A 115,343-nucleotide genomic window follows, 5' to 3' on the forward strand; every position below is an offset into this window, starting at 1 on the left:
TGGCTGTCGCCATTAGCACATTATTACTGACCGCATTACTCTATATTATTATTTCAAAGGGTTTTTTTCCTTTGCAAGATAATGGATTACTGCAAGGTGTAATCGAAGCACCACAATCGAGCTCTTATGCCGCAATGGCTGAAAAGCAGCAACAAGTGACTGAACGAATATTAGCGGATCCAGCGGTAGAAAATGTCATTACTTTTGTCGGTGTTGATGGTAGCAATTCGGCCCTCAATAATGCGCGATTGCAAATTACCCTTAAACCATTAAATCAGCGTCATGAACGGATTGACGTTATTATCCCTCGGCTACAACAAACGGTTAACAATATTCCCGGTATTAAGTTGTTTTTACAGCCAATGCAAGATTTAACCATTAATACACAGATTTCCCGCACCCAATATCAATTTACTTTACAAGCAACGTCGTTAGAACAACTTTCATTATGGGTACCCAAGCTTCTCCACACATTAAAAGCCAATCAACAACTTACTGATGTAAGCAGTGATTGGCAAGATAGAGGATTAATCGCCAATGTAACGGTTGACCGAGATATGGCCAGTCGTTTAGGCATTAGTATGTCGGCGATTGATAACGCATTATATAATGCTTTTGGCCAACGAATGATTTCGACCATTTATACCCAAGCCAATCAATACCGAGTTATTCTTGAGCATGGCGCTGAAGGAGGCGTTGGTCTCGCGGCACTAAATAATATTCGTTTGCGAAGCAACCAAAACACCATCGTGCCACTCAATATTCTGGCTAAAGTTGAACAGCAATATGGGCCTTTATCAATTAATCACTTAGCCCAATTTCCCTCAGCCACGTTTTCCTTTAATGTTGCTAAAGGTAGCTCGTTGGAAGGCGCAGTCAAAGCAATCAAACAGAGCGAAAATCAAATTAAATTACCTCATGAGATTATTACTCAATTTCAGGGAGCAACCTTAGCGTTTGAAAAAGCACTGGCTAATACTTTATGGCTGATATTAGCGGCCATTATTGCCATGTATATCGTTCTGGGTATCTTATATGAAAGTTTTATCCATCCAATCACCATTCTTTCTACTCTACCCACCGCAGGGGTTGGCGCGCTATTAGCCTTAATGATGGCAGGTTATGAACTGGATATCATCGCCGTGATCGGCATTATATTACTGATTGGGATCGTTAAGAAAAACGCCATTATGATGATCGACTTTGCCTTAGCAGCAGAACGAGAACAAGGTTTATCGCCGCAAGAAGCCATCTATCAAGCGTGTTTATTACGCTTTAGACCTATTTTGATGACTACTATGGCCGCTCTGCTTGGCGCTTTACCTTTAATGTTAAGTAGCGGCGTCGGCGCTGAGTTACGCCGACCACTCGGAACCGGAATGGTAGGTGGCTTAATTTTGAGTCAAATTTTAACCCTTTTTACCACACCCGTGATCTATCTACTTTTTGACAGGCTAGCAAATTATTGGAAATCTGGCCGCCATCATCAGCGAGCATCAAAAGGAGAGGAGCCACTGCGGTGAAATTGTTCGCATTATTTATCGAGCGTCCGGTAACATCAACCTTACTTAGCGTGGCAATTACTCTATGCGGTATTTTAACGTTTATGCTGCTACCGATCGCACCATTACCACAAGTGGATTTTCCCGTTATTAAAGTTAGCGCCTCACTGCCAGGTGCATCACCGGAAACCATGGCATCTTCGGTTGCGACCCCCTTAGAGCGCGCTTTAGGTCAAATTGCTGGTATTAACGAGATGACTTCCAACAGTTCGCTCGGCAATACTAACATTATGCTGGAATTTGATCTTGATAAAGATATTAATAGTGCTGCCAGAGAAGTACAAGCAGCATTAAATGCAGCGCAAAGTATGCTACCTACCGGCATGCCATCACGGCCACGTTACTACAAAACCAATCCAGCCGATGCGCCAATTATAATCCTAACCTTAACTTCTAATAGCTACCCAATCGGTGAAATATATGACATTGCTTCGACGCGCCTAGCGCAACGTCTTGCCCAAATAGCCGGCGTCAGTGAAGTTTCTGTTAGCGGTGGTTCGCTGCCAGCAGTACGTATTGAACTCAATCCCACTGCACTATTTAATCAAGGGATTGCTCTTGATGCAGTTAGAGAAGCGGTTAATAATGCCAATGTCCGACGTCCACAAGGCTACCTTCACGATGAACAATTCCGCTGGCAAATAAAAACCAATGATGAATTAAAAAGCGCTGCCGATTATCAACCGATTATTATTCATTCCCATAATAACTCTGTAGTTAGATTACAGGATGTTGCTAATATCAAAGACTCGGTACAAGACATTCGCACCGCCGGTATGGCTGCCGGCCAACCTGCCATCATTTTAGTTATTCGCCGAGAAGCCGGCGCTAATATCATTGCTACTGTCGATCGTATTCGTGCCGAGCTGCCTGAACTTAGAAAAATGCTACCTGCAAGTATTAATTTAACCATTGCCCAAGATAGAACACCGACAATTCGAGCCTCCCTGACAGAAGTTGAGCGAGCATTATCGATTGCAATTGGTTTGGTGATCTTAGTGGTTTTCTTGTTCTTACGCTCTGGCCGGGCAACCATTATTCCCGCTATTGTGGTACCCGTTTCGCTTATTGGTAGCTTTTCAGCTATGTATTTATGTGGCTTTAGTCTGAATAATTTATCGCTGATGGCATTAACGGTCGCGACTGGCTTTGTTGTCGACGATGCAATTGTGGTGATTGAGAACATTATGCGCCACATAGAAAATGGCTTAGCGCCACATAAAGCCGCTATTATTGGTGTTAGTGAAGTTGGTTTTACCGTATTGTCGATGAGTATTTCCTTAATTGCCGTTTTTATTCCACTATTCTTTATGGGAGGCTTAGTTGGCCGATTTTTCCACGAATTTGCTATTACCTTAGCCACAGCCATTCTGATCTCATTATTTGTTTCCCTTTCGCTTACCCCCATGATGTGTGCTTATTTGTTAAAAAAAACCAAAAAACATAGCCCACATAAGATAAGCGGCGTGGGTCGGCTATTATTAAAAATACAACAAAGTTACGGCGTCACATTAAATTGGGTTTTAGCGCATCAACGTAATGTATTATTAGTTTTATTGGCGACTATCGGTTTAAACATTTATCTCTATATTAGTATCCCAAAAACATTCTTCCCCGAACAAGATACCGGCCGATTATTAGGTTATGTTCGGGCCGATCAGAGTATCTCTTTTCAAGCCATGAAAACCAAAATGACACAATTTATGATCCAATTGGCAAAGGATCCGAGCATTGACAATGTCACCGGTTTTACTGGTGGCAGCAGAATAAATAGTGGTTTTATGTTTATCTCTTTAAAACCCCAAAACCTGCGCAAAGAAACCGCTAACCAAGTTATTCAGCGATTGAGAACTCAACTGGCAAATGAACCAGGCGCTAACTTATTTCTTATACCGGTGCAAGATATTCGCGCTGGTGGGCGGCAGGCTACTGCTAATTATCAATTTACCCTACTTGCTGATGATCTTAATGAATTACGTCAGTGGGAACCACAAGTTCGTAAAGCCCTGGCTGAGCTGCCACAACTGGCCGATGTTAATTCAGACAAAGAGGACAAAGGTTCTGAAATGGCGATAACTTACGATCGTGATAAAATGGCACAATTAGGTATTAATGTTAAAGATGCTAACAATTTACTTAACGATGCCTTCGGCCAGCGACAAATATCAACGATTTATCAACCCATGAATCAATATAAAGTTGTGATGGAATTGGCACCTGAATATACCCAAGATGCCAGTTCATTAGCAAAAATGTTTGTAATTAATAAATATGGTAAAGCAATTCCGCTCTCCTTTTTTGCTAAATGGCAACCCACTAATGCCCCACTAAGTGTTAATCATCAAGGCTTATCTGCCTCATCAACGATTTCTTTCAATCTTAATGAAGGTTACACTCTTAATGATGCTATTGAGGCCATTGAATTAACCATGATCCAATTAAGTGTACCACCTACTGTGCGTAGTACCTTCTCGGGTACAGCAAAAATATTTCAAGAAACCTTAAAAACCCAATTATTTCTGATTATTGCCGCCATCGGTGCAGTCTACCTCGTCCTTGGTATCCTTTATGAAAGCTATATCCATCCATTAACCATTATTTCCACTTTACCTTCCGCTGGTTTAGGTGCTTTGTTAGCATTAGAGCTGTTTAATACCCCTTTCAGTTTAATTGCACTGATTGGTATTATGTTATTAATTGGTATTGTTAAGAAAAATGCCATTATCATGGTGGATTTTGCCATTCAGGCGCAAAGGCAGGGTCAACTAAGCGCACACGATGCCATATTTAAAGCCAGCTTATTAAGGTTTCGACCCATATTAATGACAACCATCGCGGCGATTTTTGGCATGCTACCGCTAGCACTAGGTAATGGTGATGGTGCAGAATTACGCCAACCATTAGGTATAACCATTGTTGGCGGCTTAATTGTTAGTCAAGTATTAACACTCTATACCACTCCAGTGGTTTATCTCGCTTTCGATAAGCTTCAAGGCTATCTACAACAAAAACGCCAGTTGGCGAGGCTTGAATGAAAATACACTTTAGCGGTGTTACCAGTAAGCTTTTTTTTGCTATCTTCGCCCTCTGTCTATTGATCGTTTTTACTATGCATTGGGGAATTAGATTAACTTTTGAGCAAGGTTTTATTGGCTACATAAAACAAACCAATGAATTACGTACCAGCCTAATTGCTCAAGCCCTGACGGAACAATATCAGCAAACCGGCAATTGGTCTTTTTTGCAACATAATGGCCGCGCAGTAACTCGGATCATCAATACCCTGGAACAAGAAAACTTTTTGCCGACGCAATCTTCAGCAAAAAGCTGGCGTACACAAGTTTGGATTGTTGATCATAATATGGACAGACTTTCAGGTCATGGAAAATTACCGACTGTCAGTGAAGATATTATTCAAAAACCAGTTAAGTATCATAACCAGATAGTCGGTTGGGTAATGAGTAATGCAGCTGATAAAATCAGTCGTGAAGCGGATATTAATTTTGATCGTCAACAACATATCACCAGTTCTTTGGTAACTATGTTCTCATTGCTGCTGGCGCTGATTACCACCTTTTTACTGGCGAGAAATTTTCTCAAACCAATCAAACATATTCTTGAGGGTACTCACCAACTTACTACCGGTAATTTTGCCGTTCGCGTACAGATCTCGAGCCGCGATGAACTAGGTCAATTGGCTAAAGATTTTAATCAATTAGCCTCAACATTAGAAAAAAATGAACATATGCGCCGTGATTATATGGCAGATATCTCTCATGAATTACGCACGCCATTAGCTATATTACGGGGTGAGCTCGAAGCCATTCAGGATGGTGTTCGGCCGCTTTCTGTAACAACATTACACTCTTTATTGGCTGAAACAAATATATTAATTAAACTTGTCAATGACTTACATCAGTTATCCCTATCTGATCGCGGTTCACTGGTTTATCGAAAAAAAAATATCAATATAGTCCAACAAATTGAGTTAGCTATTAGTAGCTACCGTAGCCGATTTGCAGATAAACAAATAACGTTAAATATTACACTGCCTAGTAAAATAACGTTAAATGCGGATCCTGATCGTTTAGCTCAACTATGGCATAATTTACTGGAAAATAGCTTACGTTATACTCACTCATCAGGCTCACTGGTTATTCAAGGTTATGTTTCACAACAGCGGTTTTATCTCATTTGGCAAGATAGCGCACCCGGCTTATTAGACTATCAATATCCCGCTATCTTTGAACGCTTTTACCGGGTTGAAAACTCTCGTAATCGCTCCAGTGGCGGTTCAGGACTTGGCTTAGCCATTTGCTACAATATTATTGAAGCCCATGGCGGCAAAATTATCGCTTCAGCCTCCTCTTTAGGTGGGGTAAAAATTAGCATAGAATTACCGTTAGATGATAACCATAAAAGCCAAAGTGTATGAGTTGCGATAATCACTGTTACCGTATTTTAGTTGTTGAAGATGAACCAAAGTTAGGCCAACTGTTAGTTGATTATCTGCAAGCCGCAGGTTTTCAGAGCGATTGGTTACTCGAGGGTAATAGTGTCATTAAACGCGTGAAAAATTTTTCCCCGGATCTGATTTTACTTGATCTGATGTTGCCAGGAACGGATGGTTTATCCATTTGCCGTCAATTACGTCAATTTTCAGACATCCCTATTATCATTGTGACAGCAAAAACCGAAGAACTCGATCGCTTAGTTGGTTTAGAGATTGGTGCTGATGACTATATCTGTAAACCCTTTAGTCCACGTGAAGTGATCGCTAGAATTAAAACCATTTTACGTCGTTGCTATCGACAAACCACAACACAAAATAGCGATCTGAAGCTGATTATTGATGACAGCGCTTATCAGATCCATTATCAACATCAAACCGTTGAATTAACTCCGGCTGAATTTCGCTTATTAAAATTTTTATCCCAGCATCCCGGTAAAGTTTTTTCCCGTGATAAACTGCTGAATAACCTCTATGATGATTATCGTATTGTTACTGATCGCACGATTGATAGCCATATAAAAAATTTGCGCCGCAAGCTGCAACTATTAGATAAACAACGGCAATTTATTCGTTCAGTATACGGTTTAGGTTATCGTTGGGAACCAGTTTGATTAAATTTTGCCAATCCAGCTGCCGGTTAATTTGGCTTTCATCCCATAAGACGTTAGAATTAACAACTTAAAACTTATCCGCTTAAGAATAAGTACTGACTTGTTATCAGATTGAGAACTCATCATGTTTACGCCAGAATTACTTTCTCCCGCAGGTTCACTAAAGAACATGCGTTATGCTTTTGCCTATGGTGCTGACGCTGTTTATGCTGGACAGCCTCGCTATAGCCTCCGTGTTCGTAACAACGAATTCAATCATGAGAATTTAGCTAAAGGTATTAAAGAAGCCCATGAAATGGGAAAACGTTTTTATGTGGTGGTTAATATTGCGCCGCATAATGCTAAATTAAAAACCTTTATACGTGATCTTACTCCGGTTATTGAAATGCAACCGGATGCTTTGATTATGTCCGATCCTGGTCTAATCATGCTAGTGAGAGAAACATTTCCAGCCATGGAGATCCATCTTTCGGTTCAGGCAAACGCCGTTAACTGGGCAACAGTAAAATTTTGGCAACAAATGGGATTAAGTCGCATTATTTTGTCTCGTGAACTCTCTATTGAAGAAATTGCGGAAATTCGCCAACAAGTGCCTGATATTGAATTAGAGATTTTTGTTCACGGCGCACTTTGTATGGCCTATTCTGGCCGTTGTTTACTATCGGGTTATATCAATAAACGCGATCCCAATCAAGGAACCTGCACCAATGCTTGTCGTTGGCAATATAAAGTACAGGAAGGAAAAGAAGACGCAATCGGTAATATTGTTCATCAACACCCACCGATAAAGATAAAAAATATTCAGCCAACTTTAGGTAGTGGGCAACCTACTGACAAAGTTTTTTTGATTGAAGAAACGAAACGTCCCGGTGAATATATGACCGCTTTTGAAGATGAGCACGGCACCTATATTATGAATTCGAAAGATCTACGGGCAATCGAACATGTAGAACGTTTAACTCAGATTGGTGTTCACTCATTAAAAATTGAAGGACGCACCAAATCCTTCTACTATTGTGCTCGAACTGCTCAAGTTTATCGCCGAGCTATTGATGATGCCGTTGCAGGTAAACCTTTCGATCCTACATTATTAACCACATTAGAAGGCTTAGCTCACCGAGGTTATACCGAAGGTTTTTTACGTCGACATACTCATGATGCATACCAAACCTATGAATACGGTTATTCTGTTTCTGATAGCCAACAATTTGTTGGTGAATTCACCGGCCAACGCAAAGATGGGCTGGCAGAAGTAGACGTAAAAAATAAATTTAGCCTGGGTGATAGCTTAGAGTTAATGACACCGGCAGGTAATATCCAATTTACCTTAACTGACTTATTTGATAAAAAAAATCTACCTATTCAAGTGGCACCAGGCAATGGCTATAAAGTTTACCTCCCCATTCCTGCGGACGTTGATCTGCATTTTGCGCTATTAATTCGCAATTTGGCTGGAACAACAACCAGAAACCCCCATGGCAAGCAACAACTGCAAACGGTAAAATAGCTGCAAATACTAAAGTAAACAGTAACAAGTTTGCTTTAGTTATAACCTTTTGTTATCAATTTAAACGATCTTAAATAACGATAAAATTAATGCATAATTTAAGCAAAAAATCCCATTTTTATGTATTAGATCACAGCAACATAATATTTATTATCATAAGATAGTTAGCGAAAAATGTAGAACTAGAAATTAATAGTAAGACTAGGAACCACCTTCTTTGCTAACTCAATCTCCCTTGAGTTAGCTTTTTCTTTTTGTAGCCGATAAATTTCTACTCTTTTGCCAGCCAATATTGTTAAGCAAAACAACAGTAAATAATTAATAAAATAGTGCACACCACTTTAACTAGCAACGCGAAAACTAACATTAAACTGAAGCGATCCACCTCTCTTAACTAAGGCAATGCAGCTTGTTTTTCAAACGATAATGGATAACAATCAATCACATCGTCAATAAATGGGAGTAAATCATGACCGATATCGAGACACTGCTAGGCTCTGAAGCTGACAGTCTATTACAACATCGCTGCCAAACCATCGCCCAAGAAAAATTATACCTACCCTGCAACGATTTTATTGATCGCGTTATGATAGATAATAACCGCCCAAACTCAGTTTTACGCTCAATGCAAACCCTTTTTGATCACGGCAGACTCGCCGGTAGTGGCTATCTTTCAATACTGCCAGTAGATCAAGGCGTCGAACATTCAGCGGCGGCCTCTTTCGCAGCTAATCCACTCTATTTCGATCCTAAAAATATTGTTGAACTGGCTATAGAAGCTGGATGTAATTGCGTCGCCTCTACCTATGGTGTTTTAGCCGCAGTTTCACGTCGTTATGCGCATAAAATTCCTTTTTTAGTAAAACTGAATCACAATGAAACACTCAGTTATCCAACTCAATATGATCAAACGCTTTATGCCAGTGTTGAGCAAGCTTTTGCCATGGGTGCGGTTGCGGTTGGTGCGACCATTTACTATGGTTCATTGGAGTCTCGACGCCAGATTGAAGAAATTTCCGCTGCCTTTGAACGCGCCCACGAACTGGGGATGGTGACGGTTCTATGGGCATATTTACGCAATTCAGCCTTTCAAAAAGGAAAAAATGATTATCATACTAGTGCCGATCTTACTGGCCAAGCAAACCATTTAGCAGCAACCATTGGCGCTGACATTATTAAACAAAAAATGGCAGAAAATAACGGTGGCTTCAAAGCTGTTGGCTTTGGTTACACCGATGAGCGAGTATATAGCGATTTGACAACCGATCATCCGATTGATTTGGTGAGATATCAATTAGCAAATTGCTATATGGGTCGCGCTGGGTTAATTAATTCCGGCGGTGCTGCTGGTGCAAATGACCTAAAAGAGTCGGTTCGTACCGCCGTGATCAATAAACGTGCCGGTGGTATGGGATTAATTCTTGGCAGAAAAGCATTTAAAAAATCGATGAAAGAAGGTATTGCCCTTATTAATGCAGTGCAAGATGTTTATTTAAATAAAAAAATAACCATCGCTTAGCCTTTACAATTTAATTACCTCCGATGGTATTATTAATAATAGAAATGTTTACGGTGATAAATGCTAATTTTGTATCACCGTTTATAATTTTTTATTTTATTAAATAGTAACTACAGAAAATTATTTTCACTCTATATACAAATTCTCACTATTGAATAATGTCGATATACAACAAAAAGCCAAATATAGTAGATCCTGACAAAATTAATAACAATAATGCCATAATATCGAAATAAATAAACGAATAAGTTTTTTCACTAATTATCACTTTATTTATTAGTTCTAGTTCGCGAGTGATTAATATTATTTAGTGAGCACATAAAATTAATATTTGATCATCATAATATTGATTAAAGATCACAATTTTTATATTTTATAAATTAAATAATATCCAGATAATATTATAGAAAGGTAAAAACAATGTTAAAATATCCATATAGTTTTGATACTTTCAGCAATTTTTTAGCTAAATGTGGTTTAAGTAAAATAGAACTAATCTCAAAAGGATATTGCTTTTGTTATCAACTACCGCAGGGAGTAAGCATCTATTTATATAAAAACGGTACCATACTAATACAAGGTAATCCCGCAATCAAACAAGCTATTGAAATAACAATAAAAGCATCGCTGCAAAAAAAGTTATAGATTCAACTAATGAAAAATATTTATTATACCTACGTAAGATAGTTTATAAATAATGGTTTATTATTAATAAGAATAAACCAGATGAAATAGAAGCCAATATCTTGATATTAGGGATAATAATTATCATCGCCATTATTCTTATTTCTTTAATACAGCAATGAAATACATCCACTAACAAAATATATTTTTACTGCGTTCTTAATAGCTTTATAAATTTTATTTATAATATAAAATTAAATTGCTAATAATTGTTAATTTATAACCATACTATTTAGAACCAGTAGATCAATTGTAAACCGTTCCTTTCAATAGAGCGAATAAGATTTAGTCATGTTGTTCTTTTATACAATAACAAATCTAACATAGTTAATGATAACTTATTCTATTTAGTACTGTTTCATTAAAACAGCACCAAATAGACGGCAGTTAACCAGTAATATTAATTTATGAAATAACATTTTATCATATGAGTCTTTTAGTATTTTTGATCATATTTAATATTTAAATTTGATGGGTTCATATCTAAATGCTCTATGATTAAATATGTTAAACTTCGAATATGGGTTAGTTTTATCAACCCTATAAATATGCCGCTCGGCAAATCTTTCTTGTAAAGCATAATAAAGATTTGATCGCTCCGCCTCCCGAAAAAGCTCAGTCATACCTGGATTTTTAGGGGTACCCGTTACTTTAAAGTTACCCGTTACCGGTGCTGTATAGCTTTTTACATCCTTTTTCAACACCTGTCCAAGTCGATAACCAAAAGAATTTTCTCCGCCCACCCCAGAGTAGCAAGCTATTGTTCTGACATTACTATAATCATCAAAATTATAGCGAGATTTTAAAAGCTGAACTAATTCGTCAACATCCATATTTCTCCATCCGTTTCTTTGTGGGACAACGAGCAGTGAACCCTCACCAATCGCTTGACCATGAGAAACAATATTAAGACGGTTAGCATTTTTATAAGTATCGCTAAAGGTATATAAGCCATCAGCTAACAACTCAACTTGCCTCATCGTGCCACCTAAGGTCAATCGGGTATTTTTTATCGCCCCGACACCTTTCGCGATGCCTTTACTCAACGCAAATATTCCCATCGCGGCTGAAGGTATACCTAACCCTAATGAGGCCCAGCCATACTGCTCTGAAGCTTGAGGATTTTTTTCTTCCAGCGCACCAGAAATAATGGCGGTTGCTCCACTAGCGGCTTCTAAGGCAGTCAATCCTAAAGCAACTCCTACGCCAAATTTCAGTGATAAGCCAAATGTGAGCGGCGCCAGTAGAAGACCAATACCACCCACAATAATACTCGCCCATCCCCAGCCGCTGATATGGCCACTAGGGTCGCTGAAGTTTATCGGATCACCATCACAAAAGGAAATTATTGCCGTGCTGGGAAGTCGCTAATGAACACTATCGACCCCAAAGTGGGCGTTTATATCGACGCTACCCGTTTTCCAAAAACATTGGGCAGTGCGCCAATATGAGACATCGAACAATCGATTTTAGTGTCTCACCCGTCACTTATCCCGCCGATATGCAATTCCAATATTGGTGGAATAAGCCACGCCATCAAGCAGTCTGTTATCCAAGACCGCTTACCCGTGAGCAGATCGTTCAGGGGCAAAGGATTTTAAAAGATATCGCCTCTTTACCTCCTATGTTGCGTTATCGTTATCAAAAACGTTACGACACGTTAATTAAAGATAAAGGCTTACATACCGCTCATCACTTCCTCTATTTCACCTTTCAGCAAAAAATCTGGCCACGGTTAGTGGCGGTTAATCAACGTTATGAAATGCAATTAGAACAATGGCCGCTTACCTTTATCAAAACCGTTGATATCGGTAATTTCAATCTGTTACCGACTATGAATGATAAGAAGCTTAAACAATTAGCCACCTCAATTGCGGCCGGCTTTTTTAACTTCTATGAAAGCCAGTGCGATAACCTCATTGCTAGTCATGGCGGTGAGCGGGCAGTGATTTTCGATGAGGCTAACCAAACCACTATTTATGGCCGACTAGCCGAGTTGTCGCTCGCCTTACATGTCAATCCAGAAAACTATCCATTTTATCAAGCAATTATGCGCAATCGGCAACAGTACAATAGCCAGCAAAATATGCCGCTGCGTAAAGTCTATGCTGCGATTGCCCGTTTGATTAGTCGCGACTATTGGCTGCATAAACTTAAATCTCACCGTACCAAATGGCTGGAATCGCTCATGATTGCCGCCATGCAGGTTTGTCAAAATAACCAACCTTACGCCAGTCAACAGGCGATCCGCGCGGTAAAGTCACAACGACTAGCGAATTTACGCTATTTACAAGCAATGCAAATCGAAGATATCGACAGCGGTGAACGCTTCGATTTAATCGACAAAGTAATGGCCAGTATTTCAAACCCGGAAATCCGCCGGATGGAGCTCATGGCACAAATGGCCGGTATTGAAAAAGTCGCGATGGAGCGCAAGGATATTGGCATGTTTGTCACCCTTACCTGTCCGTCCAAGTACCACCCCACCAAATTACGCCAGCGCGGTAAAAACAAAATTGCCGTGATTAACCATAAATGGAAAAATGAAGCTTTTACGCCGAAAGATGGCCAGCGCTATTTAGTTAAAGTTTGGTCGCGTATTCGTGCTGCCTTCGCTGACAACGAAGTCAATGTTTATGGTGTCCGGGTGGTAGAGCCTCATCATGACGCCACCCCACACTGGCATTTGCTACTTTTTACCGATAAGACTAGTCGCGCCAAAGCGATTGAGATTATGCGCCAAAAAGCACTGGCGGATGAGCCTGACGAAAAAGGTGCGCAGCAACATCGCTTTACATGTAAGCATATGAATAAAGGCGGTGCGGTCGGTTATATTGCTAAATACATCGCTAAAAATATCGACGGTTATGCACTAGAAGGTGATGTTGACTTTGAAACCGGCAAGCCACTGACTGAGATGGCCGCCGCCGTCACTACCTGGGCGTCAACTTGGCGTATTCCACAATTTCATTTTTATAATCTCCCGTCAAAAGGGGTTTACCGCGAATGTCGCCGCTTAAGAAGCGTATCCGTTGTCGACAAATTAGGCGAAATCGCCGAACAGGTTAGAAAAGCAGCCGATGAAGGTGATTTTGCTGCTTATATTCAAGCCCAAGGCGGCCCCTGCACTCCACGCAATCAACAAACCCTGCGCGTTGCCTACCAATCCAACGACCAGCTCAACGCTTATGATGAAGAAGTGCAAAAAGTGGTTGGCATTTATGCCCAACTTAACCCCACCGCCGAGATGATTAAAACCCGTTGCCGCAAATACCGATTAGTAAAGAAAGTCCCTGCTAGCGAGGACGAGGAGCCTTTAAAAAGCGCCATCGGCGCGCCTCGGAGTTCTGGCAATAACTGTAGAAATGGGGGTTTAGTCACCTTATCAGATATGAGCTATTTCGAGCCTAAACGTGCTTCTCGCCTCACAAATCATCTACATGAATATGGTTTTGCCTTTACCAAAACGGACGCTGAGAGCGCCAGAGAGAATGTTCTACCGCCCGATAAAACCCGGGTAACGATTTCCCGCCTAAAACTGACCGAAAAAGAGGCGGCGTTAAGACCCAAAATTAAGCATTTTATCCAGCAAGCGGGGCTGAGTTTATCCGAAGACCCACTTATCGATATGTTTATTAAAGGGATGTCACTTTCTGATGAGGGCCATCTCTTCACTTTTGACGGTGACCAGATACGATTTAGTGAATCGGATGCCCTGAAAAATAAAAGAAAACAAGTCGTTAAAGCCAAAAAAACCACGCAAAAACAGCAATATCAAAAACGGTGTACAGAGATAGTGACTAACATAATGAAAAAACGGGAGAAAACAGATGAATAAATTTTCACATTTAATGATTGATCTTGAAACGATGGGTACCCGGCCAACCGCCGCCATTGTTTCCATTGGGGCCGTATTTTTTGACCCGGAAAGCGGGTTATTGGGTGATGAATTCTACGAACGCATTGAGTTGAATTCAGTCATTCAACACGAAGAAACCACCGTAGAAGCCGACACGATAAAATGGTGGTTAACCCAATCCAGTGAAGCCAGGCGAGAAATCGTCAAAGACGGCCTGATCAGTATTCAGCAGGCACTCGATCGATTTTCCGGTTTTATTACCCTATCCAGTGTACCCGATACGCTAAAAGTTTGGGGTAATGGGGCAACCTTCGACAATATTATTTTGCGTTCAACCTATGAACGTTTTGGCTTCTCTGTGCCGTGGCGGTGGTTCAACGACAGAGATGTCAGAACCGCAGTAGAGTTTGGTCGCTGTCTCAATTTCGACTCCAAACGCCATATGCCTTTTGAGGGCATTCAACATAACGCATTAGCGGATGCAAAACATCAGGCTAAATACCTTTCTGCAATCTGGAAAAAGGTGATCAACAATGAAATTTGAACGTAACGAGACTGCAGCGTGATTTGGCGGGTTATCTTTTAAAATCAGTGAGTTATTAGCATAAAAGCCACAAAAAATCAGAATTGACTTATTTCGTGGCTTTTATTCAAAATTAAAAAATCTATCTAAGATAACCGTAAATGGATATTGCTCGCTTTCGGTGTCAAAGGTGCTATTGGACATCAATCCTGATATAACTGCGCCATATCACTATCAGAAAGACCGGTAGACAGTTTTACGGTTTCTCTATCAACACCATTTTCAAGCAACTGGCGGGCTATCTTAAAGGCCGCCAGTCTTTCGCCTTCCCGCAGACCTTCAAGTTTTCCTTTTTGCATACCTTTTTGCATACCTTTTTGCATGCCAATTTCTTCAATTTGTTGAGCAATCGTCATCAGTGCCCCCTCATATTTATTTGATTTTTTGGCAATATCCGTGATAAACGCTATCGGATCTTTGGCGTTACCTTCTTGAATCAGGTAATTTATCACCGTTACCACCTGTTTTTCTGTATAATAATCATACGACAACAATTTAGCAATTTCGTGCAATAATTCTGACATATCCCGCCGTCGAATGTGTTTCTGAATTAACGTAAGTAAAGCCATACGGCGGTGTTGCATAATTTGTCCATCGTCGAGCGTTGTCACATCAACTAATCTGAACGGTTGAGTATAAATTTTTTCAGCAAGTTTCCTATCGCTAAAACAGTCCAGCCAATAGGTACTATGCGGGTGAGGACTTTTCTCGCCCGCATAAAAAAGGATCGGGAATACTATTGGCAATTTTTTGTGACCATTTTCCAGATGTTTTTGCATTGCGGCCATACTGTATCTCATCAGACGCCAAGCGATGAGTTTGTCAGGGGTTGACTGGTGCTCGATAACACAATAAAGATAACCCGCGCCTTTTTTGGTTTTGACCGAATAAAGGATATCACTTTGATAATTCTTCATATTTTCGTCAATAAAAGAGCCCGATTCCGGGTGGAGCGTGTCTAAATCACACCGTGCTTTAATATCACCAGGCAACCAAATATTAAAAAAATCTTTAGCCGTTTCTTTTTCGCTTAAGAACTGTTTGAAAACAGCATCGTGGGGAGTTTGGGTGAATTTTTTACTCATCGGGATAGGATTCCTGTGTAACAACGACGCATTAGGTTATCATAAAAAATAGACTATACTGATAATCGTAACCTCGTTATTTGAGATGTTGGCAAAAACGCACAGGATTTGATTATCGTACGTTTATTTTTTGCTTTTTTTGTATCTGACCTTACCTGCCTGCAAAATCATCATTTTAAGCCTGTTTTTTATTCCTTCATTTAACATAATTTTTCACATTTACGCTTACGAGTAAAGCGGTGTCTAAAAGTGTATAATTTTGCGTAAATTTGCGTAATTTTTTTACCCTTATTTTTTGTGATCTAAGCCATATATCGTCTAGGCTCAAGAGGGTTTTAATAGTGCGTAGAAAACGCTACATTTAGTGAGCAGGCGTGGCGGGGCTATGACTGCGATTTGTGGATATTTTTTAAAATATTACATTTTAATGTTTCTATATTGACACAAATAAAATTATAAAGATTCAATTTGACTCAATAAGAATGTTATTGAATAATGAAGCATCTTCCTACTCATACTAAGGTGTTTATATGGAAAATAAAAAATCTGATTCACTTAGCCGTTGTATATCTTTGATGCAATTTCCTCGTAGTACTAATGATAAAAATGACTCCATTCAAATGACTGTGCGTCTTAACAATTTTAATCACATATTACTTTCAGCATATACACATATAACAAATAATAATAAAAATGATGCTATTAATGAAATATTAAAGTTGGGATTAACTACATTAAGAGATGAACTCGAAGCAAATAAACCTGATCTTAGTGCAGTCTTTAATAATCTATGTCAAGAAATGGCAAATTAACCGTAAAAACTCAATTTTTATCCAGATAAAAAACAATAAGAAAATAAATATTTCCGTCATGAAACAAAAAAAAAACGCCAGATGACCAGCAAGATAAGGCTTAGAAAGGAAAATTAACACGAAATAGTTGTATAACTATTTATTAAAAAATAATGCTATTTATAAAAATTCTTTTTTTATTAAAAACTTATTCTTTCAAGGTTTAGCGGTTATTTTTTAGCTGAGTTAAAAAAACCGTAAGCATTTCAGAGTCATTATAGTAACTAAGATAGCCTCTCTGACAAGTGAAATATAATATCTACTGATATTAAAGCTATATAGAAGCCGACTTACCGCTATTACTTTTAATAACTCTAACCTATTAGGAAACATTCACATTGAAGATACACAATTATGATATGCTTGTTCAATCTCTCCTTATGGATATTAGAAAAAGAGAAGAGGTCTGTTTCTTATTTGGTTCAGCAATCAGTTTACCCGATACTGGAATAGGCATGCCTTCAACTGATGAAATGGTTGATATAATAAGGAACTATTTATCTAAATTTGATATTGATGGATTAGATGAATATATCAGAGAAAACAACGAATTAACAAATTATCAAGCAGCTTTTGAATTTTTGCTAGCGGTTTGTACTCAAGAAGATGTTAAAGAAATTTTGCAATTGGCGGTCAACCGAGCTAAAAACAGCGAAGGTAAGTGGATTTTACCCAAAACATGCCTAGATTTTGCAAAACTAGTATTCTCCGATGCGCTTAAGGTTAGAGATATTCTAACAACCAATTTCGATCCATTTATTGAAGAATCCCTAGAAGCAGTAAATAGTGATAGACATCTTGATATAAACAGAATTGTGCTAACTGAGGATCTATCATTTGATAGTAGCACCAGCCATAATAATGTCCGTATAAATGTCATTCATCTCCATGGTTATTTTGACAGTGACACGATGCATACTCCCGACCAGCTTACAGCTAATCGAGACGAAATTATCGCCAGTTTGAAAAGAACACTTGGACACCGCAAGCTTTACATTATTGGTTATGGTGGATGGGATGATATTATTAATCAGACTTTAAAAGAAATGGTCAATGAAAAGAAAGGAAAATATAATATTAGATGGGCTTACTTCTCCGACAATGAGCAAGAAATAAATAAAGATAACAGTGCTTTTTTTTCGGCTTTGCTCCCTGCTCAAGTACTCTCACGTTTTCATGCTTATAAAGGTGTAAATTGCCGAAATATTTTTGAAGAAGTTAACAGAAGAGCACACGGCGTTAATATGAACATGATCGAAGATATAAATGTTATCGAAAAAGTATCTTCTGTTAAGCCTGATGGAGTAGTACCATTAATTAGTTTGTCTGATATTTACAATCCACCGCAAAAAACCAACGTTATTATGTTGAAAGAATTCCCTATCACCTTCGACCCTTCTCATAACAGGATTCGTTTAAGAGAACAAGAAAAGGCTCGCGAATACCTAAGGACTGATGGTAGTTTTACACTGGTCAGCGGATTGGGTTACGGCAAGTTTGAATTTTCAGCATCCTTCCTCATGGATGAAGACCCAGAATATACTGCACTTCATTTGGATTGCTCAGATATTCAAAACAAAAATGAGGTTTCTGATCGTTTTATCAGAGATATTGGCTTAGACTTCACCACTCTTGTTGCGACTAGGGATACCAATAAACTTACAGTTATTTTCTTTGATAATATCACTGAACCTAATCCAGAAATCATTCAATATTTCAACGAAATAATCAGTATCTTAAAGGATTATGAAGAGGGTTTGAAAGGTATATTTTTTACGAATCGTGAGCTTAACTTGACGAATAGGACAGTTGAGCTTCACCCACTAAATTTGGCAGATGTTAATGAGTACCTTTGTCACCATTTGTCATCTCAGCTTACTCCAGACGAGCTTGAACAAATTACTCGAATATCATCAGGTCTACCAACTAAACTTGATAAACTTAAAGAACATTTTTCTATAACCTCCGTCTCTCATGTTCTGAACACCCCAAGAGAAGAACTATACAGTGAATCAGATCTACTGATAGATAGCATACCCAAAAGGTTGCTTAACTTCATATCAGAGCTATCCAAAGCTGAAAGCGAGGAAAACAAGCGCGTATATTCCTTACTTCAAGTACTTTGCGTTCTTGAATGTGGGGAAGAACCTAAAAATATTATGAAACAATTCAGTTCTCATAAATTCAAACTCGATGACTTTCTGAGATTAGTAAATAATGGACTTACTCACTCAGTCGAAATAGCGCATCTAAAAAATTTTAGAGTAAACAGGATTGATCCCATCATCAAAGATTATGTCAGAAGTAAAATTGATAAAGTTACTCTCAAAAAAATAAGACTAGAAGCAATTAAAATGGTATCCGGTGATATCTGGTTTAACCATCGTGTTACTATATCAAGAACCACACAAATACTACTTGATAACATTGACTTCCAACCAGGAAACGCACATCTCCTAATTATTGACGCCCTGAAAAACCCTATCGATAAAAAAGATTTAAAAATATATTATGACGCTGCGATATCATATGCCTTTTTCCTTGAGCGTAAGTGCCGATACAAAGAAGCCATTTCGTTTGTTAATGAAGTACTTTTATACTTTTCTGAAGAAAAAAACCTGTCCTACTATCGGTTAATTAATTATCTTACTGAAAGCATGCGTATGCTTGATCGTGAAAAAGAAGCAATTGATATACTAGAACAAACGCTTTCTACTTACACTCCTGAAAACCGTTATTACAATCGTTCTCTATATGAAAGTATGTCTTCAGGCCTTCTATTGGCATATTCTCATTGTAATAAAGAAAAAGCGTTTACTATGGCTAAGAATATAAGAAAAACGTCTAAAAAAAACACATACAGACGTTTTCTTTCAGAAAGTATTATCCTTGAAAAAAAATTTTACGGAACAGAAAAAGTCGAAAAATTACGCAGATTAGAAAAAAAAGCACGGAACCATAACAATATTACAATAGCCAACAATATTAGCCTTGATTTAGCTGTATTAGATCCCTCTTCAACTCAGCAATATATATCAACAGTCCTGTCATCCGAAAAATCAAATTATACTATGGTGCGTGCTACACTAAAAAAAATCGAGGTTATCCTATCAGATGCTAATATCACGCATATAAATAGCAATGATATTAGGAGTTTGATAGCATGTTACAAATACTTATTCATCCAAAGAATGGATTGGCTTTTTAACCGATGCCATGTTCTCTTATGGAAAGCTCTTCTACTTGAGAGCAGATTTGAAGAGTTATTTGATGTGTTATTAAGCAGCTCACTAGTATGGAGAGTTGCCGGCAGTATAGATAAAGAAAAAACCTATAATCAAGAAATTATTGACGCCTTAGGTGTGCATGCACAGAACTATCCAGCTAATATTGCTTATATTCATAGACGTCTTAGTGCCCTCTCAACTATACCAGAACTCTCGTCAGCGCGAATATCAAACTAATAACATTATTCAATAGGTAACAAAGTTATGGTGTAGTAATTTTAAATCTTCAAAAACAACAACTTGTCGCCTAACGATATAATCATTAACATTTATATCGAAGAAAAAAACATTATAATTATAACTACACAAAGTAATTTATCGGGATATCAAATAATTTCTTAATTTGTTATTGAAAATCTATTTCTTTATAACAAGCAGATGAAAATGAATTACTATTCAATTTTATCAGTTAAAATGGTATTACCTTCATATTCGTAATCGTTCTATCTTCTGTTTTATTTGTTCAAACCATTTTTGTTCCAGTTCAACACCTAAACATCGTCGGTTAAGTTTTAACGCTGCTTTAATCGTTGACCCTGATCCCATAAAGAAGTCAGCCACTAAATCCCCCTCACGACTACTGCTGTTAATAATATGCTCCAGCATTGCCGCCGGTTTTTCACAGGGATGTTTACCCGGGTAATATGACACTGGCGAAAAATCCCATACGTCCGTATATTTCACCTCAGCGGTAACCGAAAAATAACGCCTTACTAACTGATATTGGGCGATGAGTTCATGATACTTAATCTTAAGAAGATGATGCTCACTGATGAGTTTCGGATATTCGCGGCTAAGGGGATTACTGAGATGATTTTTTGAAGCGACCCGTTCAAACAACCGCTGCAACTTGTGATAATCGTCTTCACACGGCAATTGCCACTGACTGTAACCAAACCAATGGCTGGTCATTTGTTTACCAGTGGCCTGTTCAATTTGTTTAGCGCTGATGGCTAATGCTTGCTTGGCCTGTTTGAAATATTCAATCAAGGGGGCAAAGACATTATTTTTTAACTGCCGGCACCGGCTAATATAGTCACTGGTTTTAGCCTGATAAAGTGCTTGATAATGTTCAGCAAAGAGAATCCGCTCGGTCGCCGGAAAATAACAGCGCAAACTGGCTTTATGACTCTTTCGCCATTTTCCGGAGGGTTTGGCCCAGATAATATGATTTAATACCTTAAACCGCTCACGCACTAATCGCTCAATATCGGCGGCTAATCGATGACCACAAAACAGATACAAACTGCCATTATGTTTTAACACCCGCCAAAATTGCGATAATAGCGCATCCAGCCACCCTAAATAATCGCTAACGCTGTCCCACTGATTATCCCACGGGCAATAATCTTTGACCCGAAAATACGGCGGGTCGGTGACAATTAAATCAATACAATCTTCCGGCAGGGTTTTGATGTAGCTGAGCGCATCGGCATTAACTAAATGAATATCATTAACATTCACCCTTATTATCCCCACCTTATTCATCACCTAACGAATATTCTGCAAAACGCATCACTTCTTTACCCAGCCATTCATTAAGCTGTTTCATTTTGCTTTGCAGCGGCAACAACTCATTGCGCACAAAGACTTTCGCCGCCTTTTCCACGTCACCAAAACCCCCGACATTACCGGGAATAATGCCCATTAATTGTGGGGGCACACGATGGGCCGCTAACATATCGTCCCGGCTGACATTTTTAATGTTTAAAAATTCATCTTTGGCGGTCGCTTCGGATAAGGGGATTGCTTGTATCCCGTCTTTTTTGCCGCCTGGTGCATATAAAAACAGATTGCGAAAATTACCTGGCCCTTTACTGCTTTTCATCGCTTTTCGTATATTGTCCATATCCTGCGGGCTTTGCACCTGGTCACTGACATAGAGGATATAACCGGCATGTGAGCCATTAAGATAATATTTACGGCGAAAAAGGGTTGAGGCTTCATTGAGCAACACCGACGCCAGGGCCGCTAAATATTCTGGCAGGCCGTAGATTTCCTGATTAACATCGGGTTCAATCAGGTGAAAAACCTGACCGACTGGAAACGGATAGGGTTGACAATCCTCGCCGTACTCTACCTGCCAGTAGGTGACTAAATCTTCACCTCGGCGGGTAAATTTGGCCGGGATGGTTTTAAGCGCTCGTGGCTGTTTCAGGGCATTGTGCCTGCACTCCAGATAAGCATTGCCAAACAGTAAAAAATCCAGCGCAAAACGGTCAAAATCCTGCCGGCTTAATAACGGATGGGGGATAAAGGTACTGGTCAGAATATTGCGTTTCACATAAATTGCACTGCTATGATGCGGCGCTGCCCGAAAAAGACGTGACAGCCCCTCAAAACTGACCGGCGGCTCATAGTAGTTATCGGTTAACAGACAAGTTAAATAATCAAAAATCTCCCGGCGGTCAAGGACAGGGACAGGCTCACCAAACGTAAACGCTTCCATCGCATTATTGGGGTTATTTCTGGTCATTTTCTGTTGTTTTTTCGGTTTACGTCGCATATTAAAAAACCTCAACAAGATTACGGTGAAGACGGTTCTCACCGGTAATAGGTTCATGATACAGAGCATGCATGGTCGCCCAGGCTAAATCGGCGTGGCTGGCTTCTTCACTGCGGCAAGCTTCATAGGTGGGTTGATTGCCGCTGGCGGTGGTGGAACGGCGAATGGCCATAAAAGCGCGGGTGATATCATGGCTGCCGGCGTCATATTCCAGTCGGTGATGGCTAATGACATCCCAGGCTTTCAGTACTAAAGCATTTTTTAGCGCCGGGTTATAAACAAATTCACGGGCCGCCGGAAAAAACTCCCGCACATTTTGTAATACCCCATGGCCAATACCGGTCGAATCAATTCCGATATATTGCACGTTATAGCGTTCGGTCAGCGCTTTAATGGCATTCGCCTGCGCGCGAAAATCCAGCCCGCGCCATTGATGGTGCTCCAGAATCCGGAATTTACCGCCTGATGTTTTCGGCGGGGCTATCACCACACAACCGGCACTATCGCCATTTTGGCTGCCTTTAGCGGGGTCATAACCTATCCAGACCGGATAATACGCATAGGGGCGTGTCATCATCGGCTGAACATCGTCCCACACTTCCCAGCTATCGACCAGACATGACTGCATCAATGACAATGAGAAAATCGAGGCAATATCATCGACAAACTCACACATCAATAAGTTTTGATACTCATCAGGGCTGTATTCCAATCGCAATTGATGGATATCAAATAAATCACAACCACCTTTTATCGCATCCTCGATAGTGACAATTTGCCGCCACTGACCATCAGCACATAATTTACCGGACAATAACGCCGCGTGGCTGATATCAATGTCAACGCGATTAGCTTTAGATCGTCCTCGGTTAAACAGTTTTCCAGACCAGAATGGGTATGCGCTGTGAGTCAGGCTTGAAGGCGTTGAAAAGTAAGTTTGGCGCCATTTTTTGTGCATCGCCATCCCGCTGGCCACTTTACGCAATTCCTGAAATTTCTGTATCCAGAAGTACTCATCAATGTAGAGGTTACCGTGGTAGCTTTGTGCGGTGCGGGCATTGGTGCCTAAAAAATAGAGGGTTGCACCATTGGGTAACACAATGGGGTCGCCTTTGAGATCAACATCCACCTCGCGAGCCATATCAATGATGTAACCCTTAAAAACGTGGGCTTGTGCTTTACTGGCCGACAAAAAAATCTGATTACGCGCAGTGGTCAACGCATCTATCAGCGCTTCACGGGAAAAATAGTAGGTGGCCCCAATCTGGCGTGATTTAAGAATGTCACGAATACGATATTTAAGGCCAGCGTCGTACCAGACTTTTTGATATGCGAACATATTTTCATGAAAAATCTGTCCTAATTTTTCAATCGCTTCCTCGCTAAATACGTTTTTTTCAGGCGGACGACGTTGTCCTTTGTTTCGGTTGGCTAATTTCGGATTTAAATCAACCTCATTGCCGCTCTGTTGATATTTATTAATACGGGCATGGCGCTCTAACTGACGATAAAGCAGGTCAATTTCTTTAAAATCTTTGCCGTCTTTGTTTTCTTTGCTAATTAAGGTACAAAGTCGGGCTTCAACACTCAGTTCAACCCGCTCAAATGGCGTTTTTTCGTCCCATTTATCCCGCTGTTTCCAGCTATAAATTGTTGTCAGGGATTCTCCGAGCGTCTCTGCAATATGCGCCACCCGATACCCGTTAAAGTACAGGTGCATGGCTTTTTGACGTGGGTCACTATCAACATTTTTCATGCCGCCAGCGTAATCGATAGTAATATGACCCGCTGTAGCCGGCCATTGTGTCATCACCGGTACAATGGCCGGTGATTGTTTCTCACGTCACATCGCGAAAACATAGGCTCACTTTTTTATTGATTTAACGCCGAGAGGAATGGGGAGTTTGCCTGATGACGAAAAAAACCAAACCGGTGCGTTTATGTGTCGAAGGGGCCACGACGGATGGCCGCCAGGTACAACGCGAGTGGCTAACGGAAATCGCCAATAATTATGACCCGACACTTTTTGGCGCGCGGATTAATATGGAGCACTGGAACTACGCATGGATGCCCCGCTTTGGGGATGTCGAGTCGGTGTATACCGAAGAAATTCAAGACGGCCCCTTAGCCGGTAAACTGGCCCTTTACGGCGTACTGTCTCCCACCGATGAACTGATTGAAATGAATCAGCGCCGGCAAAAAGTCTACACGTCGGTTGAAATTAACCCCAGTTTTGCCGACACCGGCAGTGCCTATTTAATTGGCCTTGCGGTCACTGACAATCCTGCCAGTCTCGGTAACGGTATGTTGCAGTTTAGTACCCAACATGGCGTAACCGCCCTGTCAACCCGCAAGCAGGCAACCCATAACGTCTTTACCGCGGCCGAAGAGACGGCGATTGAATTCACCGAAGCGGATATCCCCGTTGATACCCACACGCCGCTCAATCGCCCATCACTCCTTACCCGTGTTAAGGGGCTTTTTAGTCGTGAACAGCAACAAAACCATCGTGCTTTTGACGACATCCATAAAGCCGTTGAATACTGCGCCAGCCAGTTAACCGAAACCGAAAGTCAGGTGGCCACCTTAGCCCAACGATTGACTGAACTGGAAACCTTAACGCAGGCACATGACCGTTTAAAACGTGAATTTGATGCGCTAAAAACTCTGCTGGCCACGCAAGACCATCAACCCCAGCGCCCCGTTACACGCGGTAATGGGATGTCTTCGGCTGAGCACCTGACAGACTGCTAAGTCTGTTAACTGACATGACAGTCTGCTAAACGGAAACGATTATGCGAAAAGAAACCCGAATCCAATTTAACGCTTACCTGACCCGCTTAGGTGAGCTCTATGGTGTGGCACCGATGGAGTTTGCCACAACGAAAGTCGATATTGAGCCGGCTAAAGCCCAACGATTAGAAAGCAAAATTCAGGAAAGCGCCGCCTTTTTAAAAAAAATCAACATGGTGCCCGTCAAAGCCCAAACCGGTGAAAAAATCGGACTGGGCATTGGCACCACGATTGCCAGCACCACCGATACCACCGCAAAAGAACGTGAACCCATTGATCCGACGCAATTAAGCCAACAGGAATATCACTGCTATCAAACCAATTTTGATACCGCTATCCGTTATGCCAAGCTCGACGCCTGGGCCATTTTTAATGATTTTCAGCGCCGCATTCGGGATGCGATTATTCGCCGTCAAGCCCTTGACCGCATTATGATTGGCTGGAACGGAGTCAAACGGGAAAAAACCTCCGATCGCACAAAATATCCAAAACTGGACGATGTCAACGTCGGCTGGTTACAAAAAATGCGCTTAGAAGCGCCCGACCATGTGTTGGGCTCAACTACCGATAAAGCCACTGGCAAAACCACCGCCCAGCCAATCAAAGTGGGTCCCGGTGGCGATTATGAAAATCTGGATGCGCTCGTTATGCAGGCCGTTGACGAAGGCATTGCCGAAGTTTATCAGGACGATACTGAACTGGTGGTAATTTGCGGTCGTAAGCTGTTAGCCGATAAATACTTTCCGATTGTTAATCAGGCGCAGCCGAATACGGAAATGCTGGCAGCGGATATGATTATCAGCCAAAAACGCCTGGGCGGTTTACCGGCAGTGCGGGTGCCTTCTTTTCCCCAAAACGCCATGCTGGTGACCCGGTTGGATAATCTTTCTATTTATTGGCAAATCGATTCACGGCGCCGGCAGGTAAAAGATAAACCGGAACGTGACCGTATCGAAAATTATGAGTCCGTCAATGAAGATTATCTGGTTGAGGATTATGACTGTGCCGCGCTGGTTGAAAATATCGAATTGGTCAAGGCCAGACCTGAGCCAAAACCGGATCCTAATCCCGGTGAAAAACAGGCGATTATACCCGAAGAAACCCAAACCCCACCGGTGAATGAGGGCTAAACATGGGCAATCGGTGGCAGCAAAAGCGTTTGCAAGTACAAGCCAGAAATGTCAGTGAATACGGTGGGGTTTTACCGGATGACTACCCCAGGTTGCAGGTGCAAATGATGTTACGCCAGCATCAGCGCGATCTAAAGCGCCTGCAATCGTTTGAACGCAAGGCGCAGTACAAACAAAAAATCTTGCCGCTTTATGTCCCCTGGGTGGAGGAAGTGTTAAAAGGGCAATCGGGTGTACAAGATGATGTGTTGATGTTTGTTATGCTCTGGCGGATTGATGCCGGTGATTATGCCGGTGCGCTCGATATTGCCGAGTACGCCTTAAAACACCGCTTAAACATGCCCGGTCAGCAAAGTCGTACTACCGGTTGTGCGGTAGCCGAAGAAATCGCCGACGCCGCCAGTCACCGTTATGCGGTCAAAAAACCACTGCCGCTTGCCATCTTACAACGCACAATGGATTTAACGATAGCGGAAGATATGCCCGACAAAGTACGCGCCCAGCTCTATAAATGGCTGGGTTACAGCCAACGTGATAATCAACAGCCGCAACAGGCACTGGCTTCACTGATGCGCGCATTAGCGTTAGATAAAAACGTCGGGGTGAAAAGTGAAATTAAACAGTTGGCAAAAAGCTTGCCGAGTCAAGCGTAAGACAGCCATTACCGAGTGTGCCAACACGCCAGGGCGGCACGGGCAAACGCACGGTTGATTGCCCGTCCACCGCCCATCGATATAAGGGAAACCGATGGATTTTACTTCACCCGAGCAAAAACCAGAAGAAAACGAAACCATCCGCAGTGAGGATTTCTGGCCCTCTTTCAGTACTCAGCATTACCGTGAAACCCAGCGGCAACATGACGGCACAATCACCAATGCCCGGTTAAAAACGGCGCTGATTAATGCAGTGATTGAAGTCAATCGCGAACTGACCGACTGGCGAAAAACCCAGATGGGCCTTGGTTATCAACAATTAGCTGAGGTGCCGGCAATGAAAATTAACGAGGACAGTGAATTATGCCTGCTCTATCAGCGCGCGGTTTACGGTTATGCCCATGCCAGCCTGGCTGAACGCTATCGGGATTTTGACACTACCCCTGCGGGTAATAAAAAAGCCGATGCGTTATCACCGACGATTGATGATTTACGTCGTGACGCGATTTGGGCTATTCAGCGGATAAAAGGCGACCCCCATAACATCGCGGAGCTGATATGACGATTTATGCCTTACAGGGAGATACCGTAGACGCTATTTGCTGGCGTTTTTATGGACAGACCGCCGGTCACGTTGAGCGGGTATTAAAAGGCAATCCGGGTCTGGCCGATTTAGGGGCAATATTACCAGCCGGTACCGTTATTCAATTAGCCGAAACCACTGTCACATCGACACAACCGCAGTTACAACTTTGGGATTAACAATGTTAAATAAAGAGCCCAGTTTTGCCTTTTATCAGTGGTTGATTTTGTTGCTGCTCTCCGCTTGGGGTGGTTTTGTCCGTTATCTGATCCAAGTAAAAAATAACGAAGCCGAGCTGGGGTGGTTAAACGGGCTGGGACAAATTATTGTCTCGGGCTTTACGGGGTTGCTCGGTGGATTTTTAAGTTTAGAAATTGGTTTAAGCACCTATATGACATTCTTCGCCGCCGGCGTATGCGGCGCGATGGGTAGCGTGGCGTTATCGTATTTTTGGCAGCGGTTTACCGGCCCGGTAGGCAGAAAACATGGCTGATATACCGCGCGGTATCCGCAATCACAACCCCGGCAATATCGACTACAATCCGGCCAACCAATGGCGTGGGTTATTACCCCATGACCCTACCATTGAAAAGCGCTTTTGTCGTTTCATCTCGCCGGAGTATGGTATTCGTGCCATCATGGTTTTATTAAAAACCTATTATCATCAATATGGTTTACACACCGTTGCCCAGTTGATTGGCCGCTGGGCCCCCAATAATGAAAATAATACGACCGACTATTGCCAGCAGGTCGCCGCTAAGTTAGGTGTATCCGCACAGGCTACGATTAATGTTGATGATAAAGATATCCTGATAAATTTAACCAAAGCGATTATTCAGCATGAAAACGGTCAGCAACCTTATCATGATGCTATTTTTGTTTCGGTGGTTAACCGATTATGAAAATCTTACTGAGCTTAGTTAGCAAAACCCTGCCGCTAATAGTGACGCTTTTTTGCTTGCTGCTTTTTCGTCTCCAGCATCGTCAAATTCAGGCGTTAACCGAACAAAACCAGGCGTTAACCCACACCTTTAGCACGCAAAGTAAACAATTTCAGGCCACCTTGAAAGCCATTGAGACCACCCATGAAATATCGAAACAACACTTTTATGCCAGTGAAAACCAATGGGCGGATTCACAGGCGAATAAAATTTTTATTAAAAAAACCGTTAGTGATAATGCGTGTGCTAACCGGGCTGTGCCTGCTGCCGCTGTTGAGCGGCTGCACCAGCACACCAGCCGCATACGTGACCGTGTCTTATCCGGCGATACCCGCCCCGCTACTGGCTGATTGCCTACCACCTGTTATCGCGACGCAAATGAGCTGGGGTGAAATGCTCATCTTAAATGAGGTGCTGCTAACGGTGATTGAGCAATGCAATTTAGATAAACAAGCTATTCGAGCCATTGAGCGTAAGCGTCAACATGAAAAAACTTGCTGAATTACGCCGCTATCTGGCAGAGAAAATCGCCTACTTTACGGAAAATCCCGATAATCTGTATTTATTTGTCGAAAATGGTCGCATTGTTTCCACAATGGCCCCGTCATTATCTTATGAATATCAATACACGGTAAATCTTATTGCTGAACGTTTTAGCAGTGATCAAAATATTCTGATGGCGGTTATCATTGACTGGCTAAAAAATCATCAACCAGAGCTGTTAGCCAACCCGGATAAACGTCATGATGGATTTAAATTTGAAGCGGTGATCCACAATAATCAAACCGCCGATATTAGCATCGAATTAACGTTAACCGAACGGGTGTTAGTGACTGAAAAAGACGGCCAATATTGGGTTACCGCGATCCCGGAGCCGCCCGATCCGTTTAATGACTGGTCATCGGTATGAATGATAAGGCGCTACTGCAATTCGATTCGGCGCTGACAGTACTGTTAAAAAAATTAACACCCGCTCAGCGTAAGCAACTATCGCGCCTGATTGCCCGCGATTTGCGAATCAATCAACTCAAACGCATTCGCCGCCAGCAGAATCCTGACGGCAACCCTTATGCACCGCGCAAGGCCAGTTTTGTGACTGTGCTGCGCGCGTTACGTTTTCTCTGGCGAGGACAGCATCGGCAATTAAAAAACTGGCGTAATCAAAAAACCGCTCACGGGGAAGTGATAACTGGCATTGATGTTGATAACAATCAAGAGCGCACTTTTTATCGACGGGATATTGAACGTTTTATTGCGGTAAAAAAAGAGCGTATTAGCACACAGCGCAAACGCAAACAAACGCGTATGTTTAAAAAACTGGCCAGTGCTAAATATTTACGCCGCGACGCTAATGATAGCGAGGCGGTACTCTTTTTTTCACCGCAAGTGGCGGCGATTGCTGAAACGCACCACTTTGGTTTAACGGAAAAAGGGCGTTATCATCCTATTCGCTATCCAGCTCGACAGTTACTCGGTTTGACCCCCGCTGACATCGCCCATCTGGAAGATCAGATATTGGCTTTTCTCGCCGGTTAAATTGTCTTATCGGTCAGACAAGGCGAAAGCCGTGCGAATGCTGATTTTCCCGTGGCAAACTGCAAAATAAGAAAAAGCCTCTCCACGGAAAAGTACCAACAATGAATTCAGCCCAATTATTACGTTTAATTCGCAATCTTATTCGTGTCGGGGTGGTGGTTGACGTCAACGCGAAACAGGGCTGTCGGGTGAAAACCGGTAACCTGACCACCGATTGGCTAAATTGGCTTACCTTACGCGCCGGTTCAAGTCGCACTATGCACGCCCCAAGCATTGGTGAGCAGGTATTAATCTTATCCATCGGCGGCGAACTGACGACCGCGTTTGTGCTAATGGGTATTTTTTCCGACCACTACCCCGAGCCCACCGCCTCACTGACGGCTGATCATCGGGTTTATTCTGATGGTGCGGTGATTGAATATGAACCAGCCACCGGTGTTCTTAAAGCTAGTGGTATTAAAAACGCCCACATTGACGCGATTGAATCAATCCATGCCAGCGCTGAAAAAGTGATGGTTACCGCCAAGACAGAAATTTTGTTAGACGCCCCCGAGGTGATTTGCAGTAAAAAATTAACCATCGGTAGCCTGGATGTGAAAGCAGGCGGCACAATGACCGGCAATATTAGCCACACGGGTCAGTTTTCCTCTAATGGGATCGTGATTGATAAACATAAACACGGCGGCGTTAAACGCGGTGGTGAACAGACGGACGGCCCACAATGAGATACCTCGGTATGAATGCGATAAATGGCCGTGCTATCACGGATAGTGAACATATTCGCCAATCGATTCGCGATATTTTACTGACCCCCATTGGTAGCCGCCTTGCTCGTCGCACTTACGGTTCTTTGCTTTCTGAGTTAATCGATAGCCCCCTAACACCGGCAACCCAATTACAACTGATGTCCGCTTGTTACACCGCCTTGCTGATTTGGGAGCCGCGTATTAATTTGAACAAACTCTCCCTCACGCTACTCGCCGCCGGCCAAATGGCGGTGGATATTGCAGGCGTTTATTCCTTAACTGAAGATCCTTTTAACCTGTCTGTTTCACTGAGGTAACTCATGGCCACGATTGATTTAAGTCTGCTGCCCGCCCCTCATGTGGTCGAAATGTTAGATTTTGAGATGTTACTCACCGAACGCAAAAACGCGTTAATCAACGCCTGTCCCGATGAAATCAAAGGGATCATTAAAAATACCTTAGCGTTAGAGTCCGAACCATTAAGCAAATTACTGCAAGAGAATGTCTATCGCGAACTGTTATTACGCCAACGGGTCAATGAAGCGGCGCTGGCTAGTATGGTGGCATTTGCTCGTGGGGCAGATTTAGATCAGCTGGCGGCAAATAATAATGTTAAGCGGCTGATTTTAACCCCGGGTAATGACAATGCTATTCCCCCGGAGCCGCCTATTTATGAATCCGATAGCGACCTGCGGGTACGTATTCCAGCCGCCTTTGAGGGCTTAAGTGTTGCCGGCCCCATGGGGAGTTATGCATACCATGCCCGCAGTGCCGATGGTCAGGTAGCCGATGCGTCGGTGATAAGTCCGCAACCGGCCGAGGTCACTGTTTCGATTTTGGCACGTGAAGGCAATGGCACCGCTAGCGCTGACTTGTTAGAAAAAGTGAATAAGGCGCTTAATGATGAGGACGTGCGGCCAGTGGCCGATAGAGTCACGGTACAGTCAGCGAAAATCATTAATTACACCATTGATGCGGTGCTGTATCTCTACCCCGCACCGGAATATGAACCGATTTTACATGCCGCACAGGAAAAAATTGCTAAATACACCACCGAACAGCACCGCTTAGGCCGGCATATTGTGCTTAGTGCCATTTATGCGGCACTCCATGTACCCGGGGTTCAACGGGTGGCATTAAAGGCACCGAAACAGGATATTGTGTTGGATAAAACCCAAGCCAGTTTTTGTACTGAAATAACAATCCGTCGCGGTGATGACAATGAAAAATGACCTGCTACCGACCGGATCATCGCCCTTAGAGCGTGCCGCTGCCCTTGCGCTGGCGGAGATTGAACGTATACCGGTGCCCATTCGTCAACTCTGGCAGCCCGATAAATGCCCCGTCCACTTACTGCCTTATCTGGCCTGGGCATTTAGTGTTGACCGTTGGGATATCAATTGGCCAGAGAAAGCCAAACGTGAGGCGATTAAATCCGCCATGTTTATTCATCAACATAAAGGCACCATTGGCGCACTGCGACGGGTAGTTGAGCCCTTAGGTTATTTAATTCGGGTGACCGAATGGTGGCAAAGCGGCGATGCGCCAGGCACTTTTCGCTTAGATATCGGGGTTAATGAAAACGGCATTACCGAAGAAATGTTCTTTGAATTAGAGGCACTGATTGAAGGCGCCAAACCCGTCAGTCGCCATTTAAAGGGACTGGCCATTGAACTGGAAAGTTACGGCCGATTTTATTATGGACTTGCCTGTTTTGATGGCGATATCACCACCGTTTACCCCTACACCTCCACTGAAATTAACACAACGGGTGAGTATATGCCCGGCATGGCAATACATCTTATTGATATGATAGAGGTGGCGACATCATGAAATATTTTGCCCTATTAACGGAAATTGGCGAAAACCTGTTAGCCCAGGCGACCGCACTGGGTACCAAACTGGAATTAACCCACATAGCGGTCGGTGATGGTAACGGTCAATTACCTATTCCCGATCCCAAACAGACCAAACTGGTGGCTGAGAAACGCCGTGGTGCCATTAATACCTTATTTATTGATGAAAAAAATAAAAATCAGATTGTCGCCGAACAGATCATCCCGGAAACCGACGGAGGTTGGTGGGTGCGCGAAATCGGCCTATTCGATAAATCAGCCAATTTAATTGCGGTGGCCAACTGCCCTGAAACCTATAAACCGCAATTATCCGAAGGCTCAGCCCGTACCCAAACTATCCGTATGATACTGATTGTCAGCCATACCGAATCGGTGACAGTAAAAATCGATCCATCGGTGGTGCTAGCGACACGCGAATACGTTGATAAAGCGATTGAAGTGCGGGATAAAAAAATCAACGATATCGTGAATAAAAAACTGGATAAAACTGATATTGTTCAGGAGACCGGCAATAATACGGATAAAGTGATGAGTCAGAAAGCCTGTACGGATCTTTTGGCCAAGAAGATCTCAGATGAATCCCTTGAAGCAGGGAAAATCTACATTTCCGGTTCAAGTACGGATGCCGTGTTATCAATCGGTGGCTCAACGGGTTATGACATTGTCGCGAATAAAAAAACTAAAACGCTTATATTGCGTAATGTGAGTACAAACACGACGATTAATGTACCGACTAAATCTGGTACGCTGGCGCTCGTATCGGATTTAACCGCCACCCTCTACCCCATTGGTATTGCCATCTTTTTTGCCCAAAACAAAAATCCTAATCAACTGTTTCCAGGTACAAAATGGCAATATACCGGTGAAAATAAAACCATCCGCTTAGCTAAAGCCGATGGCAGCGATATCTTAAAAACCGGTGGTGCCGATACGATTAAATTGACCGAAGCCCAATTACCCGCGCATGGGCACACTTTTTCAGCAACAACCAGCAGTTTTGATTATGGTACGAAAACCACTAGCACAACGGGTGAACATGCGCATAACTATACCAACAAAAGTAAATCTACCAGGACATCTGGTGACGCTTGGAGTGCAGCAGCCGGGGAAAACGTCAATGCCACAACCTCTGCTAGCGGAAATCATGCCCATACCGTTGCCATTGGGGCACACAATCATACGGTTTCAGGTACAACCGGAAAGACAGGCAGTGGTAGCGAAATTAATATCATTAATGCTTTTGTTACTTTGATGTGCTGGTATCGGGTGAGTTAAGGTTAATTGCGCAGCCGACTTTGTCTGTTTGATGAAACAAATAAAACAGCGTGCATTTTTTATTGCAGATAGCGACCATAACAAGAAGACAACGCAAAGGATGATATTGTATGGCGCAAGATTACCACCACGGCGTGCGGGTGATTGAACTCAATGATGGCACCCGTCCGATTCGTACCATTAGCACCGCGATTATTGGTATGGTTTGTATCGCTAATGATGCAGACGATAAAATATTTCCTTTAAATAAGCCGGTACTTATTACTGATGTGCAAAGTGCAGTGAGCAAAGCCGGTAAAACTGGCACACTGGCACCCGCATTACAGGCAATTGCCGATCAGGCAAAACCGATAACGGTGGTGGTACGGGTTGAACAAGGCGAAACCGAAGACGAAACCACCGCCAATATTATTGGTGGTTTAACGACAGCAGACGGTAGCAAAACAGGTATCCAGACGTTCTTGGCGGCGCAAAATAGCGTTGGCGTTAAGCCGCGTATTTTAGGCGCACCTGGGATCGATAATAAAGATGTCGCGTCCGCACTGGCTAGCGCTGCGCAAAAACTGCGTGCTATGGCTTATGTGAGTGCTTATGACTGCAAAACCGCCGGTGAAGCAGTGAAATATCGCGAAAACTTTAGCCAGCGTGAAGTTATGCTGATTTGGCCAGATTTTTTAAGCTTTGATAATGTCAATAAAACGCAAACTACCGCCTGGGCAACAGCACGGGCACTGGGGTTACGCGCCAAAATCGATAATGATACCGGCTGGCACAAAACCCTATCAAACGTCGGTGTCAATGGAGTGACAGGTATTTCTGCTGATCTGTCCTGGGATTTACAAGACCCTGATACCGATGCGGGGTTATTAAACGAAAACGATATCACCACCTTAATTCGCCATAACGGTTTTCGCTTCTGGGGGTCGCGCACCTGTTCGGATGATCCATTGTTTCAGTTTGAAAGTTATACCCGCACTGCGCAAATTCTGGCTGATACGATGGCGGATGCCCATATGTGGGCCATCGATAAGCCCCTTTCACCGTCACTGGTTCGCGATATTATCGAAGGCATTAATGCCAAGTTACGCACTATGAAAACCCTGGGTTATCTGTTAGGCGGCCAATGCTGGTTTGATGACAGTGTCAATGATAAAGAAGGGTTAAAAGCGGGCAAGCTGCTAATCGACTATGACTATACACCAGTTCCACCGTTAGAAAATCTATTGTTACGTCAGCGTATCACTGATCGCTATCTGATGGATTTTGGCAGCCAAATAAAGGGATAAACGATGGCACTTCCACGCAAACTCAAAAATATGAATCTGTTTAATGATGGGGAAAACTATCTCGGTATTGTGGAAGAAGTCACCTTACCGAAATTAACCCGTAAATTAGAAGGCTATCGCGGTGGCGGCATGAATGGCGAAGCGCAGATTGATTTAGGTCTCGATAGCGGTGCGCTGGATATGGAAATCACCCTCGGTGGCGGGGAAGCGCAACTCTATAAACAATGGGGGATCGCTACCATTGATGGCGTATTACTGCGCTTTTGTGGTGCTTATCAGCGTGATGACACCGGCGATGTGACCGCCGTTGAAATCGTGGTCAGAGGACGCCTGGCAGAGATTGATCCAGGCAGCGCCAAATCGGGCGATAACAGCCAAACCAAACTCAGTTTTAAACCCGCCTATTACAAACTGTTATGGGACGGTGAAGAGCTGATTGAAATTGATATTGTCAATATGATTGAAAAAGCCGGCGGCGTTGACCGTCTTGAACAACAACGCGCCGCCATTGGCTTATAAGGACGAGGTAATAGCATGACAGAGTCAAAAACCGCAGTAAACACCGATAACCAAATTACCGTCACGTTGGATGAATCTCTGCAACGCGGCAATACCACCATCAATGAAATCATTATTCGTAAACCCAACAGTGGCGCTTTACGCGGTGTTCGCCTTTATGCTCTGATGGAGATGGATGTCGATTCGGCGGCATTAGTGCTGCCGCGCGTAACCACGCCAGCATTAACCAAAGCAGAGATTTTTAGTCTGGCACCCTGTGATTTAGTCAGTCTTATTACAGAACTAACCAGTTTTTTAGTACCGAAATCGGCGCTTACCGCTTCCCCGAACAGTTAACGGTGAATGACTTAGAAGCGGATATTGCCGTGATATTCCACTGGCCGCCTTCTGAAATGGCGCAAATGAGTTTGACTGAACTATTAGCCTGGCGTTATCAGGCTTTTAAACGCAGTGGTGCCGATAATGAGTAAAAATTTACGTCTGCAAGTGATATTAAGCGCGGTGGATAAAATCACCCAACCGCTCAAAAACGCTCAACAGGTGAACAAAAAACTCGCTGAAACATTAAAGCAGTCACGCGAACAGTTAAAGCAGCTTAATCGTGCCAGTCAAACGGTGAATGGTTTTAAATCACTCAGTGAAAAATCAAAACAACTGAGTGACGCCTTGGCTCAGGCGCGTCTTAAAGCAAAAATGATGGGGCTGGAGCTGGCGAGCCTTGAAAACCCGACTAAAAAGCAAACCGCCGCGTTAGAAAAACAGTGGGCGACGGTGAATAAGCTCGATAGCAGTTATCAAAAAAATAGTGGTCAAATGGCAAAAATGCGCGCTGAACTCTATCGCATGGGGATTTCCGCGCAAAACAACCAGCAGGCCACTGCTTATATCCGGCAGGAAACCGACCGCTACACCGCTTCACTTAAAAAGCAGGAGCAACAACTGGCCCGTCTTGCCGCACAAGATAAACGCCTGAGCGCCGCGAAAACTCGTTATCGTAATTCAATCAATCGGCGTAATACGCTGGCCGGACAAGGGGTTGGTTTAATTGCCAGCGGTGGCGGTGTTTTGATGGGCGTTAAACCGACATTAAATGAAGCGGCTATTTATGAAAAAGAACTGGCGGCATTTCGCGCATTAGGGGTCGGTGAGGCGGTACTTATCGACGCACAAAAGTTTGCCACCGGCATGCATATTATCGGTAATAGTGCCACCGAAAACTTAAAAGTGTTAAAAGAAGCCCACGCGGTATTACGGCACTATGATGAAGCCAAAATGGTGGCGCCGACCTTATTAAAATTACAATATGCGACTAAATTTATGTCCTCCCATGGCATAAGTCACGAAGCGGCGCAAGCGCTACGTGACCAATCGCCTGCGGTGCTAAAAATTGCCGAACTGCGCAATGAAATTAATACCCCAGCACAGTTTAAGCGTTCAGTTGACTTGACCGCTCAGTCAATGGCCGCCAGTGGCGGTATGGTTTTACCCGATGATTATATGGCAATGTTAAAAACCGGTGGCACCCCTGCCAAGCAATTAAGCAATGATGCCTTTTACTTTGGCATGTCACATATTATCCAGCAATTAGGCGGGGACAGAACCGGGACTTCACTAAACAGTGCCTATCAAAATCTGGTTAAGGGCAGTACCACCCAGGGCGTGATGGAAAATTTAATGGCGCTGGGATTATTGAAAAAAGGTGCCGTAAAATACGGCAAAACCGGTCACGTAACAAAAATGTTGAACGACGCGCTGGTCAATGTTGAACTCTACAAAGCCGATCCGTTTCGTTATTTAATGGAAGAGATGGTTCCCCGCATCCGCAAAAAATATCCCAATGCGAGCGGATCGCAGATGGAAACCCATATTGCGCAACTATTTTCCAGTCGAACCGGGGCAGATTTATTTGTCACCATGTATCGCGAACACAGTAATATTGAAAAACAAATTAAAGCCGGCCGTGAAGCTTATAACCTTGACCAACTGATTGCCGAAGGACGAAAAACCGCGCAAGGGCAACAGATTGAACTCGACGCTCGCAAAGCAGATTTATATCGTGAAATAGGTAATAAACTGTTACCTATTTATATTAAAGGGCTGGAAATGGTCAATAGTCAATTGACCAAAATGACGGCGTTTTTTAAAGCCCATCCAGCGATGACGACCTTTTTTGGTATCGCCATTGGCGGATTTGCTGCACTTGTTACCGTCGGTGGGGCATTAACCTTAACCATGGCCGCAATGATAGGGCCGATTGCTGCGGTTCGACTCGGGTTGACATTGGTAAGTTCGGTAATGACCTTACTTGGGGCGGCCTCATTAACCAATCCGATTGTGCTGTGGATAACGGCAATTGCGGTCGCCGCCTTACTGATTTATCGCTATTGGGACAAGTTAGTCCCCTTTTTCAAAAATTTATGGGCCACTATTTCGCAATATTTTACTGAGGGTTATGAGCGACTCAAAACCGGCATTAAACAGTTTGGCAGTGAATTAATCGATAACTTAAAAAATGGCATTATGGAGAAATGGGAATCGTTAAAAACCTTCTTTGCCGAGATAAAAAACGGTATTATCAATTTAGCGCCGGACTGGTTATTATCTGATGAAAACAAAGCGCTGCGGGCGAAAAGAAGTCTTAGGGTATTAAACGGGCTAAAATCGGCCGGTATGTTTGATAGTGGCGGAAGAATACCAGCGGGTTATTTTGGTATTGCAGGCGAACACGGGCCGGAAATTATCAGCGGCCCTGCTGATGTGATTAGCCGTCGCCAGACCTCCTCACTGTTTGAATCGATTTATGCCAGTGCCTCAACGCCGCAGTATATCAATATTGCCATTCATGCCGCCCCTCATCACTCGCCGCAGGATATTGCCCGCGAAGTCGCCTATCAACTTAGTCGCCATCAGCGACAACAACAAACGCAACAACGTAGTCGTTATTTGGATAGCGAGGATTTTTAATATGGCATTAGCGGCGCTGGGCTTATTCGTTTTTCAGCTAAAAACCACCCCTTATCAAAATATGCAGATCAACAAGCGCTGGCGATATGGGGTTAACTCCCGCATAGGAACGCGGCCAACCTGCCAATTTATTGGGCCGGATAATGACGATATTACGTTAAGTGGTTCTCTTTACCCCGAACTCACCGGCGGTAAAGTCTCATTGGTTGTCTTAGAGATGATGGCCGAGAGCGGCAAAGCCTGGAGCTTTTTAGATGGGGACGGCAATATTTACGGCATGTTTGTGATTGAAGAAATCAGCCAGAATAAAAGTTATTTTTTTGCCAATGGTGCCGCCCGAAAAATCGATTTTACCCTGAAACTAAAACGGGCGGACAGTTCCCTATCGGCGGTATTTGGTGACCTGAGTCAACAGCTAGCAGGGATATTATCATGATAAGCGAAGAAAACAGCCCCGCCTATGCGTTAGCCGCTGGCAGTCGTAATATCAATGCCTTGATACAGGGTCGATTAATATCATTAACCTTAACGGATAATCGCGGATTTGAGGCTGAGCAGCTGGATATTGAATTAGATGATAGCGACGGGCAATTAGCCTTACCCCATCGCGGCGAAACCCTGTCATTACACCTGGGCTGGAAAAATGAAACACTCATTCATAAAGGCACCTTTACTGTGGATGAGATTAGCTATAGCGGCGCGCCGGATAAATTAACTATTCATGGCCGCAGTGCCGATTTTCGCTCAACCTTAAATAGCCGACGGGAATTGTCTTATCATCAAAAAAAATTGGGTGAAATTGTTCGCACGATTGCCAAACGCAATAAATTAATGCCGATTGTCGATAACACATTAGCTAGCATCACGATTACCCATATTGACCAGACCAATGAATCAGACGGCGCATTTCTCACCCGCCTAGCGCAACAGGAAGGGGCGATTGCGACGGTCAAAAATGGCAACCTGCTATTTATCCGCCAGGGACAGGCAAAAACCGCCAGTGGCAAACCCTTGCCGCAAATCATTATTACCCGTGAAATTGGCGATAATTATCAATTTTCACTGGCCGAACGCAGTGCTTATACTGGCGTGGTGGCCAACTGGTTAAATACCCGTCAGCCCCAGCAAAAAAAACCGATTAAATTAAAACGCCAGTTAAAAAATAATAACAAACAAGGTAATTACTTAGTTGGCGAAGAAGGTAATATTCTGACCTTGAGCCATACCTATGCCAATAAAAGCAATGCCGCCCGTGCCGCAAAATCAGTATGGGAGAAAATCCAACGAGGAGTGGCTAACTTTTCGATTCAACTGGCTAAAGGCCGTGCCGATCTCTACCCTGAAATGCCAGTAAAAACGTTTGGCTTTAAACCCGAGATTGATATCGCCGACTGGATCATAACCCGCGTCACCCATACCTTAAATGACAACGGATTTATCACCGCACTGGAATTAGAAGTAAAGATCAGCGAATTAGAAATGCAAGACTAATCTCACGTCATTATGCTAAAATAGAGACAATATCAACATGATGATAAAAGGTTAATCAATCATGATGAGATGTCCCCTTTGCGGCTATGCCGCCCATACCCGCAGTTCATTACAAATCTCAAGCGAAACCAAAGAGCGTTATAATCAATGCCAGAATATTAATTGTGGCGCGACATTTGTCAGTCATGAAACCGTGGCCAGATTTATTTCCCAACCAGGAAAAGTTGAGCCGGTCAATCCCCATCTTGATCGGTTTGAACAGATGGCATTTCATTTATAGAAGAATAATACTGTTTATAACATCAGTGCTGCCAATCTGCTGCCACTTTTGCTGCCAACATCAATTTTTACGCTAATATATAGACGTAAAAAAGCCATCTATTTAGATGACTTTTCTTGCTTTAACTCGCTGATACTCAACGAATTTTTAATATGGTGCCCAGGGCGGGACTTGAACCCGCACAGCCTTAAGGCCGAGGGATTTTAAATCCCTTGTGTCTACCGATTTCACCACCTGGGCTAAATTCTGGAGGCGCGTCCCGGAGTCGAACCGAGGTAGACGGATTTGCAATCCGCTGCATGGCCACTCTGCCAACGCGCCCTACTCAATCTAGTTTACTTGTAGGGCTGATATTGGAGCGGGAAACGAGACTCGAACTCGCGACCCCGACCTTGGCAAGGTCGTGCTCTACCAACTGAGCTATTCCCGCATTCTCACTATGCTTAGTTAATTTGTTAAACCTAGCATCGTTTGATGCGCTGCATTCTACTTGTTTCCTGTATTGAGTCAATACTATTATTTATTAATTCGATTCGTTCGCTGTTTTTTCAATCATTTCGATCAAGCTTCATTCAAATTTTTCCAAGCTGCAGATAAATATTGAAACATAGACCAAAACGTTAAAGCAGCCGCAAAATAAAGTAATACGATAGCAATTACCTCAATTTGGATATTAGGATGCCAGAGCAATCCTACTAATGAGCCCATCTGGGCAGCTGTTTTAAATTTTCCAATCCAAGAAACAGCCACACAACTACGTTTGCCCACTTCAGCCATCCATTCCCGTAATGAAGAAATAATAATTTCACGCGCAATCATCGTCACTGTTGGTAATGTAACCCACCAAGTATGATAATATTCGGTCACCAATACTAATGCCGTTACTACCATAATTTTATCAGCAACGGGATCTAAAAATGCACCAAATTTAGTTGTTTGCTGCCAGAGTCTGGCAAGAAAACCATCAAACCAGTCGGTTAACGCCGCAATGACAAAAAGAAACGCACAAACAAAAGGCGCCCAATGAAAAGGAAGATAAAAAAATAACACAAAAAACGGAATCAATATGATACGAAAAAGTGTTAACCAAGTTGGGATATTTAATTGCATCATGCTCTATAATTGTCTGGCCAAAATAAAATATATATACAATTCCACTAAGCTTATTGCTTCAACGCATTATGAATTTTTTCTGCTAGTGCATATGAAATCGTTGGCACTTTTGCGATTTCATCAATACTCGCATTACGCAGAGCTTGTAAGCCCCCCATATATTTAAGTAGCATTTGCCGACGTTTAGGACCTACACCATCAATAGACTCTAAGGTGCTGGTATTTCTAACTTTCGCCCTACGCTGACGATGTCCGGTAATCGCGTGATTATGTGATTCATCACGAATATTTTGTATTAAGTGTAGCGCAGGTGAATCAGGCGGTAACGAAAGGCCTTCACCTTCAGGTTTAAAAAATAATGTTTCTAAGCCGGCTTTGCGATCATGTCCTTTAGCGACTCCTATCAATTGGGGTCGGGTAATGTCCCAATCGACATTTAATGCCTGGAATACACCAATTGCTTGAGCCAGTTGTCCCTTGCCGCCATCAATAAAAATAACATCTGGCACTTTACTTTCATCTACATGTTTACCATAACGTCTCGTTAAAACTTGATACATAGCAGCATAGTCATCACCAGGCGTAATATCAATTATATTATAACGACGATATTCCGAACGTAATGGCCCATTACTATCAAAAACAACACAAGATGCTACAGTTTGCTGTCCCGAAGTATGACTAATATCAAAACATTCCATTCGAAAAATTTTTTCTAGTCCTAGCAAATCAGCTAACGACTCCATTCTTTGGTGAATGGTAGATTGTTGTGCAACTTTTGTTGTCAATGCTGTCGCTGCATTAGTACGAGCCAGTTTTAAATATTTAGCTTTTATTCCTCTTGGTTGCACTTGAATGTTAATTTTACGTCCCGCTATTTTAGACAATAAATTAGCAAATAGCGCTTTTTCTGGTAATAAAAAATCCAACAATATTTCTGCGGGTAAAGAGCGAATCTCACTACCCTGTAAATAAAATTGACCTAAAAAGGTTTGCACGACTTCACTTAATTGGGTATTTGCTGGGATCTTTGGATAATAACTACGACTACCAAGGACTTTTCCTTGTCGAATAAAAAGTACTTGAACACATGCAATGCCTGCGTGATAAGCAACACTAATAACGTCAAGATCTTGCGTATTACCAGAGACAAATTGTTGCTCAGTTACCGCTCTAACTGCTTGTATTTGATCGCGATAACGTGCTGCACTTTCAAATTTAAGCGTTTGACTTGCCTGCTCCATGTTTTGGATTAATTGATTAAGAACCTGTTGATCCTTACCTGATAAGAATAAACGAACATATTCAACTTGTTGATAATATTCTTCATCAGCAACTAGTCCTCTAACACAGGGTCCAAGACAGCGATTAATTTGATATTGGAGGCATGGTCTGGATCGGTTTCGATAGACACTATCTTCACACTGACGCAGTGGAAAAAGCTTTTGTAATAAAGCTAGCGTTTCTCTGACGGCATGAACACTTGGAAATGGGCCAAAATAGTTACCCTTTGCCTTCATAGCGCCACGATGCAGAGCCAAACGTGGATGTTTATCTGCGCTTAAAAAAATATAAGGATAGGATTTATCATCCCTTAGTAGAACATTATACCGAGGTTGATAAAGTTTAATATAGTTATGTTCAAGTAATAAAGCCTCTGTTTCTGTATGTGTTACGGTAATATCAATTTGAGCAATATTTTTAACCAGTTGTTCCGTTTTACGGCTCGTTACTTGCCCTCTAAAATAACTCGCTAAACGTTTTTTTAAATCCTTCGCTTTACCAACATAAATCACTACTCCAGATGTATCATACATACGATATACACCCGGTTGATTAGTTACTGTTTGCAAAAATACTTTCGGATCAAATAATTCAGGCACTATAATAAAAACTCTCTGTTTGAATCAATCCATTTGTTATAGCTATATGAGTTAATTCTACATCACTACGAACTTTTAGTTTACTAAACATTCTATATCTGTAGCTATTTATTGTTTTTGCATTTAAATTGAGCTGTTTTGCTATCTCGCCAACCGGTACACCACGCGTTACCATAAGCATAATTTGTAATTCACGATCAGATAAAAGGTTTAAAGGGTTACTCATTTCTGTCTCTAATTGATGTAATACAAGCCATTGCGCAATATCAGGCGACAAATATTTTTGCTTTAACTTGACGACACGAATGGCATGCAGTAAATCACTCTCTTTTGCCTTCACACTCAGTATACCTCGTGTTCCAGCTTCTAGCGCCTTCATTAAATAGATATTTTTCTTTTCAGTAGAATACATAATTATGCCTATATCAGGGATCATCCTAATCAAACTTTGTAATTTTTTAATTAAGTCATAATCACTTGTTCTCCCATTTAATAAAATAATTTCCGCCGTATGTTTTCGGCACCATTGGATGGCTTGATTCAAAGAGACAACATGCCCAGCTATTTTCATACCTTTTGTTTTATCAAAAATAGACTGCATTCCCAATCGAATAAACTCATTATCTTCGACTAATAAAACACTGATCAAAGAAATCTCCCTCTTCTAATAAGTAATAAAAATATCATTATCTTTAATATATGAATTTATTTATGCTAGATAAGCACTATATTTTATAACTTACAATAGAAAGTTAATAAAATAAAAGTATTATTAATTACGCTAGATACTATTTACTATACATATAAAACAATTTTAAATATAATTTTATATTATAGCTTGTATTTTATTTTTTCAGTATTGGTAAAATATAAAGCTAAAACCAATAACAAGATCGCTTTATTATAAATATTAATATAGGTAACAGATTTATAAACAACAATAATTAAACAGACAATAGTTGCAATACCAATATAAATAAAATAACGTAAAGGAAAATAATTCTTTGATTGAAAACATTTAATGATTAATGCAATAAATTGAAAATAAAAAATATAAGTAAAGATATCTTCAAGTAAATAGTTAGATGGAGGTACTAAATTAATACTAAATAATAATGTTAACTGGTAAATTTTACTTGCTAAAAAGAATACCAATAATATTGCTAAAATCAACGAGCTAAAATTCAAAATGTACTGACGCAACCTAGATATATTGATATTATATTTAGTTATTTTCATTGAATCTCCTCAATACCATCAACCAAAATTTTACCAAGATACTCATGATGATAGAATTATAAATCTAACAAAAACTGGTTCAATTTATTTTTAAGTATTAAGAATATGTTTTTGTGTAAACAATGCCTTCTCTTCAATCAGCTTATAATACATAGGATTACAACCAATATAAAACTGAGTAACTAGGAAAGCAATTTGACTCTGTTCAAATAAAACCGCATTAATATAATGACTTTCAGGGCTAAACATCTTAGAAAAAAAATATGAATATTTATTACAAAATTTTCGCACTAGCCATGTAAAAAAGCGATAATAACTTACATTAGACTTATCTTCGATTGATAAATCACATTCAATAATAAAACGCATTAACAGATAGCCATTCCATTTTTGATACATCAGACAATGGCAGGCTGTAATTTCATAACAGGGTAGATCTGTTTTTAATATAACTCGTCCATATAAACATTGACCCTCATACTGCATAAACATGCCCTTTTTATTATTGAAAAACAAATAAAAACATAGCAATTTTTTAAAATCAATAACTATTTTTTAACCAAAAGGTTTGAATAATATATATGTGATCAGGCTCGTTATTATGTTGATTAACTAACACAAAAACGTTAATTTTTTACCAAAAAATTGCTTAATCAAACTAATACTTACTTTCCAAAAATTTCTATCTAAATTGATATGATAATGCAAAAGCAATCAATTATCTGAATTTATAATAATAAAAAGCTATTGAACAGATGTTCAATAGCTTTTTATATATAAATTATCTAATTTATACTTGTGTCATACGATTAAGTAACGGCGCTGTGAGCAACATAATTAATGCAATAACTGCTGTTACTATGCCTATCTTCATGAAAACATCACTATATATGCCTAATGATATTAAAGGGCTTAATGATTCCCCTTGAGGCGTTGCAGTCATAGAAGCAATAAAACCTGCAATAAAAGCAGCGGCTGAGCTGGTTAAAAACCATGAACCCATAATAAATCCCATCAAACGTTGAGGTACTAGCTGTGCGACCATTGCTAGTCCCAAGCCAGAAATCATCAATTCACCAATACTTTGTAATCCATAAGACAGTACTAACCAATTAACAGAAACAATACCTGCTTCATTAGCAAACTTAGCACCTAGGGGTAATACAAGAAATGCAGTTGAACAAAGTACCATTCCGATTGCAAATTTATGGGGCATTGGTAAATTATCCCCCATCTTATTATATATTGATGCAAGAATCGGACTAGCAAGCATGATCCAAAGTGGGTTCAAAGCTTGGTATTGCGCTGGCTCAATACTAATACCCAAAATATTATGTTCTACATTATGTATAGCAAAGAAATTTAACGACGTTGGCATCTGACTATATAGTACAAAAAATACAACTGCCTCTATCATTAAAATAAATGCTACAACCATTTTTCGGCGAGCTGCACCTTTTAATGCAATAGTTTCCTTAACAAAAACAATTATAATAAAACAAGAAATGATTGCCAGGGCGGCTCTTGCCACAGCCATATTATGCAATAACCAATTAGAAAGTATAATGAGTGCCACTATACCGATAATAGTAAATAAATATTTAGAAAATTCTATTGATTGGAAATCAGGTTTAGAGCCATAGTCTTTAACCCAATTTTTACATAACAAGAAATTAACTAAAGTAATAATTAGACCAATCACACTCAGTGAAAATGCAATATCCCAACCATAGTGCTTTGCCAACCAGGGTGTGGCCAACATAGAAAAAAATGAACCGATATTGACAGCCATGTAATACATCGTAAATGCACCGTCGAGACGTTGATCATTTTTATCATAACAAGTGGAAAGTAACGAAGAAGGATTTGCCTTAAATAAACCATTACCAACTGCAATAGTTGCTAACCCAAGATACACTAATAAAACATCGTGACTAGAATAAGCAATAAAAGCATAACCGACAATAAGTACGATAGCACCTAATATGATAACCCTTTTAGTGCCTAATACCTTATCACCTAACCATCCACCAATTGCAACAAAACCATAAACTAATGCAGTGAAAGCAGAAAATAATATAAAAGATTGAGCTTCGGACATTCCTAACATTTGAGTTAAATAAATTGTCAAAATCCCCTGTAAACCACTGAAGCCAAATCTTTCCCATAGCTCAATTGAAAAAATGAGATAAAAAGAACGTGGTTGTTTGAAAGCATTCAAACTGATATTCTTGGTATTATTCGTTGTGGACACAAGTTACCTCTATACAGCCAATACGTTTATATGCACATGCATGAATCATCACCGTGTACTTTGTAGTTATAAATTAAAACATCAAATAAAAGCTAAACAATCCCAACAGTGATCACGGTTAATTTGTCAATTACTACATAATCATGCGATCACCATCATTTATAACACGCTGTTTTCATACTTTTAACAACGCGGGATGAAAACTAATATAGCAAATATTTCAATAAGTTAAGACTTTTGAATACACTTGATATTCTGTTTTCAACATCTCACTTTTACATAAGTAAACGAAGCATAAATAGCAATATACGCCATTTATGCATAAAAAATAAAGAATTAATTATTATCAAAGTATAAGAATAGGTAAAATTTAGCAGAAATATGACTATCAACTAATATTTTAGTTTCCATTTGAAATTAAATTTAATGTTAAAGAATTTAAATTATATAATGATAAACTTATGTTTTGTAAGAATGTTATTTTATTGAAGACAATGCATTGATCAATTGGAATATAATACTTGAAAAAATCAACATCATTATTTTTCAACAATTTATAAAATAATAATGTAATTACTAAAAATTTATAATAAATATTTGATTATATAAGAATGAATGGAAAATATTGTATTTAATAAATACAAACCAGTATAAGTTGTATATCATACTACTTAAAAAACATACACACAATAATAGTTAAATATTATTTTTAAACTAAATAATGCTTTACCTAAATGCTCTTACATAATTTTTAAAATTAGATGAATATTAATTATAAAATAGCGTTACTGATTAAGTACAATATCAAATATAAATAATAGTATTAATGTTAATAACTATATATTTTATAAAATATCTTATATTAGATAAAATATATTAATAAATTTAAACTATCAGTTTATTTTCTAGCAACAAAAATATATTCATTAAAAGTAAAATAAAGTAATAAACGTACTATAAATTTAAATCAATTAATACTCAACATTAAAAATTTTTATTATAAGGAAGGAATTTTTAAACCAATTTATATTTAAAATAAATATATCATTTTTATACAAAAATCAATTAATTATTATTGCAGGATTTTATCACTTTTATGCTTTATGCTTTCTTGCTGAAATTTAATTATTTCTATACACATTGGCAATATTCCAGCCAATTCTGCTAATAGGTCATTAGATTTGCACGAATAAGATGATTTGGAAACTATTTGGATAGCAAGATCATAAGCCATTGACTCTAATGTATATTTTAGGCTTTCATTACGCTTCATCATAAATGATTATCCACTTTAGTTAATTTACTAATTATAAGCATAATCTATAAATTTCAATTTTAAAAATTTTATTTTTTAAAAAATACAGATATACTTTTTTGCAAATAAAAATTAACAAAACAAAAACAATTTATTTAATATGAAACATTTATTTAAATCTGGCAGAAATAATAATTTTGCTAATTTCTATTTGCAAAAACTTTAAAATTACTCATTGAAAATAAAATTAATTTCCAAAACAATTAGAATTAATTTAATGCCATAAATTTTTATATGTAACTTAATTTTTAAAAAAGCGCCGATTAATTTGAATAACAATAACAGCGCTAATATTCAAAATTAATGAGAGTTTTCCTTTAATTCTGCCAAACAAGACTCAACAATGCTTACCATATTTTGCTCAACTTCTGGCGGCGTATAACCCTTATCTTTCAATTGCTTATCTAATTGTATAAACTTATTTATACCATATTTTTTAACTATTTTATCAAACGCACAATTACACACATCAGTGATAGTACTTATATTAACTTCATTGCCTCTTGCAGAACTAGTACAATACTTAACAAAATTATTCTTGTATGCTCCAATCTTAGGCTTCTCATCAGAGCACGCTGAGGCGAATAAAACTTGTATCATAAGTAAAACCCCTAAAAATTTCTTCATAAAATAGTTAAAACTCCAATTTTATTTTAATGACCAGCATCATTTTTACAATCAATTAACAAATGTTGTTTTTTATTTTGCTTAAGTGAATTTTAATCGCATGAGTGATAGTAAATACTTGATATCTAATTAAGATTAGATTTATATGATAACTATTTTTTACCTTATTTACTACTAATTATAGCCTTGATTTTTCTTTTTAATAACATAATTTCAGGGGAAAATTTAACATAACGACAAAAAAACAAGTTACGAATTACGAATTACGAATTACGAATTACGAATTACGAATTACGAATTACGAATTACGAATTACGAATTACGAATTATGAATTATGAATTTAATTCAATTAGTATTAAATAAAAATATTCATTAAATCTTTTTTTATTTAAATATAGTTGATATTTTTATAGAAATTGCATTATACCAATAATAACTATATAATTTAAAACATAATAAAAATTCAATTTATTATTATCTATAAAACTCATCCTGTTATATTCAGGATGAGTTAAAACATCAATATTGCCAATAAAATAAATTATCTTACCATTAAGTAATCCATAACTTATCATTTTTAATAATAATCAAATAATCGTTACATTATTAGCAGCGGAACCCTTACTGCCTTCTTGAATATCAAATTCAACCTTCTGACCTACTGTCAATGTTTTAAAACCATTAACATCAATAGCAGTATAATGAACAAATACATCTTTACCACCACCTTCCGGTGTAATAAAACCAAAACCCTTTGTCTCATTAAACCACTTTACTGTACCAGTGATCTTTGTCATTTTTTGTCCTTTAATACTATAAATTAATTTTTGAATAACACAACAGATATTAAACAATATATTATTACTGCTTATATTTGTGCTATTACATACTTTATTTACAATCGCAAATTATTTTATATCTCAGAGCTATTAGTTACTTTAAAAATTAACAGTGGAAAACCTTTTTCTCTACTTTCTATCAAGAAAATAAAAAAATTACAATAAAAAATGCGTATGCAACCTTAGCTATTTCAATTACAAATTCAATAGTTTTAATAGCTTATACATTATGCATTCTTAAATTTAGAGATTGAAATTATATTCATAAACTTGTTATATAAACCTATAATAATTAATTCTATTCTTAATATTGAGCACATTGCTTTACTATTTTCATTTTTCCTTTATTATTAGTTATAATGCTAAAATAAAAAACTTAAATAATATCAAATTAATTCTATATTTCTAACCATATTGGAGGAATATGAATATTTGTTACCTAATAACTGAATTTTGGACTCTAGAATGAATCTAAAACGATTTATTAATATTGTTTCAGTTGGTATGTTAGTTTCCTGCTGCATATTTCCAACTTATACAATAGCGATATCTAATTCAGCTAACCATATTGATACAAGCAGTAATAAATCTTTCTCCCTAGGAGAAAGATTTACTTATAATATTAATAAGACATGGAATTCTTATCATTATGAAATTTATTTCCCTTTTTTAATTTGGCATAACCGATTAACTTATGATAATAAAAAAATTTCCGGCTATAATGAAACTCCTTGGGGATTAGGTATAGGTAAATACCGCTTTGATCAAAATGGTAATTGGCATTCTATCTATGCTATGGCTTTTGCTGATTCTCATAATAAAGTGCAGCCCATAGTTGGATATGGATTTCAAAAAGTTTGGCGACCAAGTAATCTTAATGAATTTCGTATTGGAGCAGGTTTTACGCTAAGCATAACCGCCAGAAATGAACTTTGGTATCTCCCCCTACCATTACCACTCCCAATTGCTTCTATTGAATATAAGCAATTATCAATCCAAGCAACATATGTGCCTGGAACATACAATAATGGTAATGTGCTTTTTGCTTGGATACGCTGGCAATGGAAATAAACTTTTTAGGTTTTATACTAATACCCTGGTATAAACCAGGGCTACCGGTTATTATTTTACCAATTAGATTTATTTTCTTTTCTAAATTTTGTGAATAAAAATCCTATCCATAAAAACATAATCCAAAATGGCATAAGAATGACTGAAATACGAATTCCATCCGTCATTAAAATGATAATTAAAATAAGAAATAAAAAAACTAAACAGAGATAATTACCAAATGGATACCATAATGCTTTAAATTTAGGTTCAACACCTTCTTTTATTTTTACCGCTCTAAATTTTAAATTAGAAATACAAATCATAACCCAGTTAATTACTAAGGTTGTCACAACTAACGACATTAGTAATTCTAGCGCTTTACCATCTAATAAATAGTTGATTAAAATACCGCCCGAGGTTGCTAGCGCTGAAATAGCAATCGATACTATAGGAACACCACGCTTAGTCACTGTATTTAAAAAATGTGGGGCGTTACCTTGCTTTGCTAAACCATAAAGCATACGACTATTACTATATACGCCACTGTTATAAACTGATAATGCCGCGATTAAAACAACAATATTCAAGGAATTAGAAACAAATTTATCGCCAATATCATGAAAAATAAGTACAAACGGGCTTTCACCACTGACTACATTTATCCAAGGATACAGTGAGAGCAATACAAATAAAGAACCAATATAAAAAATTAAAATACGATAAACAACTTGATTAGTCGCTTTAGGAATACTATGTGTCGGATTTTCCGCCTCCGCGGCTGTTATGCCAACCAGCTCTAATCCACCAAAAGAAAACATAATAACTGCCATTGCCATTACCACTCCAGTAACGCCATTAGGAAAGAATCCCCCATATTGCCAAAGATTTGCTACCGATGCTTGTGGGCCACCTTTTCCACTAATTAGCAGATAGCAACCGAAAATAATCATTGCAATAATTGCTAATACCTTAATGATTGCAAACCAAAATTCTGTTTCACCATATAAACGTACATTCGTAAGATTGATTAGATTGATCACAACAAAAAAGAATGCAGCTGAAATCCAGGTTGGAATATCCCACCAATATTGAACATAAATACCTGCCGCAGTCAGTTCAGCCATACCAACCAAAATAAACATTGCCCAATAGTTCCAGCCAGATAAAAAACCAGCAAAAGATCCCCAATATTTATAAGCGAAGTGACTAAAAGAACCAGCAACAGGTTCTTCAACAATCATCTCTCCTAATTGGCGCATAATTAAGAAAGCAATAAATCCACCTATTGCATAACCTAATAAAACAGATGGCCCCGCCATATTTATAGTTTGTGCAATTCCTAAAAAAAGTCCTGTTCCAACAGCACCACCAAGTGCAATCAATTGAATATGTCTGTTTTTCAACCCGCGCTTAAGCGTTTGCCCAACTTGTTCCGCCATAATTAAACCTTCATTTTATTCTAATTTCCTAATATTTTTATCAATGCAAACCTTAACTAAAAGCGCATGTCAAAACTATTAATTAAAACATTAATTTCTTTTCAAGCCTATATTAAATCATTAAATCAGATTAAAACTCTATTAATTTTAGTTAAAATGGTAAATAACCAGTTATTTTACAGATACCAATGGTAAAATTTCCACCATTTTGATCTTGGTCACAATAACTGTCTAATGCGACTAAATATAAAAATAAGCAGAGTAAAACGATCATAATCGCAATTACTATTTTTTTTAATTTCAATATCTAACCCTTTTCATATTTTTAATAGCACACAAGATAAAAAACAATTAATATGTCACTATATGTAAAAAATCAAGTCACTAACTACAGTAACCATAGTGTCATTGCTGAAATCAATAAAATCTCTTTATTAATTTATTGTCCATGCTGTTAATCAGTTAACTGCCGAAGTCGAAAACAATTATTATAGATAAAAAATGGCTTAAACACTTACTGATAAAGAGATAAACTGTTCACTTTAAAGATTAACATAAGTTTTTATATAAATTATTTAAACATCCAGCTTCCGAACTTTGTCATCCCTAAAAAAAGTTGTGTATACTTCTTTAACCTATAACTAGTATGATATCAGAATGCTACAAGATACCCACTTAGCACTTGTTTGCGAATTAAGTAAATGGATCGAAGAACACATAGGAAGGATAATCTACCTGGAAGAGCTTGCCGCTTACTCAGGTTATTCTCTTTGGCATATGCAAAAAATTTTTAAAGAAATCACAGGAATTTCACTTGGTAAATACATTCGGCAACGTCGTCTTGCCAAAGCGGTTAATCTTCTGAGAAATAGCTCTAAAGCTATTTTTGATATTGCGTTAGATTTTGGCTTTGGTTCGCAATCACATTTCACCTATATGTTTCGTAAAGAATTTGGTATTACACCTTACGATTTCCGGCAAGACCCTAATATTAAATTAGAAATCAAGGAACCACTACATTACATTTACCAACAATCATCAAACATTTAACCAAAAGGAAGAATTATGTTAATCAACCTAGTGATAACTAAACAAAACTTGAATCAATAGTCCATTTAAAAATGGTTATTATAGATGCTAAGATAAAATGACATAAATCTTCAGCTACTTTATTTTAATTTAGCATCTTTTATTGATGTTCAATATAGATTTACTGTTGAGTGCAAATAATTACTACACCTTTTGTATTAATTTATATGCAATATATTATAAACATATAATTTTTTAACCAAAATATACCTATCTTTTGATAATAATGAATTACAATTAATTAAAATAAAATCAGAGTAAATAAATCACAAAAATCTTCTTACTAAAGACAATATTATTATATTTATATCAATTTTTAATATATAACTTAAATTTAACATCGTGAGCTTTAATTATCATTTCCAGATTAAAGAAAATAAAAATTTATAACAATTTGTAAGTAAATATAAATTTTATTCCTTTTATTTATCACTATTTAAATAATTTTATCTATTCAGCCTAAACAGAAAATTATATTCTATCCAATGTGTTTATATATCTAGTTTTAGAAGTGACCACACTTAACCATTCAATAAATTTCAGGAGACATTATGCCTAATAATTTTATCCAGAATAATGGGGAAACATTAGATAATATTCAGCCTGCTCATGGTAGGATTATAATCCCCGCTTCCCGCGGACACTTTGCTTCGATAAATGGCTGGTGGGGATTAGGGTGGGAAACTAATGAGTTAGAAGGAGGAAAAAACTTTCCAGAAACCAAAAGTGGGCCTTGTATACGTGAACCATCAGACGTAGCAAGTAGTACGCCGCCAAAAGATGGGTTAATCGTCAGTGGTGGAAGAACTGGAGAAAGAGCTTACTTAAATTCCACGGATAATGAATTAATTGCCGAAGGAAAGATAGCCTGGCCTAAGCACCCAGTTCCAAAAAACGGTTTACAGCACTTTATATGGGAATACACACAACAACATAAAACACGTGGTTATGTAGCTTACATTACTAAGGATGGCTGGGATACAACAACACGATTAACTCGTAACCATTTTGAACTGACACCTTTTTTCGAAGATATTTCACCTGATGTCCCATTCTGGTCATATGATTTGCCAGTAAAATACGAACATGATATTCAATTACCTGTGAATAGAAAAAAAGGTCATCATGTTGTTGTACTGTTATGGATTATTGCTGATACTGGCATGGCGTTTTATCAAACCTTTGATTTTGATTTCGACAAACAAATTTAACTAATATCATAAAAACTAACTGAAATACTTAGATGGATTATCTAGTTTTTGACAGATAATTTATAAAAAATAAACTTTTTTATTTTATAAGATTACAGTAAAACATTACTCTATTTTAATTTTGTCACAAATATATTATTGATAAAAAAATAAATAAAAATTTAGATGACTCTAGCGATAAAAACCTTCTTATACGAAGGTTTTTATTATATTAGCTAACTATTAGCGCCACGTTCATTCCATTGTTTTAAATTGTCCTTTTCCCAAATACCATCCTCTACCTGTTTTTTAATATCAGGATAGGCATCTATATCAAATGTAGGTAATTTGCCAGCTTTGCGTTGTTGGTTGTAGTCTTTGGTAAGTTTAAACGCAATACCTGAAAGCATTAATATTGCAATTAGATTTGTTAACGCCATCAAGCCCATCGAGACATCAGCCAATTTCCAAACTAAGGGCATTTCTGCCATTGAGCCAAAAATAACCATTCCCAAAGTAGCGAGCCTAAGAATATATAATCCGGCCGTATGGTTATTTTCTAAAAAAACCATATTACTTTCTGCATAAGCATAATTTGCAATAATTGAAGTAAAAGCAAAGAAAAAAATAGCTATTGCAATGAAAATCGCTCCCCAATCACCAACAGCTGAAGACAGCGCTCGCTGGGTTAATTCAATTCCACTAATAGTGGCTTCAGCACTATCTAATGCACCAGAAGAAATAATAATAATTGCCGTTGCGCTACAAATTACTAAAGTATCCATAAAAACACCTAGCATCTGCACATATCCTTGCGATGCGGGATGTGGAGGGTAAGGTGAAGCTGCCGCCGCTGCATTTGGCGCTGACCCCATGCCTGCCTCATTTGAAAATAGGCCTCGCTGTATTCCTTGTGTCATCGCTTGTGCAACACCATAACCAACTACGCCGCCAACAGCTTCTTGCAAACCAAAAGCATGTTTAATGATCAGTAGAAAAACATCTGGCAAACGTTCAATATTATTACTCATCACCCAAAATGCTAATATCAAATAAGCGATTGCCATTATAGGAACAACGAGTTCGGCCACCCGAGCAATTGAACGTAGTCCACCAAAAATAATAATGCCACAAATTATTGCGAGCACAATTCCTACGTAAAGAGGATTAAAACCAAAAGCAACGGCTGTTGCCTGGGCAATTGAATTAGCTTGAACAGAATTGAATACTAGACCAAAAGCGATGATAAGAAAGATAGAAAAAAGTACTCCCATCCAACGCATTTTAAGCCCTTTCTCCATATAGTAGGCGGGGCCACCACGATAATTTCCTTGATCATCTTTTGTCTTATATAACTGTGCCAATGTGCTCTCGGCAAAAGAGGTAGCCATACCAACTAAAGCAACAAGCCACATCCAAAAAATGGCCCCGGGCCCTCCGGCAGTCAATGCAATAGCTACACCCGTAAGATTTCCAGTTCCAACTCTAGCTGCTAGACTTGTACATAAAGCTTGAAAAGAAGATATACCTGAACTATCTGATTTATTACTATTTTTCAGTATAGTAAACATATGCCCAAAATGGCGGAATTGAATAAGACCAGTGCCTAACGTAAAATAGATACCTACTCCAAGCAATAAATAGATTAATACACCACTCCAGAGAATATTATTAAAATTGTCTATCAGTTCCGTCAAAACATTTCCCCTTATCTGTACTAATAAAAACTGTCCAATAAATCAAATACACTAATAAATAATACTAAACCTTTATTAAAAATGACCCTTTTATTTGTATAAATTTCACTCTTTTATTGAAAAGTAATAACATTACTAAGCAGTAAAACTGCCTTAAAATGTAACATAAACATCCTCTTTAGGTAACCTTTTTATTTTAAAAGTGAGAATTATGATTAGCTACAAACCGACAATATAACAAAAAGGTAAATAAAGATATTTGTCAATTTGCTGAGTTTTAATGTATATGAACAATTATGTCAGCATCTAGTAAATCATAGCGATATTAGATATCAATAATTAAATTATCTTCATATTTTTATAGATAGTAGTGGATATATTTAATATTAACTCTATAACTGTATTAATTATTCATATTAAATTTCATCTAAATAAGAATAATATTAAATAATCAACTAATTAATTATAATTACTAATGTAATTTAATTTATCAGCCAAACTAAATATATTATTTAACTATAACCTAAATCTCATTTTTCGCAACTTATTCATCAAGTTTATTTTAACCTTTTATTTTCTAGTAATATTTTTATATTTAGCGGTAATAAAATCACCAATCATCTATTTTATATATTAAAAGCTTTAATAATAACTTTATTAAAATAAATTATTAATGGTTTTTTAATAGAAAAGCAGCTAACTGTTTATTATTTTATTAATAAGTTATTTAATATATTATCACTATATTATTTATCTAATATTATTTTTACTAGTAATAAATTTCCTAATATCTCAGAAAAACATGTGATCCTTTTTATAATCTTTTATCCAGTATTTTTAACTATTGTAATTGTTATTTTTTGCCATAATTTATTTTAGTGAAACCATCATAGCCTGACATTACTTTAATAACAATTAATAACCCGCATTTCATCACTAAAACATCCAATTAATCACACTAAAAGTGTGACTCGGATCCTTAATACTGACAAATTCTCTGCTAAAACGAAAAACATTAAATGAAAGCTCAACAAAATGAAATAACTTATCTTTTATGTACAATACTACTTTTTATCTTGTCGCTATTTGTCTAGAATTACTGAGCCAAATAATGGCATTTAACTTTCATTTTAGCGAGGTATTTCTATCGAAATGCATTAACCAAAAATAAGGAGAATATTATGTTTTTGTTAATTCTCGGCCTGATTTGCGCATCTGGCATCTTCGCCGCAATGATGAGCCCAAAATGGGATGATTAAATGAATACTGAAGAGTATCCACCGAGTAAAACGCCCCTTTATTAGATTATTATCTAAAAAAGGGGCGTTATTTTATATTTAAAAATCAAATTTAAAATATTCTATAAAACCCTTAATCCACAAAGATCTAATTTTATCCAAATAAAATTTCGCTTATTTCAATACTCATAGTAAACAAAAAATTAACAACAAAATTAAATCAAATTTTTGCTAATAATATTATTTTTTATGAGAAGTGAATCGAGGTTTTAATGGCATTCTTTCAGCTATCCTAGCCTTATTAATCATAATATCTAACTCAGTAACTTGATAATTGTTCCATAAATGAGAATAGTTTTTTACTTCTGCTGGCCATTTATTAGTAACAGAAAATCCTCGATTAAGACACTCCTGATGTAGTGATGTATATCGCAAATACAAAAATAACAATTTATCTCTAAAAAATAGAACATGTCCCTTCCCTAAGGTATAAGAAGTCAACGTCGTCAATGCAACATGTCCTTCTTTTTTAACAATATAGTTTGGTATCCGAGTTAATTCTCTATGTTCTGCCAACAAGTGTTGATCGCATAATTCATTAGGCGGGATTACATTTATTCTCGTCATAATTAGCTAATAACCAAATTTTTATGTTAAAAGTTTTATTATATCTCTATTTGCTATATTAAAATAATTTTATCCATTGCTAAATTTATATTAAAAACAACTTTATCCTATATTGTTATTGCTAATCCATTTTATGGATTAACTAAAACCACTATGGTCAATTATCTTGCACTAGTTACAATAAAATTAGCGTAATTTTTTGTAAGCCAACACCATTATCATATTTTTAACCATTGCATACTTATAATCCGATTTAGAATTAGCTATATGTTAAGTATTTTGACAATGATATAGAGTAAAAAACAATACAAAACTCTAATAAAAAACCTTAGAAATAACTTGATAAGTATTTTACAAAAAACATTGAAATATCTGCTTGTTAAATTAAGATTACCGCTTTATATATGCTAACAATAACGATGAAATTTTTATTTAAAACCTTGACTTTTATATCTGTTTTAACAGCTTACTTTGTTAATATTTGCCATGCCTTTACTTCACCACCTGCTATCTATGCTTGCAAAAAAATCGTCGAAGGAGTTGAAGATGGCAAACGCCATTGTTTAACCCATGATGTTGATGGTAATAAGCATCATATTATATTAAAGGATTAACTTAACCACTAAGGAACTATTATTTCTTCTTTTTGCTGCCATCCATTGGCAGCCACACTTTATTAATTATAATTAGCCATGGCAGAAAAAATAAGCACCTCAATTTCAATGACATGAAGTTGATTAAATTTATAAAATCAATCAAATGTTAAATTAATGTTAAAAATAAACTATACTTGATAATGATTATTATTTCTAGGGTATAAACTATGCAGTCATTATCAAAAATATCTACTATTATCACAATACTGATCGGACTTAATTCTACGATTACTATGGCTAAAGATAAGTCACAAAATAATCCAGAACCACACACCAATGAGGATATTGTAAACTCAGTTCTTCAAAGCGGTTCAAATATCGCCAACAAAACAGTAAGAACAACTTATAATACAGTTGAAAAGGCAAATACTGCTGCCAATCAGTTAAGTCAATCCGTCGCCAATAATAGCACCCAGCTTATCGACAATATTGCTAACTCTGGTTTAAAGGCCAATCAACAAACGACCAATAACGCTTTGAGTGTAGCCAACGACACTATACAAAAAGGGTTAGAAATGGCAGCCGATCTCACCTATAGAACACTTGACATGGTAGAGGCTACTTCCAATAATAGTTTTAAATCTGTCGACAATATTCTTCATAAAGTAACATCATACTCTACAAAAATTTCAAAAGTACAACCTGGAAATGCCCCTAATCCTGAAAATTTAGATTCGGCTAACAAAGCGATTAACATGGCGATAAATACTTTCGATAAAACGATAGATAAGACGCTAGGACTAGTGGGTAAAACTGCTGATGAAACCTTCAATTCAACTCACCTTATTCTCAACGTAAGCTTTAACACAGCAGAGTCACTGCTTGACGAGACTTTTGATTCAAGCAAGACTAATTTTCAAACAACGATAGATGCGGTTAAAGATACCGCTAACAGTGGTTTAAATATGGCTGCTAACACCGCCAATACCAGTTCAGAGCTTGTTAATTCAACAACCAATCAAGGTCTTAATCTGGCAAATTCTACTACTAACCGCTCTCTTATAATTGCAGATCCAACCAATGATAATAAAACTCTTAATAACAATAGGGTAGGTACAGCCAACGCCGCTGATAATAGTAATATTGATAATATCACAGAAGATGAAATTGCCACTACATACTAAGGATAGTCGTTGTTAGTAACCACTATTTATCAATTTATGAAAATGTACATCCTATCTCTCTTTCATTTTGCTGATGATGAAAGAGAGATAAATTAATAATATAGTCATTTTTTATAACAATTTAATTATTTAGTTAACTAACCCTGTTATAAATAAGCTTCTTTTATTAACCATAAAAAGTAATAGCCAACATATCTTACAAAGTTATCTTTTCTGTCCATTAATTACATTATTTCAACCACTGCCATGATTAAACAGCAGGCTGACATTTGAATAACACCTTCAAAATGTTAAATAATTGTTATAATTAGCTATACTTAATAACAATTAATATATTAGGAGATAAGCTATGAAATTATTATATAAAGTATCCATTGTTATTATCTTATCTATCTGTCATTTTGTGCCAGCAATAGCTAACAAAATCCAGCCCCCCTTCCCGACTAGAATTACAGATATTCCAAAGCACAACAAAAGACATTACCATAGTTATGAAGAAATAAGAGCGATGACGCAAGAAAATTTGGCGCAAGCTAGAATCATGCTACATGAAAATCTCGACTATACTAAAGTTGTATCTACCGAAAATTTAAATTTCGCTAATTCTACTATCGATAAAGCTTTTAGTTTTGCACATACTGCTATTCATAACAATACAGTAAAAAATGATTTAGAGTTGCTAAAATCCAGCCTAGAACTCTCTAATACTATAACCAATAAAGCCTTAGAAACGGTAATGACTAACATTGATAAAAGTTTGGCTACTGCCCAAACTGGTATCACAGAGTCTTTTAAGGCAACCAATGTAGCAACCAGAAAAAGTCTTGATACTTATGTCTCAACAACTTTCCATAATGGCGTAAATTACATGGATCAAACTGGTAGACGTAACACTAGCATTAAACCCAACAGCCATAATTCAGGCAGTTCTGTTCATAATAGTAATAGCAATATAGAAAATCATGAGGAAGAACTTGCTAATTTAAATAGAGATTATCCTTAATATAAAGTGATGATCGTGCCAGTTTGGTAGCAAAAAGTAATAATTCAAAAAACCAGCCGATATGGCTGGTTAGCAAAATAAGATAACAACCTAAATAATAAAATATAAAATCATACAGTTATCACAAATGATTAATAAAGCGTAAATTTTATCGAGTCTTGTATGGAAAAAAATAATTTCCCAACAAATCCAGTATAACAAACCGTATTTTATAGATAAAATCTTATTATTTAGTTTTAAAAAATATTAAAATTCCTATGAGAATTAAAAATTCAAATTAATAAACGCTATTTTACCCCCCTCATTTTAATATTCTTAAACTATTAATACCAATAAACATCACTCATTTGAAATAAATATATCTATCTAATAAAATACCAACTAAGACTAAAAAGTGATAAAGGGGTAAAATGACACCTTCTAGTAGCTTTTAACTAAAATATCAATAAGCATCAGTTTAACCAATATTTTTTAAACTCGCAAAATTAAGATAACATTTGTGCAGTAACAATTTCATTACGCTTATATTGGATTGTCGTACTTAAATATAAAAACCATCAAAATTAAATGATAGTTTTTATAAAGTAAATCTTAACAAGTGATTAAGGAAAATATTTTGCTACTAACGCATAAAGAATAGCCACAGTTTCAATGTCTATGTTGCCATCATAATTTGATTGGCGAAAATGTAACTGAAAAGCTCTGATCAATTTTGTATAGTCACTGTTATTGGCAGCTCGGGATACATCATAGCCATAGCGCTTTAATTTGTTAACAATCTCCGCTTTTTCCGGCATTTTATTTTTAAATTGTGCCATATAGTTCTGCTTTACTTCTTCTTCATACCAAGCGCCAATTCCGACATCATAAAGTTTTTTCCATGGAAAGGCAGCGCCCGGATCACTTTTACGTCCAGGGGCAATGTCTGAATGTGCAACAATATTGGTTGGTGACATATCTGGATAACGCTGAATAATATTTAATGCTAATTCTTTTACTGCATCAATTTGTTTGTCATTAAACGGCGGAAAAATCATTTTTCCGTTAGCATAACTCGCCTCATTTACGATTTCGATCCCTATCGCAGTATCATTTAAATTTGAGCGTCCAGCCCAAAAGCTAACACCCGCATGCCATGCTCGTTCATTTTCATCCACCAAATTAAAAATTCTAACGTCTTTAAAACCAGCAGCCTGATACGTATTATCAGTTGGATCTGGTACCAAATAATGCGCACTAACACTATTACCTGTTAATGCCGTAATTGAAGCTTTAAAATTTAAAGCAGTATAATGCATAACAAGAAAACGAGTCCTACGGTTAAAACTTTTGACTGAACGATATGAATTATAATCGATTAAGTACATGTTTTTTTCCTCTTGGCCGCTTTAACTATTATCGACAATAAATGAAACTATTATTTAACTCCTAATTTAAAATGTAACAATTAATTTCAAGGCAATATTAATCACAAACAATAAAATTATTATTTAAAATAGAAATAACAAATTTATTTTTGTTTATAAATTTCCTGCACTCTAGCTCGCAATCCCAAAAATTGAGCTTCTAATGTTTCTAGTTGACGTCTGAGACGAAGATAATTTCGTCCAGCGTCTGGCGCCAATTCGGTGGATCTGACATCATCCAAGCCGGTGGTGCTGGCGGCAACTCCATGGTTCTCGGGACACACGGCTTTGACGAGCAAGCGCTTATGGTTATTACGCAAATCATTACTAAGCTGACGTATTGCCATTTTTGCATTATTAAGTTCCTGAGTTCGTTTTATATCAATTTGTTGCAACGATTTTATTTCGTATAAATAATTGTCTTTGAGTTCTGTTTGTTGTTGTAATTCATCTTTAAGTTGTTGATATTGGTACTTTAGGTGAGTGTAATCATTATAAATGACGGCAAATATTGCGGATATTAATGTTACAATAATTATTATGATAGAATTTAGTTTCATAATAAAAAACGCTTTTTCAAACGTTTCCTCATATGTTAATTCTCATATTCCTTAATAATAAAAGCGGTTTTTATTATTCAGAACAGCAATTCATAAACCGCTTACCATTAATAAAAATACAAATTTAGATTAAGTTTAAAAGCAATCTAACTGTCGCTAATTTGAAATAAAAAATCAAAATAAAAAAGATAACAATTGTTTACTTTTCTTATTGTAAAATTAAATTTAATTAAAATTAATAATATTTAATTTATTTTTATAACGTTTAATACTTTAAATATAATGGCCGAAGCTTAATGCAGATAAAATTTCTCTTACTTGCAATATTTAACATTACAGTTACATAAGATTATCTTGCCATATCACTTGGTCACTGCTGGCTGGTTTAGCAATAATCTCACTATTTTGCAAACGGTTATGAACAAATATTAATGAAGAGCTGGCGGTATAATGACTAAAATCAATTCCACCCCCATGTTGAGTCAACAAGGTAATGTCCCAATGTTTTTCACTATCGCCAGACAGTTGCAGATAAATTGACTCTAACACACAAGCACGTAAGGAAAATCGACTCGCCGCTACTTTTAACAGTGCAGTATTTGCCATACCATTGAATTGACAACGTTCAAAACTCAAGGGCGCACTACTAGCAAAGCTATGTCCATTAATACCATCAAACACGCTATCTATGATATGTATGGCACTCTTAACACTAGTTTGCACAATTGGCAGCATTTCATTTTGCCAGCTAAAATGACAACCATTAATTAGGTTACGACGGTTGGATCGCACCGAAACCTGTGTTATGCGCAATTCACGATTAACCTTGCAGCCACGCATTTGTAAGCCATCTGCATTTACCCATAACATACCAGAACTAGGAATAGCCGGATCAGCGATAACAATAACATCTTCTAGTGTCAAATCGCTGATTTTATATCGAGCCACAAACCAGGGACAAATATGTTGCCGGACATTAATTCGTTTAGCACAACCACCCCACTGAACACCAGAGTTGGCAAATGTCATCAATCCAGAGTTACCTGTGTAAGTAAGATCATGTTCATACTGACCATGAGTGACAAATGGGCCTTTTTCTGCACTTTGCCCCGTGGCATGACAATTTTCCACCATACAATAAGCAGAAGCAGTAAAATCATTTAAATGCCTGGCATTTGCGACATAGCAATCACTAACATGCCCATATAAACAATAGATTTGTTGCGTCAAATAACCAGCTCCACCATAAGCCGTGTTGACAGGATTTTGCAACGAACATTGTTTTGTTATGTAATGGGTATTCCATCGACGCATTATTACTGGCCAAAAGCTGCCAATAGCATGAATAGCAAAAACATTGACATAAATTGCATATTCGAAAGCTATTGGATGGCTACCAGTTTTTGCATCAATACCAGCACCAGTAAAATGGAGGTTGCTAATCGTCACATCACGCACTGGCATGACTTTACGCCAACTAATAACACGCCCTGTATTTAGCTGCCAGCCATTAGAATAATTGATCTGAATATGCTCATTATCAATGATCGCGATTACCTGTACCAATTTTTGCAATTCGCGCTCATCGCTACCGGCTAAATGATCAACTTGTAGTGCGTACCAATCTCCAGTCTTAAATTCTGTGGCGTCAGTAACTGGAAAAATATCAGTCTGCTCGTTCAATATTTCAGTCAAGGTAAATTGTCTTTCTTCAGTGCTAATTTTTCCCTGAAAGAAGAATACTGCGGCAAATGGATCATCTGCACCGTCAATAGGAGTAATACCTTGCGTTGATATATGGTAATGATTAAAATCCAAACTAATACTTGAACGATTAAAATGATGACGGCGTTGAAATAATAGATTACTACCTGCTTCTATGCGCATAATAGACAAATCATTGACCATAGCGTCGAGTGCATCATCAGCTGGTGTGGTATCATCCATAATACCAAAGTGGAAAAAATGAGCTCGTCCTCCATGCTGTAATAACCAACGACCATCAGCAATAACGTTAGAAGCAATAACAGTCCCACCATTATCATCTCTTGCGCAAGCGCTATCCCAAATATAATAACCACCTCCACCATCGCCAGGTTGGAAATAACCACTAACATATAGTGTGCCGGTATATTCACTATTTTTTAATATTGTTATTGAATCAAAATGTTGCATATTAACCTCACTCCATAAGATTAAAATTATTCACATATTAAATTAAATAGATGCAAACTCATTACATAATGATTTTGCAATAGTACTAACGAAGTTAACTTATATCTATTTAAGCTATCAATAATCAAAATCACAGCGAAATAGAATTAGTAGAAAGTGCTAGTGAAAGTAGAACACAATTTATAATGTGAGATGATGAAAAAGCTTTGTTTTAGATGAAATTAATCTTAAAAAATAAAAAAATTCATCCAATCACAGATCATTTTTTATATAAATATATACCTATTGGAAGATTAATTAATTTATAATAATATTATTCAAATTTCTCAATAATAAATCCCTATATTCAATCTCTATAAAAGTAAATAATCCAAGCAATCAGTAATTACAATGTCTCCACCACAAGTTTAAATTAATTACCAGCTAACAAAAGTGTATTAATAATAAGAATCAATGAATTGCAAAAACAATTAAAATAATGAAACAGTAATCACTACAGAAGTAGATAGACAGCAAAAGGCCAGCCAAGATTGAACAAAAGCAAACTATTCAACCATAAATGCCGAAAAGTGACTGATGCATATCACTACAATTATGGGAAAAGAATGGCAAATTATTGCTGTTTAATTGTTCAGTTTTGGGGAAGAGTTTTGGGGAAGAAAAAAATAGCGCACAAATTAAACGGGAACCATTAAGCTCCCGTTATCAATCAGGTAAAACAGACAATTACATATGGCTGATGACCGCATCGCCAAACTCACTGCATTTCAATAGCTTAGAACCAGGCATTAGGCGTTCAAAATCATAAGTGACGGTTTTGGCGGCAATTGCCCCTTGCATGCCTTTAATGATTAAATCAGCCGCCTCTGTCCAGCCCATGTGGCGTAGCAGTAGATAGACAAAAAAATAATAACCTATTGATTATACTATAATATTATCACATTTTATTTCATTTTAAGCGTGAATAACGTAATGTATAATTACTTGATTATACATTTATTTTATTTCGTTTTGATAACCTGTATTTTTCTGATGCCACACAGAATTCGGTGGCATTTCAACTCTAATATCTAGCCAGGTTGACATCGGTATATCGCATTGTTCACCATCTACATAATAAGTTGGTTTGCCGTTAATAATTTCTTTAACTCGCCGATGCTGAAAATCTTCTGGCAAATGACTGTGCTGACGGTGGAAGGTTTTAATTTCAATATCACCATTTGGTAGAATTTTATCTTTGATATAAATAAGTTCTAGGCCATTACTATTTTTAGGCACAGATACACCATCGTTTATACCCCAGCCACCATCCGAGTTATAGCCCATGACGCCTGAGATGAAATATTTTCCAACTCCAGTTCGTTGGACATTAACTCCCTCTGATTCGTCATTAGTTTCAAAACTGCCTGATGGATGGATTTTAACGACTGGAGATGCTCTTTTTAAAAAGCCATTGCTATCTACAGCCGTGTTTTTATTTGTCCATACCGATGCAACCTCTGGTGATTTATTAGGCTCTTTTCTGACAATAAAGAGAAAATCTTTGCCATAATTTGTTGTTATTAAATATTGCACATTGCTATCAGCTGCATACTTAGTAACAATTGCACTACCAAATACATCTTTTAATCCGATTTCGTCAGCGCCTTCAACTCTAGATCCGTGAAACTTATAAAAACCTATGTCAGACTTAGTTGGATCCAGAAAGCTAGGAAAATAGATTTCTGCTAATTTTGCACCAACTCCATAATCGCCAATGTGCATCAAAATCCCACTTTTATTTTGAAAAGTATGATCAGTAACAGCGTCTGCATTCTTTGCTTTTATTTTTCCGGTATTTAATTGCACATCACCGGTTATTTCACCACCAGATTTATCATATTTTTTATCTAATTTTTCGCTAATTTCAGTAACACTTTTTGTATCAGCTTTACTTTCTAGCGCATCTTTTATCTCTTTAACACTGCTTGCATCTGCTTTTCCTTCCATCAGCTCTTGTAGCGCCTTAATCGACTCTAATTTAACTGTCTTACCGCTTGGTAACGTAATTTCAACGACACCATTTTCTGTCATCCACAAATCCATATTTTGCAGGAAATAGATGATATAAGTGTTAGCAGCTACCAGTGCGCGTGCAGCATCACTGTTGTTTTCCGGTTCGGTGAGATTGATTGTGTATGTTGTATCAGTTGCGCTAAATGTTGGTTTGTCAGCTAGATTTAATTCTGTGTCAGAATTAACTGACAGAATCATGTACGGATAGTTAGTATCACCGTTTTTAATCAGCATCAACATGCCAGGTGATACCAGAGGATTATTACTGTTCCATTTCGTGCCTGATCCCTTAACAATAGAAGATCCTGACACGACGGTTACTGTACCATCTTTATAAATCATGTTTTTTCCTGAAATTTTGATATAAAAAAATCGCAATTAAGCGATATCGATTATGTGATTATTTCCATCTCGGATAAGCGTCAGGAGCATAGGCAACAACACAACCAAAATCATTAGTGAATGAAGTGCCACCGCCTAGTGCTGCATTATCCCACGATCTTGCTATGTATCCATCATTAGATGCACCATAACCAAAAATCGTTTTTGCAAACGAGTATTCCCATATCGCTGATAGATAAGTTAATACCATGCAGTTTTGATATCCAGAGCGATAATCGGGTTTTCCTTCATTGACACCATCATATGAGATACCGGTTATTATGTCTTTTATCCTTAACGGGAACGAACTTGATGAATAAAATAAGCTACCATTTTCATTGTAAATATTGACATATACTGATTTATTGCGATCACTATCGACAATCGGCCTATACACATAGACATTCACTGTCTTCATTGCGAACATTGAAATTGATGTAGCATTCCGATGGGCATTTACGAAATTTGTATAGATCCCATTTGTTCTAGCATTGCGATGAAAGATAATATATTTATCCCACATCGATGGATATTTAATAGAATATGTAAATGATCTGTGATCTTCTGTTGGCCATGTTTCATGCTCGCCTTCCCTGTCCAGATTAATTATTTTTTCAAGTACATACGTCACCGAAGAAAATAATCCAAGCTCTGCTCCATTTATTTTTATAGATGCTTTCATGCAGCACCCATGAGCTTAACAATCAGTATGATCGGAATAGTTGAGCTTGCAAGACCTGAACTTTGAGCATATTTCCATGAAACAGTATTGCCACTCACTACTACATCTGTCACCACTGGATAATCTGTTGATAATCCTCTTTCTGACATAATAGGGATAGCAATAATTTTCTCTCCACCGATCAGAAACCTTTTATCAAATGTCAGGCTGTTTTTTTTAAAATCTACTTTCTCAGAATGTATAACGTAAGCCATCGAGTTGATAATGTCATCGATTTCGCCTGTATCATGAAATACTTTGAATACCGGTTTTTTTGCCATTTTAATTACACCAACGCTATTTCTATTCTTGCCTGTCCTTTTTCGTCATAAAAACGCAGGCCAGTGCCATCAAAAGTAAATCTGCCGCCCGTTTCACTGGAATTCATTTCAAATTTATTAGCCTTGGCGTCCAGCAGAAATCCAGATTTAGCAGGTACATAATTATCAGACTGAATTTTATTCATGACAACAATGCTATTGATCCAGGCCTCATTGATAAATGCTTCATTAATAAATACCTGTCCATCTTTGAGATACATAAATAAGTCCATTTTTCCATTGCTTGGATTATAAAACGCAAAGTTTTGTGCATTAAATCCCATCATTGTAGTTACTTTTTCATTTTTTAATTCAGCACTAATTACCATTCCAGCATCATAATCAATTCCATTGTAATTAATTTTTACCAACGATGTCCAAGTAGCAGATGCCTCACCTTTTTTCAGATCATATTTAGCCTGCAAGGCATTTTGCGCTGCTGCCCAGGAATTATCAGCCGTGACTCTGACTTGATCTAACTTTTCCGCCAATGCGGTCGTTTCTGTCACTACGTAATTGCGAACTTCAATAATTTCAGCCTTCATTTTGCCATTTTCGCGCACAAAATAAGTGAAATTACCTCCTAAGCCTTTGGCGTTTTCTAAAATCGCTTCGGTACTACTATTTATTCCTTCTTTTAGTTTTTTGATTGCTTCGCTATCACTGATCTTTTTGTCGATTTCATCTAATATATCGCCAGGCAAGCTGTCAGGGATACCAGACGCTTGGACAAATTGAGATTTGCCGTAACTATTTATTGTGCGGATATAAAAGTAGTATTCATGGCCTGGCTTTAGATCACCTTGTGTCCAAAATTGACCTTGGCCCACTTTAGTCGCATGATTAATCACTTCATTTTCAGTAGTATCTTTTAACTTCTCTTCGCTAAACCAGAATTCAAATGTACTACCATAACTGGCGGTATCTCCCAGTTTTGGCGCTACAGTTAATGAGAACATGCCAACAGTAATATCTACACTGATCGGTGGCGGTGGTGCCTCGATAGAAAAATCACGGATGGCAGGTTGGGAAATTGCACCGGCAGCGTTAACAGCTCGTACTTCAACCCGATATGTTCCTCTTGGTAGACCGGAAATATCTACGCGTTCGCCAGGTACCTGGATTGTCTGTATGACTTTGCCATCCTCAATGATATTAATCGTGTTGTAGCGCACATCAGCCGCAGCGTTTTGCCAACTCAAGTAGCCTTGTACCACGTCGCCAATAGTAGTTGGAATAAACTGTAGATTAATGGGGGCAGCAACGCCGCCGGTTGGTAATTCAGTAAAAGGTGGTCGCTCAAAAGGTTTACCAATAATGTCTTCGTAAATATATTCGCCATCTTCTTCGAGTAAAATTTCAACGCCTTCCAGCGGATGAAATTTCCATTCAGCCACCCTAAATTCAACATCGTTAATACCAAGATTTGGTAAATTAAAAAGAACGACATCACCTGGTCGATACGCGTAACCATCTAAGTTCATTGTTAATTGAATGCGACGGCCAGCGCGTTTTTTGCGTAGATATAGATTGGCCAAGCGTTCAGCTTGATAAGGACTACTAACAAAGCGGTAATCCATGTTTTCTTTTATTTCCAGCCCATCTTCGTCAACCCATTCTTGAACCACTACCGGAGTAAAATCCGTTTTGGTATACATCTGTTCTGCATCAACGAACGTACCATAAACTGCATTAGTTGCGTCGCGCAATGGTAGTTCAGGAGTGATATTGACTGTATCAATAATTTGATTAGCTTCAATGCGTAATGCGGCTGGCCCATTATACGCTTGCATCATTATTCCATGCTTACCTGCTATGTAAGTTGGTTCTGCGGCAATACATTTGTGCATAGTATCTAGTATCGACGTTGATCCCTCTTCCAATTCATAAGCACCATTTATAGTATAACGCGGCTCAGTACTTCCTTCTGCTGTTTTTACTGGTTCGTCACATACATCCGCAGCTGCTTTAAACGCTTCAAAATCAATATCTTCATCGGGGACTTCTGAATAGCTTCGATAGTAATCTAGAATAACGAGTGCGCCATTATTACTCCATTTCGTTTCGTTCGTTCTTGGATCAAATATTTCTTTACCCCAAATTTCGACTTTAGTGTTTGGTATACCATAAGGATATTTTTCAGCGTCATAAATCAGTGTTAGCCGCAGCCAAGCCAGATCGCGACCTATCATATCGTCTTTCCAGCTAGTAGAATTTTTCAACAAATAGGGATCAGCTTCAGTTCGGTCATTATGTAATTCGTAACTTGCTTTATCACCAAAATTATCAATCAAATCATCATTAAACCAGATGCGGCCAATTTTGCTAATTTTATGGCTTGCTAAAGTTAATGCCAAATATAGAGTCTTATTAACATCTTCACTGTCTTTTTTTGTTTCACCAAAAAAAAGCAATCCTGAGCAGATTGTTTTGCCAACAATTACCGTGTCTGATGCAATTGAAGAGCGCATCATCTGTTTTCGTTCTGCTTGCTCGCGATAACCACCACTTGGCATTTTATCTTGAAATAACAGCGATCCAGCAGTTTGAACCGCAAGACCAGCGGCAATTAGTGCTAATCCCAATCCTCCGGTAGCAATTGTACCAGCGATTACTAAACCGGCGCCAACAATGCTAGTGACTGTCTTGCCCATTTATTCAACTCTCCATGCCATGATTGGTGTTTTATTGACATGTCTAGCGCCATCATGAGTTACTGCCCAAACCTTATTTGCCCAAAACACGCCTAGTGTCAATCCGTCATCACCATCAAACATCACAATATCTCCTCGCCTAGGACGCGCATCTTGAGCTACAGTGAAGAAACGATTTAATGCATCTTCAAGTGTGCCAAATTCACTTTTTAAAACCCGCAATGCTCCCGCTTTTGTGTTATAACGACCACGAATTGTTGAACACGGATCAAAGTCACATACGGCAATCACGCAGTCAGCAGCAAATAAACAGCAGTCATGTTCTCCCCATAAAAAAGGGCGACTCATGGCCGCCCTTAAGGTATGGGGTAATCTTATTACCCAGTTTGGATGTCTCATTTTTACATTATTCTATTCTGTACATTGGAAAGGAACTGTAACTTCTGTGCGAACGCAATCCCCAAATCCGTTTCTATCAGTACATCTTGTTCTTTTTCCACCAAATGCTTCAGCGTTTTTATATCCCCATACACTACATTTTTTAACTGCCAGCTGGCTGGCTTTCTGAAAATCAATTTTGGGTGTTTCAAACATGCCAAAGTCATAAGCCAATTCTATTGTTCCATCAGCTTTACTTCCACCAACAGCATACATTTCTTTATTTACGGTACATCCAGATAAAAACAAAATCACAAACACAAATAATAATGTTTTTTCCATTGTTATACTTCCTTATATTAAATCGCAAGCATACTATCAGATAAACTTATCGATTCAATATGAATAGGTAATTACTTATTAATCATTGATCAGAGATAATAATTTATCCTTATTAATCACTAAATATCCACTTTTCTTGGCAATCTCAAAAAATGAATCAAGAGATAATAAATGCTCATTTTCTGAGACCACATCCGCGCTATAAATCCGGTTATCCTTAAACGTAATTAAAATTCGGCCATTTTCAGGAAACAGGCCATTAAATACTGTCTGACTGGTTTCCTTTTTCTTGACTTCGCCTGTTGTCCAGTATTCATAGAGAACATCATCACACTCATCCTGATACTGAATCACTTTGTCACGGATTTCTGGCTTAACTTTGTTTGAGCTGATAGTGTGTAACCAGCCAGCAAGTTTACGGAGAGCAAGACAAATCATTAATTGTTCACCGCCTTTTGAAGGAATCACGATTTCAGTGATACCTTTACTAAAGCGTTGTTTTAATTTCTCAAATTGTGATTGCCATGTTAATCCTATGCCTTCAACAATAGGCTTCATCGGTACATATGGTTCACCGTTATAATTCACTACATATAAATTGTTACCGTGGAAAGGGACATTAATTGTAGAGATTGTACTGTTCATGCTGCCACCTCCACGCTTAATAATTTTGCTAACTTTGCAATGCCTTTCGGTGTAATACGAACCTGTGTTTTTGTTTCAGCAACTCCATCAGTTCGGGTAATCGTTGTTACTTTATGCTCAATAAGTCCCTGTTGAATCTTGTCCTGATAACCAATCCACGTACTGCCAAGTCGTCTGTAAATCCATTTTCTTTCACTTAGAAAATCAAATAACTGTTTAGGACGTGTCTGCAATTGTTTAGCAGCATCAGTAATACACATAGCACCGTCTGATTTAGCGATTCGTTCTAACGCTGCCACATCTGGTTTCATTTCATCAACTTTATGTTCCAGTGCAATCACTTTTTTTGTGTAAGTCAGCAATATTCCACGCATTGCTGATGGGTCATTAAGTATTTCCATTGGGTCTTTAACAACGGTTGCTAACTTACCCGCTTTAAAATCCAAAAATGTCTGGTTAACTGTTAATCTAAACTTTGGAGAAATCCAGCCTGCATATTCAATTGCCAATAATTCATGAGCGAAATTGCCTGGATTAGTACTACCCTTAATAGAATTGATTACTTCATGACCTAAGCCCGAATTAGGGCTTTGATTATTTTTCAATAAGTTAGCTTCTAATTGTGCAATTAATTCTTTAGACTGAGTTGTAGCAAGCCACTTAGAAGGACGCTTATGTTTACCTTCACCGCTAGCTTTATGTAACGCATTCAGATTAAAACGACCCTCTGAGTCAGTGGTAATTTCCACTCCAGCGATGACAGGAAGATTTTTATTTGCTATATTCATGTTGTTGATCTCATTGCTAATGGTTAACATTTTAGAAACCCTGACTGTTCTAGCAGTTGGGGTTTCGTCTTCATTGTTGTCCAAACATTTTCTTATCATAATTAATGCTCCAAACAAGTCTTTGAATAATAGCTGAATTTAAAGACAAACCTTCTTCTTTTGCTTTTCTTTCAACTTGATCTTTCACACCTTTAGGTAACCGTAAAGTAAACTTTTCAGTTGCTCTCTGGGTATATAATGAATCATTCATTTCTATTCTCCTTAATAATGGCTATTTGCCACTAGAGTCAATTTAACATGATTGACAATAAGTCAAGTTGCCACCATACTATTTTTAGTAAAACTATTATCGGTCTAAAAAATGAAAAAATTCCCAAGTCAAACTCAAGATAAGTTTACAGTTAGATTTCCAGATGGAATGCGTGATGCCATAGCTAAACGCGCAGAAGAAAACGGGCGCTCTATGAATTCAGAAATAGTTCATATCCTGAATGAAGTTCTGCATGAAAGAGTGATAATACCAATGGATGATGATCAGCGAAATAAAACATTAATTGAATTATTTAAAGTTATCGACCCTGAGATTGCCAAAAAATTAAAAAAAAATAACAAAAAATAAGCTAGTTTTTTCTATAAATATTAGAACCGATAACCTACACCAACCATCCAAGTTCCAACCTTAAAGTCATCTAGTTTGGTATATTCATATGATGCATCGATGGCAATATTTTTTACCGGATTAAATTGCAAACCAACACCATATACAAACCCAGTTGAAGAATCATCATCAGAATAACCCATTGCTCTTGCTTCAACTTTTCCGTGTGCAACACCAACTAGGCCATAAGCACTAATATATTCGTTAAAACGGTAGGTTGGACCAACATTTAATGAATAGTAATCAAGTTTTGCATCAGCAAACTTCATATTGCCGTAATAAAAATTATACCCAAGATGCGTATATGCAAATGAACCTATAACACCCCAATCATTATCGATTTCATAACGATATTTAATATTGAACCCTTTCGCATCATCATCAATCTTTTTACCATTGACTTTAGCGCTGCTTTGAGCGTAACCAACTGATAGCGTGTTTTCTTCTATCGCATTAGCATTAAATGAGCTAAATGTAAAAGCAGAAACTATTGACGATACGATTAATATTTTTTTCATTTTTTCATCTTCTATTAATAGAAATACTCATTAAAAAACATAACTTACAATGCGTATCGCAACTTATCACATAAGTTCATTAATTTTATAAATAAATTTTCTTTCTGAATGTATATATTTATTTCTAAATATATATTTGATATGAATCACTTATAAATAAATGCTGGCGCATCTTTTTTGCTACCCCAGTAAATAGCTCGCTCTGACATTTGCGCAACATAGCGAAATATCCGATCGCCATTTTTACGTTTCGACCATGATTCGTCAGTAAAGCGATTAGGTAATCCAAATGCCCACCGCTCAAATCTATTCGACACAGTTACAGACACTTGATTTTCTTCACCCGTTGAAACTCCGATGTTTGATATTTGGCCAGCAAAAATTAATTCAGCAATTTCAGGCTTCCCGTCGAGATTAATCGCCACCAGCAATAGACGAACATTTCTTCCACGACTACGTTCATTCATAACATCACCGATCAGCATCGAATCAAAACCAGAAAGCGATAATATAAGCTGTTGCGGGCTAGTCGTATTCTCTTCTTTAACTGATTCAACGGCACCGAATTGACCAACTCCTTGGTATATCTCGCCAGCAATTATCAGGTCGCCAACGCCAGTATGAGCACGGGTTACACCAGATTTTAGATCTAAACTTGCCGCCATCACCAGCTCATAACCATCATTAATTGCTTTGACCATGTCATTAGAAAAAGGATGATATAACATTAGTAAAGAGCCTCCTCAAACTCTAAAGTTACATTAGTAAACACACCTGGTCTAAAATTGAATTTTCCTTGATCATTACTCGTAAGTTTAAAAATGCCGAATGGAGATAAAGTCTCTATTTTTTCATTAACTTGTGGTGAATAACGCAGGGCAGGTGAAATCGGAATTGACGCATTACCGCTTGCATCACTTTTAACATCTATTGTAATCATTTTAAGTTCGTTATTAACGGTTAAGTAATCACCTTTTCTAAGTACGACTAAATTAGTTTTCCAGCCTTTTGTTTGTAATATTCTGCCAGTTTGACTGGCAACACTGACTATAGGTTCACCTATATCTGGCAAACCTTTGCGTATCCAATTACGAATTTTTACTCGGCCACTTTCGCCATCTAGCTCTGCTGTTAGCGCCTCTAATTGTCGTGATAGTTTCTCGACCATATTGTTAAATGTTAGAGTGCAACACCAGCGGCTACCAGGAAATCTTACTGTTTGAGAACTGCCATTGAATGTTGAAATGAATGTTTTACTATTGCTGACTAAATACCAGCTCATTGATGATGGCACTATCTCTTTTGGCCACTCAGTTACCAATGCCATCTCTAAGCTCCCAAAATTTTTCGTGTTCTACCATTGGTAGCAAAATCGCGTTGAATACGCGCAATAGCATCATTAGCACCTTGTCTAGCTCCCATTTCTGCCGCTTGTTGCATTGCATCATAAAGCGCTTTATCGCCATTGCCAGAAACATGAATAGTTTGATTAATCGTAATTTCAGTAGTTGAAGAATTACCAATTGCTCTAACGCCCAGCGAGCCGTCCGCGCCGCGTCTTAAGGGAATAATCGCTTCTGGCCCCGCTTCGCCCATCAATCCCATACCTTTGGCAAAAGGAAAGATCGTTGGCGATTTTACGATAGTGTTGCTGTATGCACTCAAACCTGGCGATTGATAAACATTGTCTTTCGCATTGGCTGCCGCTTCTGATACGTCGCCACCACCAAAACTACTTAATCCTTTTTTCAGTGCGTTAAAAAGCATCATTTTTATAATCATTCTGGTGATATCATTAACGACTGATTGAGCAAAATCAGCAAAATTAAATTTACCTGTTGTAACAAAATCAGTTAACAGATCCTCCATTGATTGCATCGTATTTTCAGTAATGTGTTGCATCACAGAATTTACGTCTTTCACTTCGCTGCCATAATTTCTCATGCCTGCTTTCATGCCAGCAAACGCATTTTTTTCCTCCTCTGCTTTTTTTTGCGCAGCGTTGCGTACTATTTCAATCTGTTTTTGCTCTTCTTGCGCTAAGAAATTAGTTTGATCTGCATAAAGTTGTGATGTTTTATCAGATAATTCTTTGTCAAGCTGGTATCTGCGATCTCGGAAAGAATCACGAATTTGTTGTTCTTGTAGCATCAATTGATACGCATTATCTGACATCGAAGTGCTGAGAACTGTGTTTTGTGCCTCTTGTTGTAGTTGAGCTGTAGCTTTAGCAATTTCAAAGTTCTGGTCATCAAATTGTTTTCTTAGTTCTTTCAGTTTTAATTCTTGTTCCAATCCGGCATTGATTTGTAATTGCGTGCGTATTTTGTCAGCATGCGCGACTACACTTTTTTGATCCGCAGTTAGATTTTTACCTTTCAGTCCCATCAGCTCTTGTTCGAAAGCAGCTAACGCACGAGACGATGATACAATCTTATCTCGCTCCTTTACTTGTGCACGTAGTTCAGCCGTTTTCTTTTGGAGCTGATCAACGCGCTGCTGTCCTGACTCTACTTTCGGCGCCGAGTAGAGCTTATCTAGTCCTTTGATTGCTTGCTGATATTCTTTAGCTGATAAAGCGCCTTTTTTGTAGCGATCATTTATCGCTTGCTGAAGCTGATTTCTCTCTGCAAGCTTATCTTTACCTGCATCCATAGCAGCGTTAATTTTTAACAAAGTGTCGATTTCAAATTTTGCAAGTTGTTGTTCGCTTTGTAGTGCCTCCTCGTTGTCTTTTTTCTGCTTATCTAACGATTCAGAGCGCTTTTTCATCTCAGCATCATGCGCAGAAGTATATATAATCATACTCCCTGTTGACGCAGCTAACATCACTCTCATGCTCTGATTAGCTTCGTCATTTACTTTTTTATACTCTTTCGCTAGATTAGTAGCTTCTTCGAAATTTTGTTTTTGCTTTTTAGCGTATTCATTCCGCGCTAAATCTAACGCTGATTCAGTTTGACCCTGTCGTAGTAGCGCTGCAATTTGATTATAAATACTATCCTCGAGCACCACCCCCTCAGAGGCGTAGTTTCTTAATGCTTGCAAGGGATTTTCACCGATATTCGCTAATTTATTAACTAACGTATCCGCGCTACCACCTGCTTCCTCAAGTTTTGAGCCCAATTCTGCCGCATCATTTAGTAGCGTTCCCGTAAATCCAGCAGAAGCAGCCGAGGCAACAGCTTTATATGCGCTTGCTGTGCCGCCTAGCTTTTTAGCTAAATCATTTAGCTCAGCAGTAGTTGTTGTTAGTGTTGAATTGCCTTTTTGGATCGCTGCATAAAATGATTTTTGACGCTCCTCTGCTTCTTTAAGTCGTGAATGTAGATAGAATATCGCACCTGCGGCAGCCATCAATCCGACGTTAACGGGGCCACCCATCATCGTTACAAAAGTAGAAAAACCAGTAGTTACCTTTCCAGTAATACTCTGTAAAGTTGTTAGCTCTTTATTTGCAACAGCAAGTTGTTGTTTTGCTGTAGCTAACTGTTTTGAGCCTACCTCTTCAGCTGCTTGTGCGGTAGTAAGTTGCGCTGACGCTACCGCTGCTTTTTTGTTCGCAGCGGCAGTTGCCAAGTCTGCTTCAGCAATAATTCTTGCATTTGCTTCATGCTGGGCTGCATATTCCTTGTCCATTTCTGCTCTATTGAAATATCCGTTCTGTTCATTAACGACACGCATCTTTTCAATATATTCATCTGCAGCAACAGCTTGCTCTATTTGCGCTGCGGCTTGTTCCTTCATTGCTTGTGCAGTTTTTAATCCTTGTTGCGCTCTAGTTGCATCGGCTTTAGCCGCTTCAATCGATGCTTGTGCAGCCTCCACTGCACCTTGTGCGGCTTCTTTAGCTGCTTCTCTTTGAACTTCAAAAGACGAACCATGAGAAGCGCCGAAAAACTTTTCAAAAGCAGGCACTAGCGCATTAGAAATGGTACTTGCTGCTACGTTGCTGCCCGAAACAAGCTCGGTTAAAACATGATGCAAATTGCCAAAGCCAGCAATGGCCTGCCCGCTTGATCTTCTTACTTGAGCCGATATCTTAGTTATCGCGCGTTCACTCTCACTTGAGCTTGCTTCTATCTGCTGAGTAAATTTTTTAGATTCATTAGCAGCAGAATTATAGGCATTATGAATTTGCGATTTAAAACTAGCAGAATTAAGGTGCAGCGCTACTGCCAAACTTGCTACATCAGCCATTTAATATCCTCATCACTTCGTTACACTGCGAGCTAATATCATCATGTGCAATTACTTTGCTCTCTTCTTTTTTAGGTTCTGAATCAGCGCTAAAAAATGCTTGCCAATAAGTTAAAATTTCCGCTGGTAGGGATGCGATTTTACGCGGATCTGGCTCACCCCACCTGTCTGCCAGTTGAAAGATAAAGCGTAAGTGGGGTGAGTTGGCTAGTTTTTTTTCGCTTCTTCCAGATTGCCGTAACTAAACTGCTGAACAAGCTTAAGCGCTTCAATGAGTGAAGGCGTTGATTTAGCCGCGATTAACTCCTCTGCAGTCGGCAATTCATCGGCTGATAGTGGATTGCCCTCTTTATCGCAGAGCGTTTTCAAAATCAAACTCGCACCAGCAATGCTCGCTTTCACATTTGAGTTACTTTCTTGCGCTTGTTTAAGATGCGTATCATATTCATCTAATTCAGCGATCGTTAAACGTCGCAAATAAACATCGGTACCAAAGACTTTACACTTTTCTACATACACATCTGTTGCTAATAAACGGGATTTTAATGATGTCATTTTGTTTCCTTATCTGCCGAATTATTTTTTTCCAATGCTTCAACGCGTTTTGTTAGTGCATTCAATGCGTCGGGTAATTTTTCTAACTCTACAACACGCTTAGTGAGTGCCTCTATTTGTGCGGGTATTTTCTCTAATTCAATAACGCGTTGTGTTAGTTTATCTACGGGATCTGATAAATCAGGCATTTCATTCAATGCCTTAAAATTGTCATTGGTTTTACTAAATGCATCACGAATCGGATCACCGGTGCCGTCATCAGGTGATTTACCGATATTAATTTCTTTAATATCTGCCATCAGTTAACTCTCCTTTCTGTTGTATCCGCCTTTAGCTTGCTGCTATCAGCGGTAATCACTTTGGGTTGGGGTCAGAGTTTTCACCTTTATCAATTCCCCACGACAAATTATTTTGCTTAGCTTTTACTGTGATCTGAATGACCTCTGTCGCGGGCGCAACAATATCGTTCAGCTCCCAACCAGCCAGCGAGAGAATCATCGTGGCTGTGCGTTTGTTAGGTAGCGCAAAATAAAACTGTACCGTATCTCGGTTTTGCGCTGCATTTAAGAATTCAATAAAATCTTCGTTTTCTGGATCATCAACAAAACCAATTGACTTTTCAGGTCCTTCCGGTAAATCAGAAACACCTTGCTTGTTTTTTTCAATCAATACAGTGCTATCAACAGTACTACCGGTTAGACCTGTAGCGCCGAGCGATTTGCAGTTAATCAGTGGTTTCATCTGTTCAACCGTATCGCCCACTTTACCGAACTTAACAATGGTGCCGGCTGGTAGCTTGGCGTACTCCGGAGATGATTTAAAATGTTCTTCGGCCATTACAACTCCTTAAATTTAACGATAATTTTCAATACCAGTACGGATTGCTGTGGCCAGTGCATTGAGCACAAACTGGCGGTTATAATCGAGTGCCGGTCTAATGAATGGGCGCGCTATCTGTTTAACTGTGCCAAACTCTTGCGCGCGAGCTTTCATAATATGTTTCTTGGTGGGGCCTACCCTCACTGTCATTACGGTTTGCGTATTGGCATTATTCATTCTGTCTGTGGTACGGATTTTGATACTGTCACGCATATGTTCATCTGGATTAGTCGCATCAAAGCCCGCGTGAGCTTTCATATCTTCAAGTACCGGCTTCATCACTTCTCGTCCGGCTTGGCGCAAAATTTTGCTGGTGAGCGCTTCACCTAATTTATTTAATTCATGCTCGAGCGCGCTTAAGCCTTTCACTTCAACTTGGATTCTCATTTAGCATCCTCTGCATAGGTCAAGATAAAATCACGCGTCAGACGCCAGATTGCGCGTCCGCCCGTCTGCTCTTCCATCGACTGCAAAAAATTACCGCGCCCAACGGCCTGCACTGGATAATCACCAATATAGCCCTGCTCGATACCTTCCCATTCATCCCGGATAGCATCACTCAACGCAAGCGCAGCCAGATAATCAGCTAACTGAACAGTGACCTGAAATCGAGCTTGCACTAGCTTGGTTTTCGCTAATCCAGTAAAGATTTTTGGATCACTGATGCGTTGATAAATAATTCCCTCGAGGTGCTCTGAGGGCAACATCAAAGGATAGGCGGGTAGTTTTGTGATACGCTCTAAATCTGCTTTGATATCAGCTTCTATCATGACGTGCATCCGCTTCGGTTGTGATAATTAATCGGTCGGCTTGATTGCGGTCAATGGCACGCACGGTAAATCGCCGCTGCCGATAGTCAATTAACCAGTCGATATCAACATCTTCTCTGGGGCGAAGTGTAAAGCGAACTTTTTCAATAATTTGTCCCTGACCGGCGGTTCGGATTTTATTATTGGAAATTGATTCAACTTTGGCCCAAACATCTGCCACTTTTTCAGCAACGACTTTTTCACTTCCCAACTCATCGCGCACGATCTTAAACAGTGACAGTGTAATACGTTTATTTAGCTCTCCCGCTTTCATGCTTACCCCACATTTAAATAACGATAGGGCTCAATCAATGCCTTAAATCCAGCCGGCACGGTGATCGTTTCCCGATTTTCATAAAAATGATCGACAGCTAGTAAAAGCGCTAACTCAATATCCGCCGACAGAGCAACACCGTCAGGATCCGTATTCGGCACGTCGTTTTCATAAATAGTGCGATTAATATAATTTTCTGCCCGCTTTTTTGCCGCCATCAGATAAGTGAGTAACAATTCATCTTCCAGACTGTTATTTTCATCGATTCGGCATTGTGCTTTTAACTTGGCTAATGTCGGCAGTGGCATAAACGCTCCCATCGAGCCTGCGTAAAAGTCGCAGGCATAAAAAAACCGCATTGTGCGGCTGCGATAAAACATCCTTCATTAATTAATCCTCCGTTTAATGGTATCCGCTTTAAACTCTGTTGAGTCTGCGGTTATTCCTTTGGGGGAGGAGTAGAACTCTTACCAACCAAGGCTTTGATCGCTGAACTATCCTCAAGTACACAATCAAAACGATGAAACGCCAAAAATGCAGTCTGATCAAACTCAGCATAGCGTTCAACCAGTCGTTTCAATGTCATATAGCTAACCCGTCGGACAATAAAGCGATTGAAGTCACCGCAGAAAATAAACTTTTTACCTGCGGCCATTTCATCAATTGCTTGATCAACTACATACTGCACACCTAGGATTGTTGACGGTGCCACGCCGATAATTTCAGGTAACCACAGTGGCCGCCCCTGATTATCTTCCATTTCCGTGATCAGTTTCAGCGTACTGTCATTAAATGCCCAACGGAAATTAGGACCATTACGATAAGCCGGATCTAACGCATGCTTTAGCTTATTCATATCTTTCCAGCTAAATTTATCTGCCGCATCGACCGTTTTATCAACCGAAGCCTCTAAGCCTTTAGGTTGCAGTGGCGTTCCTGCTCCGGTGCCTTTAACTAAATATTTAGCCTCACCACGTCCCAGCCGCTGCGCAATTCGACCGGCTAAATAAGCTTGCATATCAATGCCACTATCTTGCAACAACTCATTAGAGACACGGATAATTTTTGATGATAACTTTTTCGCACCAAGCGTTACGCTGCCAAATTTCACATCTTCTTCTTTCGTTTCGGTATTCTCTCCTAATAGTTCGCCTTCTTCCGATGTACCGTCAGAGGTAGCCCAGGTAATATCCTGACCATTAGAGGTGGACAAAATTTGTGAAATATTGGCTATACCGCCATAAGCTTTCATCTGATCAACGACCTTATTTAACATCTGTGTCGGTACGGTATAGCCGCCTTTTTCTTCCGGGGATGTTCCTTGTGCGCGCAATTCACGCAACACTTGACGCTCTTCTGTGCTGAGCTCACCAAATCCATGCCGTAAAAATTTATCAAACGTCTTGGCGCGACGCTCGGCTTGTTCAGTTGCGCTATTTTCGTTATTTTTATTACGTTGCTCCGACTCTTGCTTGTCAACTAGTTGCTGATCCAGTGAGCGCAACTGCTCTTCACGTTGAATTTGCTCATCAACCGTTTTTAGTTCAGTTTTATGCTTGTTCCACTCGGCTTTTTGCTCTTCATTCCATGTGGCATCGCCAATTTTTTCGTGCAGAGCACGCATATCAGTCGCAATAGTATTGCGTTTCTGCTTTAATTCATGAAGTTTCATCTCTAATTCCTATGCATTAAGTAATGTAAGAATGCGCTCTCGCGCCATTTTTTGATTCACGGCTTTTTGCAGCTCACCACTCTCTCTCACCTCCCGCCAGGCTTTTAGTGAACGAATGGCGGCATCTGCATGCTGATACGCTGGATAAGTCACCGGGCTGACATCAAATAGACGGGATATTTGGCTAATTTCTCGGATCACGACGCCGTCATCATCCTGATACCACTGTTCACCATCGCGGGAGACGTGAAAAGCAAATGAACTCTGATTGATATCCCCCCTTTGCATCGGTGCAACAACTAGATCGCGGATTGTTTGTGTGTCAGGTGCCGTGATGTCGTAAACTAATCCCCGCTCATTAACACTAAGAGATAAAGTTCCAGCTGTGCTACGTCCGAGAATATAATTTGCGTCGTGGTTGAACAGTGCGCGCACATCATCAGTTAGCACATCATCAAACGCGCCAGGTTTAATTACCTCCCGAAATCCCCACATCAATTCAGAACGACTATTAAAAACCGACGCTAGCCCGACAATGTGAGTCGATTTATTTTCTTTACCGACTTCAGCACGAACCTCGCCGAAATAACATCGGGTTTCTTTTTCACTGGACATTATCATCCCCTTTAGGCTGGTCTGTTTTGCTTGCCATAGGCTTGGCGGCATTAACACTGACTAACATTTCATCTAATCCCTTAACTGGATTCATATCTTCAAACGCCCGCGCTTCATTGCGACTCATCCAGCCGTCAGTAATAGCGAAATGATAGAATTCTGCACGCTCTTTCGGTGTGCCGCGTAACAATCCAGTCAGGTTAAAACGGGCATAAAAGCCGGCGGTGGATTCTTGCCGAGTAAACAACCGTCGATTGAGCTCCTGCTCCCAATTAACCACCCACGGCATAACGGTATGCCTGACGAACTGAATTGATTGTTCAGAGATATTGGAAAAAGTCGCTTTTTCTAAATCGTTGATCATATGAGCGGGAACATTGAAAATACTGGCGATCATTGAGCGATTAAGTTTTAACATATCAATCAACTGAGCATCGACTGGTGAAACGGTTAATGCTTTATAATCCAGTTCCGCAGGCAGCAACATGGTTTTATTTTCTTGGCTACGTAACGCATGCGTCGCCTTAATCCACATCTCCTTTAGTCGTGACCAACTATCTTTATTCAGTTCACTTTTAACTGAAAGAATGCCGGCAGGGCGAGCGTTACCACCAAAAAATGCGCTGGTATACTTCTGCCCACTCATGCCCATGCCGACCGTTTCCGCATGCTGCATAATCGGGCTTAGGCCCATACGCTGATCATTACCTAGCGCCCGAATATGGATCATGTCGTGGGGGCTAATCGCAAAATTGCCAAGCTCATTATAAACACCGTAGGTATAGCGGCCACCCGTGTTGAGTAATGTTGTCTCCCATGGCATACAAGCTTCCAGATTTATCACTTCACCTTTGCGATTGCGCTTAACCCAGGTATAACCATTTCCCCAACCGAGAATATGCCGCTCTTTGGTTTCCCGCCATTTATAGCTTGTTTGCCATTCGTTAGGTTCATCATGTAAAAGATAAAAAACCGGATGATCACGCGCCGCTGACACTTTATTGCCAGATTTGCGCATAACATGCAGCGGCATCTGCGCCACCGACGATGACAGCACATAAATACAGGCATAAACCGCCGCCAGTTTCATCGCTGTCGTCGGATTGACATAAACATCGCTATTAAAAATTTCATCACAATCCGCCGCTTCAGCGGTGATTGGCGTTTCAGGGTTTTCGATATTTTGTGCAACATCACTACGAAAAAAAGCATCAAGTAACATGATTTCTCCTTCTGCTTACCAGTAGTGCATAAACCACTAGCAATGAACCACCAGTTATCAAGGTATTGGCTAAGCCATATTTTAGGTAACAGCCCGCCAACACCGCAGCAATACCGCTCAATGCAGTGACATCAAGAATGATAGTTTTCATAAAATTAATAAGTCTTCGTTAGGATCCAGTGAAGAGAGAAAGTCATTTTCTTCATGTAGCATGGCGCGACCGATGGCCATAATCAGCGAAACCGCCCCATCAATTTTATTTTCGTTTTTTTCTTTGATAGGACGCACAACATCATCATTACCGGGCAAATATTTGCCCACAACGTTACTAATACACCAGGTCATGATCGGGTTGCCATCATGATGAAAACGCCCTGAGGCAATCGCAGCTTCAAGCTCTTTCATTGGATCGGACATATTGGTGTAGTTTTGAACAATTGTTATCGGATTCATTCCTTCATCCGCTAACTGGTGCGATAGGTTGGTAGCACCATGGGGATCAATTGCAGTTTCTTCAATTGGGTTAGTGAGGTTATCGGCTTTTGCATCCTCTAAAATCTCTCGATAATCGATTTCTGCGCCGTCGGTAACTTTCAAGTGTCCTGTTACTACCCATTTTTTAAACCGCTCTGCCGTTCGTTGATTTTCAATATTGGCACTGAAAACGGCGTCATAAGGTACATAAAAACTGGGGGAAATAGAATAATAATGACGCTTGCCATCAATTTCACGACTAAATAACTTTACTCTAGAATTCATATCCAGTTTACGCGCTAAATCAAGCGACTGGATACAAGACTGACCTTCAAATTGTTCTAATGTTAGCGCTTTATCCTCACACTCACGCCAGCTTAGCATATTAAAATAAGCGGATCTGGCTGAAACCCATATATTTAAATGCTTTGTTTTAAATATGCCGGCTAGACGAGGATTATTCTTTGCTCTGTTTTGTTGGCTAATCAGGAACTCATGGTAAATTGAAACTCCCATATTCGGATTTGCTTTTTTCAACACGGCAGGATCTGTCCAATCGTCGCCTTCATCAACAGTATAAATAATGCCAAACAGCTCTTCGTTCGGGACAATGCCAGTGAGCATTTCAATCACTTCCCGGCGCTTATCATAACAGGGGCCTTCAATATTATCGCCGCTAGTTGTAATAGCCCACATTAGCGGTTGTCGTCTGGCGCCCATGCCCGTTAACATAGTGGTGTAGAGTGAATCTGTCGAATGTTCATGATATTCATCTACAATTGCGCAATGAGGTGATTGGCCGTCCCCAGGATTACCGATTATCGGTTCAAATCGAGCACCATCTTCTGGCCGATTCATATTTTTGGCATTAATTTCAATACCGAAAGCCTCAATCAGCAATGGCGTACGTTTGCACATCAATCTTGCTGGCCTGAACACTTCCCAAGCTTGCTTTTCCGTGGTTGCACCAGAGTAAACCTCAGCACCAAATTCGTTATCACAAGTAAAGCAATACAAAGCTACGCCCGCTGAGATCGCAGATTTACCATTTTTACGCGGAATTTCTGTATACACCTCACGAAAGCGACGTAATTTACTCCCTTTATGTACCCAACCAAAAGCACTGCAGATAATAAATAATTGCCATGGTTCAAGCGTGATCGGCATTCGCTTAAATGCCCATTCACCCTTAGTATGTGGCAACAGCTGAATAAATTTTGCTGCTCGCTCTGCCAAGTCTTTATCAAACCGGTAGCGGAATTTTCGGCTTTCCGCTCGAGCTAAATCATCGAGATGCCGTTGACAGGCGTCGATTACATATTGACAAACATCAATTTTTCCGCGCACTACGTCACGTGCATACTGATTAGCAGCATTAACATTAAGATACGACTTGCGACTCATGATGAAATCATCTTTAAAAACGGATTTTCTTTTTTCTGGCCAACAATACCAATTAAACGCTGACGGCTACTCGGATCTAACCCCAGCATTGCACCGGTGCGATCCATTTCCGTTTCCTGCTCTTTTTTAGCCGTCAAATCAGGGTTTTTTATTGGCCCACCTGTTGCACCAATCAAACGCGTACCATCACGCATAATATTAATAACCAGCTCTCGCCATAACTGATAAGCAACACACCAACGTTCAAGTACAGCAAGATCAGTCAGACACAATATCCCTTGACCACATAGCTCATTAACCGTCATTTTCCACATGGATACCGCTAGTACCATCTCGTTTTCAACAAACCAATCAGGCGGCTCTACACCTTTTAGTGGCGCAAAAACTGGCTCATCATGGTTTAGTGCTCGTTTTCCCGGATTGCCCGCTAGCTTTTTTTTGGCTACCGGCTTTGGGCGACGGCCAGATTTCCCCGGCGTGCCCGCCATAGAACAACCTCCCCTTAATAGAGAAAAATCAATAGATAAAAATTATGGATGGAAAAACCCATTTTAATTTCATTTTTCGCGGCTATAAAAATTTGATTAAAGCGGCAGTCCTGGAAAGCGAGAGGGGTAGAGATTTTACCCGCCCCTCCCCCTGCCTTATCGGCTTCTTTCCCGGGCGGTTTTCTTGCGGTGACACGGCCAGCAAAGACTTTGCAAGTTACTCTCTGCGTCAGTGCCGCCATGGGCTTTCGCAATAATGTGGTCAACGGTTTTGGCTGTGGTGGCCAGACTGTTCTTTAAGCAGATCTGGCAGAGATATTTATCACGCTTTAATATCTGCGCACGTAATTTATCCCACCTTGTACCATAACCGCGTTGATGACGACTTTTGCCTGGCTGATGGTTTTCCCATCCTTGACTTAGATGCGCTTCACAATAGCCACTGCGATCAGTGGTTGTCTTGGCGCAGCCGCGTTTGCGGCATGCGCGGGGAATACGAGGTGGCATGGGATTTATCCGTCTTTTGTGAGCCAACATTGATATTATTTGGCAATCAATAAATAAAATAGATATTTTATCTATGCATGAAAATATATGAGATCAATAAATTATGAATGAAGATATCAAAACACAATTAAGGGAAAAGCCAGCTGTTGGGGAACAAGTAATTAATGCCCTTCAGTGCTTTATTAATAACGACAGATTCCTTTTAGAAGTAGATGCAAATGAACCCACGCTAACTAGTCAAATTGGGAGGTATCTACAAGATGAATTCCCTGACTATAACGTAGATTGTGAATATAATCGTAATATTGATGGACCTAAAAAAGTGTACTTAGTAACAGAACATTCAGGCACAATAAATACTGATTACAAAAAATTAAATCTGGTTGTTCCAGACATCATAGTACACAAAAGAGGAAATAATCATCATAACTTGTTAGTTGTAGAATTCAAAAAATCCACAAATAATGATTCCGTTGCCTACGCAAAAGATAGAATTAAGCTAGAAGCGATAAAACATGATATTCGATATACATATGGGCTTTTTATCGAACTAGAAACAAATAAAAAAGCCTTAAAACAACCAGATAGCGAAGTAAAAAACACCTACTGGATATAACATTAATAAATTTATTGATACTAAATATGACCATATAATTAACATTTAAAATGCTGCCTTTATTATTTAAGGGTAGCATTTTTTAATAATTTCATTTATTACTTTTACTTATAAACTTCTTTAACCCTTTCCCTTAACCCCAAATACTGCGCCTCTAAGGTTTCGAGCTGACGTCTGAGACGGAGATAATTTCGCCGAGCGTCAGGCGCCAGTTCGGTGGGTCTTGCATCATCCAGGCTGGAGGAGGAGGCGGTAATATTGTCGGACTTTGCACACACCGCTTTGACATACAACCGCTTAGTACCATTGTGCAGATCGTCAGTAAGCCTGGTAATTTCAGCTTTCGCATAACTAAGTTCCTGTGTCCGTTTAGTATCCAGTTGATGCAGTAATTTTACTTCTTTTAAATAGCTGTTTTTGAGCTCTGTCTGCTTGTCTAATTCAGCCACCAGCTGGTTATATTGATACTTAAGTTGGGCATAATAGTTATATAAAATTACAAGCGACGTAGAAGCTAATATGGCGATAAAAAATGGCAAAGTAGTTAATTTCATATATTGCCTGCACATATCGCTGACTCAATTTCACGACGCGTTATCAGTCCCTGCCATTTTTCCTTACCAACATAAACCCACTGCTTCATCGCTTCACAGGCGCCATTCAGATCACCGGCATTGAGTTTTTTGAGTAATGTAGAACGCTGAAAATTGCCAATGCCAACGTTATAAACAAAAGAGTAAATAGCAGCCTGAGTGAAGGTATTTATTTTTACCTTAATCAGCGGATCGACCTGTTTTTTAACCGTCTGTAAGTCACTATTAAGCCACTGTTCACACTCTGCCTGGCTATAAATATTGTTGGGTTTAATATCTTTTCCAGTATGACCGAAACAGACTGAAAGCACTCCACCGCCATCAAAATAAGGTTCGAACCTTAACCCTTCAAAATGCATTATCATTGTCGAAGCAAGTATCATCACGCCACCGCCCGCCGCCACTACAATCTTTTTAGGTATCTTCACCATAATGATATTCCTTCAATTTATATTCCTTGCGCTTGTAGTACCAATTAACCAAAAAAGTGCCTATCGTGCAGACAATGCCGACAATAGCCACCCACTGCTCTAAAGTGAAAATACTTAAAATGGTAATTAAGATGCTCCATAAATAAGCTATCGGACTGGAGTATTTTTCAGGCATGCGCATATCCACTCCCTACAGAGTGTGTCCATGTTTTTTGTGTGATGATTTAAAAAGAGTTATGCGTTAAGGGTGAAATATTATGCGTGGAGTTAACTTAACGTATTTGTATTTTAATACCAAAATAACGATATCTAAGCACCGTTATAGTATGTTTTTCCATTCTAGTGTCTTATGTAAGATTCTGGCATTAGGTTAACACATGTATTTAAAATCATGATGAGAACCTGGTATAGCAAAAACGATCTAAACGCCAGAAGCCAAAAAGCCCCCTCTAAACAAGTGAGGCTTCATACTACACATTTTTTATCCTTGGAGATATCAACTTATTTAAATAGAGTAATAAACCTTTATCATAATGGCAGCTTTTAGTTGTTTAATAATTAAAAATCCCAAAAAAACCAAAATAATTTAACAAATAGCTACTAATCTTTAAGACCAAGATACTGAAAAAATAAAAATTGTTTGTCACTATATAAAATTTTTATTTGCTAGTAATTTTATAACCAGTAAACTGGAAATTATCACCCAATTTAATCAGTATAATAAGATAAGCCTTACCATTTAACGATCTAATGCGTACATTTCCTTCAGAATCTTTAGGTGATGAGTTATCTATTTGTAATTCTTCATCTAAATATGCCTTTCCTTTTGCATTTTTTAATAAGACTACAACTGGTTCTGATTCATCCCATTGGCCATTAATATTGATAATTAGCTCTCCACCACGGTATGTATCAGCAGGAGTAAGTATTAGAATATTATTTTTAATTTCAGCAAATAAAGGGAAATCTTGAGAAAGTTCAAGACTATAATCACTAAGTTTATGCCCATCTTCAAAATTAAAATCAGCTATTACCTTCATTCTTATAGCTCCTTTCTTAAAATAATCATTAAAATGAAGCTATAGATTATTCTTTTAAAACTAAAAATGTAAACTTAATATTTAGTAAACTACATTATTTTTTAATAACTTTCATATTAAAATATTTTTACATATGCAAATTATTATAATTTTCAGAAAACTATATATTATAATCAATTATTTTTTCTTAACATTAATAAATTATATGTTTTAAAATTCCAATCCTATTAAATTTTATAAAAACTATACTAGAAGAATTTTATACAATTTGGTCACAATATCAATTCACCCCAAAAACCTGCCGTAGTAACGACCACTCCAGTACTACTTCCCTATCTCAACCTAAATAATCTAGGACAATAGTAAGATAATAAATTTCACAAAAAGGGCAACTTTTAAGATTGATAAAAATAATAAATATTTATTATTAACTTTATAAAACATCAACTATTCTAAAATTTTGTTGGTATTTATAGGATAATCAAGTGAAAAATTTATCAGCAGTAATATTTATGCTTCTATTCTCAAGTAATGTTATGAGTATCTGTCCTAAGGGATTTACATATGATCTAAGTAAGAGAATTTGTATTAATAATAACGATCAATCTATAACAGCCAAAGAACTCTGTTATGATAATAAAACAAGGAGTTTTATTCCATGTAATCAAATAACTTATACTCCTCAACTCGGCAGGGGTAAATAAGATTGTATCTTTATATAATATTACCATCACCCAACCTTCAAAATTGCTATTCCTTTCTCAGGGTAGCCTATTAACTGTTTCTCACTATCTATTACAATTTTTACCAATTAAAAATCCCCACTCTAAACAAGTGAGGCTAAGCACTATCTATCTTATTGACCTTCTATAGATATTAACTCGTTTATAGGCTAATGCGTTTTTTTATCGTAACAGTAATTTTTAGGTTTCGAAAATAAAAAGTCATGAAAATATATTTGATTACCGTATATGTTCTGGTAATTCAGTCCAATAATCATAATCTTTTTGGTTAAACGTAATATTCTCACCATTATCACACCCAGAAAAATTAACAAAACCACCACTTTCATCACAAGTGGTAAAAACTGAGTTGTAATATCCTGATTTATTAGTAATAAGATAATGTCGACTATTTTCCGCACACTGAGGCTGCTCATTTGCAGGGTGAAAATCTAACTCAACTTTTTTCCCCTGTTGCCTAGCATTGCCATCCCCAGCGCTTGCTTGAACAGAATACTGAAATAATAATGCAATAAATGGTAGAGTAAATAATATTTTTTTTAACGGAAAATGCATAAATATCCTCAATAGTTAAAATTAATATTAGTTAATTTAGAAAACATCAATCAATCTAAATATTAATACTTTTAATAATTTTTCCATAAAAATACTATCTAACAATATGTTACAACTCTGGCACAATATCAATTTAGCCTTAAATATCGCTCATTTTGTTCACTTTTGCAAGATGCAGGTTATTTTTTATTTTTCTGCCAGTTTTATTATATCTTTTTACGCATCTCACATAACGCATCCCTATCCAGGGCTTTGCAGATTGAAATCATTATTCGCCAAAATTTATCATAATTCTTTTTCCAGTTATTGCGCTTAACATTAATCAATCTAGCTAAATCAGATTGAGCATATTCATGCGCGACTAAACCTGAAGCACATTCAGCACTCTGTTGCACACACAGCCAAATCAAATTTTTTAATCTTTCTTTGACCTTTTTAGTAATTTTGATATCTGCAGTCTGATAGGTAAATTTTCGCCATAGGTATGAGCATATATTCACTTGATGTTGAAAATTCATCTCATGACAATAGCAATACAATATCCATGAGCGTTGATGATCTGCTAACTGTCTAATCACTCTTCTCTCGTGGCAGTAAAAATAAGCAGGGTACTCGATAAGCGGGATCTCTCTGCCTGATCGACGGGTTTCAGTGACTTTTACCGGATCAGTTATTCGACAAACGGAATGACCCGCTAATTTTATTTCCCGCTTTTTCACTCTTGGATACCTTTTTGTTTCCATTGCACTCTTACACGTGAGTGCCTCAAGTTGTCCAGTGTTTACTGTCCAGTCCCTAAAAGCATATTTGGCCACGCTTCGAAAATACCCTAAGTCATGCTCTGTCATAAACTGTTCCTTAACTCAATGCCCCAAGCCCCAATGATTCATCAAGAAAACCAAATAGCAGCGCTAACTGACTACCGTGCTTTAATTCCCATGCCTTTGGATCATGATGCAATTCACTGTGATGTCCCCTACATAGTGGAATACTAAATAAATCATGCGCTTTTACACCTATACCCCCGTAGCCATAACCTATAATATGATGGGCATCATCCGCTGGCTTCTGACAGATACAACACGGACGCGACTTAACCCACTGCAGATATTTTTGATTTTCCCAGCGTTTAAGTTTCGGGATTCTCATTAAGCTTGCTGGTGGGTTAGCATCGATGAGTAGATTTAGTATCTGTTTATCTATTTCACCTATCTCTTCGTCACTTAAATCGGATGGTGCCGGCATGATGACCATCCGGCCACTGAAATATGGCAATAGGTTGTTGCCTGGCTTAAACATCACAATCCCAAGTGCCTGAACCGGGATCGCAGTGAGTAAAAATCCCGTGCTCATGCTACACCCAGCCATTTTTCTGCTATCCATTTGGTTTGTGCAAGAAAGGCTTTTCCCTGTGCTATCAAATCATCACGTTTGACATAACCCGTTGATGCACCCGTCCATCGTTTATCAAACACTACAATAGCGGCAGCGAAAAAGGCGCCGGTGGATACCTGTTTTTCATTTTCTGGCACGAACCACGTGGGTACATCAAAACCAATTCTGCCACGGATAAAGGCAATGTGATCGGCCTGCTCTGGCCACCAAATTTCACTGGTGGCGGCTTTCAGCAAAAATACATAACGACCGCCTTTGTCACGCATCGCCATCGCATGATTGATAATGTGTTTAACACCCGTTAAATATTGCCCCTTGTGTTGTGTTGATCGACTGTAAGGCGGATTGGCAAATGCCGCGCCACCTACTTGCTGCAGTTTTGCTGCCCAGTCTTGCACTAATGCGTTATCTTCAGCGTGGTAGAAATGAGGGCATTTGCTGTTCTGTGCGTCGCTGAACAAATCGAGGGTGAACGGTCCATACAACACACTAATACCCCAAAATATTTCCTCCGGAGTGCACCACTCATCGCCAATTTGTTTCAGATTATGCGCTGGTCTTGCTTTCAGCTCCCTTAGCGCCTGAACATAACTGTTAACTACCTCTGCCATCAGATATTTCCCCTTGCCTGTTCGGTTTTTATCACCCGTTTCAACAACTGATATTTCTGCTCAATGTTGGAAAAAGTTAACGCCTGATCCTGCCAAAACCCTCTCAGTTCACGGATCAGCAAATAGCGACACCAACGACGAACCACACACAGCAGCGGTAACACTTCCAGTCCGTAAATTCGTTTTGCCACTAAGCGCATGTTGCCTCCTTAGCCACCTGCTCCGCCGCTTTCGCCCAAATTCCGCGCCAGGCCGCATGAGCAGAAACTTCCGTCATTCGCCTGATGCCTGACTTGCCTGCTAGTTGAGCGGCAATTTCTTCAAGCCGATTTTTAGGCTTTGAACTACTGCAAATCAATCGTCGAAACGCTTCATCACGGGCAACGGTATCGACACTCACCGCTACTTCACCGGGTTTTAACCAACGGCCATCAACACAGGCAGGTCGTCCGGCTTCTTGCCATTTTTTGGCCTTGTCAAAATATTCACTGCAGTTCTCAGGGCTAAACAAGGTTTTTGGCCGTAAGTAATCTCGCATCCGTGGATCTTTCGACCATTTGGCCACCAAGTAATCAGTAACTAAAATCAGATCACTGGCGACATAATCCTCCGCCAATCGCCCACGGATATACCCCAGGGTAGTTCTGCCTTCACGGTAGTTTGAGTGAGTCACTTGATTGAAATGAGTTAAAACCTGCAAAGCCGGATCTGGCTCGTCGGGTTCGTCATGAACCTGACAAGAGATGTTTGTTGTACTCTCTGTTGTACTCTCTGTAAGAGAACGGGTCATTTTGACCTTGTCCATCGGGTCATTTTGACTCTGTCGATCAGGCCAATTTGACCCGCTTCGATGAGGCCGTTTTGGCCTGTTCGATCAGGTCATTTTGACCTATTCGAATTTTGCTGGGTTTACGCGCTGGTGTTGCCGGTTTTTCATCTACGTCAAAATGATCGTTAAGCACTTCATGATCATAATTAATGGCGTAATAATTTGTTCTGTCATGATTGCGCTTATTAAGTTGCTCAATCGACAAGACACCAATTTTTTCAACGACGTAAAGGCTCTTTTTAACGTTTTCTCTGAAAAGTAAGGAAATTGTTCTAACCATTTCTCGAAAGTATTATAAATCCAGCGACGCCCCTCATGCTTAATGCCTGAATCGGTTTCCGTTAGCCAGTATTGCACTTGTTGCAGCACCAATGACTCATTCAGACCAATCCGCGCCGCAAGTTCGGGGATCACAATTTGAGGCCGAGTTTTTAACAGCAATAAACTCATTTATCACCTCGCTTGACTTGTGTGAAAGTTTTATTGAGCATTCTTTCAGGCTGGTAACGCCTTGAGTCAGCAAGCACATAGAAATATACTATTGGACAAAACATAACATTTTGGTTATATTGTTTATGAAATATACGATTGAGTATTACAGCGAAGAAGTTGAAAAAGACATCCTCTCCCTCCCTGACACCATTCAGGCAAGATACATTCGTTATACTGAAAAAATGCGTATTTATGGTGCTAACCTGGGAGAACCTCACACGAGTTCTTTTGGTGATGGCCTTTTCGAACTCAGGCTTAAAGGCTGTGAAGGAATAGGTAGAGTCTTTTATTGCACATTGATAGGAAAACGGATTGTTATGTTGCATAGTTTCATAAAAAAGACCAACAAGACACCTATCAAAGAACGCCAAAAAGCAGAAAAAAGACTGAAAGAGGTTAAATATGGCAAATAAACGCACCATGATGACACATGATGAATTAGTCGAAAAAATGTTATCTAATCCAAAGGTAAAAGCAGAATACGATGCTATCGCTGAAGAATTTGCTCTGCTAGATGAGATTTTAGCTGCTCGCAAAAATGCAGGATTAACACAAGAACAACTTGCTAAACGAATGGGCACTAAAGCGACCGCAATAACACGTATGGAAAGTAACCTTGCTTCTGGTGTTAGTGGACCTTCGTTTTCTACCCTAAAAAAATTAGCAAAAGCAACCGGCAAAAAATTACAAATCCGCTTCGTATAAATCTTGTCAGCCCCAATTGCTGGGCTGATAAGATAGATGCATTCATCTGCCTTCAAACTATTAACCAAAATAATACGGTTAAATAACGTTACCATCATGGCTTTACCTCAATACGTTTATAGTCCTGATGGAATTTTCTTATCGGTGAAAAGCATTGCGACCCATCTTCATAGGTAAATAATATCCAACCTTTTTTCGAGTCATAGCCAGTAAAACGCACAACACGACCCCGTTTATCACGAAAATATTGACCGAAAAGTTTCTGCTTTTGATACAAATCATTGACATGATCAATTGCCCATTTGGCGAATCGCTGACTAACGGGTATCCAGCGATCCAGATCCACCAGCAATTTCATAGCAATAAAACCAGTTTTTGCCGGAAATTGGCCGACAACGTAGTTGCGAAATACCGTGATTTTTAGTTAAACTAGTCATGCGTTAAATACTCCACACTCGTGTTTTTGACGCACGAAGCCTCAGACCGCAATTCTGAGGCTTCACCCTTTTTAGATTTGCAAAAAACAGCATAATAATGGCCCTGATTTCTGCATCACGAGCAGCCAGGTGTTTACGGTGATACTTCAATATCTCCTGCGCTTCATAATCAGTAATAACGCCATTTTGTAATGAGTTATTAATAATTTGATCGACATAACCACCATGGGCTGCGGTGCGGATGCTTTTAGTAAATAACTCAACCTGATCTAATTCATCCAGTTTTGGCGTTTCCACCAGCAAGCAATCTCTCCGTAGAGCGTAATATTCAGCCAGATAATTTGTGCCGGACAAATCCTCAATAGCCTCCAGTTCATCAACTTCAAAAAATCGACAGCCATTTTTTCATACAGATTGTTATTAAACGTCTCCAATGACATACCCAATGCGCCCGCCATCGCCGACCTGCCACCTGGCATTGATTTACACATCTTTTTGACCACTTCTTTTAACGATGCTTTACTCATGGCTACCTGCCCGAACTTTAATTAGTAGTTAATTAACTCGCTGTTTTTCGTGTATTTTTGTTTTGTAATTTTGGTGATAAAGCGCTCAGGATATTTTTTCTATCAAATTTAAGTTCTTGATCAGTTAACTCGGAAACCAAAAGAGCGTACTGCCAAGGAATTATTTCCCTCCATAAACTTACAGTACTCTTGGAGACACCCAAGGCTATAGCTGTGTTTGTTACTCCTTTAAAATGAGCAAGAACATCGGATTTATTCATGTTTCCTCCTTTTCGGGTTACAAGTTTAGATATCAAAACTTATTAAAGTCAAGAAATAAAACCATTTTTGTTTAATAATATAAACATGAAAAATACAAATATGACTGTTAACGAACGCATACGCACAAGAATGCGTGAATTAGGACTTAAAAATAAAGATCTATCGAATGCCACTAAAGCATCGAAAGGGACTGTAAGCCAATGGGTAAACGGAGGGAATGGACCATCGTCACAATACATAACTCCACTAGCAAAAATATTACAAGTAACAGAACAGTGGCTATTGCAAGGAGGTACGCGTCAAACCCCTCTAAATAATGAGACTCATATCAGAAGAGTAAGCAAAATTCCTCTGCTAACATTTGATCAGGCGGGGAATGGAGCGACATCATGAATCAAAACCCTGAACTCGTTAAATCATGGATAACAGTTAGTGAGGAGCTATCTCCATTTGCATTTGCGGTTATTATGGATAATGACTCAATGGTTAGCCAATCTGGATCTATAACTATACCTGAAGGAGCCACAATAGTCGTTGATCCTGAAGAAAAAGCCTATTACCGGAAAAATAGTTTTGTCTTATTTAGATGACAAGATTACGCCCACTATAAAAAAACTTTCTATTGATGGAAATAGTATTTACTTGATTCCATTGAACAGCAATTATAAGTCAACTCAAATAAGTAAACTAAATCAAATAATTGGCGTATGCCAACAAATTTTATTTAAGCTGCCGTAGTCACTGATCTAAAGCACTCATTTAAATATTTATAATCAATTAACCCCGCCATAGTTTATATATCAAAACTTTTTACTTGACATGTTTGTTTTGTTATATAAACTCATTATTAAAATCAGTTACTGTAAATCGGACACTAAGAGGAACTCAGCTAGCATCCTAAAGGTGATTTAACAAGCAGTTAAGAATAGTGGAAGGAAGGATTTATGAATAAACAAAAAATACTGACATCGCCTCATATGGATACCAGTATTGTTAAGGAAAAACTCAAAAAATTATTTGACGCCCTTCCCAAAGATATCCCTGACGATATCAGCAGCATGATCAGTGGCTTGCTTGACAATATCATCCTTAAGAATGGTCCGTCGACAGTGAGTGCAAGTAGTACCCTCAATGTCATCTACATTCTTGATTTCGATGAAAGTTTCTACAATCAAGTTATGGCCGCAGCCAGGGCACTTAAATCTGATATTACACATTGTTAATTATCCTTCTTGGTTGTTTGGTACTCCAAGGATACCACCGAGCCTGAAGTGGTAAAAAGACAGGCATCAAATAATTTTGATATCGTTATGTAATATGCTCTTTAACAATACGAAACCCATGTGATTAAGTGCTAATAAATTGAGAATTATATAAAAATCTATGGAGAATTAATGTGAAAATTGATGACCCAACTAAACAAAAATCAGAAGGGCAGCAAACGCTACCCTATGGCGAAAAACCTTTTATTTATGCGGCGAATTTAAACTTTGATGAACTTATTTCATGGATGAGGAACGAACTTGATATACTGGAATGCCGTAAAACAGAACTTTCCCATATTTCCAGAGAAATTAACCATCTTATTTATGCAATCAGATCTCTGGCAAATTCTCGCCCATTTTCAGCGTCTGTTCGCCTGAACCAAGATTCCAGTTTACTTTCAAGCTCCAATCTATACCAGAAGAATCTTTATTCAATTTTATCTCATTTACGTAATTGCGGGCTTGCTGAGGAAGGTTTTCCGGGGAAAGATCTTTCAGAAGAGCAAAAACAAGCGATTCTAGCGGTAAAGAATTAAGTACCTGAAGAAGCGACGGATAACGGGTAAAAAATAAATGTTTAAGTGCTTTGTCACCCTTTAAAGGTTCAAAAATTGTAGCGTTTTTTTTCCGATATTCATAAATAATTATTTCAAGCAGTAAAAATAGATAAGAGTGAATTTTTGCGCTGTCGTGATTACCCTCTTTTTTCACTAACGAGTTTTCAGCAAATTCAGAATTATAAGCGGGAAAAACCGCTTTTTGAATATCAGTAAATAATTTAGCGTAAACAGACATAAGTTATCTCTTGGTTGTTTTAGAGAACACCAAGAATACCACTGCCGCCTGAGGTGGTAAAACATGCAGGCATCAATAACCGTGTGGAGTAACGCACAAAAATAAAAATGCTGTTTGTTAGTTAATTTTCTATGTCGTAGCAATCAGCGGTTAACTATTGTCACGCTTGCCAGGGGGAGTGATGATAATGCTGTTAGTTAACCGCTTTTTATTCGAACTGATGGGTGGGTTCACTCCCTCCCTTAACGGGTGACCTAATAGTTGGGGGGATCACAATCTGGTGACGACTGAGTATTGTGAGAGAAATACCGGTGTAACAGTGGAGTGATGACAGCCGGAAAGACAGCATCCTTAACACATAAGGCCATTAACACCGGGTTTCGTTTGTTGTCCATGCAGGTAAATAAGGTAAGTGTTAGTGGCCTTATCTGTAGTAAATACTAAAGAGGATCTAAACATGAGTGAAAATAGAAAAACAGATGTTCCAGAGTTTCTTTCTGAATTAGATGCTGGCGTATTTCAAAATAAAATATCGGCTGCATTAAATCTTGTTGGTAATGGTGTTAATAAAAATGGTGGCACGGGTGAGATCCATATTGTTTTTAAATTAACCCAATTTGATGAAAATCGCGTAAAAATATCCCATAAATTGAAATTCATCACGCCTACTCGTCGCGGTAAACAATCGGAAGAAGATACAACAGAAACACCGATGTTTGTTGGTAAAGGCGGTAAATTAACTATCTTGCAGGAAGACCAGGGACAACTCTTTACGCTTGCAGGTCAAACTGACGGAAAATTAAAGTCCGTTAATTAATCATTATTCGTTAAATAACCTTTTATTCATGCTTTATTAAAAAAGTAGGAGCTTTTTTATGTCTCAATTAGATGGAACCGCCATTTCACAAATTCAGGATCTAACCGTTGCCAGTCTTCATTTAGATCCGATCAAAACAACGGATTGCCCGGTTATTGTTGTGCCCAAAAACCATGAAATCAGATCACTTGAGGCACTTAATTTAATCCGTTATCGCTTTCGTGGTGTTATGAAGACTAGCAGCATTGGCGATTTTGTTAACTATAGCATGGGATATGCACAAACTGCCGGTGTTCGCTGCTTCATTGATGCAGATACAATGACAGCAAAAACGATTTTTAATGTTGGCACACTGGATGAACCAGGTCATGCTGATAATCAGTCGCTCGTTAGTCTTAAAAAAACTCTCCATTTAAATCTCTACTAAAAATAGATGGTGAGAGACAAAGGCAAAAACAACTTGCTGAGTGGCTGGAAGACTGGCGAGATTATCTCACCGCGTTTGATGCTGAAGAAAATGCGTTAGATATCAAAAAAGCGATTAGTGCTGTCCGTCGCATCACTATTGAAGCTAGCCACTCATCTGAGCATGAAGACAACGATTTTAGTGCTAAGCGTTCCGTGCTTGAAAACGTCGAAGCGAAAAGTAAAGAGGTAATGCCTGCTTATTTTGAATTTACTTGTGTGTACCATACGACGAATTAAGTGAACGTCGGATAAAACTACGCTACAGCATTCTGACCGGTGGTGAAGTTCCTGCCTTTGTCCTGCGTATTGTTCAGTTTGAAAGTCTTGAAGAACAAATCGCACAGGAATTTAGGAGCTACTATCTGGCGCTTTTGTTGGCTCAAAAATAGAAACCTTTATCGGCTCTTTTTCCGCAAGTTAAAGTTGTTTAATAAAGCGGTCTAATTGTCAGCTATTTTGAATTTCGAACAATAAAAAAACCTGACCTCATTTAAGGTCAGGTAGCCAAATTGGCCAAATACCAGGGAAAATGTTGCTGTTAACAAACACACAACGGAAACAATATAACACAACATGATTAAATAATGATTAAAATTTATGCAAATTATGATGAGGGTTATTAATAATGGCTTATATCGCAACTTATACTAACCGGCGATTTAATTATATCGATGTGACTGAAGAAGACATTGCTCTTGGGGATATCGCTCAGGGTCTCTCTAATGAATGTCGCTTTGCTGGTCAAATCCCGCATTTTTATTCCGTTGCCCAGCATGCGGTTTATGTTAGTTATCTAGTGCCACGGGAATATGCCCTTGAAGCGCTGTTAAACGATGCCACAGAAGCTTACTGCAAAGACTTACCTACCCCCCTTAAAACACTACTGCCTGAATATAAAAAAATTGAAAATCGCATTGATGGCGTTATTCGTGAAAAATTTAATCTGCCTGCTGAAATGAGCGAAGTTGTTAATTATGCCGATCGCGTTATGCTTGCCACTGAACGTCAGTTCTTTGCGTTAGATCGTGATAATAAATGGCCAATCTTGGAAGGAATACCGGAAACAAATCTAATAACCATAAGCTTTGTATCACCAACAAAAGCAAAATACCTATTCATTGAAAGATACAAGGAATTGATGGGTAAAGAAATTAACTGTGATGCTGAAATTAAGATTATTGATATCTCCCCAAATGGAGTATATGGAAAAATTTATAATGATAGAAAAGAAAGATTTTGGGACGGTGGATTTATAAATACATCTCCTGTTATAAATTATCCAACCTATCAGTCTGATGGGTTTGTCAAAACAATTAATTCTATTTATCGCATTATTGTATGAAATACAAAAAAATTAACTGAGCAAGGAATTAAAATAAAAACAATAAATATATAAATAAATAAAAAACCAATTAAATAATTATTAAAAATAACTTTTAAATACACATGGAATTAACTCTTAGTGGAGGATTTATGTAATTAAATAATGGGGGACAAGTTATGAGTCGGCATTATATTGATAATAAATTTAAATATCATCAAACAACTGTTCACTGTTTAGAAAAAGGCATGTTCGCTATTTATCGAGGGGAATTAATTAAAGTCATTAAATTAGCAAAAAAGAAATTAACCAACAGAGGCTTTATATATGAATTTGATATAGAAGGAGGCAATGGCAAATTAATAGAAAATGGCGGCAAAAGAATAGCAGTTATAAAAGATGAAGATACCAAAAAAAGATATTTAACCTGGTATGTTTAAGGAAAACCAAATATGAAATTAATTGAAAAATGTAAAAAAGAAACAAAACAGGTCAATTATTTTGGCATTGAATTAACGGTTGATGCTGACATTAATTTTTTAGCTACTGACGATGATGGTTTTGTTTATGGCTATGTTTTTAAACCCGAATATTCTCGTGTACCAAAGGTATGGGGATCGAAAGGTGGATATGTGCCACATCCTGTTGCAAAAGTTGATCTTGGCGATAAAGACTGGAAAGAAACGTTGGTCGAGGTATAAGTGAAATTCAAACATCTTATGCTCGATCTGGAAACCATGAGCACACAATCTAATGCAGCGATTATTGCTATCGCTGCTGTTCCCTTTGAACCTTTAACCGGTGAAGTTTGTGAAGGTTTGTTTTATGAAATCGTTGATTTGCGTAATCAGGATTTATTTGATCGTCATATTAGTGGCGACACCGTCCTTTGGTGGTTATCGCAGTCTGATAATGCGCGCAATAAGATAACACAAGCTCAAACTAAATCATTACCTGATGTACTGATCAAGCTAAATCACTTTGTTATGCAGGAATGTAGCAATCAAGTCCAGGTATGGGGTAATGGTTGTTGTTTTGATAATGTCATTTTGAGGACTGCTTTTGACAGTTGCGACATAAAGCCATTCTGGCATTTTCGTCACGATCGCGATGTTAGAACAATAGTTGAATTTGGACGACAGGCAGGCATTGATCCTAAAAATGATTTTCCTTTTGCCGGTGTTGCTCATGACGCACTCGATGATGCCCTTCATCAGGTTAACTACGTGTCAGCTATCCACCAGCATTTATTAACCCCAAAAACCACTTGATTAACATTCTAAGATTGTATGGAGGTTATTGTGCAAATGCTAACTCTAGAAGAATGGGCTAATGAACGATATAGAAGTCATCATCCAAAATTAAATACTCTTCAACGTTATGCTCGCAACGGGTTATTTTATCCGCCAGCACAAAAAGAGGGTGGGATTTGGCGCGTAAGAGCAGATGCAGAGTTGGTTACAAGCTTAACAAAACCAATTATTAATAAAAGTGATAGCGCTGCCCTGAAAAGGATTTTAAACGATGGCTGCTAGACCGCGTAAAAATAACGTCAGTATTCCGAATTTATATCCCTTATATAGTCGTAAAGCAAATAAAGTTTACTGGCGTTATCGTCATCCGATAACAGGAAAATATCACGCACTTGGTGACAATGAAGAGGAAGCAAAAGCAATAGCGCTTGAGGCAAACAATAGACTAGCTGATCAACGTAGTCGGCAGGTGCTGGCTATTAGTGATCGCATTTACCGCATTAAAGGAAAATCAATTACTGTCAGTACATGGTTAGAAAAATACTGGAACATTCAAGAAGAACGCTTAAAAGAAGGTGACATAAAATTAAATACCTACAAACAAAAAAGAAAACCTGTTGAATTAATGAGAAAAGCATTATCTATAAAGCCATTACCCTTAGTTGACGCAAGGGATATTGCTGAAATATTAGATGAATATAAATTAAATGGACAAAATCGCATGGCTCAGGTCATACGCTCCGTTTTAATTGATGTGTTTAAAGAAGCTCAGCATGCCGGTGAAGTTCCGCCCGGATATAACCCCGCCCTAGCTACAAAGCAACCCAGAAGGAAAATAACCAGACAACGACTTACTTTAGATGAATGGAAAAAAATATTTGAAATAGCAGATGATGATCATCGTTATATGGGTAACGCTATGTTGTTAGCAATAGTAACTGGACAACGTTTAAGTGATATTTCTGCAATGAAATTTAACCATATATGGGATGATTATTTGCATATAACTCAAGAAAAAACCGGCGCAAAGATAGCAATACCATTGTCTCTACGATGTAATGCATTAGATATATCATTAAGAGATGTGATTACACGCTGCCGAGATGCTGTTGTTAGCCCATATCTGGTTCATTATTTTCATACAACATCACAAGCTAAACGTGGTGAAAAAGTTAAAGCAAACACACTCACAACTAATTTTAAAAAAGCGAGAAATAAAACAAATATTAATTGGGGTGAAGGCACACCAGCAACATTCCACGAGCAACGCTCATTATCAGAACGACTCTATAGAGAACAAGGAATTAATACTAAAGAATTATTGGGCCATAAAAGTCAACAACAAACCGATAAGTATCATGATGATCGCGGCAAATGCTGGATAAAAATTGTTGTTTAATTGAATATTATTTAGCTATTTTTGATAAATTGTTTTGATAATTTTTTGATAAACATTTCAATGTAAATAATAACAAACGGGAACAGTTAAGCTCCCGTTATCAATCAAGTAAAACAGACAATTACATATGGCTGATGACCGCATCGCCAAACTCACTGCATTTCAATAGCTTAGAACCCGGCATTAAGCGTTCAAAGTCGTAAGTGACGGTTTTGGCGGCAATCGCCCCTTGCATACCTTTAATGATTAAGTCGGCCGCCTCTGTCCAGCCCATGTGGCGTAGCATCATCTCAGCAGAAAGGATAATAGAGCCGGGATTGACTTTGTCTTGACCTGCATATTTCGGTGCTGTGCCATGGGTTGCTTCAAATAGTGCACAACTATCGCCTATATTCGCGCCAGGGGCGATACCAATGCCGCCAACTTGAGCCGCTAAGGCATCCGAAATATAATCGCCATTAAGGTTCATACAAGCAATAACGTCATATTCGGCTGGGCGCAACAAAATTTGCTGTAAAAACGCATCAGCAATTACGTCCTTGATAATAATATCTTTACCTGTCTCTGGATGTTTAATTTTCATCCATGGGCCACCATCCAGTAATTCACCACCGAATTCATCTTGTGCTAACTGGTATCCCCAATCTTTAAAAGCACCTTCAGTGAATTTCATTATGTTGCCTTTATGCACTAAAGTGACCGACTGACGATTATTTTGGATAGCATACTCAATTGCTGCTCGCACTAGCCGCTTAGTTCCTTCTTCTGAACAGGGCTTTATGCCGATACCACAGTTGGTCGGGAAACGAATTTTATTTACCTCCATCTCATCTTGCAGAAATTTAATTATTTTATCTGCCTCAGAGCTGCCCGCTTTCCATTCAATACCCGCATAAATATCTTCAGAATTTTCGCGAAAAATAACCATATCAGTCAATTCTGGCTGTTTTACTGGGCTAGGAGTACCTTGATAATAACGCACAGGCCGTAAACAAATATAGAGATCGAGTTGTTGACGTAAAGCAACATTCAAAGAACGGATCCCACCGCCGACAGGTGTAGTTAGCGGTCCTTTAATAGAGACATGATATTGTTGGATCAAATCGAGGGTTTCAGCCGGTAACCATACATCTTTGCCATAAATTTGAGTTGATTTTTCACCGGTATAAATCTCCATCCAAGAAATCTTTTTATCACCGTGATAGGCTTTTTTTACTGCTGCATCAACTACTTTCAACATCACCGGGGTAATATCAGCACCTATACCATCCCCTTCAATATAAGGAATTATTGGATTATTAGGAACGTTCAGCTTACCTGCTGCTAGTGTAATTTTTTCACCCTGTTGAGGAACAACTACTTTGCTTTCCATCAATCTCTCCTTTTAGTTATCTTAGCGCAATACCTATTAACTTATGGTAAGAATATTGCATGGTACTTGAATAATTTTTCTACGCCAATGGCTGTTAATTTAAGGTATAATAGGGATCTCATTTTTTATTATTCATTGCTATGACAAATTTGCATCATAAAAAGTCCAAATCGAAACAATACCATGACAAAAATAGCGCAAATTTTGTCAAACATACGATTAATTCACGTAGAATATTACTGTTTAATAAACCGTTCGATGTATTGTCACAATTTACTGACCATATTGCTCGCCAGACATTAAAAAATTACATTCCTGTTACCAATGTCTATGCTGCAGGACGTTTAGATCGCGATAGCGAGGGTCTGTTAATTCTCACTAATGATGGCAAATTACAAGCTAAATTGACCCAGCCAAATAATAAAATGAAAAAAATTTACTATGTGCAGGTTGAAGGTATACCGGAACAAGCAGCATTACAAAAATTTTGTCGAGGCTTGCTATTAAAAGATGGTATGACCAAGCCGGCAAAAGCTGAACTTGTTGCTGAGCCCAATTGGCTTTGGCCACGTCATCCTCCTATACGCATCAGAAAAAATATTCCAACCAGTTGGCTAAAGATCACCTTATCAGAAGGCCGCAATCGACAAATACGTCGCATGACAGCAAATATAGGATTTCCAACCTTAAGATTGATTCGTTATAGTATTGCCAATTTTCAATTAGATAACTTACAACCTGGTGAATGGAAGGAGATTGATTTTGTTTAAACCGCACGTAACCGTTGCTAATGTCGTTCACGTTAATGGTAAGTTTTTAGTTGTAGAAGAAATTATTAATAATAAATCAGTCTGGAATCAACCAGCTGGACATCTAGAAGCCAACGAAACTATTTTGGCTGCCGCTAGCCGTGAGCTGTATGAAGAGACCGGTATTAATGCATTTCCCCAGCAATTAATAAAAATCCATCAATGGATAGCGCCTGATGGCTGTACTTTCCTACGCTTTCTTTTTTTGATTGAACTAGATGAAATGCCTGAAACATCTCCACAAGATAATGATATCCATCAATGTCTATGGGTTACTGCCGATGAAATATTATCCAGCTCGTGCCTTCGTTCACCTTTAGTAGCAGAGAGCATACGCTGTTTTATGAGCCGAAAATTTTTTCCGCTAACCTTAATCGACGCTTATCAATTTCATAGCGGCTAATAGAGATTAATCTAATGCTGCTATGGTGCAACTTGACACAGCATGTTAAAATATTTGTTTTATGTTTGCCCGCAGTGAGATTTATTCATGTCAGATAACCAGTTGAAAAAAGTCATCGTTGGAATGTCCGGTGGCGTTGACTCATCCGTATCCGCTTACCTATTAAAACAACAAGGTTATCAGGTTGCCGGTCTATTCATGAAAAACTGGGAAGAGGACGATAATGAAGAGTATTGCTCAGCAGCTACCGATCTTGCCGATGCGCAATCCGTATGCGATAAACTCGATATAGAGCTTCATACCGTTAATTTTGCCGCCGAATATTGGGACAATGTTTTTGCCCATTTTCTTGCTGAGTATAAAGCTGGCCGCACTCCAAATCCTGATATTCTGTGTAATAAAGAAATTAAATTTAAAGCTTTTTTAGAATTTGCTGCAGAAGATCTGGCGGCAGACTATATTGCCACCGGCCACTACGCTCGACGCAAAACGGTTAATGGGCGCCATCAATTACTACGTGGCCTGGATAATAACAAAGATCAAAGCTATTTTCTTTATGCTTTAGATCAAGCGCAACTGGCACAAAGTCTTTTCCCAATAGGTGAACTAGAAAAATCAACCGTTCGCCGTATCGCTGAAAAAATTGGTTTAATTACAGCCAAAAAGAAAGATTCAACAGGAATTTGTTTTATTGGTGAACGTAAATTTCGCGACTTCCTCGCTCGCTACCTGCCGGCTAAACCAGGTATGATTATAACGGTTGACGGTAAAATTTTAGGTGAACATTCAGGCTTAATGTATCATACGTTAGGTCAACGTAAGGGATTAGGTATCGGTGGCGTAAAAGAAGCTAACGACGATCCCTGGTATGTTGTCGATAAAGATATTAAAAATAATCGCCTAATTGTTGCCCAAGGCTATAATCACCCACGTTTGATGTCGACAGGACTTATCGTCCAACAAATCCATTGGATTAATCCACCAGTATTAAACGAAAGCAATCAATGCACAGTTAAAACGCGTTACCGGCAGCCAGATATACCCTGTACAATTAAGCAATTAAGTGACAATAAAATCATTGTGCAATTTGACTACCCTGTTGCAGCCGTCACGCCCGGTCAATCCGCAGTCTTTTATCAAGGTGACATTTGTTTAGGCGGTGGCGTTATTGAAACACGTATTCAGGAGTCAATGTGAGCAAAAATTTTTATGATATTACACTTGCTTTTGCCGGTATCTGCCAAGCATGTCATTTAGTTCAACAAATAGCTCATAACGGAAAGATTGACGATAATGCAACAGAAGTTATGATTAATAGCACACTAAATATTAATCCAACATCCACATTAGATGTTTATGGAAATAGCGAGGCAAATCTTCGTGTTGGTTTAAATACTTTACTTGCTATACTTACCGCCTCAAATAATACCCTTTACTCTAATTTAACCCGCTACTTATTAAGTCTTATCGGATTAGAGCGTCGACTAAGAAAAAATCCATCGGCAAGTAATGAACTAAAACAACGTATTGAACTACTTCAACACCAAAAAAATTATTTTGAGCCTATGTCCAGTGGTATTTTTAACGCGCTAGCGGGTATTTATGTGGATGTGATTAGCCCTATTGGCCCGCGTATTCAGGTAACGGGTGCTCCTGATATCCTTCAAAATAGTTCGGTACAAGCTAAAGTGCGTGCATTACTTTTTACTGGCATTCGTAGCGCTGTTCTCTGGCAACAAATCGGTGGAAGCCGCCTACAATTAATGTTTTCGCGACAACGTTTGATCACTCAAGCAAAAGAAATTCTTGCTCATTGTTAATAAATTTGGGAGTCACTAGCAATGGAATTATCTTCACTGACTGCTGTATCGCCAATTGATGGCCGCTACAATGATAAAGTCAGTCTATTACGTCCAATTTTCAGTGAATTTGGTTTACTAAAATATCGTATCCAAGTAGAGGTACGCTGGCTACAAAAATTAGCAGCATGTGCTGACATTAAAGAAGTGCCCGCATTTAGTATCGAAGCAAAAACTTATCTTGAGCAAATTGTAACTAGCTTCAATGAAAATGATGCCATTCAGATCAAACAAATCGAACAAACAACCAATCATGATGTAAAAGCGGTTGAATATTTTCTAAAACAAAAAATGGCCGCCATGCCTGAATTAGAAAAAGTGGCAGAATTTATTCATTTTGCCTGCACCTCTGAAGATATTAATAATCTTTCCCATGCGCTAATGTTAAAAACTGCTCGTGATCAAGTGATTCTGCCAAAATGGCGAAAAATTATTAATACCCTAAAAGAGATGGCACATCTTTATCGCGCTTTGCCGCTACTATCAAGAACCCATGGCCAACCCGCAACGCCGACTACGATAGGTAAAGAGTTTGCCAATGTTGCTTATCGTATGGAACGACAATATCAGCAACTTGAGCAAATCGAAATTTTAGGCAAAATTAATGGCGCTGTGGGTAATTATAATGCCCATTTATCCGCTTATCCTGATATAAACTGGCATCTGTTCAGCGAAGAATTTGTTACTTCATTAGGTATCAAATGGAATCCGTTCACCACCCAAATTGAACCCCATGACTATATTGCTGAACTATTTAATTGTATTGCTCGTTTTAATACCATTTTGATCGATTTTGATCGGGATATCTGGGGTTATATTGCCCTTAATCATTTCAGACAAAAAACCGTCGCCGGTGAAATTGGTTCATCAACCATGCCACATAAAGTTAACCCGATAGATTTTGAAAATTCCGAAGGTAATCTTGGGCTAGCAAATGCCTTATTAAATCATCTGGCAAATAAATTACCGATTTCACGTTGGCAACGTGATCTAACAGATTCAACGGTATTACGTAATCTAGGGGTCGGCATTGGTTATGCTTTGATAGCCTATCAAGCGACATTGAAAGGCTTAAGCAAACTAGAAGTTAATGAGCAAAACTTACAAATGGAATTAGATGCAAATTGGGAAGTGCTGGCTGAAGCTATTCAAACTGTTATGCGCCGCTATGGAATTGAAAAACCTTATGAAAAACTAAAAGTGTTAACCCGCGGCAAGCGAGCTACAGCCGATGACATCAAAGCATTTATTGATGACTTAGATTTACCTCAAACAGAAAAAGATCGCTTAAAAACAATGACTCCAGCTAACTATATTGGTTACTCAATTAATCTGGTGGACTATTTAAAATAACGTCAATCGGTGAGCAATATTGATTGCTCACCCTACGTTTTCCTTTAATTAGCCAATCAAACCCCATAATTATTTTCTTTTCATTCACTAATATCTTGCCGTCATCCAGCTATCCTTCTAACATAGGATTTATTACTACTTTTTCTAGTAGAGCTATTGAGAAATTGAGGTTGTTATGCGGATATTAATTGTAGAAGATAATGCGCTTTTACGTCACCATCTAACTGTCCAGTTAAAAGAGACCGGTCACCAAGTAGATGCAGCAGCAGATGCTAAAGAAGCCGATTATTTTTTACAAGAGAGTAATCCCGATATTGCAATTGTTGACTTAGGATTACCGGGTGAAGATGGATTAAGTATGATCAGGCGTTGGCGGCAAGACAATATTAAATTGCCTATTTTAATATTAACCGCTCGTGAGCGCTGGCAAGAAAAAGTGGTTGCCTTAAATAGTGGCGCCGATGATTATGTAACAAAACCTTTTCACCTGGAAGAGATTTTAGCACGGATTCAAGCATTAATGCGTCGTAATAGTGGGCTTGCTTCACAAATACTTCAACTAGGTGATTTTATTATTGACATGTCACGTAAGGAATTCACTATTAAAGATAAAAATATAAAACTCACTGCATTTGAATATACGATTTTAGAAACTTTAATGCGCAATAACAGTAAGGTGGTGAGTAAAGAGTCACTGATGCGCCAGCTTTATCCAGATGCAGAATTGCGTGAAAGTCATACTATCGATGTCCTAATGGGACGATTACGAAAAAAAATTATGCAAGTATGGCCTAATGATGTCATTGTGACCGTTCGTGGGCAAGGTTACCGTTTTGACGCAGAACAGCCCGATGATGCTATTTAATTTTTTAAAACGCAAAAAACCCTTTTCGTTGCGAACACGTTTTTTACTTGCAACTTCAGGGATAATATTAGCATTGACACTCTCCTATGGTGCCGTTGCAATTGTTGGCTATTTAGTTAGTTTTGATAAAACAACCTATACCTTACTACGTAGTCAAAGTAATCTATTTTATAGTTTGGCTCAATGGCGTAATAATAAGTTAGATATTCATGTCCCGACTGACTTTAACTTAAATGCCTCGGCTTTTATTTTAATTTATAATCAACAAGGTGAAATTCTGTGGCGACAACATAATATTCCCGCTATTGAAAAAGCTATCGAAAAAGAGTGGCTAAAAAAGGATGGGTTATATGAATTAGACACCGATTTAAAAACCACTCGCGAATTAATTAAAGTCTCACCTAACGGCAGTAAACCAGCTAAAAAAATCACTGATATTGAGAATCCTTCTTTAACACACTCAGTTTCTGTCAATCACTATCAGGCAACCAAAAATCTACCGCAACTTACCATTGTGGTAATAGATACCTTACCTTTAGATTTACAAAAAACTGGATTAGTTTGGGAATGGTTTGGCTATGTTATATTAACCAATTTTATTCTGGTTATTCCACTGCTTTGGCTAGTGACTTCCTGGAGTTTATACCCGATTAAGTCATTAAGCTCACAAATAAGCGGCATCGAAAAAGGCGAACGGGAAGCATTGGATGAAAATCCGCCATTAGAGCTCAGCGGATTAGTGCGTAACTTGAATAATTTACTCGTAAACGAACAAAAGCGCTATACCAAATATCGTACTACACTCGCTGATTTGAGCCATAGCCTAAAAACTCCGTTAGCCGTATTACAATCAACCCTCCGTTCTCTGCGCTCAAGCAAACAAATGACCATTGAACAAGCCGAGCCTATCATGCTGGAACAAATTGGCCGAATTTCACAACAAATAGGTTACTATTTGCATCGTGCAAGTATACATAGTGAAGATCATTTCGCGATCCGAGAAATTTCTTCTGTCTCTGCTTTATTAGATAATCTATGTAGTGCCTTAACAAAAGTATATCAACAAAAGGGCGTCAATTTGACCCTCGATGTCTCGCCTGAAATTACTTGGCTAGGTCAACCGATAGATTTTATGGAAATTATGGGTAATATTATTGAAAATGCTTGTAAATATTGTCTTGAATTTGTCGAAGTTAGCGCTAATAGCACCGAAAATTCGTTAACCATTATTGTAGATGATGATGGTCCTGGTGTTGCTGAAGATAAACGTGATTTGATTTTTTTGCGAGGTCAACGCATTGATACACTACGACCTGGACAAGGTTTGGGTCTCTCTATTGCGGCTGAAATTATTGAACAATATGACGGAGATATTGCTATTACTCATAATCCATTAGGTGGAGCGCGAGTGATTGTCACTTTTAGACAACAATTCCCGCTAACAGATAGCTAATATCACTAAATAGCAACGCCATTTGCTTATCTTTTAGCTAACAAATTAAATAAATATGCAGAATAAAATGACTGACTATCAACTTAATATTAATTGGCCAGATTTTATCAAAAATTTTTGGCAAAAACGGCCGTTATTAATTAAACAAGGATTTACTAATTTTATTGATCCTATCTCAGCTGATGATTTAGCGGGATTAGCCATGGAAGATGAAGTGGATAGCCGATTAGTAAGCTTTCAAGATGGAAGTTGGAATGTTACTCACGGCCCTTTTGATAACTATGAACAATTGGGCGAGACTGGATGGTCACTTCTAGTACAAGCCGTTAACCATTGGCATTATCCATCAACTGCCTTATTAGCCCCCTTTCGTGTTTTATCTGATTGGCGAATTGATGATTTAATGGTTTCTTATTCTGTCCCAGCAGGTGGCGTTGGCCCCCATATTGATCAATATGATGTTTTTATTATTCAAGGTCTTGGCCGCCGTCATTGGCGAGTAGGTGAAAAAAAGACACTGAAACAACATTGTCCACATCCAGATCTACTCCAAGTTGAACCTTTTGCTGCCATTATTGATGCACAACTTGAGCCAGGTGATATTCTTTATATCCCGCCTGGCTTCCCACATGAAGGTTATTCCATAGAGACTTCACTTAATTACTCCGTCGGTTTTAGATCACCAACGAGCCGTGAATTATTTAGTAGTTTTGCCGATTATCTTATCGCTAATGACTTAGGTAGTTACCATTATAGTGATCCAGATATAGCCACTCGTGACAATCCTGCTATGATATTGCCAACTGAATTAACTGAAATACAACTTATAATGCAACAATTGCTTGCTCAACCACAAATTTTTACTCATTGGTTTGGCACATTTATTTCTCAGTCTCGTCATGAGTTAGATATCGCGCCGCCCGATCCATCCTATACCGTTGAGCAAGTTATTCAGCTTCTCCGTCAAGGAAATACGCTTTACAAACTTAATGGCTTACGTACTTTATGTGTAGCAAATCAATACTTTGTTAATGGTGAACAATTAAAATCGCCTAAATCAAATATAACTGCCATCAATATTCTGTTTGAAAAGTCCGAAATTCAAGTTGATATGTTAGGTAACGCATTGAATAACCATTATTTCATGCAATTAGTAACAAAACTAATTAATGATGGATATTGGTATTTTAACGATTAAAATTATTTAACCTGTATACAATAAAACATGATTGGCTTAACGGGTTGATAATTTTATTTGGTAGGTTAACTATCATTCGTTCACAGCCACTCTGTCAGATTTAACATATTGTGCCGTTAATGTCACAATCCGTAGAATGACCTCAACTGCCTGCTGCATACCTTCTAGAGAGATAAATTCATATTTACTATGAAAATTATATCCACCAGTAAAAATATTCGGACAAGGTATTCCATAATCGGTTAACAATGAGCCATGGGTAATATCTCGCATCGGTTGCACAATAGGTTTTATATGGCAGTCAATCATCGCTTGTTTAGCAATTTCAATGACATGTGGATGCTGGCAAACAACTTTATTCATATTGTAACAAATGTCATCGACCGTCAATTCAATGTAACAATCAGGATGCAAATCTTTTCCCAGTTCTTCAGCAATATGGAACATAGCTCGCTTACGTTTGATAAAGTTTTGCTTATCAAAATCACAAATAATATAATTCATTTCAGTTTTTTCTACTGTGCCTTTAATACCATTCAGATGATAAAAACCTTGATCCATTATGGTGGACTTTGCTATTTCTTGGCTTGGGATCTGATTATGAATACGGGTAGCCAATGTCAAAGCATTTACCATATCCTCTTTAAAACTCTTCTTAAGCGTCCCTTTACCAATAATTTTTATCCTCACGTTAGCGATATTAAAATTCTCGTATTCAAGCCCACCAATTCCCCTTCCAACCAAACTATAAGCCCACTGTACATTAAATTTTTCTAAATCAATGTTATGCGCACCACGACCTATTTGGGCATCGGGTGTAAACACAATATAAATGTCACCATGGGGAATATTTTGCTGTTCTAAATGACTTATCGCCGTCATAATTTCAGCAATACCCGCTTTATTTTCTGCGCCTAATAAGGTTTTACCATCAGTCGTAATTATGGTTTTACCTATCATTTCATGCAGAATGGGAAACATCACTGGCGATAATACCGAATTACCAGTACCTAATGCGATATCACCGCCACGATAATTTTCAATCAATTGTGGCTTAACATTTTTACCAACAAAATCAGGTGAAGTATCGAGATGGGAAATAAAACCAATAGCAGGGACAGAATATTCAATATTAGCGGGTAACTTTGCCATTACACAGCCGTTTTCTAGTAGCTCGCTAGCAGAAATTCCTAGCTCTGACAGTTCAGTCAATAATAACTTTGCTAATTTTACCTGGCCAGAGCTGCTAGGCTTAGATTTTGTATAAGTCTTTGACTGACTATTAATCGCAACATATTCCCAAAAACGCTCTAAAAGCCTATCCATTTCTCCTCCCTCAATCAACTGTTAGCGCATTATGCGGAAGGAATTAATGACAATTATTGCGTCAAATCAGCTTTAGCAGCATATATTAATAAAACACACTAATACTTAATCAGAGTTTGATCTCTGCAACTAAACCGTCAATATACTTTTCAACAATTTTAGTTGCCGCACCATAATGTTTTTCATCAAACTGGCTTTCAACTTGGCTGGGCTCAAGATTTAATTCAACAGTATGTGCACCAGCAAGTTTAGCTTCATGTACAAATCCAGCTGCTGGATAAACATGCCCCGATGTACCAATTGCGATAAAAATGTCCACTGATGATAAAGCTTGGTAAATCACCTCCATACCTAGTGGCATTTCACCAAACCAGACAATATGGGGACGCAAAGGTTGTGGAAATTGGCAACAGTGACAACGGTCATCGGTTGTTAAATCACCTTT

At 38.6% G+C, this 115,343-nt stretch carries 124 protein-coding genes, 3 tRNA genes and 5 pseudogenes (2 of these 132 cut by a window edge); 63 read left to right on the forward strand and 69 right to left on the reverse strand.

All coding sequences use genetic code 11. From position 1 onward, the window contains the following. The 6 genes from QE177_RS07920 to fbaB form a co-directional block, all read left to right on the forward strand. A protein-coding gene (locus QE177_RS07920; RefSeq protein ID WP_280548527.1) for an MdtB/MuxB family multidrug efflux RND transporter permease subunit crosses the window boundary here: on the forward strand, positions 1-1,523 show its final stretch. It extends 1,618 nt beyond the left edge of the window; 1,523 of the gene's 3,141 nt are visible here — the last part of the coding sequence; its start codon lies beyond the left edge, outside the window; the stop codon is at positions 1,521-1,523. Then, positions 1,520-4,597, forward strand: coding sequence for a multidrug efflux RND transporter permease subunit MdtC (mdtC, locus tag QE177_RS07925; RefSeq protein ID WP_280548529.1), 3,078 nt, complete (start codon positions 1,520-1,522; stop codon positions 4,595-4,597). Before QE177_RS07920 ends, mdtC begins: the two co-directional genes overlap by 4 nt. Next, on the forward strand, positions 4,594-5,997 hold the full coding sequence (gene baeS, locus QE177_RS07930; protein ID WP_280548530.1) for a two-component system sensor histidine kinase BaeS: 1,404 nt from the start codon (positions 4,594-4,596) through the stop codon (positions 5,995-5,997). The genes mdtC and baeS overlap by 4 nt, the downstream gene beginning before the upstream one ends. Further along, positions 5,994-6,686, forward strand: coding sequence for a two-component system response regulator BaeR (gene baeR / locus QE177_RS07935; RefSeq protein ID WP_280548532.1), 693 nt, complete (start codon positions 5,994-5,996; stop codon positions 6,684-6,686). Before baeS ends, baeR begins: the two co-directional genes overlap by 4 nt. 124 nt (positions 6,687-6,810) lie before the next feature. Continuing rightward, positions 6,811-8,193 carry a tRNA 5-hydroxyuridine modification protein YegQ gene (yegQ, locus tag QE177_RS07940; protein WP_280548534.1) on the forward strand — a complete coding sequence of 461 codons (1,383 nt, stop codon included), beginning with the start codon at positions 6,811-6,813 and terminating at the stop codon, positions 8,191-8,193. Positions 8,194-8,662: 469 nt separating this feature from the next. After that, a complete protein-coding gene (fbaB, locus tag QE177_RS07945) occupies positions 8,663-9,712 on the forward strand; it encodes a class I fructose-bisphosphate aldolase (RefSeq protein WP_280548536.1) in 1,050 nt (349 codons plus the stop codon). A 1,139-nt stretch (positions 9,713-10,851) separates the two neighbouring features. On the opposite strand, the gene QE177_RS07950 is transcribed toward fbaB, so the two are convergent. Next, entirely contained in the window at positions 10,852-11,661 is an 810-nt protein-coding gene (locus tag QE177_RS07950) for a hypothetical protein (RefSeq protein WP_280548538.1), read from the reverse strand. A gap of 30 nt (positions 11,662-11,691) precedes the next feature. On the opposite strand from QE177_RS07950, the gene QE177_RS07955 reads away from it, so the two are divergent. Genes QE177_RS07955 through QE177_RS07965 form a run of 3 tightly spaced genes read left to right on the forward strand, consistent with a single transcriptional unit; the run spans position 11,692 to position 14,799 of the window. Continuing rightward, complete coding sequence (locus QE177_RS07955) at positions 11,692-11,847, forward strand: hypothetical protein (RefSeq protein WP_280548540.1); 156 nt, start codon at positions 11,692-11,694, stop codon at positions 11,845-11,847. Further along, on the forward strand, positions 11,844-14,234 hold the full coding sequence (locus tag QE177_RS07960; protein WP_280548542.1) for a replication endonuclease: 2,391 nt from the start codon (positions 11,844-11,846) through the stop codon (positions 14,232-14,234). The genes QE177_RS07955 and QE177_RS07960 overlap by 4 nt, the downstream gene beginning before the upstream one ends. Continuing rightward, positions 14,227-14,799 carry a 3'-5' exonuclease gene (locus QE177_RS07965; protein WP_280548544.1) on the forward strand — a complete coding sequence of 191 codons (573 nt, stop codon included), beginning with the start codon at positions 14,227-14,229 and terminating at the stop codon, positions 14,797-14,799. The genes QE177_RS07960 and QE177_RS07965 overlap by 8 nt, the downstream gene beginning before the upstream one ends. Before the next feature lie 182 nt (positions 14,800-14,981). Here QE177_RS07965 and QE177_RS07970 read toward each other — a convergent pair whose 3' ends face one another. Further along, complete coding sequence (locus QE177_RS07970) at positions 14,982-15,923, reverse strand: Rpn family recombination-promoting nuclease/putative transposase (protein ID WP_280548546.1); 942 nt, start codon at positions 15,921-15,923, stop codon at positions 14,982-14,984. Between the two features lie 530 nt (positions 15,924-16,453). Here QE177_RS07970 and QE177_RS07975 point away from each other — a divergent pair. Next, the gene (locus QE177_RS07975) at positions 16,454-16,735 is read left to right on the forward strand and encodes a hypothetical protein (RefSeq protein WP_280548547.1); all 282 of its coding nucleotides are present in this window, start codon (positions 16,454-16,456) and stop codon (positions 16,733-16,735) included. Between the two features lie 377 nt (positions 16,736-17,112). Continuing rightward, positions 17,113-20,238: an SIR2 family protein gene (locus QE177_RS07980; RefSeq protein ID WP_280548549.1), complete on the forward strand. Its 3,126-nt coding sequence runs from the start codon at positions 17,113-17,115 to the stop codon at positions 20,236-20,238. Positions 20,239-20,487: 249 nt separating this feature from the next. Here QE177_RS07980 and QE177_RS07985 read toward each other — a convergent pair whose 3' ends face one another. From QE177_RS07985 to QE177_RS07995, 3 genes are read right to left on the reverse strand one after another with little or no spacing between them, the layout of a single operon-like run. After that, positions 20,488-21,549, reverse strand: a complete 1,062-nt coding sequence (locus tag QE177_RS07985; RefSeq protein ID WP_280552243.1) for a site-specific DNA-methyltransferase — start codon at positions 21,547-21,549, stop codon at positions 20,488-20,490. Further along, a complete protein-coding gene (locus QE177_RS07990; protein ID WP_280548551.1) occupies positions 21,542-22,567 on the reverse strand; it encodes a phage portal protein in 1,026 nt (341 codons plus the stop codon). The genes QE177_RS07985 and QE177_RS07990 overlap by 8 nt, the downstream gene beginning before the upstream one ends. A gap of 1 nt (position 22,568) precedes the next feature. Continuing rightward, the gene (locus QE177_RS07995; RefSeq protein WP_280552244.1) at positions 22,569-24,323 is read right to left on the reverse strand and encodes a terminase ATPase subunit family protein; all 1,755 of its coding nucleotides are present in this window, start codon (positions 24,321-24,323) and stop codon (positions 22,569-22,571) included. Between the two features lie 155 nt (positions 24,324-24,478). Between QE177_RS07995 and QE177_RS08000 the strand changes: the two genes are divergently transcribed. The 23 genes from QE177_RS08000 (at position 24,479) to QE177_RS08110 (ending at position 40,620) form a co-directional block, all read left to right on the forward strand. Further along, positions 24,479-25,321 (forward strand): GPO family capsid scaffolding protein, encoded by an 843-nt coding sequence (locus QE177_RS08000; RefSeq protein WP_280548553.1) that lies wholly within the window; start codon positions 24,479-24,481, stop codon positions 25,319-25,321. A 41-nt stretch (positions 25,322-25,362) separates the two neighbouring features. Further along, the gene (locus QE177_RS08005) at positions 25,363-26,490 is read left to right on the forward strand and encodes a phage major capsid protein, P2 family (RefSeq protein ID WP_280548555.1); all 1,128 of its coding nucleotides are present in this window, start codon (positions 25,363-25,365) and stop codon (positions 26,488-26,490) included. Positions 26,491-26,597: 107 nt separating this feature from the next. Further along, complete coding sequence (gene gpM / locus QE177_RS08010; protein WP_280552245.1) at positions 26,598-27,143, forward strand: phage terminase small subunit; 546 nt, start codon at positions 26,598-26,600, stop codon at positions 27,141-27,143. Positions 27,144-27,237: 94 nt separating this feature from the next. Further along, on the forward strand, positions 27,238-27,705 hold the full coding sequence (locus tag QE177_RS08015; RefSeq protein WP_280548558.1) for a head completion/stabilization protein: 468 nt from the start codon (positions 27,238-27,240) through the stop codon (positions 27,703-27,705). After that, positions 27,702-27,905, forward strand: coding sequence for a tail protein X (locus tag QE177_RS08020; RefSeq protein ID WP_280548560.1), 204 nt, complete (start codon positions 27,702-27,704; stop codon positions 27,903-27,905). The genes QE177_RS08015 and QE177_RS08020 overlap by 4 nt, the downstream gene beginning before the upstream one ends. A 2-nt stretch (positions 27,906-27,907) precedes the next feature. Continuing rightward, a complete protein-coding gene (locus tag QE177_RS08025; protein WP_280548561.1) occupies positions 27,908-28,219 on the forward strand; it encodes a phage holin family protein in 312 nt (103 codons plus the stop codon). Continuing rightward, positions 28,212-28,628 carry a structural protein gene (locus QE177_RS08030; RefSeq protein ID WP_280548563.1) on the forward strand — a complete coding sequence of 139 codons (417 nt, stop codon included), beginning with the start codon at positions 28,212-28,214 and terminating at the stop codon, positions 28,626-28,628. Before QE177_RS08025 ends, QE177_RS08030 begins: the two co-directional genes overlap by 8 nt. After that, positions 28,625-29,017: a hypothetical protein gene (locus QE177_RS08035; RefSeq protein ID WP_280548565.1), complete on the forward strand. Its 393-nt coding sequence runs from the start codon at positions 28,625-28,627 to the stop codon at positions 29,015-29,017. The genes QE177_RS08030 and QE177_RS08035 overlap by 4 nt, the downstream gene beginning before the upstream one ends. A gap of 134 nt (positions 29,018-29,151) precedes the next feature. Continuing rightward, positions 29,152-29,577: a phage tail protein gene (locus QE177_RS08040; protein ID WP_280548567.1), complete on the forward strand. Its 426-nt coding sequence runs from the start codon at positions 29,152-29,154 to the stop codon at positions 29,575-29,577. Next, entirely contained in the window at positions 29,574-30,203 is a 630-nt protein-coding gene (locus tag QE177_RS08045; protein WP_280548569.1) for a phage virion morphogenesis protein, read from the forward strand. The genes QE177_RS08040 and QE177_RS08045 overlap by 4 nt, the downstream gene beginning before the upstream one ends. 101 nt (positions 30,204-30,304) lie before the next feature. Then, positions 30,305-30,928, forward strand: a complete 624-nt coding sequence (locus tag QE177_RS08050) for a phage baseplate assembly protein V (RefSeq protein WP_280548571.1) — start codon at positions 30,305-30,307, stop codon at positions 30,926-30,928. After that, positions 30,925-31,266 carry a GPW/gp25 family protein gene (locus QE177_RS08055; protein ID WP_280548573.1) on the forward strand — a complete coding sequence of 114 codons (342 nt, stop codon included), beginning with the start codon at positions 30,925-30,927 and terminating at the stop codon, positions 31,264-31,266. Before QE177_RS08050 ends, QE177_RS08055 begins: the two co-directional genes overlap by 4 nt. Positions 31,267-31,269: 3 nt before the next feature. Beyond that, positions 31,270-32,181, forward strand: a complete 912-nt coding sequence (locus QE177_RS08060) for a baseplate J/gp47 family protein (protein WP_280548575.1) — start codon at positions 31,270-31,272, stop codon at positions 32,179-32,181. Next, a complete protein-coding gene (locus tag QE177_RS08065) occupies positions 32,171-32,782 on the forward strand; it encodes a phage tail protein I (RefSeq protein ID WP_280548577.1) in 612 nt (203 codons plus the stop codon). The genes QE177_RS08060 and QE177_RS08065 overlap by 11 nt, the downstream gene beginning before the upstream one ends. Continuing rightward, complete coding sequence (locus QE177_RS08070) at positions 32,779-34,080, forward strand: phage tail protein (protein ID WP_280548579.1); 1,302 nt, start codon at positions 32,779-32,781, stop codon at positions 34,078-34,080. The genes QE177_RS08065 and QE177_RS08070 overlap by 4 nt, the downstream gene beginning before the upstream one ends. Before the next feature lie 110 nt (positions 34,081-34,190). Continuing rightward, entirely contained in the window at positions 34,191-35,366 is a 1,176-nt protein-coding gene (locus QE177_RS08075) for a phage tail sheath protein (RefSeq protein ID WP_280548581.1), read from the forward strand. 3 nt (positions 35,367-35,369) lie between these two features. Next, positions 35,370-35,885, forward strand: a complete 516-nt coding sequence (locus QE177_RS08080) for a phage major tail tube protein (protein ID WP_280548583.1) — start codon at positions 35,370-35,372, stop codon at positions 35,883-35,885. 15 nt (positions 35,886-35,900) lie between these two features. Further along, on the forward strand, positions 35,901-36,221 hold the full coding sequence (locus tag QE177_RS08085; protein WP_280548585.1) for a phage tail assembly protein: 321 nt from the start codon (positions 35,901-35,903) through the stop codon (positions 36,219-36,221). Positions 36,222-36,223: 2 nt separating this feature from the next. Continuing rightward, on the forward strand, positions 36,224-36,355 hold the full coding sequence (locus tag QE177_RS08090) for a GpE family phage tail protein (protein WP_280548587.1): 132 nt from the start codon (positions 36,224-36,226) through the stop codon (positions 36,353-36,355). Then, positions 36,348-38,849, forward strand: a complete 2,502-nt coding sequence (locus QE177_RS08095; protein WP_280548589.1) for a hypothetical protein — start codon at positions 36,348-36,350, stop codon at positions 38,847-38,849. Before QE177_RS08090 ends, QE177_RS08095 begins: the two co-directional genes overlap by 8 nt. A 1-nt stretch (position 38,850) precedes the next feature. Further along, on the forward strand, positions 38,851-39,285 hold the full coding sequence (locus tag QE177_RS08100; protein ID WP_280548591.1) for a phage tail protein: 435 nt from the start codon (positions 38,851-38,853) through the stop codon (positions 39,283-39,285). Continuing rightward, a complete protein-coding gene (locus QE177_RS08105) occupies positions 39,282-40,340 on the forward strand; it encodes a phage late control D family protein (protein ID WP_280548593.1) in 1,059 nt (352 codons plus the stop codon). Before QE177_RS08100 ends, QE177_RS08105 begins: the two co-directional genes overlap by 4 nt. A gap of 61 nt (positions 40,341-40,401) precedes the next feature. Beyond that, positions 40,402-40,620 carry an ogr/Delta-like zinc finger family protein gene (locus tag QE177_RS08110; RefSeq protein WP_280548595.1) on the forward strand — a complete coding sequence of 73 codons (219 nt, stop codon included), beginning with the start codon at positions 40,402-40,404 and terminating at the stop codon, positions 40,618-40,620. 153 nt (positions 40,621-40,773) lie between these two features. Here the strand turns inward: QE177_RS08110 and QE177_RS08115 are convergent. From QE177_RS08115 to QE177_RS08170, 12 genes are all read right to left on the reverse strand, one after another. Beyond that, positions 40,774-40,860, reverse strand: a tRNA-Leu gene (locus QE177_RS08115). Between the two features lie 7 nt (positions 40,861-40,867). After that, a tRNA-Cys gene (locus tag QE177_RS08120) sits at positions 40,868-40,941 on the reverse strand. Positions 40,942-40,974: 33 nt separating this feature from the next. Then, positions 40,975-41,050: transfer RNA gene (locus QE177_RS08125), tRNA-Gly, on the reverse strand. Between the two features lie 131 nt (positions 41,051-41,181). Further along, the gene (gene pgsA, locus QE177_RS08130; RefSeq protein ID WP_280552246.1) at positions 41,182-41,730 is read right to left on the reverse strand and encodes a CDP-diacylglycerol--glycerol-3-phosphate 3-phosphatidyltransferase; all 549 of its coding nucleotides are present in this window, start codon (positions 41,728-41,730) and stop codon (positions 41,182-41,184) included. Positions 41,731-41,783: 53 nt separating this feature from the next. Then, entirely contained in the window at positions 41,784-43,616 is a 1,833-nt protein-coding gene (gene uvrC, locus QE177_RS08135; RefSeq protein WP_280548597.1) for an excinuclease ABC subunit UvrC, read from the reverse strand. Next, positions 43,609-44,265, reverse strand: coding sequence for a LuxR C-terminal-related transcriptional regulator (locus QE177_RS08140; RefSeq protein ID WP_280548599.1), 657 nt, complete (start codon positions 44,263-44,265; stop codon positions 43,609-43,611). Before QE177_RS08140 ends, uvrC begins: the two co-directional genes overlap by 8 nt. A 182-nt stretch (positions 44,266-44,447) precedes the next feature. Next, entirely contained in the window at positions 44,448-44,855 is a 408-nt protein-coding gene (locus tag QE177_RS08145) for a phosphate-starvation-inducible PsiE family protein (RefSeq protein WP_280548601.1), read from the reverse strand. Between the two features lie 90 nt (positions 44,856-44,945). Beyond that, positions 44,946-45,341, reverse strand: a complete 396-nt coding sequence (locus QE177_RS08150) for a hypothetical protein (protein WP_280548603.1) — start codon at positions 45,339-45,341, stop codon at positions 44,946-44,948. A gap of 304 nt (positions 45,342-45,645) precedes the next feature. Beyond that, positions 45,646-47,109: a dipeptide/tripeptide permease DtpA gene (gene dtpA, locus QE177_RS08155; RefSeq protein ID WP_280548605.1), complete on the reverse strand. Its 1,464-nt coding sequence runs from the start codon at positions 47,107-47,109 to the stop codon at positions 45,646-45,648. 1,072 nt (positions 47,110-48,181) lie between these two features. Beyond that, the gene (locus QE177_RS08160; RefSeq protein WP_280548607.1) at positions 48,182-48,385 is read right to left on the reverse strand and encodes a hypothetical protein; all 204 of its coding nucleotides are present in this window, start codon (positions 48,383-48,385) and stop codon (positions 48,182-48,184) included. Positions 48,386-48,724: 339 nt separating this feature from the next. After that, the gene (locus QE177_RS08165) at positions 48,725-49,051 is read right to left on the reverse strand and encodes a hypothetical protein (protein ID WP_280548609.1); all 327 of its coding nucleotides are present in this window, start codon (positions 49,049-49,051) and stop codon (positions 48,725-48,727) included. Between the two features lie 588 nt (positions 49,052-49,639). Then, positions 49,640-49,849 carry a cold-shock protein gene (locus tag QE177_RS08170; RefSeq protein WP_026822729.1) on the reverse strand — a complete coding sequence of 70 codons (210 nt, stop codon included), beginning with the start codon at positions 49,847-49,849 and terminating at the stop codon, positions 49,640-49,642. 507 nt (positions 49,850-50,356) lie between these two features. Between QE177_RS08170 and pagP the strand changes: the two genes are divergently transcribed. Continuing rightward, on the forward strand, positions 50,357-50,962 hold the full coding sequence (pagP, locus tag QE177_RS08175; protein WP_280548613.1) for a lipid IV(A) palmitoyltransferase PagP: 606 nt from the start codon (positions 50,357-50,359) through the stop codon (positions 50,960-50,962). A 56-nt stretch (positions 50,963-51,018) separates the two neighbouring features. On the opposite strand, the gene QE177_RS08180 is transcribed toward pagP, so the two are convergent. After that, positions 51,019-52,383: an amino acid permease gene (locus tag QE177_RS08180; RefSeq protein WP_280548615.1), complete on the reverse strand. Its 1,365-nt coding sequence runs from the start codon at positions 52,381-52,383 to the stop codon at positions 51,019-51,021. Between the two features lie 657 nt (positions 52,384-53,040). On the opposite strand from QE177_RS08180, the gene QE177_RS08190 reads away from it, so the two are divergent. Together QE177_RS08190 and QE177_RS08195 are read left to right on the forward strand one after the other, a co-directional pair. Further along, positions 53,041-53,433: a helix-turn-helix domain-containing protein gene (locus QE177_RS08190; protein ID WP_280548619.1), complete on the forward strand. Its 393-nt coding sequence runs from the start codon at positions 53,041-53,043 to the stop codon at positions 53,431-53,433. Between the two features lie 590 nt (positions 53,434-54,023). Beyond that, the gene (locus tag QE177_RS08195) at positions 54,024-54,683 is read left to right on the forward strand and encodes a lytic polysaccharide monooxygenase (RefSeq protein WP_280548621.1); all 660 of its coding nucleotides are present in this window, start codon (positions 54,024-54,026) and stop codon (positions 54,681-54,683) included. A gap of 215 nt (positions 54,684-54,898) precedes the next feature. On the opposite strand, the gene QE177_RS08200 is transcribed toward QE177_RS08195, so the two are convergent. Together QE177_RS08200 and QE177_RS08205 are read right to left on the reverse strand one after the other, a co-directional pair. Further along, on the reverse strand, positions 54,899-56,359 hold the full coding sequence (locus QE177_RS08200; RefSeq protein WP_280548623.1) for a sodium:alanine symporter family protein: 1,461 nt from the start codon (positions 56,357-56,359) through the stop codon (positions 54,899-54,901). Positions 56,360-57,837: 1,478 nt separating this feature from the next. Continuing rightward, positions 57,838-58,224 (reverse strand): pyrimidine dimer DNA glycosylase/endonuclease V, encoded by a 387-nt coding sequence (locus QE177_RS08205; protein WP_280548625.1) that lies wholly within the window; start codon positions 58,222-58,224, stop codon positions 57,838-57,840. A gap of 404 nt (positions 58,225-58,628) precedes the next feature. On the opposite strand from QE177_RS08205, the gene QE177_RS08210 reads away from it, so the two are divergent. The 3 genes from QE177_RS08210 (at position 58,629) to QE177_RS08220 (ending at position 61,007) form a co-directional block, all read left to right on the forward strand. Beyond that, positions 58,629-58,838, forward strand: a complete 210-nt coding sequence (locus QE177_RS08210) for a hypothetical protein (protein WP_280548627.1) — start codon at positions 58,629-58,631, stop codon at positions 58,836-58,838. Between the two features lie 209 nt (positions 58,839-59,047). Further along, positions 59,048-60,004 (forward strand): hypothetical protein, encoded by a 957-nt coding sequence (locus QE177_RS08215; protein WP_280548629.1) that lies wholly within the window; start codon positions 59,048-59,050, stop codon positions 60,002-60,004. Positions 60,005-60,353: 349 nt separating this feature from the next. Continuing rightward, entirely contained in the window at positions 60,354-61,007 is a 654-nt protein-coding gene (locus QE177_RS08220) for a hypothetical protein (RefSeq protein WP_280548632.1), read from the forward strand. 602 nt (positions 61,008-61,609) lie between these two features. Here QE177_RS08220 and QE177_RS08225 read toward each other — a convergent pair. From QE177_RS08225 to QE177_RS08285, 13 genes and pseudogenes are all read right to left on the reverse strand, one after another. After that, positions 61,610-62,374, reverse strand: a complete 765-nt coding sequence (locus tag QE177_RS08225) for an N-acetylmuramoyl-L-alanine amidase (protein WP_280548634.1) — start codon at positions 62,372-62,374, stop codon at positions 61,610-61,612. A 143-nt stretch (positions 62,375-62,517) separates the two neighbouring features. Then, positions 62,518-62,973, reverse strand: coding sequence for a lysis system i-spanin subunit Rz (locus tag QE177_RS08230; protein ID WP_280548636.1), 456 nt, complete (start codon positions 62,971-62,973; stop codon positions 62,518-62,520). A 339-nt stretch (positions 62,974-63,312) separates the two neighbouring features. Continuing rightward, entirely contained in the window at positions 63,313-65,148 is a 1,836-nt protein-coding gene (locus QE177_RS08235) for a hypothetical protein (protein WP_280548637.1), read from the reverse strand. Between the two features lie 726 nt (positions 65,149-65,874). Further along, positions 65,875-66,042 (reverse strand): annotated as a pseudogene (locus QE177_RS08240) (isocitrate/isopropylmalate family dehydrogenase); the annotation flags it as partial. Positions 66,043-66,144: 102 nt separating this feature from the next. Continuing rightward, entirely contained in the window at positions 66,145-67,545 is a 1,401-nt protein-coding gene (locus tag QE177_RS08245) for a hypothetical protein (protein ID WP_280548639.1), read from the reverse strand. 58 nt (positions 67,546-67,603) lie between these two features. Beyond that, positions 67,604-68,215 (reverse strand): hypothetical protein, encoded by a 612-nt coding sequence (locus QE177_RS08250; RefSeq protein WP_280548642.1) that lies wholly within the window; start codon positions 68,213-68,215, stop codon positions 67,604-67,606. Between the two features lie 47 nt (positions 68,216-68,262). Further along, positions 68,263-68,586, reverse strand: a complete 324-nt coding sequence (locus QE177_RS08255; RefSeq protein ID WP_280548644.1) for a hypothetical protein — start codon at positions 68,584-68,586, stop codon at positions 68,263-68,265. Positions 68,587-68,591: 5 nt separating this feature from the next. Further along, the gene (locus QE177_RS08260) at positions 68,592-71,279 is read right to left on the reverse strand and encodes a DUF1983 domain-containing protein (RefSeq protein ID WP_280548645.1); all 2,688 of its coding nucleotides are present in this window, start codon (positions 71,277-71,279) and stop codon (positions 68,592-68,594) included. Next, on the reverse strand, positions 71,280-71,678 hold the full coding sequence (locus QE177_RS08265) for a hypothetical protein (protein ID WP_280548647.1): 399 nt from the start codon (positions 71,676-71,678) through the stop codon (positions 71,280-71,282). Between the two features lie 12 nt (positions 71,679-71,690). Continuing rightward, the gene (gene yecR / locus QE177_RS08270; protein ID WP_280548649.1) at positions 71,691-71,999 is read right to left on the reverse strand and encodes a YecR family lipoprotein; all 309 of its coding nucleotides are present in this window, start codon (positions 71,997-71,999) and stop codon (positions 71,691-71,693) included. A 291-nt stretch (positions 72,000-72,290) separates the two neighbouring features. After that, positions 72,291-72,644, reverse strand: a pseudogene (locus QE177_RS08275) (phage antirepressor N-terminal domain-containing protein); the annotation flags it as partial. After that, a complete protein-coding gene (locus tag QE177_RS08280; RefSeq protein ID WP_280548651.1) occupies positions 72,641-73,531 on the reverse strand; it encodes a phage antirepressor KilAC domain-containing protein in 891 nt (296 codons plus the stop codon). The gene QE177_RS08280 and the pseudogene QE177_RS08275, both read right to left, overlap by 4 nt. Then, on the reverse strand, positions 73,503-73,682 hold the full coding sequence (locus QE177_RS08285; RefSeq protein ID WP_280548653.1) for an Arc family DNA-binding protein: 180 nt from the start codon (positions 73,680-73,682) through the stop codon (positions 73,503-73,505). Before QE177_RS08285 ends, QE177_RS08280 begins: the two co-directional genes overlap by 29 nt. 111 nt (positions 73,683-73,793) lie before the next feature. Here QE177_RS08285 and QE177_RS08290 point away from each other — a divergent pair, with 111 nt between their 5' ends. Beyond that, positions 73,794-74,051: an Arc family DNA-binding protein gene (locus QE177_RS08290; RefSeq protein WP_280548655.1), complete on the forward strand. Its 258-nt coding sequence runs from the start codon at positions 73,794-73,796 to the stop codon at positions 74,049-74,051. 20 nt (positions 74,052-74,071) lie between these two features. Here QE177_RS08290 and QE177_RS08295 read toward each other — a convergent pair whose 3' ends face one another. The 18 genes from QE177_RS08295 to QE177_RS08380 form a co-directional block, all read right to left on the reverse strand. Continuing rightward, on the reverse strand, positions 74,072-74,608 hold the full coding sequence (locus QE177_RS08295; protein ID WP_280548656.1) for an Ail/Lom family outer membrane beta-barrel protein: 537 nt from the start codon (positions 74,606-74,608) through the stop codon (positions 74,072-74,074). 146 nt (positions 74,609-74,754) lie between these two features. Further along, positions 74,755-75,336: a hypothetical protein gene (locus QE177_RS08300; protein WP_280548657.1), complete on the reverse strand. Its 582-nt coding sequence runs from the start codon at positions 75,334-75,336 to the stop codon at positions 74,755-74,757. Further along, entirely contained in the window at positions 75,336-75,935 is a 600-nt protein-coding gene (locus tag QE177_RS08305; protein WP_280548658.1) for a hypothetical protein, read from the reverse strand. Before QE177_RS08305 ends, QE177_RS08300 begins: the two co-directional genes overlap by 1 nt. 2 nt (positions 75,936-75,937) lie before the next feature. Then, the gene (locus QE177_RS08310; RefSeq protein WP_280548660.1) at positions 75,938-78,808 is read right to left on the reverse strand and encodes a phage tail tape measure protein; all 2,871 of its coding nucleotides are present in this window, start codon (positions 78,806-78,808) and stop codon (positions 75,938-75,940) included. A 207-nt stretch (positions 78,809-79,015) separates the two neighbouring features. Beyond that, positions 79,016-79,363 carry a phage tail protein gene (locus QE177_RS08315; protein ID WP_280548662.1) on the reverse strand — a complete coding sequence of 116 codons (348 nt, stop codon included), beginning with the start codon at positions 79,361-79,363 and terminating at the stop codon, positions 79,016-79,018. Continuing rightward, on the reverse strand, positions 79,360-79,662 hold the full coding sequence (locus QE177_RS08320) for a hypothetical protein (RefSeq protein WP_280548663.1): 303 nt from the start codon (positions 79,660-79,662) through the stop codon (positions 79,360-79,362). The genes QE177_RS08315 and QE177_RS08320 overlap by 4 nt, the downstream gene beginning before the upstream one ends. A gap of 55 nt (positions 79,663-79,717) precedes the next feature. Next, positions 79,718-80,200 (reverse strand): phage tail protein, encoded by a 483-nt coding sequence (locus QE177_RS08325; protein WP_280548665.1) that lies wholly within the window; start codon positions 80,198-80,200, stop codon positions 79,718-79,720. Positions 80,201-80,215: 15 nt separating this feature from the next. Then, positions 80,216-80,629, reverse strand: coding sequence for an HK97-gp10 family putative phage morphogenesis protein (locus tag QE177_RS08330; RefSeq protein WP_280548667.1), 414 nt, complete (start codon positions 80,627-80,629; stop codon positions 80,216-80,218). Then, a complete protein-coding gene (locus QE177_RS08335) occupies positions 80,626-81,021 on the reverse strand; it encodes a hypothetical protein (RefSeq protein WP_280548668.1) in 396 nt (131 codons plus the stop codon). The genes QE177_RS08330 and QE177_RS08335 overlap by 4 nt, the downstream gene beginning before the upstream one ends. Further along, positions 80,999-81,325: a phage head closure protein gene (locus QE177_RS08340; protein WP_280548670.1), complete on the reverse strand. Its 327-nt coding sequence runs from the start codon at positions 81,323-81,325 to the stop codon at positions 80,999-81,001. The genes QE177_RS08335 and QE177_RS08340 overlap by 23 nt, the downstream gene beginning before the upstream one ends. Positions 81,326-81,327: 2 nt before the next feature. Beyond that, positions 81,328-81,633, reverse strand: a complete 306-nt coding sequence (locus QE177_RS08345; protein ID WP_280548672.1) for a head-tail connector protein — start codon at positions 81,631-81,633, stop codon at positions 81,328-81,330. Between the two features lie 131 nt (positions 81,634-81,764). Further along, complete coding sequence (locus QE177_RS08350) at positions 81,765-82,997, reverse strand: phage major capsid protein (RefSeq protein ID WP_280548674.1); 1,233 nt, start codon at positions 82,995-82,997, stop codon at positions 81,765-81,767. 9 nt (positions 82,998-83,006) lie between these two features. After that, a complete protein-coding gene (locus QE177_RS08355; RefSeq protein ID WP_280548676.1) occupies positions 83,007-83,612 on the reverse strand; it encodes an HK97 family phage prohead protease in 606 nt (201 codons plus the stop codon). Then, positions 83,602-84,834, reverse strand: a complete 1,233-nt coding sequence (locus QE177_RS08360) for a phage portal protein (RefSeq protein ID WP_280548677.1) — start codon at positions 84,832-84,834, stop codon at positions 83,602-83,604. Before QE177_RS08360 ends, QE177_RS08355 begins: the two co-directional genes overlap by 11 nt. Then, on the reverse strand, positions 84,824-84,985 hold the full coding sequence (locus QE177_RS08365; RefSeq protein ID WP_280548679.1) for a hypothetical protein: 162 nt from the start codon (positions 84,983-84,985) through the stop codon (positions 84,824-84,826). The genes QE177_RS08360 and QE177_RS08365 overlap by 11 nt, the downstream gene beginning before the upstream one ends. Next, entirely contained in the window at positions 84,982-86,712 is a 1,731-nt protein-coding gene (locus QE177_RS08370) for a terminase large subunit (protein ID WP_280548681.1), read from the reverse strand. The genes QE177_RS08365 and QE177_RS08370 overlap by 4 nt, the downstream gene beginning before the upstream one ends. Next, positions 86,709-87,200 carry a phage terminase small subunit P27 family gene (locus tag QE177_RS08375; protein WP_280548683.1) on the reverse strand — a complete coding sequence of 164 codons (492 nt, stop codon included), beginning with the start codon at positions 87,198-87,200 and terminating at the stop codon, positions 86,709-86,711. The genes QE177_RS08370 and QE177_RS08375 overlap by 4 nt, the downstream gene beginning before the upstream one ends. 156 nt (positions 87,201-87,356) lie before the next feature. Beyond that, entirely contained in the window at positions 87,357-87,707 is a 351-nt protein-coding gene (locus tag QE177_RS08380) for an HNH endonuclease signature motif containing protein (RefSeq protein ID WP_280548685.1), read from the reverse strand. 103 nt (positions 87,708-87,810) lie between these two features. Between QE177_RS08380 and QE177_RS08385 the strand changes: the two genes are divergently transcribed. After that, on the forward strand, positions 87,811-88,323 hold the full coding sequence (locus QE177_RS08385; protein ID WP_280548686.1) for a hypothetical protein: 513 nt from the start codon (positions 87,811-87,813) through the stop codon (positions 88,321-88,323). Between the two features lie 104 nt (positions 88,324-88,427). Here QE177_RS08385 and QE177_RS08390 read toward each other — a convergent pair whose 3' ends face one another. The 11 genes from QE177_RS08390 to QE177_RS08440 all read right to left on the reverse strand — a co-directional run bounded on the left by QE177_RS08390 (position 88,428) and on the right by QE177_RS08440 (position 94,970). Then, entirely contained in the window at positions 88,428-88,877 is a 450-nt protein-coding gene (locus QE177_RS08390) for a lysis system i-spanin subunit Rz (protein ID WP_280548688.1), read from the reverse strand. Further along, a complete protein-coding gene (locus QE177_RS08395; protein WP_280548690.1) occupies positions 88,874-89,347 on the reverse strand; it encodes a lysozyme in 474 nt (157 codons plus the stop codon). Before QE177_RS08395 ends, QE177_RS08390 begins: the two co-directional genes overlap by 4 nt. Continuing rightward, the gene (locus QE177_RS08400) at positions 89,331-89,528 is read right to left on the reverse strand and encodes a phage holin family protein (RefSeq protein WP_280548692.1); all 198 of its coding nucleotides are present in this window, start codon (positions 89,526-89,528) and stop codon (positions 89,331-89,333) included. The genes QE177_RS08395 and QE177_RS08400 overlap by 17 nt, the downstream gene beginning before the upstream one ends. 478 nt (positions 89,529-90,006) lie before the next feature. After that, positions 90,007-90,387 carry a hypothetical protein gene (locus QE177_RS08405; protein WP_280548694.1) on the reverse strand — a complete coding sequence of 127 codons (381 nt, stop codon included), beginning with the start codon at positions 90,385-90,387 and terminating at the stop codon, positions 90,007-90,009. Between the two features lie 962 nt (positions 90,388-91,349). Further along, positions 91,350-91,685 carry a hypothetical protein gene (locus QE177_RS08410; protein WP_280548696.1) on the reverse strand — a complete coding sequence of 112 codons (336 nt, stop codon included), beginning with the start codon at positions 91,683-91,685 and terminating at the stop codon, positions 91,350-91,352. 206 nt (positions 91,686-91,891) lie between these two features. After that, entirely contained in the window at positions 91,892-92,533 is a 642-nt protein-coding gene (locus tag QE177_RS08415; RefSeq protein WP_280548698.1) for a bacteriophage antitermination protein Q, read from the reverse strand. 10 nt (positions 92,534-92,543) lie between these two features. After that, positions 92,544-93,038 carry a DUF968 domain-containing protein gene (locus tag QE177_RS08420; protein WP_280548700.1) on the reverse strand — a complete coding sequence of 165 codons (495 nt, stop codon included), beginning with the start codon at positions 93,036-93,038 and terminating at the stop codon, positions 92,544-92,546. Continuing rightward, on the reverse strand, positions 93,035-93,691 hold the full coding sequence (locus QE177_RS08425) for a phage N-6-adenine-methyltransferase (protein WP_280548702.1): 657 nt from the start codon (positions 93,689-93,691) through the stop codon (positions 93,035-93,037). The genes QE177_RS08420 and QE177_RS08425 overlap by 4 nt, the downstream gene beginning before the upstream one ends. After that, positions 93,691-93,891, reverse strand: coding sequence for a hypothetical protein (locus QE177_RS08430; protein WP_280548704.1), 201 nt, complete (start codon positions 93,889-93,891; stop codon positions 93,691-93,693). Before QE177_RS08430 ends, QE177_RS08425 begins: the two co-directional genes overlap by 1 nt. Beyond that, complete coding sequence (locus QE177_RS08435; RefSeq protein ID WP_280548706.1) at positions 93,882-94,481, reverse strand: conserved phage C-terminal domain-containing protein; 600 nt, start codon at positions 94,479-94,481, stop codon at positions 93,882-93,884. Before QE177_RS08435 ends, QE177_RS08430 begins: the two co-directional genes overlap by 10 nt. Positions 94,482-94,628: 147 nt before the next feature. Continuing rightward, a complete protein-coding gene (locus tag QE177_RS08440; RefSeq protein ID WP_280548708.1) occupies positions 94,629-94,970 on the reverse strand; it encodes a hypothetical protein in 342 nt (113 codons plus the stop codon). Positions 94,971-95,095: 125 nt separating this feature from the next. Here QE177_RS08440 and QE177_RS08445 point away from each other — a divergent pair, with 125 nt between their 5' ends. Together QE177_RS08445 and QE177_RS08450 are read left to right on the forward strand one after the other, a co-directional pair. Then, positions 95,096-95,425, forward strand: a complete 330-nt coding sequence (locus QE177_RS08445; protein ID WP_280548710.1) for a type II toxin-antitoxin system RelE/ParE family toxin — start codon at positions 95,096-95,098, stop codon at positions 95,423-95,425. After that, complete coding sequence (locus QE177_RS08450) at positions 95,415-95,717, forward strand: helix-turn-helix transcriptional regulator (protein WP_280548712.1); 303 nt, start codon at positions 95,415-95,417, stop codon at positions 95,715-95,717. The genes QE177_RS08445 and QE177_RS08450 overlap by 11 nt, the downstream gene beginning before the upstream one ends. A 94-nt stretch (positions 95,718-95,811) precedes the next feature. Here QE177_RS08450 and QE177_RS08455 read toward each other — a convergent pair whose 3' ends face one another. The 3 genes and pseudogenes from QE177_RS08455 to QE177_RS08465 all read right to left on the reverse strand — a co-directional run bounded on the left by QE177_RS08455 (position 95,812) and on the right by QE177_RS08465 (position 96,941). Then, a complete protein-coding gene (locus QE177_RS08455) occupies positions 95,812-96,075 on the reverse strand; it encodes a DUF4222 domain-containing protein (protein ID WP_280548714.1) in 264 nt (87 codons plus the stop codon). Positions 96,076-96,157: 82 nt separating this feature from the next. After that, a pseudogene (locus tag QE177_RS08460) lies at positions 96,158-96,681 on the reverse strand (YmfL family putative regulatory protein). A 32-nt stretch (positions 96,682-96,713) separates the two neighbouring features. Beyond that, the gene (locus QE177_RS08465) at positions 96,714-96,941 is read right to left on the reverse strand and encodes a Cro/CI family transcriptional regulator (protein ID WP_280548716.1); all 228 of its coding nucleotides are present in this window, start codon (positions 96,939-96,941) and stop codon (positions 96,714-96,716) included. Between the two features lie 100 nt (positions 96,942-97,041). Between QE177_RS08465 and QE177_RS08470 the strand changes: the two genes are divergently transcribed. The 3 genes from QE177_RS08470 (at position 97,042) to QE177_RS08480 (ending at position 98,165) form a co-directional block, all read left to right on the forward strand. After that, on the forward strand, positions 97,042-97,335 hold the full coding sequence (locus QE177_RS08470) for a helix-turn-helix domain-containing protein (RefSeq protein WP_280548719.1): 294 nt from the start codon (positions 97,042-97,044) through the stop codon (positions 97,333-97,335). After that, positions 97,332-97,532, forward strand: coding sequence for a hypothetical protein (locus tag QE177_RS08475; protein ID WP_280548721.1), 201 nt, complete (start codon positions 97,332-97,334; stop codon positions 97,530-97,532). Before QE177_RS08470 ends, QE177_RS08475 begins: the two co-directional genes overlap by 4 nt. Positions 97,533-97,886: 354 nt before the next feature. After that, on the forward strand, positions 97,887-98,165 hold the full coding sequence (locus QE177_RS08480; RefSeq protein ID WP_280548723.1) for a hypothetical protein: 279 nt from the start codon (positions 97,887-97,889) through the stop codon (positions 98,163-98,165). Positions 98,166-98,537: 372 nt separating this feature from the next. Here QE177_RS08480 and QE177_RS08485 read toward each other — a convergent pair whose 3' ends face one another. Further along, entirely contained in the window at positions 98,538-99,002 is a 465-nt protein-coding gene (locus QE177_RS08485) for a hypothetical protein (RefSeq protein WP_280548725.1), read from the reverse strand. A gap of 457 nt (positions 99,003-99,459) precedes the next feature. On the opposite strand from QE177_RS08485, the gene QE177_RS08490 reads away from it, so the two are divergent. The 8 genes and pseudogenes from QE177_RS08490 (at position 99,460) to QE177_RS08525 (ending at position 104,260) form a co-directional block, all read left to right on the forward strand. Beyond that, the gene (locus tag QE177_RS08490; protein ID WP_280548727.1) at positions 99,460-99,819 is read left to right on the forward strand and encodes a hypothetical protein; all 360 of its coding nucleotides are present in this window, start codon (positions 99,460-99,462) and stop codon (positions 99,817-99,819) included. A 58-nt stretch (positions 99,820-99,877) separates the two neighbouring features. Next, a pseudogene (locus QE177_RS08495) lies at positions 99,878-100,708 on the forward strand (DUF2303 family protein). 204 nt (positions 100,709-100,912) lie between these two features. Further along, positions 100,913-101,425, forward strand: a pseudogene (locus tag QE177_RS08500) (hypothetical protein); the annotation flags it as partial. A 362-nt stretch (positions 101,426-101,787) separates the two neighbouring features. Continuing rightward, on the forward strand, positions 101,788-102,048 hold the full coding sequence (locus QE177_RS08505; RefSeq protein WP_280548729.1) for a hypothetical protein: 261 nt from the start codon (positions 101,788-101,790) through the stop codon (positions 102,046-102,048). A 12-nt stretch (positions 102,049-102,060) separates the two neighbouring features. After that, entirely contained in the window at positions 102,061-102,309 is a 249-nt protein-coding gene (locus tag QE177_RS08510) for a hypothetical protein (RefSeq protein WP_280548731.1), read from the forward strand. After that, a complete protein-coding gene (locus QE177_RS08515) occupies positions 102,310-102,879 on the forward strand; it encodes a 3'-5' exonuclease (RefSeq protein ID WP_280548733.1) in 570 nt (189 codons plus the stop codon). Between the two features lie 27 nt (positions 102,880-102,906). Next, positions 102,907-103,143, forward strand: coding sequence for an excisionase (locus QE177_RS08520; protein ID WP_280552247.1), 237 nt, complete (start codon positions 102,907-102,909; stop codon positions 103,141-103,143). Then, positions 103,133-104,260, forward strand: a complete 1,128-nt coding sequence (locus tag QE177_RS08525) for a phage integrase Arm DNA-binding domain-containing protein (RefSeq protein WP_280548735.1) — start codon at positions 103,133-103,135, stop codon at positions 104,258-104,260. The genes QE177_RS08520 and QE177_RS08525 overlap by 11 nt, the downstream gene beginning before the upstream one ends. A gap of 121 nt (positions 104,261-104,381) precedes the next feature. On the opposite strand, the gene icd is transcribed toward QE177_RS08525, so the two are convergent. Next, positions 104,382-105,632: an NADP-dependent isocitrate dehydrogenase gene (gene icd, locus QE177_RS08530; protein WP_280548737.1), complete on the reverse strand. Its 1,251-nt coding sequence runs from the start codon at positions 105,630-105,632 to the stop codon at positions 104,382-104,384. Between the two features lie 140 nt (positions 105,633-105,772). On the opposite strand from icd, the gene rluE reads away from it, so the two are divergent. From rluE to QE177_RS08570, 8 genes are all read left to right on the forward strand, one after another. Continuing rightward, entirely contained in the window at positions 105,773-106,402 is a 630-nt protein-coding gene (gene rluE / locus QE177_RS08535) for a 23S rRNA pseudouridine(2457) synthase RluE (protein ID WP_348519907.1), read from the forward strand. Beyond that, positions 106,395-106,844 (forward strand): NUDIX hydrolase, encoded by a 450-nt coding sequence (locus QE177_RS08540; protein WP_280548739.1) that lies wholly within the window; start codon positions 106,395-106,397, stop codon positions 106,842-106,844. The genes rluE and QE177_RS08540 overlap by 8 nt, the downstream gene beginning before the upstream one ends. An 87-nt stretch (positions 106,845-106,931) precedes the next feature. Beyond that, the gene (gene mnmA, locus QE177_RS08545) at positions 106,932-108,041 is read left to right on the forward strand and encodes a tRNA 2-thiouridine(34) synthase MnmA (RefSeq protein WP_280548741.1); all 1,110 of its coding nucleotides are present in this window, start codon (positions 106,932-106,934) and stop codon (positions 108,039-108,041) included. Further along, positions 108,038-108,664, forward strand: coding sequence for a high frequency lysogenization protein HflD (hflD, locus tag QE177_RS08550; RefSeq protein WP_280548743.1), 627 nt, complete (start codon positions 108,038-108,040; stop codon positions 108,662-108,664). Before mnmA ends, hflD begins: the two co-directional genes overlap by 4 nt. A gap of 21 nt (positions 108,665-108,685) precedes the next feature. Continuing rightward, the gene (gene purB / locus QE177_RS08555) at positions 108,686-110,056 is read left to right on the forward strand and encodes an adenylosuccinate lyase (RefSeq protein ID WP_280548745.1); all 1,371 of its coding nucleotides are present in this window, start codon (positions 108,686-108,688) and stop codon (positions 110,054-110,056) included. Between the two features lie 175 nt (positions 110,057-110,231). After that, positions 110,232-110,921 (forward strand): two-component system response regulator PhoP, encoded by a 690-nt coding sequence (phoP, locus tag QE177_RS08560; RefSeq protein ID WP_280548747.1) that lies wholly within the window; start codon positions 110,232-110,234, stop codon positions 110,919-110,921. Continuing rightward, positions 110,911-112,374: a two-component system sensor histidine kinase PhoQ gene (phoQ, locus tag QE177_RS08565; RefSeq protein ID WP_280552248.1), complete on the forward strand. Its 1,464-nt coding sequence runs from the start codon at positions 110,911-110,913 to the stop codon at positions 112,372-112,374. Before phoP ends, phoQ begins: the two co-directional genes overlap by 11 nt. Before the next feature lie 67 nt (positions 112,375-112,441). After that, positions 112,442-113,572 (forward strand): cupin domain-containing protein, encoded by a 1,131-nt coding sequence (locus QE177_RS08570; RefSeq protein WP_280548749.1) that lies wholly within the window; start codon positions 112,442-112,444, stop codon positions 113,570-113,572. A gap of 72 nt (positions 113,573-113,644) precedes the next feature. On the opposite strand, the gene pepT is transcribed toward QE177_RS08570, so the two are convergent. Both pepT and cobB read right to left on the reverse strand, forming a co-directional pair. Then, a complete protein-coding gene (gene pepT, locus QE177_RS08575) occupies positions 113,645-114,898 on the reverse strand; it encodes a peptidase T (protein ID WP_280548751.1) in 1,254 nt (417 codons plus the stop codon). 109 nt (positions 114,899-115,007) lie between these two features. Next, positions 115,008-115,343 carry the end of a Sir2 family NAD+-dependent deacetylase gene (gene cobB, locus QE177_RS08580; RefSeq protein WP_280552249.1) on the reverse strand. 486 nt of this gene lie beyond the right edge of the window, so only the last 336 of its 822 coding nucleotides appear in the window; its start codon lies off the right edge, out of view; the stop codon is at positions 115,008-115,010.

The sequence above is a fragment of the Arsenophonus sp. aPb genome, assembly GCF_029873475.1.
In the GTDB taxonomy this organism is placed as follows: domain Bacteria; phylum Pseudomonadota; class Gammaproteobacteria; order Enterobacterales; family Enterobacteriaceae; genus Arsenophonus.

Bases quoted from the DNA above. Each gene is read 5' to 3' on its own strand.
- QE177_RS08195 (WP_280548621.1), top strand. From the start codon at position 54,024: ATGCCTAATAATTTTATCCAGAATAATGGGGAAACATTAGATAATATT.
- QE177_RS08340 (WP_280548670.1), bottom strand. From the start codon at position 81,325: ATGAAAGCGGGAGAGCTAAATAAACGTATTACACTGTCACTGTTTAAG.
- QE177_RS07995 (WP_280552244.1), bottom strand. From the start codon at position 24,323: ATGAAAAATGTTGATAGTGACCCACGTCAAAAAGCCATGCACCTGTAC.
- QE177_RS08245 (WP_280548639.1), bottom strand. From the start codon at position 67,545: ATGATTTATAAAGATGGTACAGTAACCGTCGTGTCAGGATCTTCTATT.
- pagP (WP_280548613.1), top strand. From the start codon at position 50,357: ATGAATCTAAAACGATTTATTAATATTGTTTCAGTTGGTATGTTAGTT.
- QE177_RS08165 (WP_280548609.1), bottom strand. From the start codon at position 49,051: ATGAAGAAATTTTTAGGGGTTTTACTTATGATACAAGTTTTATTCGCC.
- QE177_RS08525 (WP_280548735.1), top strand. From the start codon at position 103,133: ATGGCTGCTAGACCGCGTAAAAATAACGTCAGTATTCCGAATTTATAT.
- QE177_RS08060 (WP_280548575.1), top strand. From the start codon at position 31,270: ATGGCCACGATTGATTTAAGTCTGCTGCCCGCCCCTCATGTGGTCGAA.
- pepT (WP_280548751.1), bottom strand. From the start codon at position 114,898: ATGGATAGGCTTTTAGAGCGTTTTTGGGAATATGTTGCGATTAATAGT.
- QE177_RS08450 (WP_280548712.1), top strand. From the start codon at position 95,415: ATGGCAAATAAACGCACCATGATGACACATGATGAATTAGTCGAAAAA.
- QE177_RS08310 (WP_280548660.1), bottom strand. From the start codon at position 78,808: ATGGCTGATGTAGCAAGTTTGGCAGTAGCGCTGCACCTTAATTCTGCT.
- baeS (WP_280548530.1), top strand. From the start codon at position 4,594: ATGAAAATACACTTTAGCGGTGTTACCAGTAAGCTTTTTTTTGCTATC.
- QE177_RS08400 (WP_280548692.1), bottom strand. From the start codon at position 89,528: ATGCGCATGCCTGAAAAATACTCCAGTCCGATAGCTTATTTATGGAGC.
- QE177_RS08330 (WP_280548667.1), bottom strand. From the start codon at position 80,629: ATGAGAATCCAAGTTGAAGTGAAAGGCTTAAGCGCGCTCGAGCATGAA.
- QE177_RS08075 (WP_280548581.1), top strand. From the start codon at position 34,191: ATGGCGCAAGATTACCACCACGGCGTGCGGGTGATTGAACTCAATGAT.
- QE177_RS08385 (WP_280548686.1), top strand. From the start codon at position 87,811: ATGAATGAAGATATCAAAACACAATTAAGGGAAAAGCCAGCTGTTGGG.
- QE177_RS08235 (WP_280548637.1), bottom strand. From the start codon at position 65,148: ATGCAACATTTTGATTCAATAACAATATTAAAAAATAGTGAATATACC.
- phoQ (WP_280552248.1), top strand. From the start codon at position 110,911: ATGCTATTTAATTTTTTAAAACGCAAAAAACCCTTTTCGTTGCGAACA.
- QE177_RS08415 (WP_280548698.1), bottom strand. From the start codon at position 92,533: ATGACAGAGCATGACTTAGGGTATTTTCGAAGCGTGGCCAAATATGCT.
- QE177_RS08510 (WP_280548731.1), top strand. From the start codon at position 102,061: ATGAAATTAATTGAAAAATGTAAAAAAGAAACAAAACAGGTCAATTAT.
- QE177_RS08205 (WP_280548625.1), bottom strand. From the start codon at position 58,224: ATGACGAGAATAAATGTAATCCCGCCTAATGAATTATGCGATCAACAC.
- QE177_RS08435 (WP_280548706.1), bottom strand. From the start codon at position 94,481: ATGACCCGTTCTCTTACAGAGAGTACAACAGAGAGTACAACAAACATC.
- icd (WP_280548737.1), bottom strand. From the start codon at position 105,632: ATGGAAAGCAAAGTAGTTGTTCCTCAACAGGGTGAAAAAATTACACTA.
- QE177_RS08380 (WP_280548685.1), bottom strand. From the start codon at position 87,707: ATGCCACCTCGTATTCCCCGCGCATGCCGCAAACGCGGCTGCGCCAAG.
- QE177_RS08455 (WP_280548714.1), bottom strand. From the start codon at position 96,075: ATGAAATTGCTGGTGGATCTGGATCGCTGGATACCCGTTAGTCAGCGA.
- QE177_RS08220 (WP_280548632.1), top strand. From the start codon at position 60,354: ATGAAATTATTATATAAAGTATCCATTGTTATTATCTTATCTATCTGT.
- QE177_RS08355 (WP_280548676.1), bottom strand. From the start codon at position 83,612: ATGTCCAGTGAAAAAGAAACCCGATGTTATTTCGGCGAGGTTCGTGCT.
- QE177_RS08570 (WP_280548749.1), top strand. From the start codon at position 112,442: ATGACTGACTATCAACTTAATATTAATTGGCCAGATTTTATCAAAAAT.
- QE177_RS07960 (WP_280548542.1), top strand. From the start codon at position 11,844: ATGAGACATCGAACAATCGATTTTAGTGTCTCACCCGTCACTTATCCC.
- QE177_RS08265 (WP_280548647.1), bottom strand. From the start codon at position 71,678: ATGAGACATCCAAACTGGGTAATAAGATTACCCCATACCTTAAGGGCG.
- QE177_RS08375 (WP_280548683.1), bottom strand. From the start codon at position 87,200: ATGGCGGGCACGCCGGGGAAATCTGGCCGTCGCCCAAAGCCGGTAGCC.
- QE177_RS08050 (WP_280548571.1), top strand. From the start codon at position 30,305: ATGAATTCAGCCCAATTATTACGTTTAATTCGCAATCTTATTCGTGTC.
- QE177_RS08425 (WP_280548702.1), bottom strand. From the start codon at position 93,691: ATGGCAGAGGTAGTTAACAGTTATGTTCAGGCGCTAAGGGAGCTGAAA.
- QE177_RS08080 (WP_280548583.1), top strand. From the start codon at position 35,370: ATGGCACTTCCACGCAAACTCAAAAATATGAATCTGTTTAATGATGGG.
- QE177_RS08485 (WP_280548725.1), bottom strand. From the start codon at position 99,002: ATGTCTGTTTACGCTAAATTATTTACTGATATTCAAAAAGCGGTTTTT.
- QE177_RS08000 (WP_280548553.1), top strand. From the start codon at position 24,479: ATGACGAAAAAAACCAAACCGGTGCGTTTATGTGTCGAAGGGGCCACG.
- QE177_RS08295 (WP_280548656.1), bottom strand. From the start codon at position 74,608: ATGAAAAAAATATTAATCGTATCGTCAATAGTTTCTGCTTTTACATTT.
- QE177_RS08360 (WP_280548677.1), bottom strand. From the start codon at position 84,834: ATGTTACTTGATGCTTTTTTTCGTAGTGATGTTGCACAAAATATCGAA.
- QE177_RS08440 (WP_280548708.1), bottom strand. From the start codon at position 94,970: ATGAGTTTATTGCTGTTAAAAACTCGGCCTCAAATTGTGATCCCCGAA.
- QE177_RS08280 (WP_280548651.1), bottom strand. From the start codon at position 73,531: ATGATAAGAAAATGTTTGGACAACAATGAAGACGAAACCCCAACTGCT.
- QE177_RS08465 (WP_280548716.1), bottom strand. From the start codon at position 96,941: ATGAATAAATCCGATGTTCTTGCTCATTTTAAAGGAGTAACAAACACA.
- QE177_RS08470 (WP_280548719.1), top strand. From the start codon at position 97,042: ATGACTGTTAACGAACGCATACGCACAAGAATGCGTGAATTAGGACTT.
- QE177_RS08350 (WP_280548674.1), bottom strand. From the start codon at position 82,997: ATGAAACTTCATGAATTAAAGCAGAAACGCAATACTATTGCGACTGAT.
- QE177_RS07985 (WP_280552243.1), bottom strand. From the start codon at position 21,549: ATGAATAAGGTGGGGATAATAAGGGTGAATGTTAATGATATTCATTTA.
- QE177_RS08025 (WP_280548561.1), top strand. From the start codon at position 27,908: ATGTTAAATAAAGAGCCCAGTTTTGCCTTTTATCAGTGGTTGATTTTG.
- QE177_RS08170 (WP_026822729.1), bottom strand. From the start codon at position 49,849: ATGACAAAGATCACTGGTACAGTAAAGTGGTTTAATGAGACAAAGGGT.
- baeR (WP_280548532.1), top strand. From the start codon at position 5,994: ATGAGTTGCGATAATCACTGTTACCGTATTTTAGTTGTTGAAGATGAA.
- QE177_RS08300 (WP_280548657.1), bottom strand. From the start codon at position 75,336: ATGTTATATCATCCTTTTTCTAATGACATGGTCAAAGCAATTAATGAT.
- QE177_RS08210 (WP_280548627.1), top strand. From the start codon at position 58,629: ATGCTAACAATAACGATGAAATTTTTATTTAAAACCTTGACTTTTATA.
- QE177_RS08420 (WP_280548700.1), bottom strand. From the start codon at position 93,038: ATGAGCACGGGATTTTTACTCACTGCGATCCCGGTTCAGGCACTTGGG.
- QE177_RS08055 (WP_280548573.1), top strand. From the start codon at position 30,925: ATGAGATACCTCGGTATGAATGCGATAAATGGCCGTGCTATCACGGAT.
- QE177_RS08305 (WP_280548658.1), bottom strand. From the start codon at position 75,935: ATGGCATTGGTAACTGAGTGGCCAAAAGAGATAGTGCCATCATCAATG.
- QE177_RS08215 (WP_280548629.1), top strand. From the start codon at position 59,048: ATGCAGTCATTATCAAAAATATCTACTATTATCACAATACTGATCGGA.
- QE177_RS08040 (WP_280548567.1), top strand. From the start codon at position 29,152: ATGAAAAAACTTGCTGAATTACGCCGCTATCTGGCAGAGAAAATCGCC.
- QE177_RS08315 (WP_280548662.1), bottom strand. From the start codon at position 79,363: ATGACATCATTAAAATCCCGTTTATTAGCAACAGATGTGTATGTAGAA.
- yecR (WP_280548649.1), bottom strand. From the start codon at position 71,999: ATGGAAAAAACATTATTATTTGTGTTTGTGATTTTGTTTTTATCTGGA.
- QE177_RS08085 (WP_280548585.1), top strand. From the start codon at position 35,901: ATGACAGAGTCAAAAACCGCAGTAAACACCGATAACCAAATTACCGTC.
- QE177_RS08335 (WP_280548668.1), bottom strand. From the start codon at position 81,021: ATGCACGTCATGATAGAAGCTGATATCAAAGCAGATTTAGAGCGTATC.
- QE177_RS08065 (WP_280548577.1), top strand. From the start codon at position 32,171: ATGAAAAATGACCTGCTACCGACCGGATCATCGCCCTTAGAGCGTGCC.
- QE177_RS08325 (WP_280548665.1), bottom strand. From the start codon at position 80,200: ATGGCCGAAGAACATTTTAAATCATCTCCGGAGTACGCCAAGCTACCA.
- fbaB (WP_280548536.1), top strand. From the start codon at position 8,663: ATGACCGATATCGAGACACTGCTAGGCTCTGAAGCTGACAGTCTATTA.
- QE177_RS08005 (WP_280548555.1), top strand. From the start codon at position 25,363: ATGCGAAAAGAAACCCGAATCCAATTTAACGCTTACCTGACCCGCTTA.
- QE177_RS08365 (WP_280548679.1), bottom strand. From the start codon at position 84,985: ATGAAAACTATCATTCTTGATGTCACTGCATTGAGCGGTATTGCTGCG.
- QE177_RS08430 (WP_280548704.1), bottom strand. From the start codon at position 93,891: ATGCGCTTAGTGGCAAAACGAATTTACGGACTGGAAGTGTTACCGCTG.
- QE177_RS08100 (WP_280548591.1), top strand. From the start codon at position 38,851: ATGGCATTAGCGGCGCTGGGCTTATTCGTTTTTCAGCTAAAAACCACC.
- QE177_RS07965 (WP_280548544.1), top strand. From the start codon at position 14,227: ATGAATAAATTTTCACATTTAATGATTGATCTTGAAACGATGGGTACC.
- QE177_RS08260 (WP_280548645.1), bottom strand. From the start codon at position 71,279: ATGGGCAAGACAGTCACTAGCATTGTTGGCGCCGGTTTAGTAATCGCT.
- pgsA (WP_280552246.1), bottom strand. From the start codon at position 41,730: ATGCAATTAAATATCCCAACTTGGTTAACACTTTTTCGTATCATATTG.
- QE177_RS07955 (WP_280548540.1), top strand. From the start codon at position 11,692: ATGGCCACTAGGGTCGCTGAAGTTTATCGGATCACCATCACAAAAGGA.
- QE177_RS08395 (WP_280548690.1), bottom strand. From the start codon at position 89,347: ATGGTGAAGATACCTAAAAAGATTGTAGTGGCGGCGGGCGGTGGCGTG.
- QE177_RS08110 (WP_280548595.1), top strand. From the start codon at position 40,402: ATGATGAGATGTCCCCTTTGCGGCTATGCCGCCCATACCCGCAGTTCA.
- QE177_RS08095 (WP_280548589.1), top strand. From the start codon at position 36,348: ATGAGTAAAAATTTACGTCTGCAAGTGATATTAAGCGCGGTGGATAAA.
- QE177_RS08480 (WP_280548723.1), top strand. From the start codon at position 97,887: ATGAATAAACAAAAAATACTGACATCGCCTCATATGGATACCAGTATT.
- QE177_RS08015 (WP_280548558.1), top strand. From the start codon at position 27,238: ATGGATTTTACTTCACCCGAGCAAAAACCAGAAGAAAACGAAACCATC.
- QE177_RS07975 (WP_280548547.1), top strand. From the start codon at position 16,454: ATGGAAAATAAAAAATCTGATTCACTTAGCCGTTGTATATCTTTGATG.
- QE177_RS08105 (WP_280548593.1), top strand. From the start codon at position 39,282: ATGATAAGCGAAGAAAACAGCCCCGCCTATGCGTTAGCCGCTGGCAGT.
- QE177_RS08150 (WP_280548603.1), bottom strand. From the start codon at position 45,341: ATGCAGTATGAGGGTCAATGTTTATATGGACGAGTTATATTAAAAACA.
- QE177_RS08405 (WP_280548694.1), bottom strand. From the start codon at position 90,387: ATGAAGGTAATAGCTGATTTTAATTTTGAAGATGGGCATAAACTTAGT.
- QE177_RS08045 (WP_280548569.1), top strand. From the start codon at position 29,574: ATGAATGATAAGGCGCTACTGCAATTCGATTCGGCGCTGACAGTACTG.
- QE177_RS08190 (WP_280548619.1), top strand. From the start codon at position 53,041: ATGCTACAAGATACCCACTTAGCACTTGTTTGCGAATTAAGTAAATGG.
- QE177_RS08505 (WP_280548729.1), top strand. From the start codon at position 101,788: ATGAGTCGGCATTATATTGATAATAAATTTAAATATCATCAAACAACT.
- gpM (WP_280552245.1), top strand. From the start codon at position 26,598: ATGTTACGCCAGCATCAGCGCGATCTAAAGCGCCTGCAATCGTTTGAA.
- QE177_RS08320 (WP_280548663.1), bottom strand. From the start codon at position 79,662: ATGGCAGATATTAAAGAAATTAATATCGGTAAATCACCTGATGACGGC.
- QE177_RS08020 (WP_280548560.1), top strand. From the start codon at position 27,702: ATGACGATTTATGCCTTACAGGGAGATACCGTAGACGCTATTTGCTGG.
- QE177_RS08475 (WP_280548721.1), top strand. From the start codon at position 97,332: ATGAATCAAAACCCTGAACTCGTTAAATCATGGATAACAGTTAGTGAG.
- yegQ (WP_280548534.1), top strand. From the start codon at position 6,811: ATGTTTACGCCAGAATTACTTTCTCCCGCAGGTTCACTAAAGAACATG.
- purB (WP_280548745.1), top strand. From the start codon at position 108,686: ATGGAATTATCTTCACTGACTGCTGTATCGCCAATTGATGGCCGCTAC.
- QE177_RS08490 (WP_280548727.1), top strand. From the start codon at position 99,460: ATGAGTGAAAATAGAAAAACAGATGTTCCAGAGTTTCTTTCTGAATTA.
- rluE (WP_348519907.1), top strand. From the start codon at position 105,773: ATGACAAATTTGCATCATAAAAAGTCCAAATCGAAACAATACCATGAC.
- QE177_RS08035 (WP_280548565.1), top strand. From the start codon at position 28,625: ATGAAAATCTTACTGAGCTTAGTTAGCAAAACCCTGCCGCTAATAGTG.
- QE177_RS08225 (WP_280548634.1), bottom strand. From the start codon at position 62,374: ATGTACTTAATCGATTATAATTCATATCGTTCAGTCAAAAGTTTTAAC.
- QE177_RS08445 (WP_280548710.1), top strand. From the start codon at position 95,096: ATGAAATATACGATTGAGTATTACAGCGAAGAAGTTGAAAAAGACATC.
- QE177_RS08030 (WP_280548563.1), top strand. From the start codon at position 28,212: ATGGCTGATATACCGCGCGGTATCCGCAATCACAACCCCGGCAATATC.
- QE177_RS08255 (WP_280548644.1), bottom strand. From the start codon at position 68,586: ATGGCAAAAAAACCGGTATTCAAAGTATTTCATGATACAGGCGAAATC.
- QE177_RS08345 (WP_280548672.1), bottom strand. From the start codon at position 81,633: ATGCCACTGCCGACATTAGCCAAGTTAAAAGCACAATGCCGAATCGAT.
- QE177_RS08390 (WP_280548688.1), bottom strand. From the start codon at position 88,877: ATGAAATTAACTACTTTGCCATTTTTTATCGCCATATTAGCTTCTACG.
- QE177_RS08070 (WP_280548579.1), top strand. From the start codon at position 32,779: ATGAAATATTTTGCCCTATTAACGGAAATTGGCGAAAACCTGTTAGCC.
- QE177_RS08160 (WP_280548607.1), bottom strand. From the start codon at position 48,385: ATGATGAAGCGTAATGAAAGCCTAAAATATACATTAGAGTCAATGGCT.
- QE177_RS08230 (WP_280548636.1), bottom strand. From the start codon at position 62,973: ATGAAACTAAATTCTATCATAATAATTATTGTAACATTAATATCCGCA.
- mnmA (WP_280548741.1), top strand. From the start codon at position 106,932: ATGTCAGATAACCAGTTGAAAAAAGTCATCGTTGGAATGTCCGGTGGC.
- QE177_RS07970 (WP_280548546.1), bottom strand. From the start codon at position 15,923: ATGAGTAAAAAATTCACCCAAACTCCCCACGATGCTGTTTTCAAACAG.
- QE177_RS08290 (WP_280548655.1), top strand. From the start codon at position 73,794: ATGAAAAAATTCCCAAGTCAAACTCAAGATAAGTTTACAGTTAGATTT.
- QE177_RS08370 (WP_280548681.1), bottom strand. From the start codon at position 86,712: ATGAGTCGCAAGTCGTATCTTAATGTTAATGCTGCTAATCAGTATGCA.
- QE177_RS08410 (WP_280548696.1), bottom strand. From the start codon at position 91,685: ATGCATTTTCCGTTAAAAAAAATATTATTTACTCTACCATTTATTGCA.
- QE177_RS07990 (WP_280548551.1), bottom strand. From the start codon at position 22,567: ATGCGACGTAAACCGAAAAAACAACAGAAAATGACCAGAAATAACCCC.
- QE177_RS08285 (WP_280548653.1), bottom strand. From the start codon at position 73,682: ATGAATGATTCATTATATACCCAGAGAGCAACTGAAAAGTTTACTTTA.
- QE177_RS08145 (WP_280548601.1), bottom strand. From the start codon at position 44,855: ATGAAAATAACTAAATATAATATCAATATATCTAGGTTGCGTCAGTAC.
- phoP (WP_280548747.1), top strand. From the start codon at position 110,232: ATGCGGATATTAATTGTAGAAGATAATGCGCTTTTACGTCACCATCTA.
- QE177_RS08180 (WP_280548615.1), bottom strand. From the start codon at position 52,383: ATGGCGGAACAAGTTGGGCAAACGCTTAAGCGCGGGTTGAAAAACAGA.